The following is a 115,343-nucleotide window of genomic DNA, read 5'->3' on the forward strand; positions in this document are numbered from 1 at the left end:
CTGCCTGATCATCCTGACGGGGCTGCTCATTGCGGCGGCCTGGCAGGATTTTCGAACCCTCCATATTGGCAATTGGTTGTCGATCGCCATTGCAACCCTCTTCGGCGTATGGGCGGCCCTGGGCCTTGTCGAAGGCACATTTTCCTTCGTGGCTCTTGGCCTTTCGATCGCTTGCGCAGGATTGCTGTTCCTCGTGGGCGCAGCGGCCTTTGCGGCCGGAATGCTCGGCGGCGGTGATGTGAAGCTGCTGGCCGCGATCGGTTTGTTTGCCGGACCGGTGCAGGTCGCCGATCTGCTGCTGGTAACGGCGGCCGTAGGCGGTTTGCTGGGCGTGGCTGCTCTCGCGGGTGCGCCGATTGGGGCCGTTCCGGGTCGGGGAGGGGCGACGTTGCGTGGGCGTTTGCGGGGAAGGCTGCCTTATGGCCCGGCCATCGCCATTGGCGGTCTCTGGGTTGCAACGAATCTCGCCATCGGCTGAGATCGCCCATCACGAACGGGAGATCGACAGCGCGGCCACCTTGGCCCCGATGATCGACTGTCGCTTTACGAACGCCGGCAAGCTCGTCGAGGAGACGCGGGTGCTCCTGCCCGGCATCGGCGCTGGCGTGCGCGGCGGACTGACCATCTACGGGCCGAAACCCACCCTGTACGTCGATCGAGCGGCCTGCCGGGTCGTTTCGCCCTGATCTCTTCTAGCCCTGGACCGAGTAGCCGCCGTCGACCGTGATGGCCGCACCGGTGACGTAGTCCGACGCGGACGACGCCAGAAAGACTGCGATGCCCGCAAAGTCGTCCGGGGTGCCCCAGCGTCCGGCCGGTGTGCGCTTCAGCACCGAGTCATGCAGCGTCGGCACGTCGCTGCGCGCGCGTTGAGTGAGGGCGGTATCGATCCAGCCTGGCAGGATCGCATTCACCTGGATGTTGTCCTTCGCCCATGCGGTCGCCATCGCCTTCGTCATCTGCACGATTCCGCCCTTGCTGGCGGCATAGGCCGTGGTGAAGGAGGCGCCGAAGATCGACATCATCGAACCGATGTTGATCATCTTGCCGGCGCCAGTCTTCACCATCTCGGGGTAGGCCGCGTGGCTGCAGAGGAAGGCGCTCGTCAGGTTGCTGTCCAGGACCTGGTGCCATTCGGCAAGGGTGTATTCCTGAGGCTGCTTTCTGATGTTGATGCCGGCATTGTTCACGAGGATATCGAGCCGGCCATGGGCCTTCACAGTATCGGCGATGAGCGCGCGGCAGGAATCCTCCTTCAGAACGTCTACGACCGTGGCGCTGGCTTTCGTTCCGGTTGACCGAAGCTCGCGAACAGCGGCCTCGTTCTTCACTGGATCCCGACCGCCGACGACGACGGTGGCGCCGGCGCGCGCCATGCCGAGGGCCATGCCCAGACCGATGCCACCGTTGCCGCCCGTGACGATCACCACACGGCCAGAAAGATCGAACAGGTCCATCGCCATACCCTCCCGTTTCATGCCGTCCTCTATAGCGAAGCGGCGGAACCCCAAACAGGGGGGCCCGTTTATCAAGGATCAGGCGCGACGGACGTGGAGACAGGGAAAAGATAGCGAATTCGCAACGGGCCGGCCGGGCTGACCGACTTGTTGCGGACAGGGTGGCGGCGGTCGCAAGGCCGCCGCCATTTCTTTCTCACGGACAGGCTTTTTTATCTTTTTTCACTAGGGGACAGTCCTGCTTCTGGACGGTCCGCAAGCGCAGGCGATCCGATGGATGGCCGCTATTCTTTGGGCGGCTCGTCGGAGCCGCCCTTTTCTTGTTCGGCAGCGTCCTTCTCGATCAGATTCAACAGATCGTCCGGCAAAGGCTCGCTCGCGATTTCGTCATACATCGCGTGAAGCTGCTTGTGCAGCCACAGATCGAATGGCCGATCATTGCCGCGAGGCTTGGCGCGCGCCGCGGCTGCGGCGCGTCCATCCTCCGGCTTGTCATTGTTATTGGCCATCACACGCTCCCCGGAGGCGGAACTCCACTCCGCGGGATCCCGTCCGACCCATTCACTTCTCCCCGTGGGACTACTCATGACCTTGTCGCACCCTGACAGTGGACTTTAAAGGGGGCTTCAGCGGGCTTCGAGCGCGTGCCGGGCGTCATCGGTGTTGTTGGACACGCGGCTGTTCCCGGCGGGACGGCGGGCATCGCCTTCCATCAGGAGACGCTCGAGCGTGTCACGGGCCCGCGAGATGCGGCTCTTTACCGTTCCGACCGAGACGCCGGTATGTTCGGCGATCGTTTCGTAAGGCAGGCCCTCGAGAACGGCGAGCAGAAGGGCTTCACGCTGCGCGGCGGCCAGCTTGCCGAACGCCGACATGAACTCACGCATCACCAACCCGCTGTCCTGATGGGGCGGATGGGAAAGCGATTCCGCTATGGCGGTATCGACCGGCACGGTCGGGCGACGACGGCGGAGGCCGGAGATGAACTCGTTGCGCTGAATCCGGAAAAGCCAAGCGGCGAGGTTGGTGCCTGGCTGAAAGCTGTTGCGACCCGTCAAAGCCTTGATCACCGTGTCGTGGACCAGATCGTCCGCGGCGTCGCGATCCCGAGTGAGGGAGAGGGCGTAGATGCGCAGGCGAGGCAGGATGGTCTTGAGCTGTTCGTGAAAGTCGCGAGTACCGTTATCCTGCAGGGGCTGCGTGGTCATTAGCGATCTCCTAGGTTGCGTCCTCTGCCTTACCAATGCCGCAGCCGCGAGTTGGTTACACGAGCCGGGGGAGAATCTTGTAAGTCGTTGAGTTAATGCGTTATTTTTCGCAAAATTTCATTGCAACTTGTCGGAAAGATACTTGCGGGCTCTGGAAACGCGGGCTTTCAGGGTACCCACCGAGCATCCGCACAGACTTGCCGCTTCTTCATAGGAAAAGCCTCCGGCACCGACCAGGACCAACGCTTCACGCGATTGCGGATTGAGCTTCCACAATTCTGAGGAGAGCTCCTTCAGAGCGAGGGTTGCTTCAGGGTTGTCGACCGCGGGCAAGGGGGCCGCGGCCTCGTTGTCGATAGTCAACGGTCGCCGCCGCTGCGTCCTGAGGTCGGAGTAGAAGCGATTGCGCATGATCGTGAAAAGCCAGCCCTTGAGATTGGTGCCGGGCGCGAACTGAGTGTGCTTATCGAGCGCGGCCAGGACCGTGTTCTGAACCAGATCATCGGCCGCTTCCCGTTCGCGACACATGAAGCGCGCGAACGCACGCAGATCCGGAAGGAGCGCGACAATCTCTTCTTTCATGGATTGTCTATCTGGGGACGGCTTGGCCCTCACGAAAGGGCAAATCTGAGGTTAACCACATCTGGAACCACATCTGGTTGCAGCATCGCGCGGCGGGAACCAAAAGTACCGACATGCGTTTATGCAGTCACTCATTCCATGACGAGGATCTGATGGGACGCGCGGCAATTCTTTGGCTTGTAGGAGTACCGATTCCCGTGCTGTTGCTGATGTGGGTGCTGGGCTGGCTGCACTGACGCCAGACAAGGGCAAGGGTTCGGCTGGGCGATGCGCATGCGTTGCCCGGCCATCTCGCATGTCGGGGCTGACGCGGGGCAGCGTCCTAGGCCTGCGAAGTTTCGGGAGTTGTCTGCGGCCTCACACAGCGTACTGTAGATGACGGCTTCGGCGAGCGGCGAGAGACGGATTTCGAGAGATGAGGGAGAAGGACGTGGCTGAAGAGGTAGCTTCGAAAAAGGTGTCCGAGGCGATCAGCAGGACCCTGCCGTTTCTGCGCCGGTACGCTCGTGCCGTCACCGGTTCCCAGCAGCAGGGCGACGAGTGGGTGCGGCTGTGTGCAGAGGTCGCGGTGCAGCAGCCTGAGCTGATCGCGGATGCCGAAGATACCAAGCTCGGCGTATTCGCGCTCTTCCATCGGCTGCGTCAGCCTTTCGGCGACATGGAAGCAGCGGCCATCGGTGGAGAAAGTGTCCGTGGCCGACTGAAGGAGTCGCTCACGGATATGGCGCCCATGCAGCGTCAGGTCCTGCTTCTGACCGTGCTCGAAGGCTTCACCGTCGGCGACGCGGCTCACATTTTGGGCATTAGCATTGATGCGGCCGAGCGCAGTCTCGAGGAAGCACGGCGAGAGCTTCAGCGCGTCGCTTCCGTACGCATCCTCGTGATTGAAGACGAGGCGGTCATCGCGCTCGACGTGGCCGATATCGTGCGCAATGCCGGCCATGAGGTCGTGGGCATCGCGGCGACAGAGAAGGCCGCCATCGAGTTGGCTAAGAAGCACTCGCCGCATCTCGTGCTCGCCGACATCCAGCTTCGCGGTTCCGACAGCGGCATCTCTGCCGTCAATCAGATCATGAAGTCGATGTCGGTTCCGGTCATCTTCGTCACCGGATTTCCCGAGCGACTGCTGACGGGCAAGCAGGTCGAGCCGGCGTTCGTCATCTCCAAGCCTTTCGATCCCGATCTTCTCCGTGCGGCGATCGCGCAGGCGCTCGATACCGTATCGATCTGACGCCGGGACGGAACGTGGCGCGATGGTCGCTTCGCACCAAGCTCGTTACGCTCGTGGCGCTGGCCTTGCTGCCCGTGCTCGGGCTGGCGATCTGGCAGGCGGATCTCCAGGAAGAATCCGTCGCTGCGCAGCGAGATGCTGCGCTCGCGTCGGTTTCCGACCTGGCCGTGGCGCGATATGCGGGCCTCTTCGACGCCTCCCGGCGGATGTTGACTGCTGCCTGCGCCGACGAATCGGTTGAACAGAGCGCGAGTGCCGCCCCTTGGGCCGATACCGTTGGGCGGTGCGAAACCTATCTCTCGAAGCTGCTGGAGACATACCCGGGCCAGTATTCGACGGCTCTGGTGACCGACGAGCAGGGGATTGCTCGCTGCGCCTCTGCCCGCAGAGCGATCGGCATGAATTTCTCGGACCGCGACGTCTTCCAGAAGACGTCGCGGGGTTCTCATGGCCTCGTCGTGGGCGACGCCATCGCCAGTCGCGTATCCACCAGCGCAATCATTCCTATAGCCATTCCCATCGGACGTGACGGGGCTTTCCGCGGCATGTGCGCCGTCGGGATCACGCTGAAGGCGCTCGCGCAGGCGGCGGCCCAAGCGGAAGGCACCGACAGTTCCGCGGTTGCGGTGATCGACCGTTCCGGCGCGGCCCTCGGTGGCGATGCAACGGCCATGCGACGGCTGCCGGTACCGGCGCGACTTGCCGAAGCCCTGGCGAGCAACCAGCTCAGGATCGCCGATTTCGGGCAGGACGGCGCCTACTATCACTTCTGGATCCGGCCGGTCGGTGCAAACGCGTTGTTTGCCGTCGTTTCATCCCCCATTATTGAAAGTCCCTTGGCCTTTGCCGGTGCCTGGGCGGGCGTGTTCTTCGTGGCGTTGGCGTCGGCTGTCGTCCTGCTGGTGATCTGGTTCGGGGCTGATCGATGGTGTGTCCGGCCCCTGCGCTATATTCAGGATTTCGCCGACAAGGTCGCGCGCGGCGAAAGCATCACGCTGGCGCCGCCGCAGCCTTGGAGCCCGGAAATGGCCTCGGTCGGCGCAGGTGTCACGGCCATGGCCGAGGCCATCGCCAGCCGTGAGGCGGCGCTGCGTGCCAACTTGGAGCAACGCGATCATATGCTTCGCGAGATCCATCATAGGGTGAAGAACAACCTGCAGATGATCTCCAGCCTGCTCAATCTACAGGCCGGCGAGATCAGGTCGCCGCGCATTCGCCGTTTCTTCGGCGATGCCCAGAACAGAGTTCTGACGCTCTCGATTCTGCATCGCCATCTCTACGAACGGTCGAGCTGGTCTCTGGTGGATTTCCAGCAGTTCATCAGCGATCTCGTGCGGCAGATCTCGGTGGGCCGCTCGCCGTCCGGAAAACAGGCGCCGCGCTATCACATCCGCGCGCCGATCATGGCGGTCGGCCCGGACACAGCCATTCCGATCGGCCTCATCGTCACAGAGGCCGTCAGTATTGCACTTACACATGATTTCAGCCGGACGCCCTCGCCGGAGATCCGTATCGAGACGAGCGAGCGAGGCGAGGAGGTCGAACTCGTCATCGAGGACAACGGCGCGGCCCGCGCGGCCGTTCAGCCAGCGCCCGATGGCAGGGGCGGTTTCGGTCTCACTCTGATCCGCGGTCTGGCCATGCAGCTCGGCGGCGAAGTCACGATCGAGAGGAAGCCCGATGGCGGCAACCGGGTCGTCGTCGTCTTCCCGACACCCGCCGCAGACGAGCCGGCAAATGCCTAGAGTGCTGCGCTCGGCGCGGTCGACAGGCGTCATCGCTGGCATCACGCTCGCCGTGTTGATTGCAGCCGGCCTCATGCTGGCCTTCTCCCAATCGAAATCGGCGGCGCGCCAGCAGCGTCTGGTGGTGGCCAACTACGAGACGATGGCCCTGATGCGCGAGATGGTGATCGCTGTGCAGGATGCCGAGATCGGACTTCGCGGCTATCTGCTCACCGGCGACGTCACCAGTCTCGAGCCTTACGAGCGCGCGCGCCTCAGGATCGAATCGAGCATGCGCCAGCTCGAAGCCGCGGTCGCAAGCGACCCCGACACGACGCGCCAGTTCCAGGAGTTCCGCAGCATCACGGCGCAGAAGTTCGACCAGCTCAATTCCACTGTCGGCGCCTACCAGACGCAGGGCCGGGAGGCGGCCTTGTCGCTCGATCGAACGGGGGCGGGGCGGGCGATGCTCGGGCAGTTGCGGCTGCTGGGCGACGCCCTCGTGGAGGGGCAGAGGCTCCTGCTGGCGCGGCGTCTGACGGCATTGAGGTCGGAGCAGGAGCAGGCTGAAGTGGCCGGTCTCCTCGTCATGGGCGGGGCCTTCCTTTGTCTGATCGCGGGGATCTACATCGTTGTGCAGGGTGCCGGCCGTCTCGAGCGAAGCCAGCACGCGCTGGCTGGGCGCTCCCGGCTCCTCCAGGCGACTCTCGAAAGTCTGCGCGACCCGATATTCGTGATCGACGGGGAGCGCACTGTCGTGGCGTGGAACGAGGCATTCACCAAACTGGCGCACTGGGAGCCGGGGAAGCAGGCGCCGCCATCGCTGGACCAGCTCCTGTCGGACCGGTCTCCCGCGACCCGGGCGCTTCTCCTGCCGCTCGATCTCGCCAAGATGCCCTCCACGGGGCCGGCGGTCCTGCGCGTGTCGCATGAAGGGCGGGACTACGAGATTTATCGCGGCGACATGTCCGGCGGTGGCGCGGTCGTGCGCTGCGTCGATATAACCGAGAAGCTCCACAACGAAGCAGCCCTGCGACAGGGGCAGAAGATGGAGGCCACGGGGCAGCTCACGGGCGGCATGGCCCATGACTTCAACAATATCCTGCAGGTGATCCGGGCCAACCTCGACCTCCTGAAAGGCGAGGCCGGAGACAACACCGCGATGCTTACGCGTGTCCAGAGCGCGACGGCGGCGGCCGATCGCGGCGCTCGCCTGACGCAGCAGCTGCTGGCCTTCGCCCGCCGTCAGCCGCTGACACCGCAGCCCACCAACATCGCGCGGCTGGTAGGGGATCTTGCCGACCTGATGCGTCATTCGTTGGGCGAGCGAATCGCGATCGAAATCAAGATGGCGGACGATCCCTGGAACGCCAGGATCGACGCGGGCCAGCTCGAGAACGCGATTCTGAACCTTGCGATCAATGCGCGCGATGCGATGCCGGAGGGCGGCACGGTACGGGTCGGGGTGTCCAACGCGACGCTCGACCGTCGCTATGCGGCGCTTCATCCCGACGTGACGCCGGGTCCCTATGTTCTGGTCGACGTGAGCGACACCGGCACCGGTATGCCGCCGGAGATTGCCGCCCAGGCATTTGACCCATTCTTTACGACGAAGGGCGACGGCAAGGGCACGGGGCTCGGTCTCAGCATGGTTTACGGCTTCGTGCGCCAGTCGAACGGCCACATCCGGATCGACAGCGCCATAGGGCAGGGGACCAGCATCAAGCTCTATCTGCCACGCACCGAGGATCCGGTGGTTGAGGAGCCGTCCCATCCGGGCAGCGCGGTCAGCGGCAGCGAGCGCATACTCGTCGTGGAAGACAGCGAAGATGTGCGACGAGCGGTCGTCGAAATGCTGAAGGGGTGGGGTTATCGCGTGGAAGCCGCGGAGGATCCCGACGTGGCAGCGGCCATGCTGGAGAAGGATTCCGCCTTCGATCTTCTGTTTACGGACATCGTGATGCCCGGTTCGATCACGGCCGTCGAACTGGCGCAGCTGGCGCAACGACTTCAGCCTGGGATCGCCGTGCTGCTGACCTCGGGCTTCGCCCGTGGCCTGATTCCGGATCACACCCGGTCGGGCTATCCCATGATCGCCAAGCCCTACAGCAGCGAGGCACTTTCGGCCAAGTTGCGCAGTGTGCTGGCCACCCGGCGACCCGTCCTCGTGCCGGCACTGGCGGTCGCGTCTTCCGACCGATCTGAGGCACCGTCACAGACCAAGGCGAGGCGCATCCTGCTCGTCGAGGATGAGGTCCTGCTCCGGATGTCGACGACCGACATGCTGGAGCGGCTGGGATGCTCAGTTTCCGCGGTCGGCAGCGGCGAGGCTGCCTTGGAAGCGCTTACGCGAGGGGACGAGTACGACCTCCTCGTGACCGACGTCGGATTGCCAGGAATGAGCGGCGAGGAGTTGGCAGTGAAGGTGCGGAAACAGTTTCCGGCGCTGCCCGTCGTGATAGCCAGTGGCTATGGAAGACCGGGCCTGCAAGCAGAAGGCATGCAGTTCATTTCCAAGCCCTATTCATCGATCGACCTGCAGCAGGCCCTAGATCACAGCATCCGATAGCCCTGTAGAGATTCCTCACGATTCGCGCGCCTAGCCTGCAACCCTCGTAGATTTTACGGCGTTCATCTGTTCAGGATGGGGCAAATCGTGGAGGGGATCATGAAGTCGAAGCAAGCTCCCGAAACGTCGAACATTGTCGTGGCGCCGGATCATTCCGACCACAGTCCGTTAGCGGGCGAACTGTTGGACCTGTACGTCGCAATGATCATCGTGATCCCGATCGCCTTCTTCCTGAAGTCTATTTGGGTCTGAAGAAGCTCTGAGCGCCGTCACAAGCAACCTCGGGGTTGGTCGATCCGTTAAGAGGACCCAATCTAGGAGGTGTTCCAATGCGTTCAATCGCCAGCTTGGCGGCGTGCGTCGTCTTTTCCGCTGTATCGGTGCCGCTTGTCGTGAGCGCGCAGACGAGCGCACAGACCACGACTCAGAACGACGCCCAGACAATGTGGGAGAAGTTCAAGGGCAGCTGGAGCCAGACCAAGGGCGCCGTGAAAGAGGAGTGGGGCAAGCTCACCGATGACGATCTCCTCGCCATCGAGGGCCGCCGCGATCAGCTCGTGGGCAAGATCCAGACGCGTTACGGCATCTCCCGCGAAGCCGCAGAGGCGCAGGTCGGCGCCTGGGAGAAGACCCGCCTGAAGAGCATGTAGGAGATCGCCATGAAATACTCGATCTTCAGCGCAGTCGCCGCCACGCTCGCCGTCGCTGCTGCAAGTCCGGGCTTCGCCCAGGCGCCTGGGGCGCAACCTCCTGGCGCTGTTGGAGCGGGCGTGTCGGCCAACGGCATCACGCAGTTCAAGGATGAAAAGACCGGTAAGGTGTGGACGCCGGAGAATGTGAGCAAGGATAACCAGACGCCTCAACAGCAGGCGGCGGTTCCGAGCACCTCGGCCGACAAGGCATTCGATCCGAATAGTCAGACGGTTGGCACGCAAACGGTCGTCCAGCGTCCGCGGGGCAACCTGATGGGCACCGTGCCTATCACGGCCGGCCCGTCGGTCCCAAGCGTGGTGATCGATAGCCCATGGCTGCAGGCTGTTCCGCAGCAAAACTGGTTGTCCGTTCTCTATATCACCAACAACTCGGCCAACGTCGTTGATCCGGTGGTTGGTTGCGTGTTCACGAATGGCGGTCGTCCGGTTCAGGACACTCGAGTGGTCCTTTCGCCTGCGGGCCCTGGCGAACGTTGGGGCGTGCCCGTCTACGGCCCTCCAGTTTCGACCTTCGTAGACCGCGTGACCTGCCGGCTCCTGTCGCCGGCCTAAGCAGCTTTCCGAGAAGCGGCTTGCGGGCCAGCCGTTCCTGATAAGGGAGGGCCGGCCCGTTTCGTTTTGGCCGAAAGGTCGCTACGGTGAACCTCTGGGGAAGAAGGGAAATTTACATGCGTAGAAGTGTTCTGGGGCGTCGGACGGCGATGGCGGGTGGTGTGGCCCTGGCTGGCGCCTCCCTGATCAGGCCGCGCGAGGCCCGCGCTGCCAAGGGATTGACGGTCGTACTCGAATCCGAAGTCACCATTCTAGATCCGCATGCGACCACGGCAGCGATCACGCGGACGTTCGGCCTGCACGTTTTCGACACGCTGTTTGCCATGAACGACAAGGGCGAGATCAAGCCCCAGATGGTAGAAGGCTACGACAGTAGCCCGGACAAGCTCACTTGGTCGTTCGTCCTGCGCGACGGGCTCAAGTGGCATGACGGCACGCCGGTGACGGCCGAGGATTGCGTCGCGTCGCTCAAGCGCTGGTCGGTCCGCGACCCTCTGGGAAAGATGCTGATGGCGGACACCGAGACGCTCGAAGCCGCCAATCCGAAGACCATCAAACTGGTGCTGAAGCAGCCGTTCCCACTGCTGCTCGAGGTCCTGGGCAAGCCCAATGCGCCGCTGCCGGTGATGATGCCCGCGCGCCTTGCTGCAACGCCTGCGGACCAGCGCATTCCTGAGCCGATCGGCTCTGGCCCGTTCCGTTTCGTCAAGGATCAGTGGCGGCCGGGCAACGCCATGATCCTGGAGCGCAACGCCGCCTATGTGCCTCGAAAGGAGGCGCCGGACTTCCTGACGGGCGGGAAGAACGTGAAGATCGACCAGCTCACCCTGCGGGTCATGCCGGACCAGTCGACCGGGGCCAACGCCCTCATCGCCGGCGAAATCGACTACATGCAGTATCTACCGTTCGACATGCTGCCGGTGCTGGAGAAGGAAAAGTCGATCAAGCTGCTGGGTCTGGGCGGCATCCACCAGTTCCAGGGCAACTTCCGGCTGAACCATGCCTTCCCGCCGTTCGACAATCCGGCGGTCCGCAAGGTGATGTGGAAGCTGGTCGACCAGAATGCGACGCTCACGGCGATCGGGGTGCCCGACAAGTATCAGACCAAGGACTGTTCCTCCTTCTGGATGTGCGGGGCTCCGTTCTCGACCGACGCCGGCGGCGGCGTGGCCAAGTTCGACCTGGCGGCGGCGCGCGCCGAGCTCAAAGCCTCGGGCTACAAGGGCGAACCGGTGATCGTTCTGGAAGTTGCCGGCTCGATCAGCCAGACCGCGTCGCGCGTGCTCGTGCAGAACATGAAGGACGTCGGCTTCAATGTGGAGCAGCAGCCACGTGACTGGCCGACCGTCCTGGCGCGCCGCGCCAAGAAGGATGGCTGGTCGATGTTTCCGGTCTATTCGAACGGAACGGACATGTACTCGCCCCTTACGCACTTCTACGTGGCGGCGACCTGCAACGACTTCCCCGGCTGGTCCTGCGACAATCGCATCCCCGACCTGCTGAAGGCGTTCACCCGCGCCAACACACTGGAGGAGCGCAAGAGGATCGCGGCAGAAATCCAGGTGATCGCCTATGAGCTCGTGCCCGCCCTGATGTGGGGACAGTTCACAATTCCCGCAGGTTACCGGAGCGACCTAAAGGGCCTTATCCAGTCTTCCTACCCGATGTTCTGGGAGGTCGACCGCTAGGGCAACCGGCTCTGCGGCGTGGCGTTTCCGATAAGCGCGGTGCTTTGTGAGGCACCGCGCAGGCGAGAGGAGGGTGATTGATGAGCGTTACGCACAATGCCGCGCAACAAAGGTATGAGCTCCTCGTCGATCACGGCTTGGCGATTGCCGCCTATCGAGAGCAGGGCAAGAGTCGAGTCTTCACCCATACCGAGGTGCCGCCCGAGGACGTGGGCAAGGGCATCGGAGCCCGAATCGTCAAGGCAGCGCTAGAAGACACGCGGCAGCAGGGCTTCAAGATCGTGCCGGCCTGCAGTTTCGTCGTCGCCTATGTGCGCCGACACCCGGAGTTCGACGATAGCGCGACCTGATCAGGGCTTTACGATCACGTACGCTGCGACTGTGGCGGCCGCTGTCGCCACCGCACCCCACGTAAGGTCAACCACGCTGACGGCCAGGGGCCACCCCCGCAGGGTCGCCAGATTGGTCAGATCATAGGCTGCGTAAACGCAGAAGCCAAAAAGCCCCCCGTAGAGCACGGCGCTCCACCAAGTCCCTGCCGCCAGGGATGGAGGGACCGCGAATACCGCGATGCCGACCGCGTGCACGAGATAGAACAGGATGGCCGCGCTCCAGACAGGTCTGTCCTGAAGCATATCGCCCAAGCGCGATTTGTAGAATTCTCGGGCGACGACACCGAGCCAGAGAGCATCAACTATGGCGAGTACGGTTAAGGCGACGGCATAACTGACGACCAGAGTCTTCATGGAGAAGATTTACTAGCTGAGCAGGTACCACGCCAGTCCCATACCGCCGACTGCACCGATGAACGAGATGATCAACACAATAAGGACGCGACCGGTGACGACGCCGCTGCGAGCTTCCGTTGGGGTGACTTCGGGCTGCATTTCTTCTCCAGCATTGAGGGTGTGAAGACCCAACGCCGCCTCGACGCGAAGGGTTGCCCTACGGAACCGTCTCTCTCGCTCCGACGTTGCCTGCACAACCCCTGCCAATGCTCGGAAGGACGAGGAAATGTTGTACTGGGCTTTGATGTTTCTGGTGATCGCCCTGCTAGCCGGCATCTTCGGCTTTGGCGGCATCGCTTCTACGGCGACAGGGATGGCGCAGATCCTGTTCGTGATCGCACTCGTCCTGTTCGTTGTCAGCCTGTTCGCAGGCTTTGTCCGACGCAATCTCTAGGCAGCGAAATGTTCGCGGAGCAGGGCGCGTGCCCGCTTTGCCGCGGCGAGATCCCAGCAGTTGACGATGGCCACCCGGAAGCCTCCGGGTGGCATGGCGTGACGTTCGGGCGAGACCGTCTCATGGAATGTGACTTGAACACTCGAGATACCGTCCATTGCGCAGACCTGTTCCACCAGATCGCGCGGCGGATGCCTGTAGCGCTTCCCGTGCGGCATGAAGAGGACAACGCTGTAGCCGGTGCGGCGAGCATGACCGGCAAATGTCCACTCCCCACACTCATACAATCGAACCAGTGAGTCGACCCAGCCGTCGCCATAGAGATCGGGCCACTGGTCGGCGAACCTCAGATGTACCTCGATGATGCGTCCGCCGATCGTCTCGAGGTTTGCCATACCGGTGTAGCCAGCGAGATGGTGGCGGCACCACGCACCGGCCGAGGTTTCGATGGCGGGAGCGGCGCCGGAGCGAACCTCCCAGTAGTCGAAGGTGCCGTCATTGCCAGCAATGCCGTTTGCATGACCCCACCAGTTCGGCCTGCCGTCAACGAGAGCGACGTCGCTGCTGACATGTTCACCTTCAAGAAGCGGCATCCACATGTGGCCGGGCCGGTAAGCCGCCTCGTAGTCGGTCGCCGAATGCAATGTGCGGCTGCCGACGCCCATGCCTTTAAGGTTGTAGATGGGCTTGGAGAAAACGGGATAGCTTGTGGGGGCGATGCCGTGCGGCGCCGCATCGAGTCCCTGGCATGTCGCGACGGCCAATTTGTCGTAGACCCAGCGATGATTGGGGTTCCAGAGCCAGGCGTCCGAATCTTCAGTCGGTATGAACACGTGCGCGGGGCAGTTCGCCGTCTCGAAATATTGAACACGCCACGGGTCGATCTCGCAAATCGGCACTTGCTTCCCTCATCGGTACGAGCGGACGCTGCAGGGTGATCCTGGGACAGCGCCCTTGCAACCGACCCGCGCGGCACCACGTTGGGGAGCCGGAGGTCCCGTGCCGAAATCGATGACGCTTACCGTGCAGCCCCACGGACTTCAGTCCTTCAGGACTGTCCGCGCGCGTACCGAAGAACTCGCCGCGCCACTTTCCGCCGAGGACCAGACGGTTCAGTCGATGCCCGATGCGAGTCCGACCAAATGGCATCTCGCCCATACGACCTGGTTCTTCGAGACATTTGTGTTGAAGCCTCACGCTTCCGGCTACCGCGCCTTCGATCCGGCGTACGAATACCTGTTCAATTCCTATTACGAAGCGGTAGGTCCCCGCCATCCGCGGCCTCAGCGCGGGTTGATCACGCGGCCCGGCGTCGAGGAGGTGCTGGCGTATCGGCACCATGTCACGGCCGCCATGGTCGATTTTCTCCGGGGCGATCACGACGCGCAGAACCTCATCGAACTTGGACTGCACCACGAGCAGCAGCATCAGGAGCTGATCCTGATGGACATCAAGCATGCCCTTTCCCTAAATCCGCTTAAGCCTGCCTACCGTGCCGGACAGGGCGGCGGGCCACTGGCGAACTGTCCGCTGGAATGGCGTGAGTTCGAAGGTGGCCTGGTCGAAACCGGACATGACGGGCAGGGCTTTGCCTTCGATAATGAGGGACCGCGCCACCGGTCCTGGCTCGACGCGTTTGCGATAGCGATGCGCCCGGTCAATTGCGGCGAGTATCTCGAGTTCATCGAGGATGGCGGCTACCGCCGGCCCGAGTTCTGGCTGTCTGCCGGTTGGGATTGCGTCAACCAGCGCGGCTGGGATGCACCGCTCTACTGGGAAAGGAAGGACGGAACCTGGCACGTCTTCACGCTCTCGGGTCTCGAACGGCTCGATCCCGTACGGCCGGTCTGCCATGTCAGTGCCTACGAAGCGGCGGCCTTCGCGAAATGGTCGGGCAAGCGCCTGCCGCGCGAAGCGGAATGTGAAATTGCCGCCGCCGCCGTTCAGGGCACCGGTGAGGTCTGGGAATGGACGGCCAGCCCCTACGTGGCCTATCCGGGCTACCGCGAACCCGCCGGAGCCGTCGGCGAATACAACGGCAAGTTCATGGCGAACCAGATGGTGCTGCGCGGCGGCTGTTCAGCGACGCCCGCCGGTCATGTCCGTCCGACCTATCGCAACTTCTTTCCGCCCGATGCACGTTGGATGTTCGGTGGAATTCGTCTCTCGGAGGATCTTCGATGAACGTGCCGCTTCTGGCGACCGACGAGGGCGAGTTGGCCGATCGCGACGCCTTCCGTCATGACGTTCTTGCCGGTCTCGATGGCTCGCCGCGCGCGATCCCGGCCAAGTATCTCTACGATGCGCGGGGTTCGGCACTGTTCGATGCGATCTGCGAGCAGCCCGAATACTATCCGACGAGAACCGAGGCGGCGATCCTGCGCCGGCATGCGGGCGAGATAGCCGTGCTTGCGGGTGCGGGGTGTGCGCTCGTGGAATTCGGCAGCGGATCGAGCGTGAAGACGCGACTGCTGCTCGATGCGATGCAGGATCTCCACGCCTATGTGCCGATCGATATTTCGCGTCGGCATCTCGACGCGACGGCGCAGCGCTTGCGCGAGGATTATCCAGGCCTGCGCGTGGATCCGGTGACCGGGGATTACATGGCACTCGCCGCGCTGCCACCGGCCATTAACGGTGCACGCCGGATTGGCTTCTTTCCCGGTTCCACGATCGGCAACCTGACGCCGGAGGATGCGGTGCAGTTCCTGCGTCGCGTGCGCCGGCTCCTCCGAGCCGACGGCGCTCTGGTCCTGGGTGTCGATCTCAAGAAGGACACGCGGCGACTTCACGCCGCTTACAATGATGCGGCGGGCATTACGGCGCAGTTCACGCTGAACCTCTTGCGTCGCATGAACCGAGAGCTCGAAGCCAACTTCGATCTCTCCGCCTTTGCGCACGAGGCCTTCTACGATGAGCCGGCGGGCCGCATCGAGATATACTTCCGCAGCCTGCGCTACCAGACGGTCACGGTCGCGGGCCGGCGCTACACCTTCTCAGAAGGCGAGCGGGTCCACACCGAGTATTCATACAAGTATGCCGATGCCGACATTGCCGACTTGGCAAGGCTGGGTGGTTTCTCGATCGGCCACATCTGGACCGATCCGGCCCGGCTGTTTGCGGTGGCTTTCCTGACCCAGGCCCAGAACTAGAAAGCCCGCCCCCGAGCTTACTCAGGAGCGGGCTTGGAGGCCGGACGGGGAGAGAGGCGCTGCTGAGCGGGGGCAGAGGCAACGCCAGTTATCCAGCCATACAAAACCAACGGCGTTCCCCGTATAAAGTTGCGGGGTCGATCAAAAAAGCCATATTTGAGTTAAGTCTTTGATTCGTTGCGCTGAATCGCTGCCAGCCGAGCCTTAAGTTCGGTATGAAGCACGTCGTCGCGAATTTTCGGCAGCATCATGCGCAGCATGTCCATCTTCGCCGCTGCTGGCGCCGCATCGAGTTCCTTCAGAAACCGGACGATCTCCTCGCGCGTCGCGAAGCCCATGTAGCCGTCGTCGGCTTCACGGGCCTGGCAGGCGGGCGAGGCGGGATCGTCAACGGGCATTGCGCTGACTTACAGCGGATGCCACCAGCGGCCGGCGAGCACGACGCCTGCCGACAGGAGCCTCCTGTTGCCGATCAGCTTCTCGCCGATCGAATCGGCATAGTCGAACGTGCCGCTCGCCTGGTCGATCACGGTTGCTTCGCCGACGCTGCCGGCCTTGAGCGTGCCGAGGTCGGATCGCTTGATCGCGGCGGCGGCATTCACGGTCGCGAGCTTGATGACGGTGGACAGGTCGAGGCCGAGGCACAGGAACTTCGACATGGTCGTGAGGAGATCGAAGGCCGGACCCTCGATCGAGATCGCGTGCACGTCGGAGGAGATCACGTCGGGCAGGAAGCCTGCGGCCAGCATCTTGCGCGTCGTGCCGAAGCCGAACGAGCCGCCGCCATGGCCGATATCGAAGATCACGCCGCGCTCGCGGGCGGCCAGAATTTCGTCACGCACCTTGCCGTCGGGCTGGACCGGCGCATTGGGGAAGGGGCGGAAGCAGTGGGTGAGTATGTCGCCAGGGCGCAGGCGGCTGACCACCTCGTGGCGGGACGGCGGGGGTGAATCTAGATGCGCCATCATCGGCAGGCCGGTCTCTTCGGCGACGTCGAGCGCAATGTCGAGTGGCATGATGCCCGAATCGCCACTCGCCGACTTGCCGACGCGAACCTTCACGCCTAGCACCAGATCCTTGTGCTCGCGTGCTACGCGCACCGCCTCGCGCGGATCGAGCAGGCGCATGTCGGCGCTCTCGCCCACCATCACCGACTTCGAAAAGGCGAAGATACCGGGGAAGGAGACGTTGAGGAACGGCAGGATCCGCACCGGCGAGGTCTCGATCACGTGCTTGCGGAAGCCAGGGAAGTTGCCGGGTCCGGCGCTGCCGGCATCCACGAAGGTCGTGACGCCGCCCGATCGCGCGAGCAGCTCGGCCTCGACGCCAAGTGACGTGCCGCCCCAATAGACGTGAGTGTGCAGGTCGATGAGGCCGGGGGAGACGATCTTGCCCGAGACGTCGCGCGTGTCCTTGCCTGACAGGCCGTCGCCGATGGCCGCGACCTTTCCGCCGGTGAAGGCGATGTCGGTCACCCGGTCGATGCCTTGTGAAGGGTCGATGACGCGGCCGCCCTTGAGAACCAGATCGTTCATGCTCGTTTCTTCCTTCCAACTCATCTCACGTGCCCATCCTACGCCACTCTCGTCCCAAATCCCCATCGTGGGGCAGGGCGAGGCCGTCGAGGCCCAGCCAGTCGGCCATCAGGCGAAGCTCCTCGCGCATCGGCGCGGCCACGTCGCGCGCCTCGATGCCGGGTTCGAGATGGGCCGCTGGCACCAGCAGCTTAGAGTTCGCCCGGTCGGATTTCAGGTCGATCCGCCCGACCAGTCGGTCGCCCAGCAGGAACGGCAGGACGTAATAGCCGTGCTTACGCTTGGCGACCGGCGTGTAGATCTCGATGCGATAGAAGAAGTCAAAGATCCGCTCCGTACGGTCGCGCTCCCAGATCAGCGGATCGAAGGGCGCGAGCAGCGCGCGCGCCTCGATCTGGCGCGGCTGACGTGCGGCCGGATCGAGGAAAGCGGGCTTGTTCCAGCCCTCGACCTCGACGGGCAGCACGTCGCCCGCCTCGACGAGTTCGGCGAGCCGCGCTTTGGTGTCCGCAACCGGCAGGCGGAAATAATCGCGCAGATCGAATTCGGTCGCGACGCCCAGCGCCCGGGCCGAGAGGCGCAGCAGCTCGCGCTGCGCCTCGTCGGGCGAGGGCGTGGGCAATGCCTGGATCTCGGCCGGCAGGACGCGCTCGGAAAGGTCGTAGACGCGCTCGAACGTACCGCGTCGTGTGGCGGTGGTGACGATACCGGCGAAGAACAGCCATTCGAGCGCCAGCTTGCCGTCATTCCAGCCCCACCACGGTCCGCGCTTGGGACCGCCATCGGCCAGTTCCGAGGCGGCGAGGGCACCTCGATCCTCGACCTGGCGGCGGACCTCCTCGATATAGGTAGCCTTCTCGCGGCGGAATTGCTGCAACGTGCCTTTGCTGGTGCCGGCCGCGGCCCGCTGCATCCGCCAGCGCAACAAGGGCTGGGCCGCCAGCGGCAGCAACGACGCCTCGTGCGCCCAGAACTCGAAAAGACCGCGCTGGCTCTTGCGGCCCCAGGCCAGCCCGTCGAGATGTGCGCTGTCGTATTTACCGAGCCGCGAGAACAGCGGCAGATAATGGGCGCGCGCCAGGACGTTGACCGAATCGATCTGCAGCAGGCCCAGCCCCTCTATGGCGCGCTTCACGTGCCCGCGGTTGATGGCACCGGCGGGTCGCCCCGTGCCGAATCCCTGAGCGGCCAGCGCGATTCGCCGGGCCAAAGCGGCGCTTATCTTCATCTTCGGGGACATCGCCCCACACTAGTCCAGGCGGCGCGGCAACGGCCATTGGATAACGGCGTTCTGCTCGAACTCATGTCGTGGTTTCGAAGGGGATTTCCATGGAGACCCATCGCGGGCGCCTGATCGATCACCTGCACCTCAAGGTCAAGGACCTCAAGGCCTCCAAGCGCTTCTACAAGGCCGCGATGACCGCGCTTGGCATCCCGCTGTTCGAGGGGAAGGATCACTTCTTCGCCGACGAGCTCTGGGTCGATGTCGGCCCGGCCATTGCGCACGTGCATCTTGCCTTCCAGGCCAAGGACCGTGCGGCTGTCGACCGTTTCCATGCGGCGGTGCTCGCGGCGGGCGGGCGCGACAATGGGGAGCCGGGAGAGCGCGCCTACCATCCCGGCTACTACGCGGCCTTCGCCTTCGATCCCGACGGCAACAATGTCGAAGCCGTGTATCACGGTCCCCACGAGCGCTCGACGGACAGCGTGCATATCACCTGGTGAGCGCACGCGCGGGCGAGATCAACCGTCCTCGAGCCGTTTCAGAGCCTTCGCAACGGCCTCGGCCTGGCGGTTCGAGACGTGTCCGTTCGCCTTGAACTCCCTCACGACCTTCTTCAGGAATGGACTGCGCTCTGCCTGAAGCTCGGCGCGTTTCATCAGCGCCTCGTGGATGTGACGGGGGCCTCGATTGCGCGCGGCGTGTCGGGCGCGGGTCACGCGGACGGCGATCGCGAAGACGAACGCGACGCCAACCACGATCAGGATTTCGGTCAGTTGCATGACTTTGAGAGGACGATGCTCGCGGCGCCCTAGCCGGCGAGCGCCGTCTCCGCCCGCTGCGCCATCGCCAGCAGCGGACGGTCATGCAGGCGGGGGGCGACGATCTGCAGCCCGGTCGGAAGCCCGTCGCGGCCGCTGCCGCACGGAACGGAAATCGCAGGCACGAGGGCGAGATTGAACAGGGGTGTGAAGGCAGCGTGACCGCGCGGACCGACCTCCTTGCCCTCGATAACCTTGGGATAGACGTGCTCGACCGGCCAGGAGACGCAGGCCGTCGTCGGCGTGAGGAGATAGTCGTACTCGGTGAAGAACTGCGCCACCGACCGCGCGCACGCGTCGGCAAAGCGGAAGGCGGCCACGACGTCGGTGCCGGGGACCGAGCGGCCCCGCTCAATCAGGCCGGAGATATTGTCCCCGAACAGAGTCTTGTCGGCGGCCTGCCGAGCGCCATAGAGCAGGGCGGAGGCGGAGCTGTTCACGGCGGCGAACGCCGTCTCGTTCGTTTCTTCGGGCCAGGTGACATCGGCTTCCTCGATACGCCAGCCGGCCGCGCGGAGCTTCGCGACCGCCGCGTCGAAGGCGGCCATGACGTCGGGATCGACGGGAACGCCGAGGCCGAGCCGCGGGCTCACCGCGATGCGCGGGCTGCTGGGCGGCGGCACGTCGAGCAGCGCCACCGAGTGCGGGTCGCGCCGGTCGGGGCCGGCCATCACCTCGAACGCGACCTTGGCGTCGGCGACGGAGCGGCCCATGGGCGCGGTCACGCCATAAAGTGGACCGTAAGCGCCGCCGAAGCCGAACGGCGCAGGGATGGCGCCGGCCGATGTCTTGAGACCGACCACGCCGCAATGCGAGGCCGGCCGACGGCCCGAGCCGCCACCATCGGTGCCGAGTGCGATCGGAGAGAAGCCCGCCGCAAGGGCTGCGGCCGCACCGCCGGAGGAACCGCCCGGCGTCAATGAGGGATTCAGCGGATGCCGCGACGGACCGTAGACCTTGTTCTCGGTGTGGCCCTTGGCGGCCATCTCCGGCGTGTTGGTCATGCCGAGGAAGATGCCGCCGGCGGCCTTCAATCGCTCGACGGCGACGGCGTCGCGCGGCGGCTTGAAGTCCTTGTAGAGCAGGGAGCCGTTGGTGACGGTGCGGTCCTTCACCCAGGTCGTGTCTTTCACTGTGTAGGGGACGCCCAGGATCGCGCCATCGAATCCCTGCTTGCGTATCGTATCGATAGCGTCTGCCGAGGCCCGGGCCTCGGCGGGATCGAAATCGACGATGGCGGTGAGTTGTCCGTTCCGCGCCTCGACGCGGGCGATGGCCATCTCGGCTACGTCGCGCGCCTTTGTCTTCCCCGTACGCACGGCGGCAGCGATGGCGGCGGCGCCCTGATCCAGCAACTCGGTCATGTGTTTTTCCTCATTTGCCCACTTCTTAGCATGATAGCGTGCGCCGCCATGACGTTGGAGAGCGACCTCTATGCGCCGGTGAAGGCGCTGCTCGAAGGACAGGATTATGTCGTCAAGGGCGAGGTGCGCGGCTGCGACGTGGTGGCGGTGCGCGGCGAGGAGCCGCCCGTGGTCGTCGAACTGAAGCGGACCTTCGGGCTCGGCCTGGTCCTGCAGGGCGTCGACCGGCTGGCGCTCACCGATCTGGTCTATCTCGCCGTCGGCCAGTGGCCGAAGCAGATGAAGAACGTGAAGAAACTTTGCCGCCGCCTGGGGCTGGGCTTCATCGTGGTGGCCAAGGGCAAGGCCGACGTGGTGCTCGATCCCGTGCCCTATGTCCCGCGCCAGAACAAGCGCAAGGCCGGCCGCATGCTGGGCGAGCATGCGCGCCGGGTCGGTGACCCCAATCTCGGCGGTCAGGCGATGCGGGCGCCTTTGATGACGGCGTACCGGCAGGAAGCCCTGCGCTGCGCCGAACTCCTGGCTGCGAACGGGCCGATGAAGGTGGCGGCGCTGCGCAAGGCCGGTGACGCGCCGAAAGCGGCCCAGATCCTGCAACAGGATGTCTATGGCTGGTTCGAACGGGTGGAGCGTGGTGTATATGCGATTACGCCGAAAGGGCGCGAAGGTCTGGAGCGGTTCGACCGCAAGCCGGCCTGAATGCTGATCGTCCAATTGTCCGATCCGCATGTCCGGCCCGAGGGCGCGCTTTATCAGGGCGTGGTCGATTCCAACGCTCAGTTCGCGGCGGCCATTGCGCATGTCAACGCACTCGATCCGCGGCCAGACCTCGTGCTGCTGAGCGGCGATCTGGTCGACCATGGCCAGGACGCTGAATATGCCATGCTGGCGCGCATGCTGGAGGCGCTCGAAGTTCCGGTGCTGGCGATCCCTGGCAATCACGACGAACGCGAGGCCTTTCGACGGGTCTTCACCGGACAACCGTGGCTGCCGGCCGAAGGCCCGATCGACTACGCGGTTGGCAACCGCGGCGCCGTGCGCATCGTGGCCCTCGACGTCACGCTATCGGGTCAGCACCACGGCCTGGTGAGCGAGCAGGCGGCGGCCTGGTTGGACGAGGTTCTGGCAGCGGAGCCCACACGGCCCACGATGGTCATGATGCACCAGCCGCCCTTCGCCACGGGTATTCCCTACATGGATCCCTATTCCTGTCGCGAGGGACACAGGCTCGCCTCTGTGGTCGCCCGTCATCCGCAGGTCGAGCGGATCGTGTGCGGCCATGTCCATCGTTCCATGCAGCTCCGATTCGGCGGAACGATCCTCTGCACGGCGCCGTCCACGACGACGGCCATCGCGCTACGGCTTCGGCCCGATGCCAAGCCCGCCTCGCACATCGAGCCACCGGCGATGCTTCTGCATCACTGGCAGGAGGGGACGGGGCTGGTGACACACTTCGTCCCGCTCGGGACGTTTCCCGGGCCTTACCCCTTCGCATAGCAAAGAGGCGCGCCACGAGCGCGGCGCGCCTCTCCTCGGTTTGGAGGGTCCCCTCAGAAGATCTCGAGGAAGATCATGTAGAGGCTCGCCGATAGTGCAATGGCGCACGGCAGGGTGAGCACCCAGGCCATCAGCAGGTTGCGAACCGTGGCCCATTGCAGGCCAGAGCCATTGGCCGCCATGGTGCCCGCGACACCCGAGGACAGGACGTGAGTTGTGGACACCGGCAGACCGTAGATGTCGGCGGCGGCGATAGTGCCGGCAGCGACCAGCTCCGCTGACGCGCCTTGCGCGTAGGTGAGGTGGCTCTTGCCAATCTTCTCGCCGACGGTGACGACGATGCGCTTCCAGCCGATCATCGTGCCAAGACCGAGGGCGATGGCTACCGCGACCTTGACCCAGATGGGAATGAAGCGCGTCGCCATGTCGAGCTCCTTCTTGTAGGTATTGAGGACTTCGACCTCGGGCTTGGCGAGCGAGTTCTCCTTGTCCTTCATCAGAAAGCGCAGAGCTTCCGACGCGAGGTACATGTCGTTACGCGTGTTCCTGACGGCGTCGGCCGGGATCTTGTCGACCGAGCCGTACCTATCGACCTGAGCGGCGATCTCCTTGACCAGCGCAGCAAGCGAGACGTAGGTGCCCTCGTTCATCTTGCGCTGCGAGATGAAACTCGTAACGGCGGGGCGCGGATTGCCGAGCGCGTTGTGGCCCGTGGCCTGCTTCTCGATCACGACCACCGCGGCGGCCGAGGCCGCCTGGAAGGACTCCATCTGGCTCGGTGCTGGCGTACGGTTCAGCGCGTAGGCGGTGGGTACCGTGCCGATCAGGATCAGCATGATGAGACCCATGCCCTTCTGGCCGTCGTTCGAGCCGTGCGCGAAGCTGACGCCCGTGCAGGTTAGGATGAGGATGCCGCGGATCCACCACGGCGGCGGCTCCTTGCCCTTCGGCGCTGCGTAGAGCGCGGGATTTCGGATCAACACCTTCAGCGACAGCAGAACGAGGCCCGCCGCGCAGAAGCCGAATAGCGGCGAGAGCAGCAGCGCGTAGCCGATCTCGGTCGCCTTGCTCCAGTCGACGCCCGAGGTGCCGTCCATGCCGTGCGCCAGGGCGTTGGCGATGCCGACGCCGATGATCGAGCCGATCAGCGTGTGCGAGCTCGAGGCGGGGAGACCGAGCCACCAGGTGCCGAGGTTCCAGATGATGGCGGCGATCAGCAGCGCGAAGACCATGGCGAAGCCGGCGCTGCTGCCGACCTGCAGGATCAGCTCGACCGGCAGGAGCGAGACGATGCCGAAGGCGACGGCGCCGGTGGAGGTCAATACGCCCAGGAAATTGAAGATGCCCGACCACACGACGGCCAGCTCTGCCGGCAGCGAGTGGGTATAGATCACCGTGGCGACCGCATTGGCGGTATCGTGGAAGCCGTTCACGAACTCGAACCCCAGCGCGATCAGCAGTGCCACGGAAAGCAAAAGGAACGGCAGAAGGGTCGTGATCTTGGTGCCCGACGAGTTGACGTCGGCGTAGACGCTGTCAATGACGTATAGGAACCCGCCCGCCAGCAGGCCGACGAACAGGATCAGCGAAATCGGATTGAAGCCCTTGTCGAGATTCGGGCGTGAGCCGGGCGCAGCCGGTTCGATCGGCGGCGCCTGCATGGCGACGTTTGTCATGATTGTCCCCCTTGAGAAGGTACCGGGACAATCGCCCGACCTGTTGACGCGCCTATGACAGTCGGTTTTAGAGGCTCCGCACTGTTAGAGAGTTCACCGCAGGTGCAACCGCGGAAGCCTTGAGGCATTATCCTTCCTGATGCGCACTCTCGAGATCGTCCACCGCACTCGTTATGAGTATTCCGAGCCGGTGACGCTCGGTGACCACCGGCTGATGTTTCGCCCGCGTGACAGTCATGACCTGCGACTGCTTCACACTGGATTGGTGATCGAACCGGCAGCCCATGTCCGATGGATCCACGATCCTTTCGGCAACTCAATCGCGATCGCGTCTTTCGACGGTACGACGCAGGTCCTCGAGCTGGTCAGCACGATCGAGCTCGAGCATTTCGGTGTACCGCCGGAGCTGCCGCCGATCGAGGAATTCGCGCGCACCTTGCCGTTCAGCTATGCCTCCGAGGAGGCGCCCGATCTCGCACGCTACGTGGAGCGCTCCTATCCCGATCCGAATTCGACGGTGGGGACCTGGACCAAGCAGTTCATGGAAGGCGCGGGTGGCAATGATACGTTCGGGTTGCTGAAGCGGTTGTGCGTGGGCATCCAGGAAAAGCTGACATATGCCATGCGTTTCGAGATCGGGACCCAGGTCCCGGCAGTGACTCTCGAGACCGGCGGCGGCACCTGTCGCGACTATGCCCTGCTGATGATCGAATGCTGCCGCTCGCTCGGTCTCGCGGCGCGCTTCATCACCGGCTACTTGTACGATCCCGCGCTCGACACCGCGCTGGGAGAAGCGACGACGCACGCCTATCCTCATGCGTGGATGGAAGTCTACCTTCCGGGAGCCGGCTGGGTGGAATTCGACCCGACCAACGGCATCATTGGTAGCGAGCGCCTGATCCGGGTGGCGGTCGCGCGCGACCCCGAGCAGGCGATGCCAATCAAAGGCACCTTCACGGGCTCGCCCGATGTCACGGTGAGCGCTGCCGTCGACGTTCAGGTGCGTACCTTGAGCCCGGCTCCCGTTGCCGATGGCGTAGTGCCACTGGAGCCCTCGTCCCCAGAAGCGCGGCAGCCGACGCCTGAATCGGCTCCCGCTGCGCGGCCGTCTGTTCCGCCGACAAGTCCCCCGAAAGCCCTTTGACATGCTGGCGTGGCAGCGCTTGAGTGCGCTCGGGGCGTGATGCGACCCGATCATGCTGGGGGCATTTCTGGGCATTTCAATCGATGGGCTGATGCGGGTACTGCTCGGCATTGGCGGGGCTCTCCTCGTCTGGCTCGCCTGGCCAGTAACGAAGAGCGCTTGGCAGGCCCAGCAGGCCGACACCGCAACGACGGCGCTTCGTCTCAACTACAAGATCTCGCTTAACGCTGTGCTGAATGCGATCGATGCGCTCGACCGCGCGGTCGAATCCGATCCGACGGCTAGTCGTCATCTGCAGAGGTCCGAACTCCTGGCCGGTGTCGCCCTCTCGCCAAATTTTGCGCCGACTGACCAGCAGCGCACCGAATGGCTGTTGCGTGCCGAAAATGATCTCAGTCTCGGTCTGGGCGACGATCCCGTCCGCGGCATCCAGTGGCTCAGGCTCTCGTCCGTCCGGATGGCCCTCGAGGGGCCTTCGCAGAGGTCCGTCGCTCCACTGCTCATGTCCATCGATACGGCACCGATGCTTCTGCCCCTGTGGCCGGCGCGGTTGAGACTGATACTCGACCATTGGCAGGTCCTGACGAGCTCCCAGCGTGAGAAGGTCGCCCTCTATATCGTGCGGACCTGGCAGCTTTCGGCCAGTCACGAATGGTTCGTGGACGCTATCCGCACGCCGATCGACGAGCTTTTCGTCCGCTACTACGTGCGCAGTGAAGCCGGCGCCCAGGAGGAACTCTCGCGCCTGCTGGGGGAGCGCCGGAGCAAGACCCCATGAGCCGGCGGATCGAGAAGGGCCAGGAACCGGGCGTGATGATCGATCGCGACTTGTGGGGGCTCGCCCGTCGCGCGATCGACAAGATTGCCGTCTTCATGTTCTTCGGCCTGGTCGGTCTGGCCGCCTTGCCGATGGGCGGCAACCGGGATTGGGCATGGGCGCCGCTCTGCGTGCTGTTCGGCTTGATCGCGATCCCGGTTGCCCTGGGCATCGGTGTCCGCGATCGCCATGCGGTGGGGGCAGCGGAACGTCTGCCCTTGGCGATGCTACTCGGCTGCTGGCTTTCCTTCGCGGCCTTCGCACTGTGGCAGACCACGACATGGACGCCACTCACGGCCGATGCCTGGCTGTTCGCCCGCGCCGCTGAGATCCTAGGCAAGGCCCATGCCCCGATTCCGGCGATCGCGGCCGACGCCGCCCGCAATTCGCTACTGAAATGCCTAGCCTGTGCGTTGATCTTCCTGACCGCACGCGCACTGAGCCAGGACCGCGACAATGCGCGGTGGTCGCTCGTTGCACTCGTCGCGAGCGGCGTGCTGGTCGTGAGCTATGGCATTGCGATGCAGGTCTCGACGAACTCCTGCTACCTCGGCAGCTACTTGCGCAAGCAGTTCGAATTCACTCCCGGCGATCGCTGCCTGATGGGAGGCACCTTCGTGAACAGCAACTCCTTCGCCTGCTACATGGGCATGTGTGTAGTGGCGGCCCTAGCGCTCCTGTTCGGAGGGAACCCGAAGAAGGCGCACGTGCCCTACGGCCATTACGAAGAGGAGGATGTCCGTCTCATCGACTGGCTCACCACACCCCGTGTCGTCCTCTTGGCCGCGTCGCTCCTGATGCTGGGCGGACTGCTGATTTCGGCATCGCGCGCCGGGGTTGGCGCGTCGGTGGCGGGAATGCTCTTCCTCGGCCTGCTCATGATGAGAGGCCGCTGGAGATCGCATCCGCGGCTCGGGGCGGCATTCATTCTGGGGATCGTGGCGCTTTTGTTCGTCGGGATCATCGCCGGGGGTGCGCTGCTTACCAAGTTCGCCGTAGCGTCCGACGATGCGTCCCGCCTGCGCATCTGGTTGGCGGCGATCCAGGCGATTGGAATGTCACCGTGGCTGGGTTGGGGGCTGGGCGGCTTCGGCGACGTCTTCACCCTCCTGCAGCCTTCGGACAGCCTGCAGCCCAACGATATCGCGCACTCGACCCCTCTGGAGACGATTGTGGAACTGGGTGTGATCACGGCGATTCCCGCAATCCTGGTGGTGCTACTGCTCTGGGCCGTCTGTCTTCGCGGCGCCTTGAAGCGTCGACTTTCGCGGCGATATCTGCCGGCCGCGGCATTCTCGGTTGCCGCGATTTCCATCCTGCATTCGCTGGTCGATTTCAGTCTGCAGATCCCGGCCATCGGCTTCGCCACGGCTGCCCTGCTCGGAATGGGTTGGGCCCAGTCTTTCGGCCGGCGGGATGGGGCGGTGCCGATTTTTGTCTCTCGCGGCCATTGACGAAATGATCATTCAAAGTGCAATTATGAAACGGGGTGCGAAAATCCGCTTGGGGAAGTTTCGCGTATTCAAGTAGTGGGTCGGCCGATTCTGGGAAGTTGGCCAGCGGATCAAATGGAGTCGGCGTGCAAAGAGAAGTCACGGCCGGGGCAGGTGCGTCTTCCGAAGAAAAACGGATGGCCGCAACGCCGCGCATGCGCTCGGCACCGCAGCGCTTCATCGAGACCTGGGTCGACGCGGTCCTGGGGTTCCTGTTCTGTGTCGTACTGCCCATACCGCTATACGCCAACGACGAGCCTTTCATCGGCCCGTTCGATGCTTCGGAACTCACGATCCTAGTGACCGCCGCCGCCTACGCGACCGTATGGTACTGTGGGCGCAGGCTTGAGGCCTTTCCCGGCGCCGGCCTCAACGTTGCGCACGTGGCGCCTGTGGCTGTCATCACCTACGCACTTATCGCCGCCGTGCTTCTGCTGCTGCGTCTAGATTATTCGCGCGTCCAGCTGTTCGGCAGCGGCATTCTCACGGTGCTCTGGATGGGGGTGATCGCCGAACTCCGCGCACGGTACCTCGTGCGCAACTATGCCGTGACCCCGTATTCGGCGATTGCCGCGATGCCGCGACTCCCGACCTGCCGATGGCTCGACTTCGACACTGTCCGTCGGCGTGGCCTGAGGGTGGACGCGATCGTGGCCGACCTGAGCGGCGACCTCGAAGAAGGGACGCTTTCGGCACTTGCCGATGCCGCCATCGCCGGCGTGCCGGTCCTGGATCGTCGCTATGTTGTGGAGACCATGACAGGTCGCACGCCGCTCAGCGGCCTGTCGCCGAACGAATTCGGCTCGCTGCTGCCGTCGCGCCAGTATCTGGTCGTTCGCCGGGTCCTCGAATTGGGACTGACCGTTCTCCTGCTGCCGGTGTTTCTGCCAGTGCTGGCGGTCGTAGCGCTGATGGTGCGGCTGGACAGTGCGGGACCCGTCTTCTTTCTCCAGACCCGCATAGGCCGACGCGGGCGGGCGTTCCGCATGATCAAGTTCCGGACAATGTTCGTCGGCATGCCTGGCCCCAGTTTCACGACGTCGGCCGACCCGCGCATCACGCGCAGCGGGCACTTCTTGAGGCTCTGCCGGCTCGATGAGTTGCCGCAGCTCTTCAATATCCTCAAAGGGGACATGAGCTGGGTCGGTCCCCGGCCAGAGGCCGCCTCGCTCGAAGAGGGTTATGTCCGTGACATCGAGTACTTCGCGTTGCGCGGCATTGTGCGGCCCGGCATCACCGGATGGGCCCAGGTCAACCAGGGTTATGCCTACGAGGCGGACGCGATGCGCTCCAAGCTCGAATACGACCTGTACTATCTCAAGCATTGCTCGCTGTGGCTCGATCTCGTGATCGTGCTCAGGACCTTCGCCGTGGTGCTCCGCGGCACCGGCGCCCGTTAGATTCCGGCGACACTCATGTGCGGCATAGCAGGGATCCACGCCTATCTGGATGTCGCGCCTCGGGTTGACCGGGGCGAACTTGCTCGCATGAACGAGCGCATGGTCTCGCGGGGGCCGGATGGTAGCGGCCTGTGGCTGAGCGAAGGGGGCCGCACCGGTTTCGGTCATCGCCGGCTCGCCATCATCGACCTGTCGGAGGGCGGCGCGCAGCCGATGCACACGGCCGACGGCCGCCTCACGATTACGTTCAACGGCGAGATATACAATTACCGCGAGCTGCGTGCCGAGTTGCAGTCAAGGGGCCGCAGGTTCCGAAGCGAATCGGACACCGAAGTTCTCTTGCAGCTGTACGCAGAGTATGGCGCGGCCATGGTCAGCCGGCTACGCGGCATGTTCGCCTTCGGCCTGTGGGACGCCGACAAGCGGACGCTGCTGCTGGCGCGCGACCCCCTCGGCATCAAGCCGCTCTATTGGGCCGATGACGGCTGGACACTTCGCTTTGCTTCCCAGGCCAAGGCGTTGCTGGCGGGCGGTGCAGTGTCGCGCGATCCGGACCCTGCGGGCATCGTCGGTTTCCATCTCTTCGGCAGCGTGCCCGAGCCCTTCACCGTGTGGCGCAGCATCCAGTCGTTGCCGGCTGGAACGACGCTCACTGTGGATGGCACCGGGCCCGGCATTCCGCAGCGCTACTATGACGTGGCAGCCGCTCTCGCCGGAAGGGCGGAGACGGTGCCGGGCGATCCGCGTACAAGCATCGCCGCGGCTGTCCGCGATTCCGTTCGTCATCATCTCGTGGCCGACGTTCCGGTCGCGGTGTTCCTGTCGGCCGGTATCGATTCGGGGGCGCTGCTGGGAACGATGAGCGAGCTCGGCGCGCGCGACATCACCGCCGTGACACTGGGCTTCCAGGAGTTCGAAGGGCTGGCGCTCGACGAGGCACCGCTGGCGGCGGAGGTCGCGGCACGGTACGGCGCGCGTCACATCGTGCAGACCGTCGGCCGCGCGGAGTTCGAGCGCGATCTGCCGGCCCTGCTGGATGCGATGGACCTGCCCACTGTCGACGGCATCAACACTTGGTTCGTCGCAAAGGCAGCGCGCGACGCCGGGATCAAGGTCGCATTGAGCGGGCTGGGCGCCGACGAGTGCTTCGGCGGGTACCCGTCCTTCACCGACGTGCCGCGGAGCGTGCACTGGCTGCGCCCGGTCTCCTGGGTGCCCGGTCTCGGGGCACTGGTGCGGCACGGCCTGTCGGGTGCGATCGCCGCCGGACTTCGCCTGCATCCTAAGGCCGCGGGCGTGCTGCAGTATGGCGGGAGCTGGGCGGGTGCCTATCTGCTGCGGCGGAGTGTCTACATGCCGTGGGAACTCGACGAGGTGCTGAATCCGGCGCTGGTCGAGGAGGGCATCCGTCGCCTGGCGCCGCTCAGCCGGATCGCTGCAGCGATCGAGACCGGCCATGCGCTCGGCGACTTTGACCGGGTGGCGGCGCTGGAGACATCGCTCTATATGCGCAACCAGCTTCTGCGCGATGCGGATTGGGCTGGAATGGCCCATGGAGTTGAGATTCGCGTTCCATTCGTGGACGCCTTCTTCCTGGCCGCGCTGCCCTCGGGCCCGGTCCTTGCAGGCCTGAATGCCAAGGACGCGATCGCCGAAGTGCCCCAGCCGCCGTTGCCGGACAGTGTTCGTCACCGACGCAAGACCGGCTTCTCCACGCCGGTCGGCCGCTGGCTGCGCGAGGCGAGCGGTGCACCTCAGCGGTCCGGAATCGATCTTTCGGCGGCGTCGCGGGCGTGGGCGCTAGAGGTCTGGCGCACCGGCTGGGCCGGACCGGCCGCGGCCTGAGCGACACCATGGGGGCTCGCATCCTTTCTCTTGTCGGCGACTGCTACGGCGCACGTGGTGGTATCGCGCGTTACAATCAGGACCTGTTCGACGCGCTGGCCGACGGCAGCACGGAAATTCTGATCCTGCCGCGACACGGCGACGCGAGTGGCCAGGTGCTTCCGCCCGGCGTTCGCCAGAATCCACCGATCTTCGGCCGGCTGAGATTCTCGCTGGCGGCGCTCGTCGCCGCGTGGCGCTTCCGCCCCATCGATACAGTCTTCTGCGGTCACGTCTTCATGGCGCCGTTGGGCTTCCTGATCGCGCGCGCGTTCGGTGCGCATTACTGGGTGCAGGCGCATGGCACCGACATCTGGAAGGATCGTCGCGGGCTCGTGCGGCGCGTGATCGGCTACGCCGACATGGTGAGCACAGTCAGCCGCGAGACGCGTCGCATCCTGCTGGCCTGGGTCGACCTGCCGCCCGAGCGGGTGCGCGTCCTCCCCGACACGGTGCAGGATGTTTTCACGCCTGGGCCGCCGTCGCCGGCGCTGCGCGACAGGCTGAATCTTGGGAAAGGTCCCATCCTCCTGACGGTCGGACGGCTTGCCTCGAATGAACGTTACAAAGGCCATGAGCCGGTCTTCTCGGTCCTGGCAGGTCTGCGGGAGAAATTCCCCGACCTCGTCCATGTCGTGGCGGGAGACGGCGACGACAGGGTGCGGCTGGAAGCCATCGCCGGCGAGCTGGCGCCGGGCGCGGTGCATTTTCTGGGATTCGTCCCCGATGCGGACCTACCCGATCTTTACCGGCTGGCGGACCTGTACGTGATGCCGAGCACTGAGGAGGGGTTCGGAATCGTCTATCTCGAGGCGGCCGCTTGCGGTCTGCGCGTCGTCGGCGGGAAGGGTGGCGGCACCGCCGACGCCATTCCCGACGAGCGGGTCGGCGTCATCGTCGATCCTGCCGACCGGCCTGCGCTGGCGGCCGCGATCGAGCAGCAGCTGGAGCGGGGCAGGGCCGATCCGGCGGCCGTCGAACCCTATCGGCAGACGCATTTTGCCGCCGCGGCGCGCTCACTCTATGCTCGCCTAGCCGCCCAGCCGCGTCGTATGACTTCAGGCCTATGATATCCAGTGATCGCCCTTCGCAGCGGCTCGTCCTCGAAGCCGGACGTGCAGACCGCCAGTACTGGGGCGATCTGTGGCGATACCGCGAACTGTTCCTCATCCTGGCATGGCGCGACGTTTCGGTGCGCTACAAGCAGACGGTGATCGGTCTGGCTTGGGCCTTCGTCCGGCCGTTCGTAACCATGGTCGTTTTCACCATCGTGTTCGGCACGCTCGCCAAACTCCCGACCGAAGGCGACGCGCCCTATGCCGTCCTGGTCTTTGCCGGCCTTCTGCCGTGGACGCTCGCCTCGTCGATCCTGAGCGACGCGTCCAACAGTGTGGTTACTAACTCACAGCTCGTCAGCAAGGTCTACTTTCCGCGCATCATCATTCCGTTCGCCACGGTCATGGTAGCGCTGATCGATTTCTGCGTGAGCCTCGTCATTCTCGTCGGCGTCATGGCCTGGTATGGCGTGGTACCCGATTGGCACATCCTGCTGCTGCCGGTGTTCGTCGTCCTGGCCGTTCTCGTGGCCATCGGCCCGGCCCTGTGGGCCGCCGCGCTGATCGTGAAGTATCGCGACTTCCGCTTCGTCATCCCGTTCGTTGTCCAGATCGGTCTCTATGTCTCGCCGGTGGGCTTTTCCGCCAAGGTCGTGCCGCCGGAGTGGCAGCTCCTCTACAGCATGAACCCGATGGTCGGCGTGATTGACGGATTCCGATGGGCGATCCTGGGTGGCGATAGTCCGCTCTATCTGCCAGGCTTTGGTGTCAGCATGCTCGTGACCGCCGGCATGCTCTGGCTCGGCATCCATACCTTCCGCCGTACCGAGCGCGGCTTTGCCGACCTGATCTGACCATGTCCGACGTCGTCATCCGCGCTGAGAAGCTCGGCAAGAAATTCATCATCGGGCACCAGGTCGAGTATTCGGCGATCCTCGGCGAAGCCTTGGTGCGCACCGCCCGCGGCATCGTCCGCCGTGGCGCCGACATGCTGCGCGGCCGTGCCGTGATCGAAGGCGACGAGATCGAGGAATTCTGGGCGCTGCGCGACGTCGATTTCGAGATCAGGCGCGGGGAGGTGGTCAGCATCATCGGCCACAACGGCGCGGGCAAGACGACATTGCTCAAGATTCTGTCGCGCATCCTCGAGCCGACGCTGGGCCGGGTGGAACTGAACGGCCGGGTCGCGAGCCTTCTCGAGGTCGGCACCGGCTTCCACCAGGAGCTGACGGGCCGCGAGAACATCTTCCTGAACGGCGCCATCCTCGGAATGACGCGCCAAGAGGTGGTGGCGCGGTTCGACGAGATCGTCGACTTCTCCGGCGTGGAGAAGTTCATCGACACGCCGGTCAAGCGCTACTCCGTCGGCATGTATGCTCGCCTGGCCTTCGCGGTGGCAGCGCATCTGGAGACCGAGATCCTGTTCGTCGACGAGGTATTGGCGGTCGGCGATGCGGAGTTCCAAAAGCGCTGCCTCGACCGCATGTCGGCGGTCGCCAGCGCCGGCCGCACCGTGTTGTTCGTCAGCCATAACCTCGCGGCGGTCGCGGCGCTGACGCGAAGGGGCATCGTGCTGAAGGGCGGCCAGCTCATCTTCGACGGGCCGATCGAAAGCGCGATCGCCCGGTACTCGGCATCGCTCAGCAAGGGCAAGGTGGAGCGGGACTGGGGACGCGGTCATCATTCCGCGATCCTCTCTGCCGAGCTGCTCGACGCACAGGGACTGCCCACGGACACCTATGAGCCGGGAACGCCGTTCAATCTCAGGGTCGAAGTCGAGACGACGGAAATGCCGGGGCTCGGCCTCGAACTTCAGCTTCGTGACGCGAACAATCTGCCGGTGGGCTTCTATTCGTCGAGCATCTTCTCCCAGACCCCGTTGCCCAGCCAGGGACGCCATGTATGCACGCTGAGCCTGCAGCCGCTCTTCCTGGCGTCCGGCGACTACAGTTTCGACATCTCGACGAACTCCCTCACCATCGTCGTCGACCATGCCGTGTCGAACGCAGTGCCCTTCCATGTCGCCGCTTCGAGTCCCGGTGGCATCGCCTACGACTTCAAGCAGAACCTCGGCCACGGCGTCCTGGCCATGCAGCTCGCGTCGCCGCTGCGCATCGAGTCCAAGTCGCCTGAGCGGGCCTGACCGCCGAACCATGCGCCGCGCGGTTTGCATCGTCAGTCCAGGCAATCTCGCTTCCAATCCGCGGGTGTTGAAGGAGGCGGACGCGCTGCACGGCGCCGGCTACGACGTCACCGCGATCGTCTGCGATTACAACGAAGCACTGCGCCAGGCCGACGACGAGATCGAGGCCGTCGCTCCCTGGAAAGCGATCCGGGTGCCACGCGCGCGGGGCGAAGGTGTCAGGGCGCGGGCGGTCGAGCAGCTTGCCCGAATGCTCTCGAGCTTGGGGAGCTCGGTACCCGTCAGTGTGGCGGCACTGAGTGCCCGCACGCCCGTCGGCGCGCTGATGCGACGCGCGCCCGAGGTGCCAGCCGATCTTTATATCGCGCATTATGTGGCGGCCCTGCCGGCGGTGGCCGCCGCGGCGCGACGCCACGGCGCTCTCATCGGATTCGACGCCGAAGACTTCCACTCGGGCGAAGGCACCGATGCGCCGGGGGATGAGTTCCGAATGAGAATGATTCAGACCGTGGAGCAGGCCATCCTGCCGTCATGCTCGCACATGACCGCGGCCGCACCGCTGATCGGCAAGGCCTATGCGACGCGCTATGGCGTGGCCTGCCCTGCGACGCTGCTCAACGTCTTTCCGCTGGCGATGGCACCGTCTCATCAAAGGTCCGCCCGAGCCGCGGAGGGAACGCGGACATTCCGGGCTTACTGGTTCTCGCAGACGATTGGCCTCGATCGTGGTCTGCAGGCATTCATCAAGGCGATGTCGCTGGCCACAACGCGGGTAACGCTCGATATCAGGGGCAGCAATCGATGGGGGCATGGCGACGCGCTCATGGCTCTCGCTGCCTCTCTCGGCCTTGGTGATAGGGTGCAGCTCCTGCCGATGGCGGCTCCATCGGAGATGGTCCGGCTGGCTGCGGACTACGATGTCGGCCTCTCGCTGGAGACGGATGTCAGCGAGAATCGCCGGCTCTGCCTCACCAACAAGGTCTTCACCTATTTGCTGGCAGGCGTGCCGGTCGTCATGAGCGACACCCCGGCGCAGAAACTTTTGGCGCCGGACCTCGGTCCAGCGGCCCGGCTCTGTGCCTTGGACGATCCGGCGGGATTGGCCGTGACCCTCGATGCGCTTGCCTCCGCATCCCGACTGGCAGAGGCTTCGCAAGCCGCGTGGCGTCTGGGTCGTGAGCGCTACAACTGGGATCGGGAACAGAACGTGCTGCTGCAATCGGTGGCCGCCGCCTTCGCGCGACAGGATAGGGTGCGTTGATGCGTCTCTTGCTGACGGCCGATCCCGAGATCGAAGTCCCGCCGCGCCTCTACGGCGGGATCGAGCGGATTGTCGATGTACTGGTGCGCTGGCTGCGGGCCGCCGGCTATACGGTCGGGCTGGTGGCGCGGCCGGGATCGGCGTGTCCCTGCGATGAATTCTTCCCCTGGCCGGGAGCGAGCTCGCTGTCGAGGCGCGACACCGTATTGAACACGATCGCGCTTTCCCGGGCGGTCAGGGCCTTCAGGCCGGACGTCGTCCATAGCTTCTCGCGCATCGCCTATCTGCTGCCGCTTCTGCGCGGCCGCATCCCGCTGGTCATGTCTTTCCAGCGCGAGCCGACGCCCCGCACCGTCGGTCTCGCGGCCCGACTAGCCGCTCCCGGGCGTATCACCTTCACGGGCTGCAGCGAGTATATTGCGCGGCGCGGCCGGCCGGCGGGGGGCGAGTGGCACGGCATTCCGAACTTCGCCGATACCGAAGGGCTAACGCTCGGCGTCGCCGTGGCGGAAGACGCACCGCTGGTCTTCCTGAGCCGCGTCGAAGAGATCAAGGGTGCGCACTGGGCGATCGAGATTGCGCGGCGCACTGGCCGCCGGCTCATCATCGCCGGCAATCATTCCGATCGGGACGACCCGGAAGGCCGCTTCTGGCGCGAGAGGATCGCGCCGGAGATCGGCAGGGGTGGTATCGAGTATGTCGGACCGGTCGACGACGTGCAGAAGAACGCCTTGCTTGGCAGCGCGAGGGCCATGGTCGTGCCGATCCAGTGGGACGAGCCTTTCGGCATCGTGTTCGCCGAATCGCTCGCCTGCGGCGCACCGGTCGTTTCGTGTCCACGCGGCGCGCTGCCAGAAATCGTGCGACTGGGCGTCGACGGATTTCTGATCAAGTCCATCGAGGAAGGCTGCGATGCCGTCGAGCGTGTCGGCACACTGGACCGTGCGGAGTGCAGGCGCCGCGCCGTCGATCACTTTTCGGCCGATGCGGTGGTGGAACGCTACGTCGACCTCTATTCGAAGGTGCGCGCCCGCCTGGGGCAGACATGACCCGACGCCTCGCCCTGGTCAGCGGACACTTTCCGCCGAGCAACCTTGTGGGAGCGCAGCGGGCACGTCTGTGGTCCCGCTATCTGCCGGAGTTCGGCTGGGAGCCGATCGTCGTTACCGGCGACCGGGCGAAGTACGAGGAACGGCCGGATCCGGACCTCGAGCGACTGGTGGCGCCCGGCCTCAGGGTGGTGCATGCGACGACCCTGTCGACGCGTCACGTGCGGCTGGTCGGCGATATCGGCATCCGGTCGTTCTGGGGGTGCTATCGCGCGTTGGCTAAGCTGGCGAAGGCGGGCGAGATCGACTTCGTCATGGTGACGATCCCGTCCAACTTCCTCGCGCCGGTCGGTCGTCTCATGCACCTGCGCCATGGGCTGCCGTTCGGCATCGACTACCAAGATCCCTGGGTCAACCGGTGGACGGGAAACGAGAAACCGTTCAGCCGCGCCTGGGCCTCGAACCGGTTGGCTGAAATCCTCGAGCCCTGGTCGGTGCGCGACGCGGCACTGATCACCGCCATGGCGCCCGGCTATGTGGCCGGCATGCTGGAGCGCAATCCCAAGGTCGCCTCGCAGTCTGAGCTCGCCTACATGCCGATGGGCACGGCCCCGGAGGACTATGCGCTGGTGCGCCGTCTCGGGCGCGCGCCTTTCCTGTTCGATCCGGCGGACGGCCGGTTTCACATGATCTATGCCGGTGCGCTGCTGCCGGCTGGATTTGTCGTGCTCGACGCGTTCCTGGCGGGGTTGCGCATCTTGCGCGAGCGCACGCCGCAGGTCGCGGCCAGATTCCGCGTGCATTTCGTTGGCACGGGCAGCTCGCCCGACGATCCGAAGGGCCACCGCGTGCTGCCGCGGGCCCGTGCGGCCGGTGTCGAGGAGATGGTGGAGGAGCATCCCCATCGCATCGGCTATGTCGACACGCTGAACCACCTGATGCATTGCAACGCCGTCTTGGTGTTGGGCTCGACCGAGCCGCACTACACACCGTCGAAGGTCTTCCAGGCGATGCTGTCTGAGCGGCCGGTCTTCGCTTTGCTCCACCGTGACAGCACGGCGGTGAGCATGATTCGCTCCGCTCATGTCGGCGAGGTGCTGACCCTGACCGAAGCCGAATTGCCGCCTCCGGATACCGTGGCATCGACTCTTCAGGACTTCATCGATCGCCCGGTCTTCGAGGCGGCTTCGGCGGACCGTAGCGTGTTCGCGGCATATTCGGCGCGGGAATCGACGCGCCTGTTCGCCGAGGCGCTGGATCGCGCCTGCGCCCGGACGGTGCGTCCATGAAGCGGCGAATCGGCTTCCTGGTCAGTCATCCGATCCAGTACTACGCGCCGATCTTCCGGGAGCTGGCGCGACGTTGCGACCTCACCGTGTTCTTCGCCCATCGGCAGGACGCCAGCGCGCAAGCCCGCGCCGGTTACGGCGTCGCCTTCGACTGGGACGTCGATCTCGTGTCCGGCTACGAGAGCCATTTCCTCAAGAACATGGCGCGGACTCCATCGACCCAAACCTTTGCCGGCTGCAATACGCCCGAGATTGCCGACCGGATTCCAGCCGGCCGTTTCGACGCCTTCGTCGTGCCGGGTTGGTCGCTGCGCTCCTACTGGCAGGCGGTGCGGGCGTGCCGCCACGCGCGAATCCCGGTCATGGTACGAGGTGATTCGCAGCTTGCGGGGCAGCGCGCCGGCGTCGTCGGTCTCGTCAAGAGCGCGATTTTCCCGCACATGCTGAAGCAGTTCGACGCCTGCCTGTATGTCGGCCAGCGCAATCGCGAATACCTCGAAAATTATGGCGTGCCGTCGCGCCGTCTATTCTTCTCACCGCACTGCGTCGACAACGATGCCTTCGAGCAGGCAAGCGCCGCGGCGCGTGAGGCAAGCGGGCAGGGCCGAGCCGGGAGTCGGCGGCGGGTGCTTTTCGTCGGCCGGCTGGTACAGAGCAAGCGGCCGATGGACTTGGTGCAAGCCGCCGCGCGACTGGCTGCGAGAGGAGAGGCTGTCGAACTCGCCATTGCGGGAGCGGGCGAGCTGCAGGCGCCGATGGAGGAGGCCGCCCGAGCTGGCGGCATCGAGGCGCGGTTCCTGGGCTTCGTGAACCAGAGCAGGCTGCCAGCCGTCTATGCCTCGTCCGATGTCCTCGTCCTGCCATCTATCGCCGTCGAGACCTGGGGCCTCGTTGTAAACGAGGCGATGGCGTGCGGCGTTCCCGCCGTGGTGTCGGACGCGGTCGGGTGCGGGCCGGATCTGGTGCAGCCCGGCGTTACCGGCGCGGTCGCCCCCCTTGGCGACGTTCCAGGGCTGGCAGCGGCGATTGCCTCGGTTCTCGCCCTGGATCCCGGCACGACGCGCCGGGCATTGTCGGAGCGGATGGCGACCTACTCGCCGGCCCGGGCCGCCGAGGGGATCCTCGAAGCCGCGGATACTCTCGCCGCCGCGAGTCGGCTAAGGTGACGATGTGACCGATATCTCCGTCGTCATCCCAACCTACAACCGGCTTTGGGCCCTGCCGCAGGCTGTCGAATCTTGCCGTTGCGCGGGCGCGAAAGTCGAGATCGTGGTCGTGGATGACGGCAGTACCGATGGGACATGGGACTGGCTGCAGACGCAGCGGGACATCGTTGCGATCCGAACCGATAACTGGGGCAAGGACTGGGCGGTCGAGACGGCGCTTCGGACGGCACGCGGAGAGTTTGTGCGCTTCCTCGATTCCGACGACTGGCTTTGCCGAGATGCCAACGCGCGCCAACTGGCGCTCGCCCGGGAGAGTGCTGTCGATCTCATCGTCGCGGGTTACGAAGACTACGACGATAAAAGCGGGACGCGGAAGGTCAATGCTTGGGAGGATTGCGACGACTTCATCGCCCAGCAGCTGGGCGAAGGCTGGTCGTCGCACTATTCGGCTTTCCTGTTTCGCCGCAACCTGATCGAGGGCATTCCGCACCGACAGGACTTCGCATTGCGCGATGACCGGCTGTTCGTCCTGGAGGTTGCGATGCGTAAGCCGCGCCTGGCCGTCTATCGCGAGCCGGCCTTCGTGCACCGCCGTCACGCCGGCGAACGGCTGCAGCGCACCACCGGCTTCAAGCGCGATCTCGGTTACTGGACCCACATTTCGATCTACCGCAAGACGCTCGGCCTGCTCGAACAGCGCGGTGAACTCACCCCGCGCCGAAAGCGCGCCGCCATCGGTATGCTGTGGCCCAATGTGCGCTCGTTCGCGCGGGCCTATCCCAATGAAGCGGCGGAGGTCGTGGACTGGATCAGGGGGCTCGATCCGGACTTCGTTCCACCGGTACGGCCGGCGCTGGCCTTCGCCTACAAGATGCTGGGTTTCGCCATGACGGAGCGGTTGCTGGCGTTTAGGGCCTTGCCGCAATGATCCCTCCGGCTGCAGGCGTGCCCGCGACCACGGGCGAAGGACTGCGCGTCGTCCACTGTGCGGGCTTCTATTTTCCCGAATCGACAGGCGGCACCGAGGTCTATGTGCGCGATCTGGTGTCTGCCCTCTCGCGCAACTCGATCGATAGCACGATCGTCGCCGCAACGGACGACCAGTACGACCGCTACTCCTGGAACGGTGCGGAGGTCGTGCGCTATCCGATCGATGCGCCCAAAATCCAGCGTGCCGGCGACCCGGACGTGCGCATGCGGCGCACCCTGTTCCAGGAAATCGTCGAGTCCGCGAAACCGGACCTCTTTCACCTGCATTCGTGGACCAGTGGGGCAGGCTTGGAGCATCTGCGCCAGGTGGCACGCATGGGTATTCCGAGCGTCGTCACGGTGCATGTACCGTCGCCGATCTGCATGCGCGGCACCATGCTGCTCAACGATGAGCGCCCATGCGACGGCTACATCGACGATCGCCGCTGCGCGCGATGCTGGGCGCTGGAGAGGGGCCTGCCGGCGCCGGCAGCCTCGTTCGTTTCGTGGCTCCCGCGCTTGGACTTCACGGACAGCGCGGTCTCGCGTTTTTCGCCGCGTGCGGGGACCTTGCTGTCCGCGCGAGCGGCTGCTGCTACGAAGGCGCGTCATCTGCGCTCTATGACGACTTTGTGCGAACGCATCGTGGTGCCCAGCGAATGGGTTCGCGCAGCACTTGCCGCGAATGGCGTTCCGCCTGAAAAGATGGTGGTGTCGGGCCAGGCTGCAGGCGAGGCATTCTCCAATCGCAAGGAGCGGCCGCTGCAGGGGCACAAGGAAACGGTGATCGGTTTCCTGGGGCGCCTCGATCCCTACAAGGGTGCTTATCTTCTGGTTCGGGCGCTCGCGGCGCTGCCCGTGGATCTGCCCGTGCGGCTGCGGATTGCAGGTGTCGGTCTGGACAAGCGTTTCGCCCTCGAGATGGAAGCCGCGGCGCGCCGAGATGCTCGCATTGAGTTGGTGGGGCTCGTCGAGCACGAACGGGTACCGGAGTTCCTCGCGGACATAGACGTTCTCGCAGTGCCGTCGCGATACATGGAGACCGGCCCGATCGTCGTGCAGGAGGCGCGGGCGCTGGGCATTCCGGTGATGGGCGCCGATCTCGGCGGAATTGCCGAGCGCGTGCATCACGGTGTGGACGGCTGGTTGCTGCCGTTCGACGATCCTCGGCCATGGGCGGCGGCGATTCAGGTCGCTGCCACCAACCGTGACGAGGTGGCGCGACTGTCGAGTAACATGCGCCGCACCAGGTCTGTCGACGATATCGGGGGCGAGATGGCACGGCTCTATCGGGAGATCATGGACCATCGGCGGCGCCGGGGATCATGAATTCGCGTGCGCCTCTCAATATCTTCTATGAGGAGCCCGAAGCGGACCGTTGGGCACCCTTGGACCGCTATCCGCGGCGTCTGGTGCGCTGGCTGTTACGTGGTCCCAAGCAGCCCGGCGGGACGATGCGGGTCTGTCTCAATCTGTGTGCCGGACTCGACCGTCTCAACGTGCCCTATCGGGTGAACGACTATAGGCACATCCGCAAGCATCCACACGAGCTGGCCTGCCTGATCGGCCAGCCGCACATCCTGCCGAAGTTTGCGCTCGAAACACCCATGTTGTTCGGCACGTCGATCTACAATCACCCGATCGACGATCCCGATCTGCTGCGCCGCCGCAACATTTGCCGCGTGCTGGTGCCCAGCCCGTGGGTCGAACGCATGTTCTCGTCTGTCTGGCCCGGCAATGTCAGCCTCTGGCCTTGCGGCATCGATACCGATCGCTGGTCTCCGTCGAAGAGAGCCAACAGGGATGTCGACGTTCTGATCTACGACAAGATCTTTCGCCATCGCGACCGCTACACGCGCAGCATCGTCGACCCACTGCTGGCAGAACTTCGGCGCCGGCGTCTCACGGTGGAGGTCTTACGATACGGTTCTTATCGCGAGAAGACTCTGTACGATCTCAGCAAGCGTGCCCGAGCCATGGTGTATCTCAGCCATCACGAGACGCAGGGTTTTGCCGCGCAGCAGATGTTGTCCTCCAACGTGCCGCTGTTCGCTTGGGATCGGGAAGGACTGTGGACCGACCGGAAGTACGTGCCTCATCTCGTGCGCTTCGGTCCGGTTTCGTCGGTCCCCTATTGGGACGAGCGGTGCGGCACCAAGTTCACGGGCAGCGGCGACCTTTTGCCGGCGTTCGACAAGTTCTGGTTCGGCGTGGAGGCAGAGCTCTTTGCACCGCGCGAGATGATCGTCGAGAAATTCACCCTTGAGGGCCAGGCGAGAGCCTATCTGGCACTGGTCGACAAGTACGGCCCTCACTGACCGGAGGCGGGCGGGCGCTTGCGTTGGAGGAGGCGAGTCAGTGCGCGCGGCAGGCCGAGTTCCACAAGGAAGCGCCGTGTGACGTCGTACAGGCCGTAAGCGAAAGCCCGGCCGCTCGTATTGCCATGAATGACGATCCGGAGATTCACGTCGATCGTATCGGTATACCAGGTCTTGTAAGTGCCGAGCGTTCGCATGAAGTCGAAGGTCGTGCGTGACTTCGCGTAGTGGTCGACGAGCGCCAGCAATAGAACGGCGCCCACCCGGTCGACGTCGAACGCGCGATCGCGTGCTGGCATGTAGTAGTAGGCTTTCCGCGCATCGACGAAGCCAAAGCAAGCTGCCGTGACCTTCCCCTCCGACATCAAGAAGGAAAGATTTAGGTGATCTTGCATGCCTTCGCTCGAGACGAGTGCGTCGAAGAACTGACCTTCGTCGTCCCGCGCAAGGGGGCTGCCGGGCCAAGCGCGGATGTGGAGGTCTCGGAAAACCGGCCAAAGGGTGGCAATATCGCCGCACTCGAGTTTCACTTCGAAACCGCGTGCTTGCAGGGTCTTCAGCTTGTTGGAGATCTGGCGGAGTTGTTTGTTGTCCTGGGCGGCACGCCCGGGTCGCAGATCACGCACCGCCACCGGCGTCTCGATATGTGTCCGTACCGTCCAGTCATGACGGTTCTGGGCCGCGGTCATGATCTGGAACGTCGTGGAATCGCGGCTGCAGAATTGATGGAGGTCGAGTACGTCCCAGTGCCTGGCATGGGCGGCCATGAAGTCGAGGATCTCGCCAACGGCGCGGCCCCTGTGAACTCCCCCGCGGATCAGGAAGTTCTGATAATCGGCGAGGCCGGCGACGATCGTCTCGGCCACGGTGACGCCGACGCCCAGCCGGCGGGTGCGTCGGAGGCAAAGCGGCGCGAGGGCCGATATCCGCGCGCCGGGGGCGTCGCGCGCGACGACGATGAACAACTCGTCACCGGCCCGGCAGTGCCGGAAGAAGAGGAAGCTCCATTCCCAGCGATAGAAGATCTCCGGATGCTCCATGGAGTCGACGAGCTCGTTCCACTCAGGGCGCAGCCGTTCGAACGCCTCGACCGACGTGACGAGTTCGAGGGACGGCGCCATTTCAGCCGTGGACCGGCTTGCGCGACACGTAATAGATCCAAGGGTCCTTATGTTGTCGCAGGCCCGGATGGTCGCCCGGTACGAACTCGCGGCTTTCGTTGCCCGCACAGGCGATGTCGATCAGGCCCAGCTGGCGCAATTCGGCGACACCGAGATCGGGCCGCACATAGTAGATTCCGGATGACCGGAAGGAATGGGTACCGTCATGAACGCGGCCGGCAGCGAGCGGCATGCGGTACCCAAGAAGACCGTTCTTCAACCAGAATACGCTCGACCATTTGAACGAGCGCAGCGTCTCGCGTAGGCCGGGTTTGATGCGGAAGCGGAAGCGATCGATGATCGCCGGCAAATAGTTCGCGTTGTGGCTGGAGAACACCATCAAACCACCGGGTCGCAGCACCCGGTGCATTTCCCTGAGCGCCATCTGGCGTTCGACGGCGTCCAGATGATCGATGCCATTGTAGCTGAACAGGACCAGATCGTAGCTTTCGTCGGCTGCGAAATCCAGGCGGCGAGCGTCGGCGACGGCGAACCGGAAGGCTGGAAACTCCAGCCTGCAGCGCTCGATCATCGCCGAGGAATAGTCGACGCCAAGATAAGTCTTGGCGAGTGGCGCGAAGTGGCGGGTCGTCCGGCCGCCGCCGACGCCGATGTCGAGCATTTCAATTTCCCCAAGCGAGGAGCCGAGCTGGGCCAGAAGCGTCGCTTCCGGCTCTTGTAGTCCGTCCGGACCGGCGTAGAGGGCAACGATGTCTGGCGACTCGTACGCGACATGGGTGAGATCGGAGGCGAAGCCGGTCATACGTTGTTCCATTCGGCATTCCAGTCTGTGATCGTGCCCATCCGGCCGATGGTGCCGAGCTGCACCGGCAGGAGCCGGTTCACGAGGCCGGCCGGTAGGTGACCGTGCAGGCCCAGCACGAGGCGTAGGTAGGATCGGTCGAAGGCGAAGGGATGGCGCCTGTGGAGGGCGCCCGTGCGCGCAACGAGCCGGTCGGGATAGCCGCGCGTGGCCACCAGCGACGGAGCATTCTGGCTGACGAAAGCCGACAGCATGCGCCGCTTGTCGGCCAGTTCGCGCGCAGCCATGCGAAGCTTCAGGATCGGACCCCCGTCGATTCCATCGGGAGGTCCGACATAGGCGACCACGCCGAAGAGCCATCGTGCGGTAAGCGCGAGGATTCGGTGCGGTGTGTTCAGCAGCGAGACATAGGGACTGTATTCCGGCGCCTCGAATACGGTGAACTGGTCGGCAGGCGTGATCAGGCGGTTGATCAGGGCCGCCACCATGTCGTGATGGATATGACCACCTTCGAAGGCCGGCATTACGACGACGGTCGGCTCGAATTCGTTGATGATGCGGCGCAGGGCTGTCGCAGCCCTTCGCAGCTTCTCCGGATCGCGGCATTCAAGCGGCGGCATTAGATCGAAGAAGCGTAGGTCGGCCTCCCCAAGCCCTGCAACGCTCCAAGCAGTGCGGGCTTCCGCCTCGCGCCGCTCCGGCAAACCAGGTGTCTCGTCGCGCGCAAGATAGACAACGCGGGTGGCGCCGCCCAGGCTGCTGTTGCGCAGCCCGAGTCCACCTGCGGTGATGACGCAATCGTCCTCGTGAGGTGCCAGGATCAGCAGCCGGCCCGGCGAATCCCAATCCAGCCAACGCTCGATCATCCGGATTCGCACCAAGGCGAGGCATGCGAGGACCGTCAGCGCCGAATAGAAGAGCGCGAAGGGGAGGGCGAACCAAAACGCGCCAGGCAGACATGACGCCAACCAGAGCAGAAACGCGGTGGCGGCAAGCAGTGCTCCGACCAGCGATGGACGGGAGTCGACCCAGAGTTTCATTCGATAACGCAGCACATTTCTGCAATATCTATGCTATTAATTGGGTCGTTACATCAAGCGTTGCAATCAGTGGACCAGTCGTTGCGCCTTCTTCACGTGGTGCCCACCTATCTGCCGGCGGTGCGGTACGGGGGACCGATCCGATCAGTTCACGCGCTGTGCAGGGAGCTGGCTGCAGCCGGCCATGACGTCCAGGTGTTCACCACCAGCGTGGATGGTCCATCCAACAGCGATGTGCCGCATATGACGCCGGTCGACGTGGAAGGGGTGAAGGTGACCTATTTCCCGAGCCGCCGGTTACGACGCCTCTATTGGTCTCCACCCATGCGACGGGCCCTCGAGGCGTCCACTGGCTCCTTCGATGCCGTGCATCTCCATTCTGTTTTTCTGTGGCCGATCCTCGCCGGTGCCCGGGCGGCGCGCGCTCATCGCATTCCCTACGTGATCTCGCCGCGCGGTATGCTCGTGCCCCAGTTGATTCGACGGAAGAGCCGCTGGGTGAAGGAAGCTTGGATTCGTCTGGTGGATCGCCGAAATCTCGAGGCGGCCGCCGTCATTCACGCTACGTCGGCGATCGAGGCGCAACATATTGCGAGCTTCGGTTGGCGCCTGCCGCCCATCGTTACGATCCCGCACGGTGTCGATGATCCGCCACCGCCGTCGGATGCCGCGCTGTCGCCTGATATCATTGCGGCGATTTCCGGCGGTCCGATGGTCCTGTCGTTTGGGCGGTTGAGTTGGGAGAAGGGACTCGATCGTGTGATCGCGGCGCTGGCCGAGGCGCCTACGGTGCGGGCAGTCATGGCCGGCGACGATGCCGGCGGACATGCGGACTTCCTGGCCTCCGAGGCGGCCCGACTGGGCGTCGCCGACCGAGTGACGATCCTCGCGCGCCATGTCTCCGGCGCAGACAAGGAGGCGTTGTTTGCCGCTGCGCGTCTCTTCGCGATGACGTCGCTGTCGGAGAATTTCGGTATCGCCGCCTTCGAGGCGATGCGCCGCGGGCTACCGGTCGTGGCCACGCCCGACGTCGGCATGTCGGAGATCGTGCGTGACACGCAAGCGGGGCTGGTGGTGGATCCGACACCTTCTGCCATTGCCGCTGGTTTGCGAACGCTGTTTGCTGACCCGGAACTCTGCCGCCAGCGGGGCGAGGCGGGGCGCAGGCATGTCATCGAACACTATGGCTGGCCGGCGGTCGCTCGCAGGATGGCCGAGCTCTATCGCTCGATCGCCGGCGCGCCGGCAGCGCGACCCGCTGCGTGATGGCACTTCTGGAACAAAGCCCGTTCGATCCTGCGAAGGACCGCCGCATCGTCGTCATCGCCGACTGGCTGCCGCCGGATTTCGGCGCCGTCGGGCAATACATGCAGGTGCGCGCGCAGGCGCTGGCGGAACAGGGGCACGCTGTCACTTTGGTCGGCTTGACCAGCGGGGCCGAGACGAAAGCTCATCGGGAACGAGGCCGCGGGACCCTGACGGAGATCCGGCTATCCGCGCGACCGGTCCCGCGAAGTTCATTGCTGGGTCGCATGATGTGGACGATCGGCACGAACCTGCGTCTGGTGCTGGCAGCCTTCGGTGCGCTTCGGGTGGCCGATGGCATCCTGTTCACGGGATCGCCGCCGTTCCTGATCCACCTGCTGGTGCCGTTGAAGCCCTTATGGAAAGGGCGCCTGGTCTACCGGATCACCGATTTTCATCCTGAATGCCTGATCGCGGCTCATGAAAGGCCCTCTCTCGCTCTCGGCCTGTTGCTGCGGCTGACGAACTTCTGGCGTCGACGCGTCGACAGTTTCGAGGTTCTGGGCGAGGATCAGCGGCGGCGTCTCCGGTCGACCGGGGTGCCGGCCGACCGAATCGCACTGGTGAGGGACGGGTCGCCTGTAACCTTCGCCGCGGACGGTCCAACTGAACCGCTGCCGGCCGATCTCGCCGGCACGTGCGTGCTTCTCTATTCCGGAAATTATGGTGTGGCCCACGAAATCGAAACGGTGGTGCGGGGCTATGAGCTTCATCATCGCGAGGGAAGCGGCCGGGTCCGACTGTGGCTCAGTGCGACGGGCACGGGAGCTGAAGCGATTTCCGAGCGGTTGCGGAGCGCTGGTCTGCCATTCCATCGGTCGGCGCCCGTTCCATTGGAAAAGCTGGCAGGGCTACTTCGGGCGCCCGCAGCTCATCTCGTGACGCTGCGTGACTCTTTCGTAGGCTATGTCATGCCGTCCAAAATTTATGCGTGTATCGACTCGCGAAAGCCCGTCCTCTTCGTGGGAAGCGCCGATTCGGACGTGAATCTGCTCGCGCAGCCCGCCGCGGCCGGATACTGGCGCGTCTCTTGCGGAGATTTTCAGGGCTTCGCAGCGGCGCTAGAAGAATTGGCCGAGCACTCACGCCACCGAGGCGGTCTGGGAGAGATGCATTGATATTGCTCTAATTTCCGGTCGGACCTGACAAGATTGTTTATTGCTTTTTAACTGCAATATTATTTGCCGAACTGGGCTTCGGAGCCTATGTTTCAGGTGGCGTCGGCTTTGCGCTCAGTGAATTTGCGGGGAGGGCGCGTGGCTTCGCCCCGTATCGTGTGAAGTTGACTCAGTTCAGGCCAGCGAGGGCTTGGCATTTTGCACTTGGTTGGCTACTAAATTGTTTCGGATTGGGTGGGACCGGTCCGACCGCTTAAAAGCTTGTGGGTTAGCCTCAAAGTATTGGCCGCGCATGGTTGCTCCTCGCGGCTGGATAGGCGATATGGCGAAGATTGCACTAAGAACGCAGGGTCTTGTGACGTTAACCGCTCTTTTGTGGGCGGCGAGCGGGGCTGCCCAGATTGCTCCGACGACCGGACAGGCGCAGCCGGATCGCCCACCGGTGGCTGGTCTTGGCTACGGTGCAGGGCCATTTTCGGGGGCAGGGCCGATGCGGGGTGCTGGTCCCGCAGGAGGGCCTTGGGACGACGACGCCGACGGCGATTTTCACCAGGCCCAAGGAGGGCCGCTGCAGGGGGGGCCCCTTCAGAATGGCGGTCCCTTGCAGGGAGCCGGTCCGATCCAGACGCCAGGACCGCTCCAGAGCGCCGGCCCTCTCCAAAGCGCCGGACCGATGCAAACAAATGGCTCGCTGCAAAACTCCGGCCCGCTGCAGTCCGCAGCACCCCTTCAGAACACTGCGCCGGTCGGCGGCCTGCCCGGCGGGCTGGAAGCCTTGAGCACAAGCGATCCCCTCATTCCGCCTCCCAACGGTCAATATTATGCGGGTGCACTGGGACCCGTCGGTAGTCAGACCATGCAGGAGTTGATTGCCGAGAGGCTCGGCGTGCCGGGAGGTGTCTCCGGACCGGAGCTTGCCAGTCTAGTAAATTCCATAACGCCGCCTGATCCGTCGCAGCCGCCGGTCACGCCGGTTGTAAATCCGCCCCTCCCTCCAACCCCGGTGCCACCTGGCCCGCTCCCGCCTGTGATCTATGACCCGCCTCCGCCCCAGCAGCAGAGCCCGAGGTAGCGTCCAAGAGTGTGCGCGGGGAAGTTTCTTCCAACCGACACTCGGACCGATACCTGGATGGCCAAGAACACCCATGTCAATTAGTGCGAATAGGTCGCAGCTGATTTGGTCGCCCTTTGTTGGCTGGGCCTTGCTGGCCTGTGCCGGATCGATCGCGCACGCGCAAACCGAGACCTCTGCACCGGCCGCCCAGTTCTTGCTCGAGCAGACGCCAATTGTCGATTTCCCGGACCTGCCGATTTCCGCGCCGGGCCCGAGCATAGAGACGAACGAGATCGGTATCTCGGTCGGTGCTTTCACCCTCTACCCGTACTTGGAAGTTCAGACCGGCTACGACAGCAACGTCTACGCGACGACCGCGCCGACGGTAGGTTCTCCCTTCGCGCTCATCAAGCCGATGGCCGAGCTGAAATCGGAGTGGTTGAACCATTCCTTGCGCGTGGTGGCGGGGGGGGCCTTCGGTGTCTATTCAAACGCGACCAGCCAGAACTACTGGAACGGCTATGTCGTGGCAGATGGCCGACTGGACATTCAGCGGGATTTCTATGCGACGGCTCTCGTGGGTGTCCGCCGCCAGACGGAAGCCCTGGGCACGCCGAATACCTTGATCGCGAGTGCGCCGACCGTCGTTGATTCGATTCCAATCGAAGTGGGCCTCTATCAGCGCTTCAACCGGTTCTTCTACGAACTCAAGGCCGCCGCGACGCGCTACCAGTATCTGGACAATAGTGTCATCTCGCTGGGTGGCCTGCCGTCCGCCAGCCGGGATCGTATGGAATACCAAGAGCAAGTCCGGCTCGGCTACGAGATCATCGAGGATATCGATGTCTGGGCCTCGCCCGGACTCAATCAACGCATCTACGACCAGTTCATCAATGCCTATGGCCAGCAGCGCGATTCGAACGGCTGGTTCGTCAACTTCGGTACGACCATCAGATTCACGGAGAAGACCAGTCTGGAAGGTTATGTCGGCTACGCGACCCAGACATTCATCGCTGATGGCAGTACGACACCCGCTTTCACGTTCGGACTGACGGGCCTCTGGAATGGATACGCTCCCCTGACCATCCGCCCGGCGTTCATCCGGTCGATCAACGAATCAGCCTACAGTAACTACCAGAACTACGTTTCGACGACGCTCGGCGTCGACTTCACCTACGACATTCACGATGCCTGGCAGCTGGTGGGGGGGACAGGCTTCAATATGGCGCAATACTCGCCGACGCCGGGAGCGGGTGTGGGCCCTCGAACGGATTATTTCTGGCGGGCCTCACTGGGTTTGCTGTATTCCCTGCGTCCGCAGATCCAGATCGGGCCGCTGTACGAGCATTCCTCCGGTTCGTCGACCGACGTCGCCAGTGGCGGCCCGTCGTACACTCGGGATGTCATCTCTATTCGTTTGGTTGCAAAGCGGTGATCCGGTGAAAGTGTGCATTTTCCTCTCCCGCTGCCTCGGCCCGCTCTTCGTAGCGTTGGCGCTTACCGTTGGCGCCTGTGGACCGCAGCCGCCGATGTCGACCACGACTATTCAGCAGCCGTCGCTCGGGACGCAGAATCTCCGGCTCGGCGAATATCGCGTCGCGCCGGGCGACCGGTTGCGCGTCACGGTCCTTTCCGACACTGAGCTGTCGGGCGAATACGAGGTCGACTCGACCGGCGTGATCTCGCCCCGCATGGCGGGCCGGGTAATCGTTTTGGGCATGTCGACTCCCGAGATCGAGGCGATGCTGGCCGACCGCTATCGCTCGGGCGGCTATCTCCGCAATCCGCGGCTGAGCGTCGACCTTGTGTCGCGGCGCCCGTTCTACATCATCGGCGAGGTCACCCGTCCGGGCTCGTTCCCCTATGTGTCGGGGATCAACGTGGTTCAGGCGATCGCAATTGCCGGCGGCTACACCAGGCGCGCCTCCAAGACGCGCATCACGATTCAGCGCTTCAATGCGCAGCAGGGTCAGGAAGAGACGGTTACGGAGGATTCACCGGTGGGGCCGGGCGATATCATTCGGGTTCCGGAGCGTTGGTTCTAGGAACGAACGTGAGGCAGTAAGCGTAGGCGTAAAGGCTTGGGGACGGGTGGTTTGGGGCCGCCCGTCAATTAGGTGGTGTTTGGGGTTGATTCTCGGGTCGGGGCGGTTCGCGTCCCCGTTCGAGCGGGTGTCGTCGCGAGTTGTCTTTTTCGCGGAGTGAAGTGGGATGGGATCCTTGCCAAGGGCGGACCACATTGTGGATGAGCCCAATCAGAACCGAATGGTGCCGGCGTCGGATGCGCCGATGCCAGCTCTGCGTCCCGTCGAGTCTGCAGACGAATTATGGGACTGGCTGCGCCTGCTCAACCGCCGCAAGGCAATGATCATTGGCTGCGGTCTCATTGCGACGGCCCTGATGGCGCTGATGATCGCTCAGGCCACGCCCCTCTATAAGGCCTCTTCGCGCATCATGCTCGATACGCGTACCTCCAAGTTGGTGGGAACCGAAGCGGCGCTGTCGGGTGTCGACACGCTTAACATGGGCGCGATTCAGACCGAACTCGAGGTCATCCAGTCGGAGTATCTGATCGGTCGCGTCGTCGACAAGCTCGGTCTCGCAAACAATCCTGAATTCAACGGCACCAAGCCTCCGGGCTTCATCGAGAATGCGCTGCAGCCGCTTCGTGACCTGTGGAGCGTCGGCATCTCGACTCTGCTGGCGCCGCCGCCCAAGCCTCAGGAGGCGGCTGTCGCGACCGTACCGGCACGCACCGGCCGGCCCGCCGAGGACAGTGATCCGCGCCGCCGGGCCGCGATCGGCGCTGTCGCCAGTCGCCTGAGCGTCACGCTGCTCGGGCGCACCTTCGTAATCCTGATCACCGTCGAGAGCCCCGACGACTCCATGTCGGCCCGCATCGCCAATGCGATTGCCGAGGCCTATCTCGCCGATCAGGTCGACACAAAGAACGAGGCCAACCGGCGGGCGACCGAGTGGCTGGAGCAGCGCCTGGCGGAGTTGCGCCGGAATCTGCAGATCGCGGAAGAGGCCGTCGCTGCCTATCGCCGCGACAAGGGCTTGGCCGGAAGCCCCGAAGGCGCCGTCTCGACCCAGACCCTCTCCGATCTCAACAGCCGCTATACGGCCGCCAAGGGGCGGCGCATCGAGCGGGAAGGCCGGTTGATCGCGCTCAGCAAGGCAAGCCTCAACCCAGGTGAACTTGCCAATATCCCCGAAGTGTCGGGCAACACCACGCTGGCGGCCCTCCGTATCCAGGACGTGGAGCTGACACGCAAGAGCGCCGAACTCTCGTCCCAGCTAGGTGAGGCCCATCCGAAGATCCAGCAGGTCCGAAACGAGCTGGCCTCGATCCGTTCGCGCTTCATCACCGAGACGCAACGCATTACGCTTGCCGTCCGCGCCGAACTCGATGCCGCGACTTCGGAGGAAGAAGAGCTCAAGGAGCTGGTCGATAAGGCGGCGGTGATTTCGGGTACGGCCAGCCAGTATGAAGCGGAACTCAAGCAGCTGGAGCGCGAAGCCCAGTCCAATCGCACTCTGTACGAGACCTTTCTGACGCGCTTCAAGGAACTGCGCGAGCAGCAGGACATCCAGCGCGCCGACGCTCGAATCCTCGCCTATGCGCACCCGGCAGGCGCACCGTCTTCCCCGAACTACAAGAGCGGCCTATTGACGGCGTTCATGATCGGCTCGTTGCTGGGTATTGCCTTTGCGGTGGCCGCAGAGAAGCTTGATCGCGTCTTCCGCTCGGCCGCCCAGGTCGAAGAAGCCACCGGGGTGGGTGTTCTCGGCATGGTGCCGGAGGTCAAGGGTTCGGCATCTGCGCGCTCCAACATCGTGTCTCACGTGCTCCAGAACATGACGTCGCCGGCGGCGGAATCGGTCCGCGCCGTGTTCACCGCAATCAGTCTTGGCAGCCTCGACCGGCAACCGCGAATCATTGCGATCACCTCGTCAACGCCGAGCGAGGGGAAGACGACCTTCGTGGCCGCACTCGGTGGCTTGCTGACCAAGATGAATGCGTCGCGCCGTGTACTGATCGTCGACCTCGATCTCCGTCAGGCCCGTCTTTCTGCGGCGCTTGGCCTGACCGACCGTGGCGGCACGATCGACGAATACCTGATGGGCATCAAGACGCTGGAAGAGTGCACCCGGCGCCACGACCTCTCGGGAGTGGACTACATCTGCGCCCGGCCGAACACGCCGAACGCTCCTGAAATCCTCGAGTCGATGGCCATGAAGTCCGCCCTCGGCGTATTTGCGGAGCGCTACGACCTCGTGATCCTCGACGGTCCGCCTCTATTGGCGGTTTCCGATGCACGCATCATCGCGCGCCTTGCCGATTACACGGTCTTCATCTTGCAGTGGGCGAAGACCCGGCGGGAAGTCGTGAAGACGGCGATCGGGGCGCTGCTGAATGTCACCAACCATGTTGGCATCGTCATCAATCGCGTAAACTTGGCAAAACATGCGCGCTACGGTTACGGTGATCACGGCGACTACTATTCGCGATATCGCGGCTATTATGGCGCGGGTGCAGATGTTGCGGCGAACGCCGCCGCCCGCTCACCTTTGAAGCTGGCTTCAAAAGCATAGAACAAACGGCGCCTTCGGGCACGCGACGGCCGTCCTCTGTCTAGAGGCGCCAGAGCGTCACGCCCGCGGGGGTGGCCGCCCGGTCGAGAAGGCCCGTTACATCGGCGACGAAGCCGCCGCCGGCGGGATTGAGCAGGGGCTTCACGAGAGACCAGCCGCGCTCGCGGTAGAGTTTGTGGGCGACGGCCAGAACCACCGCGTCGGCAGGCTTCAACTGGTCGAGCGGCGTGAGCGCGAGATCGTATTCCTCGCGGAGCAGCCCGCCGTCGGCCATAGGGTCATGAAGCTGGACGGTGATACCGAAATCCTCGAGTTCCCGGACGATGTCGACGACGCGCGTATTGCGGATGTCGGGGACGTTCTCCTTAAACGTTACGCCCAGAACGGTGACCACCGGCCGTCCATTGCCGGCATGCCGCATGACGTTCCGGACCACTCGATTGGCCACGTGCACGCCCATGCTGTCATTGACCCGCCGGCCGGAGTGGATGACGTGGGGATGGTAGCCCACTTCCTCGGCCTTGTGAGCGATGTAGAAGGGGTCGACCCCGATGCAGTGGCCTCCCACCAGACCCGGCTTGAAAGGGAGGAAATTCCACTTTGTGCCGGCGGCGTCGAGCACGTCGCGGGTGTCAATTCCCAACCGATCGGATATCAGCGCCACTTCGTTGATAAGCGCGATATTGATGTCCCGCTGGGTGTTCTCCAGGACCTTTGCGAACTCGGCCACCTTGATCGATCCTGCCCGGTGGGTGCCGGCCGTCACGACATCGCGGTAGGTCGCATCCACGATGTCGAGCGTCTCGGGCGTGTCGGCGGACACGATCTTCAGAATGTTGTCGAAGCGCCGGTCCTTGTCGCCCGGATTGATGCGTTCCGGCGAGTAGCCGACGTTGAAGTCCGTCTTCCACTTGAGCCCCGAGGCCTTCTCCAGCACGGGGATGCAGATATCCTCGGTCACGCCAGGATACACGGTGGATTCATAGACCACGATGTCGCCGCGCTTAAGCGTACGGCCGATGGTCTCAGAGGCCCCTTTCAAGGGAGCGAGGTCGGGTTGCTTGCTGGCGTCGATAGGGGTCGGCACCGTCACGATATGGAAGTCGGCGGCCTCGAGATCCCGGGGGGCACTGGAGTAGCGGAGACCGGGCGCCTTGAGCATTGCAGCCTCGACCTCTCCCGTGCGGTCGTGGCCGCTGGAAAGCTCGGCGATTCGTCGGGCATCGATGTCGAAGCCCAGCACCTGGTAGCCGGCTCGGCCGAAGCCGACAGCGACGGGCAGGCCGACATAGCCAAGCCCGATGACGGAGATAAACCGCTTCATTTCGTCAATTTCTGACAGGTCACGTCGCCGCTGGCATCCCTTTTCTAGCGACTCTTCCCGGCCGGCGGCTCTTCGCGCGCGAGGTGGCCGAGTTCTCCGATCATGCCCACGACGTAAAGGCCGAGATTGGCGACGATCCAGACGATCCCCAAGACGTCCCCATAGCCGAGACTCATCCCGACGACATCGAACCGTTCGGGCGGCTTCAGATAGAATGCTACATTCAGCGCCAGGAAGAGGCAGCGTACCTCGGTCAGCCCGAACCCGGCACTGGCCAGGTGAAATGTTCGGGAAACCTCCGCGCGCAGCAGGGACTGCGCCGTCATCATGAGATAGCCCGCGAGTCCGATGGCCGCGATCTCCATGTGGACGAAGCCGGACAGGCCGAGGCCGATCGCGAACAGGAACTGGCTCAGCACGTCGATCGACTGGTCGAGGAAGAAGCCGTAGCGGGGGCGTTCGATGCCGCGCCTCCGTGCAACTGCACCATCGAGCGAATCGCCGAACCAGTTGAAGATCAGGGCGGCATTGACCGCCCAGAGCCACGCCGAATTTCCAGCGGACAGCACATAGGCTGAGAAGGCGACAATCGAGGCCCCGAACCCAAGAGCGGTCAGGAAGTCTGGCGACATCCAGCGTGGCAGGAGGGGCGCGATCCATGCAATAAGTCGCTGCTCCGGCACCGACAGCCAGCCTCGGTTGGAACGTGTAAGGGGAATCTCGCGGTCCGTCGGCATGGTCTTTAGAGATTAGCCTACCTCATGTCGCTTCGCTTCGTATTGTAGCTGAGACCATTCTTGCCTTCGCTGATACCGAATAGTCCCTGGGCACGCCGCCTCGTTTACGAACTTGTCTATGCCTGGCCGGGAAGCCGGCACGCGAAGACGTTCAATGTCGGCATGGCCCCCGTAGATGCCGCCATTCTCGCCGATCCGGACCTGGCCGGCGACGCCAACCAGATTCAGCTCTACGCCGAGCTGCTTGCTCTCGCGGGTCGTGATGCCGACGCATGGCGCCAGAGTGCAATCATCGAGGTCGCGGCCGGCTGCGGAGGCGGGCTTCTCTACGTCTCTAAAAAGTATAGGCCGCGCAAGCTCATCGGCATAGACGTATCCGCCGTAGCTGCCCGACGCGGCCGGCGGCTCGGCATCGATCTCCGGCAAGGCGAGGCGACCCGCTTGCCGTTCGAGGATGGGTACTTCGACTGTCTCGTCTGTGTCGATGCGCTGAACTATTTCGTCGAGGAAGATTTTGTCCGTGAGGCGATACGCGTCCTGAAACCATCGGGGCTCCTACTCTTGGCAGACACTTCGTCGACCTTCGCCGAAGCCGAAAGGCGCTTCCGCCGTTTGGCACAGCTGGGCGGATTGGCCGTCGACGCACTGCGTGATGCTTCGCCGGGGGCCAGGACATCCATCCGCGAGCGTGGCCCACATGTGGCCAAGGCGGTTGCCTGGGTCCCGAATTTCCTCCGCGCTCGCGTCGCTGAGATGCTGATGATCGAGGGCAGCGAGCGTTATCGGCAATGGCAGGATGGTGAGTACTGCTTGGCAATGGCGGCCTTGTCCCGGCCGGCACTTCAGGCTTGACCAATCGACCGCCGGCTATCGCCCGACATGGAAGCGGGTGTTCCTCATGCCACGGCGGCGGATACCCTCGGGAACGAGAAGGCTGAGCCGCGACAACCAGAACGGGACGAATGGAAAACCGATCATTGCCCTGTTGCGCTTCAGTCCGGTTATGATCCGCTCTGCCGCGTCCTCGGCGGATATCTCGCCGGGACGGGGGCCCAGATGCTTGTCGGCCATCGCGGTAGCGACGAAACCGGGGCAGGCGACGACCACACGGATTCCTTCTGCTGCGACGGCGTCTCGCAGCGCCAGTCCGTATGATAGAAGACCCGCTTTCGACGCTGAATAGGCGGGAGCGTCAGGCAGGGGGACTAGCGACGCGAGCGACGCCACGAGCGCGATGCTGCCGCACCCGTTTCGCCGCATGGCCGGCAGAACGAGATGAACCAGATCGACGGTCGCCAGCAGGTTAGTTTCCAGCACCCGCCGCGCGGCGCTCCCACTCTCGACAGTCTCGTCGACAGAGCGCCCGTCGAGAATTCCTGCATTCGCGATCAGTAGGTCGATGGCCGTTTCTCGCCCAACCTCCTCGAGGATGGCGGAGAGCCGAGCCGTGTCCGTCTGGTCGACGCTCGCGACTCGGCAGGTCGCGCCCTTCGCCCGACAGGCAGCCGCCACGGCCTCAAGGCGTTCGATATTCCTTCCCAACAGTGCCAGTGTGCGCCCTGGCGCGGCGAGCGCGCGCGCCAATGCCTCGCCAATCCCGCTGGAGGCGCCTGTGATGACGATCGTCTTGAAATCCATGCCGCGTCAGCGACCGGCAATCGCGCTGACGAAGGAGGAGCCGCTGAGCAGTCTCGGCAGTTCTTCTGCTACGGCGTCGATCACCGAGTCGATCTGCTCAGGCGTATGTTGCGATGTGACGAAGAAGCGAAGTCTCGCCTGGTTCTCGGCAACGCCGGGGAAGACTGCCGGGACGACGTTGAAGCCGCGCTCCAGTAGCCGCTCCGATAGCATTACCGTCTGCGGCGAACTGCCGACGATGACAGGGACAACCGAGGCGCCAATGCTGAGGCCCGTATTCAGGCCCCGCGCCATGGCTTTTTCCAGCAGGGCCTGGCCATTTCGCCGGAGCGCGGTTGCGCGCCACGGTTCCCGCATCATGACGTCGACTGCCGCCGCCGCCGCCGCGGCCAATGGCGGCGCGAGGCCGACGCTGTAGACGAAGCCCGGCGACGTGTACCTGATCAGTTCGATCAGGGCGCGGCTTCCCGCTATGTAGCCGCCGGCAGCCGCCAGCGTCTTGCTGAGCGTGCCCATCCAGATCTCGACCTCCGCAGGATCGATGCCCTGCTCCTCGGCGACGCCCCTTCCGGTACGGCCGAGGGCGCCGGTCGCGTGCGCCTCGTCGACCATGAGCCAGGCATTGTAACGACGCTTGAGCTTGATCAGGCCTGCGAGGTCCGGCACGTCGCCGTCCATGCCGTAGAGGCCCTCCACCACGATCAGGGTACGACGATAACGCGCGCGGTTGAGTCTCAAGGCGCGCTCGAATGCGTCGAGGTCGTTGTGCGGGCAGAGAATTCTCTTGGCGCCCGAGAGTTTGGCGCCCTCGACGATGCTGTTGTGGATGACCGCGTCGGCGACGATGAGGTCTTCCGGACCGAGCAATTGGCCGATGACCGACACGTTGGTGGCGTGGCCGCTCACGAAAGCAATGGCGTCTTCGGTGCCGCTCAGGCGCGCCAGGGCAGACTCGAGGTCGCGATGGACCTGGCGTTCACCGGCCGACAGGCGACTTGCCGAAACGGACGTTCCGAAGCGGTCGATCGCCATCTTGGCCGCAGCAACCACATCGGGATGTCCATTCAGGCCAAGATAGTCATAGGAAGAGAAATTGACGATCGTGCGCCCGTCGATCGAGGTCGTAGCGCCGGCGCGGCCATCATGCAGGCGGTAGAACGGATTACCGATCTTGGTGATGTCGCCCACAGCCTTCCAGATCTTCAGGATCTCGTATTCGGGCAGCGTGGTGAAATCGAATTCGTGTCGTTCGCCTGGGGCAGGCCCTGTCGACGGCTTGGCCTGAGGGGCGGGCGATTGGCCAAGCGCCTGTCGCACCTTGTCGAGCGTTTCCTGGGGCGTGCTGGATCGCGGCCGAGTCATAGCGGTCCGTCGATTTGTTTGACCCGCTGCATCACAGCGGTGATTGCCGCGCGTTGCTCCGACGCGTCCGCGGTTGCGGCCTGCTCGGCAAGGTGGCTGGATGACAGGGTCGCCAGCGCGCTCGGTACGGCTTCACGTGGCGCCTCCCCGGTGACGAGCGGCGTGACGCGCCGCGCGACATCGGCGGGCGTGATGCCGCTGGCGAGCGACATCATCGGCAGCTCGATCTGCAACGATGCCTCCACGGTGGTGCGCAATTCGAGCATCATCAGCGAATCCATGCCGATCTCCGCCAGCGGCCGATGGCGGTCGACCTCCTTGGGCGGCAGGCGAAGTACCCTTGCGATTTCCTCCACCACGATATCGAGAAGGGCCGCGGTCGCCTCTTCCGGCGGCATGGCGCGCAGCCGCTCCAAGGTAACGGCCGCCTGACCGGGTTGGCGGGACACGCTGCCCGTGTCGATCGGGTTGAAGGTGGGAGCACGAACCGCGACAAGTTCGCGCCTGGCCATCGTCCAGTCGATGCGCGCGATGGCACAAGCGTCGACGAGCTGGCGCCCATCGGCGTCGAATGCCCAGTCCAATGCGTTGAGCGCCGTGCGCGCGGGCATCAAGGTGGAGGCAAAGCGCCGCTTAAGGCTCGAATTCGCTTCGATATGCCGAGCGAGATACCCGGCATCCTCAATCGCCCCCCACGCTACGGCCAACGCCGGCAGGCCCTTGGCACGCAGCCGGCGGGCGATACCTTCGACATAGGCATTGCCGGCCACATAGTTGAACTGGCCGGGATTGCCGAACAGCGTGGTAGCCGACGAGAAAAGCAGCAGGTAGTCGAGGTCCAACCTCCCGGCGATGCTTTCGAGATGGAGGGCGCCGCTCGCCTTTGGACGCAGCACGATGTCGATCGACTCGTGATCGATTCCCTGCATCAGTCTGTCGTCCAGGACCATTGCGGCATGGGCGATGCCCTTGATCGGGCGCCGGTGGCCGAGCTGGTCAACGAAACGTTCGAGGGCAGCGTTGTCGGTCACGTCGGTGGCAGCGACCTCCACCACCACGCCTTTTTCGCGCAATGCCTCGACCTGCCCAGCGACTGTATCGGACAGGTGACCGGACCGGCTGATGAGCGCGATGTGCCGGGCGCCGCGGTCGACCAGCCATTCCGCCGTCGCGAAGCCGAACCCGCTGGTGCCTCCGATCACGATGTGCCAGCCGTCAGGATCCACCGGGAAGGTGTTGGCCGGGACCTCTGAAACACTTGCTTGGCGGGCCGGGGTCACGACGATCTTTCCGATGTGGCCGGCGCGTTGCATCAGGCGGAAAGCTTCGCCGATGTGTGCGCCATCGAAGACGCGGTGTGGAAGCGCCGAGAATTCTCCTTCGGCGAAGAAACCGACCACCTCTGCAAACAGCTGCTGGGACAAGCCCTTGTGGGCACCGATCAGTTGATCGACATCGACGCCGAAGTAGCTGAGGTTGCGGCGCAGCGGCCGCAACCCGAGGTGGGTGTTGGCATAGAAGTCGCGCTTGCCCAGTTCGATGAATCGACCGAACGGCTTGAGGCAGTCCATCGAACGGATCATCGCTTCGCCGGCCAGCGAATTGAGTACCACGTCGACGCCCTTGCCGCCGGTGAAACCCATAACCTCCTCGGCGAAAGCGAGCGTGCGGGAATTGCAGACGAAGTCGGCGCCCAGACTGCGCAGGAGGGCTCGCTTCTCGCCGCTGCCCGCTGTCGCAATGACGGTAGCGCCACGATGTTTGGCGATTTGCATAGCCGCCAGACCGACTGCGCCGGCACCACCATGGATCAGGACGGACTCACCGGGCTCCATCCGGGCAAGGTGGACCAGCGAATAGTAGGCCGTAAGGAACGCGACGGGCAAAGTCGTCCCGTCCTCGAACGAAAGCTGAGTCGGTAACTTGCTGACGGCGAAAGTCTTGGCGATGAGGTGGGTCGCAAAAGCACTAGGTGCAAAAGCGAGAACGCGATCTCCAATCGATAGACCATGGACGTCCGGCCCCGTTCGGACCACCGTTCCGGCACATTCCATTCCGAGACCGGGACCGGCGAACCCGTCTTCCAGCGCCTCTTCCGGCAGCAGGCGCAGGTTCCACATCACGTCGCGGAAGTTGAGGCCGGTGGTCGCAACTTCGATCTCGACCTCGCCGGCCTCGGGTGCGCGGCGTGGCTCCGGCACCCAGCCGAGCGCGCCCCGGCCGGAGCCCTGCCGCGTTACGAGGCGTAGCGCCATATCGTTCGCCAGGGGCTTGGGCGGACGGGGCGTAGCGGCCCCGCGCTCGACCCGGAAAACGATACGATCGTCACCCAGAACGAAGACTTCTCGCTCTTCGTCGGGTGCGAGCATTTCGACTGCGACCCTCTTGATGACTCGACTCCGCGGTCCACCCGCCAGGCCGACACAGCGTATCTGAAGGCCGGGATACTCGTTGCGAGCAACCCGGAGGGCTGCCATTAGCGCGCACCAGAGCGGCTGCTCGAGCGGCACCAAATCGTCCGCGTTACCGAAATCGACAACAACCCAGAGGCGGGTCGGCGTGTCCGCCAGCCGCCGGCATTGATCGGCGATGGTGTTGAGGTGTTCAGTGAGGGCCAGGACCGGATCGACCGATCCTTCGTCGGGTGAGATCGACAGGACGTAGTCGGTCGTGGCGATCTTATCCTGACGCGCGGTCTCGGTGCTGGCGTGGCCGACCAAGGCACGCAGGTCCTGTGCGGCGGTGCCTTGCCAGGAGAACACCGCCGGTTCTATCGCAGCCGTGGCGTTCCGATCGTTACTGCTGCCGAAAATTGCATGCACGAGCACGCCAATTCGGGCTTCGCCGCAGGCGGGGGAGACTGAAATGTCGCTGAAGTCCGCCGTTTCGAGTTCGTCGATCCATTCCTGATCGGTCAACAATGCACCGACGGGGAATTCGGCATTCGCCGAACGCGCCCACCAGCGCCGCCGGCTGCCCCGGACGATATCCCAGAAGGCGCTGGGTGCCAGCTCGCCCGCGATCAGAGGGGCGCCAGGACGCAGTAGCCTGGTAATCACCGTTATGCCGTCGTCGCTGCCGGCCGCGACCTCGCTGAGAGCGTCGACCGCCAGCGCGAGATCGAGCGACGCAGGACGCAACGTCTCGAGCTGTGACCAGGTCAGGCACCGCACGAGCGGGGCACTGTCGCCAATGGCGGCTCGCGCCTGTTCGACCCGATCGTCGTCCAGGTCGGTCAGGGTGATCTCGACATTGGCGAAGCGCGCGCTGAGATCCACGGCGGTAGCGAAATGATCGGCACCCACCATCAAGAGGCGCAACAGGCGCCTGCCAGCCTGCGGCGTGAGCGAGGCCGCCACGTCGTGGACGACGGCGTCGCGCAACCATCCGATCTGATTGGAGGCCAGGCCGAGGTTGCGCCAGTGCGGCGAGCCGAGTTCGCTTACGGCCGTGGGATCTCCGTCACTCAGGCGTCCGATAATGCTCTCGAGTCGCGAGACGCTGGCTGCTTCCGCGCCCATCGTGGGATGACGCACCAGCAGCGTACTGACGATCGAGTCGATCTCGGGAAGGTCGCACGAAGGAGACAGCCTGCGCGCGCCAGCCTGGTCGACGGCGAGGTTCTTCGCCTCGAGATGCCAGAGCAGGGCGGATCGGAGGAAAGTGGACCAGGATGCGTCATCGTCGGCATCAGCCGCATCGATGCGCTCGTCCTGCGGTTCAATAGCGGGCTGGCTCTGGAGGGCAGACCAGGTGGACCGAAGGGTTCCCGCCTCGAGCAGAAGCAAAGCCTCGGAGAGGGCGGCTGCGCTGCCTGCAGGTTGTTCCACGTCGGCGTGCCTGTGTGCAAGCGTCGACGACACGCCCGCGCGTTCGAGAGGCCAGGCGGCAGTTCGGTAGCTCAGGGATCTTGGATCCGAGGCCAGTTCGGCCGGGGCTTCGACCAGTCGGACGTTCTGCGCCGTCACGACGATCTTTCCGTGCTCGTCCCAGAGGTCGATATCGACGACCATCGAACTCAAGGACTGCCTGAGGGTTCGGGCGGTGACGCGTGTGGCGACGATGCCAGACTGGAACACTCGAACGCACCCGAAGCGCACCGGCAGCATGCGCTTCATCGGCATGTCTGCGACGCCTGCCTCTTCAGAGGCGAAAAGCGCATGGAACGCGGCGTCCAATGCCGTGATATCGATGATGCGCGTCCCATGCACCAGCGCGTCCGGCCGGTCGAGGGTTCCGATCGCAAACTTCGGCTCGGGAAAGACGACCTGGCGAATACGCTGGAATGTCGGACCGTAAGCGAAGCCCAGGTCGCTGGCCCACGCGTAAACACTGCTCTTGGGAACGATGACGGCATGAGCCGGCGTGGCCGGGGGGACGGTCGCCTTGCCTGCGATCGGCGAACGACCAATGATACCGCGGGCGTTGAGCGTCCAGTCGGCGCCGGCGCCCCCGCCGCGCTGCCGCGACACCAATTCGACCACTCCAGTCTCATGTGCGAGCCGCACCGAGATTTCGAAGGAAGTCTTGCCTTCGAAAACAAGTGGTCGAAGGATGTCCAGGTCGCGGAGTTCCAGGGCGCCATCCGGATAGGTTTCGCGTGCGGCGGACAGCATGGTCTCCACGTAGCCTGTCGCCGGAAGGACCGGCACATCGCCGACTTTGTGATCGGCGATCCACGGGTAGAGCTCCGGATCGACCGTGGAAAACCATTCGACACTGTCCTTGCGCGGACGCGCGCCTAGCAGCGGATGGGCATGCGGGAGCAACGCGGTGCTGGCCTCATCCGTCGTCGGCACCTTGTAGTGGGTGTGCTGCCAGGGATAGAGCGGCAGGACGACGGCGGCTGCGGGAGCAGGACCGAAGAAACGCTGCATCTCAATCCTGCCGCCGGCCAGGGCAACCTTCGACGCTGCCCGCTCGACCGGATCGAACGTCGACTGCCAGTCGCTCTCGGTCAGCGTGTCGATGACGATGCCGCGCGTTCCAGCCTCGCGGAGCACGTCACGCACGTAACTGGCGAGAATGGGCCGCGGCCCGACTTCGAGGAATACGCGCAGGCCGTCGTTCAACAGCTCGTTCAGCGCCGGTTCGAACTGGACAGGTTCACGGACGTTACGCCACCAATGCTCGGCGCCGAGCGTTTCCGGAGCCACTGCGCCGCCGGTCACCGACGACACGAACTTCTTATGAGGGGGCAGCGGTCTCAGCCCCTGCAGTTCACGCAACAACGGCGCGCGAACAGGATTGATCAACGCACTGTGGAACGGATAGTCCAAGTCGAGCCGCCGCGCGCTTATCCGCATGTCGGCCGCTACCTGAAGCACCCGGTCGATGTCGGCAATCGCTCCGGAGACCGTGACGCTGCGCCAGCTGTTGATCGCCGCGATCTCTACACTGTGTGCACCTGCGGTTTTCAGAAAGCGTCGAGCCTCGCGGTCGCTCAGCATCAACGCCGCCATGCCTCCGGTGCCGCGCACGCCTTCCTGATTGCGGCTTCGGGCGACCACGACGTCGATGGCCTGATCGAGGCTGAGCGCACCGGCGCACCAGGCGGCTGCGATCTCGCCGACACTGTGACCCAGCGTGGCGCTGGCGACGATGCCTCGCTCTTCGAGCGCCCGTACGGTGGCAACCTGCAGGGCGAGCAGAAGAGGCTGGGAGTAGGTCGCCCGTCTCAGGCGCGGCGCCAGATCATCGGCAAACAAGGTGTCTACGATCGACCAATCCTGGACCTTGGCGAAACGGCCGTCGACTTCCGTGAGCGCGTCGCGGAAGGCCGGATTGCTCTCCCAGGCCTCGCGGCCCATTCCTGCCCATTGAGAGCCGTTGCCGGAGAAAAGAAAGGCCAGCGGCTGATCGGTGCCCAGCGCTTGGCCGCTGATGACGGCCGCGGACTGCTCGCCCTTCGCGAAGGAGTCCAGATGGTGACGAATCTCGTCCGTCGTCTCGCCATGCGCGACCAGGCGGTAGGGCAGGGCGTCACGCAGATAGGCACTCGCTGATATGACGGTGGCAGCGTCGCGAGTGGTGGCCGGCCACGTCTCGACATAGCGCCCAGCCAAGGCCTTCAGGGCTTCGCCATTGTGGGCCGAAAGCAGCAGCGGTGGCGGCGAGGCGGCGGTGTTGACCTGAACGAGATGCGCGACAGCCCTCTCGCTGCGCAGGATGACGTGCGAGTTGGTTCCGCCAAATCCGAAGGAATTGACGCCGACCAGTTGGGGGCCGCGATGGTCCGCCAGGCGACGGTTCTGGGAAACAATTTCGAGATTGAGTTCGTCGAAAGGGATGTCGGGATTTGGCGCGCGCTGGTGCAGGGTCGCAGGAACAAGGCCGTGGTCGAGGATCATGATCGATTTCAGCAGCCCGGCAAGGCCCGACACCGGCTCCAGGTGTCCGACATTCGACTTCACAGAGCCGATCGGCAGCGGCCGTGTACGCTTCTGCGCGAGCCCCTTGCCGAGGGCGTCAGCCTCGATGGGGTCTCCGACCCGCGTGCCGGTCCCGTGAGCTTCGACGAAGCTGAGATCGGCAGGATCGACCCGGAAGTCTCCGTAGACCTGCTCCAGAAGCTGCCGCTGCGACTCCGGAGAAGGCAGCGACATGCCGGTTGTTCGTCCATCCTGATTTATGCCTGAACCGACGATCACCGCGTGGATGCGGCTTCGGGACTTCAGCGCAGAGGACATGGAGCTGAGCACGACGACGATCGCGCCTTCGGAACGCACGTAACCGTCTGCTGACGCGTCGAACGGGCGGCAGAGGCCGGTCGGCGACAACATGGAAGCGCGAGAAAAGCCGATATAGGAGAACGGCGACAGGAGCAGGTTCACCCCGCCTACGATCGCCGTCTCGATGGCGCCGCTGCGAATCGCCTCCGCTGCCAGGTTCAAGGCCACCAACGATGACGAACAGGCCGTATCGACCGCGAGGCTCGGACCTCTCAGGTCGAACGTGTAGGAGATGCGGTTGGCCATGATGCTGAGCGAGTTGCCCGTCATCATGTGCATGCCGGCGGCGGAGGGGTCGGCGAAGAAACGCGCGGCGTGGTCTACGGAAGATGCGCCGATATAGACCCCCACAGGACTGCCGGCGAGCAGTGACGGCCGGATTCCTGCGTGCGCGAGCGCGTCGTTGGTGACTTCAAGTAGGTGACGGTGCTGAGGGTCTACTTGCTCGGCCTCACGGGGACTCATACCGAACGCTGTGGCGTCGAAGCCCCACACATCATCGATCACCCCCGCAGCGAACGAATAGCTTCGGCCAATCTGGTCGGGAGCGGGATGATAAAACGATTGCGTGGAGAAGCGGTCGGGTGTGATTTCGCTGACGCTGCAAATATTACGGCGGAGAAGAGCCCAGAGACCATCACTGTCTTTGGCACCCGGAAGGCGGCAGGCATAGCCTACGATCGCAACTTCATCCCGGCGCGTCATCGGAAGGCTCTTTCAGAAACGCGCACCCCCGTATTCGACCTTACCCGCAACATGCCAATTGCCCATTCTCCCATTGAATCCCGGAACGACACTCACGGTTCGGCCGTACAAGTAAGTCCAAATTGTGTTGTTCTTGCGTCGGCGGCCGATGCCCGTGCCAGAGGTAACTGCAATTAGTTCATGATAAAACAAATTTGCCGAGGAGGGAGTGCGATGGCGTGCACAAACGAGTGATTAAATGGTGAGCGCGCCGTCAGCTTTGCAAGCCGTGGCGGCCGCCGCGGCCAACGTGTCCTCGCTGCGGGTCGACGGTTTGGCTCATGGAGCTGCAGCCAGCGCGCAGTATGAGCTGACCCTTCGGAAAGGGGCGCCGGCAGAAGGCTGGCTGTGGGTGAGATATCGGACGACGCTCTATGGCTCGGCTGGTCGCCCGGTAATCCGCTTCGAGGGCGACGCCGGGGAGACGGAGCAGCCAATGTCGGCCGCCTTGTTTGGAATCGGAGAGTGGATTGGGAGGGTTCCGGGAAGGACACGACGCATTCACATTGGTCTGCCAGCCGGTTGTTCCACGGCTCACTTCAGCCTTCTGCAAGGACTGATGCTCTCAGGGAGCGAATTGTTCGCATTAGCCCGGAACCGCAGCCCGGCGAAGGCGCTGCTCGCGGCGGCGCTGCGGCTGGTCGGGTGCAGAGTAGCCTCTGACGGACTGTTGATGAACCTGTTCGGCGCCACCCCACTCCAGCGGTACCACGAGTGGCGCGTCGCCAATGAGCGGGGCCTTGACGTGACGGGGTTGGAGGCTCGCCGGGACAGCTGGGACCGAGGGCCGCATATTCGCGTGATACTGTTCGAAAATGGTGAGGGAGATGACGAGGCGGTCAAGGCGACCGTTGCTTCGCTGGAGCGGCAGGTCTACCCGCACTGGTCTCTTGTCTTCGTCGGCGCTGACATCGCCTGCGGGGGGGAGCGCCGGGTCGTTTGTGTCGAGAGGAATGCGAAGGCCGAGGTGTTGTGGCGAGGACTCGACTCCTCGGACATCATTCTGCCGATCTCTGCCGGAGACACGATTTCCGACTATGCGATGGCCGCGCTGGTCGAGTTCGCGGGGACGCGCCCTGATCACACACTATTCTATGCCGACGAGGACTCGATCGATGCCGGCCGCTATGTCGCGCCGGAACTCAAACCCGACTGGAGCCCGATTTTCCACAGAGCCAGCCCATTCGTCGGGCGCGCCATCTATGCGCGGTGTCGGGCACTCGATGCGCACGGCCAGCTTCCGCTGGGCGAGATGTTACGCCCGGCGACCTGGGATGCGCTCTTTGCCGCATCAGAGCGGCCTGTCGGCCACATTCGTCGGGTGTTGCTCACGAAGGTGTGGAAAGAACCAAGCAAAGAGAAGCGGATCGCGATTGCCAAGCCGGCTCTCCCGGCCGCGACAGCCACGCTCATAGTTCCAACGCGGGATCGTGCAGATCTGATGGCGGCGTGTCTTGCTAGCCTCGAAAAAACGGCACCCCGGGATTTCGATCTGCTGATCGTCGACAATGGCAGCACGGAACCAGCGGCGCGGCGGCTTCTGGATCGAGCCCGAGCGCATCCCCGAGTCCGGGTTCTCAGCGCTGAGGGGCCTTTCAATTTTTCCGCCCTCTGCAACTACGCGGCTGAATGCGCCGAGAGTCGGGTTCTTGTGTTTCTCAACAACGATACCGAGGTCATGCGACCTGATTGGCTCGGCGAGCTAACCGGCTTGGCGATGCAACCGGAAATTGGCGCGGTGGGCGCCAAGCTTGTCTATCCTTCGGGACGTCTTCAACATGGCGGGCTGGTGCTCGGCTTGGGGGGCTATGCAGCCCATATCGATATTGGAGCCTTGCCGGCGTATCCGGGCTACCTCAATCGCCTTGCGGTGCCGCACGAGGTCTCGGCCGTGACCGGCGCATGCCTGGCTGTCGAAAAGAGAAAGTTCGACGCGATTGGTGGCTTCGATGCGGAGAGATATCCGGTCGAACTCGGCGATGTCGATCTTTGCCTGAGACTGGCTAAGCGCGGATGGAAGACGGTCTTCACGCCCGACGTGGTCCTGAAGCACAAAGAGTCCGCCTCCCGTGGCAGATCGCACGTCGCCAAGCGCTACGCGGCCGAGAGGCGACATTTCCTGGCGGGCTGGAAGGACGTCCTTTTCGACGATCCGTTCTTCCATCCGGCGCTGTCGCTGACGGCGCGGCGCACAAGCCTCGACCACTAGCGGGATGCGGGTCCGCATTCCCTCGCGCTACGAGCCGTCACGCTGGCGTGCCCGGTGGCATCGCCGCACGATCGATGCCGTGGCCGAGCCGGCTCTCACGAAATTCCTCACGCTCATCGTCGAGGGCTTGGTTCTCGGGCGCCTGGCCGGCAACATTGTCTGGCCTTTCCTGATACATGTCATGGCACCGCGGCTGGCCGTGCTCGAACGCGGCTTCGACCGTGATTTCTATCTCTGTCAGTTCGAAGATGAGGCGCAGCGTCGCCGCGTCGCGCGCGGGCCCTTGCTCCACTATGCACTCGTGGGATGGCGGACGCGGCGCGCTCCCGCGCCTGCCTTCGATCCCGCCTTCTACCGGGGGTACTATCTGCAGCGGCCGCCCGGAGTGGATCCGCTGTTCCATCATCTGGAGAAGCCGCGCCAGCAGCATTCTCCCCGCAATGAGGTCGAGGCGCGTAACGACCGCTCGCCGTGGCGGGAGGGCGCGGAGGCCGTCCTGGTGTTTCATCATGGGCGGGGCGGCGGCAGCAGCCGCTTTCTTGATTTATACGAGCGGCACATCGAGAACGGAGGGCGCAACGTCCTCCGCGCTCGGACCGTCCTCAAGGCTCCAACGCTTGCGGTCATTGAAGATCGAACATTCGACCTTTCATCCGATCTAGAGGCCCTGGCCGAATTCTCCCGGCGGCTTAACGTGACGCGGCTCCTCGTTAATCATCTCGTCGATCGTCCACTGGAGACGATGGGTTGGTTGCGTGATCTCGGCAGGCGGCTTGGCGTACCTTATGACGTCGTTCTGCACGACTATTTCATGTTGTGTCCGCGGATCGATCTGGTCACTGGAGCCGGTATTTGCTGCGACGTGGCCCCACCCGAAACGTGCATGCGGTGCATCGCGGAGCATGGTGCGGAGGTACGTGATTTCGATCCGCTGACCTGGCGCCGCGACCACTTGGCCTTTCTTGCCACCGCCGAAAGCGTCGTTGCACCCAGCGACGATCTTGCGATGCGGATGCGGAGGTACCTGGAAAGGCCGATCGCCGTCTGGGAACCCGAGAGCGATTCCAGTCTTTCACCGGAGCGCACACCGCGGGTGTCGCCCAACGAGCCCTTGCGGATCGTCACGCTGGGCGCCCTGAATGTCTCCAAAGGCCTGCGCGTCGTACAGTCTCTTGCTGACGCCTCTGAGCAGGCAGGCGCCCCCCTGCGACTATCGATTCTGGGCCCAACGTCCGAACCTTTGCCGCCAAGCATCGGCGTCAGCGGGACCTATCACCCAGGAGATCTCGACAGGCTTTTGAGCGAAGCGGCCCCGCATGCGGTTCTTCTGCCGGCCATCTGGCCGGAATCATGGTCGTTCGTGCTGACCGCGGCTCTTGCGCAAGGGCTTCCGGTCATCGTGTTCGACATCGGTGCCCCGGCGGCACGCCTGCGCCGGCTTGGACGCGGCCATATACTTCCCCGCGCGTTGTCTGCCGACCCGGCGGGGCTTCTGGCGGCGCTGCTGCAGTTGCGCGACCAGTGGGTGAGCCGGTGAGCGGCGTGCGATCGCCGAGGACGGCGAGCGAGGTCATGCTCGGTATTGTCCGGCACGGCGGCGGCTTTGCGATGGCGCTCGCACACGCCCTGCCGGGCTGGAAGCGCGCACTCTGTCGGCACTATGGCCTCGTGCCCGGAACCATCGATATCGCGCACTATGCCCGTTCGGCGGGGCGATCATTCTCGTCGCCGGAAGATGCATCTCTCCACTATTTGACGGTAGGATCCGCGCGGGGCTGGTCTCCGCAGCCGGGCTTTTCGCCGGACGAGTATCGCCGGGACAATCCGGATACGGGCTTTGCGGGGTACGAGCCGTTCTCCCACTGGTTGAGATTTGGCCGGAGAGAAGGAAGGGGCGCGGAGCTGCCAGTCGATCCGCCGGTCCCCGACATTCGGAACCTGCTGGAACGACAGCGCCCCGACGGCGCCCGCGCCAGGGTGGATGTCGTTATGCCTGTCTATGGCGGCCGGGCTCTGACGCTGCAGGCACTTGGAAGCGTGCTGAGAGCGGGGACGAGAGAAGCCCATGAGTTGGTGGTGGTGGACGATGCCTCGCCGGATACTCTTCTGCGAAGTGAATTGGCGACGTTGGCCGAAGCCGGGTTGATCACCCTGCTGGTGAACGAGCGCAATGTCGGCTTTGTAGGATCCGTCAATCGCGGCATTGGCCTTCATCCCGATCGCGACGTGGTCCTTTTGAACTCGGACACCCGGGTCTTCGGTGACTGGCTCGATCGGTTGCTTGCGGCGCTGCGGACCCCGCGGACGGCTACGGCAACGCCTCTTTCGAATGCGGCGACGATCCTGAGCTATCCGGCGACGCTTCGCGAAAACCGCCTGGCTCCGGAGGTCGATGCCGCGCATTGGGATCGCCTGTGCGCCGCCATCGATGCGCCGATGGTGGAAATTCCAACCGGTATTGGCTTCTGCATGGCCGTAAGCCGTGCATGCCTCGACCAGATCGGCGCATTCGACCAGGAGCGGTTCGGTCGGGGCTATGGCGAAGAGAACGACTTTTGCCTCCGCGCGACGGCGGCGGGCTGGCGTCACGTCGCGGCGCCGGGCCTCTTCGTCTGGCATCGCGGAGGCACCTCATTTGGCGAAGCCCGGGGCGAACTCGTCGCGGCGGCACAGGCCACGATAGAGGCGCTTCATCCCGGCTACGCCGATTCGATAGGGCGTTTCATCCGGCGCGATCCGCTGGAGCCGGCCAGGAGAGCACTCGACATCGCAAGAATCAGCGCCGACCCACGGCGCAAGCGGCTCTGCCTTGGGGCTGCCGCCGCGCCGCCAACGGGGGAGGTCCTCGACATCGAGCTGGTAGCAGACTTGCCGCCCTATGGGGGGCAGTACCGGCTGGTACCCAAGGACTTTGGCGCCGTTCCCAACTTGCCGCGCTGGGGACCGACGACCGAGACGAGCGTCATCGCGTCTCTGCTTGAGAATCTCGGAGTCCGGCAAGTCCAGGACGGCAAGGCAGGAGAGGTATCCGACCCATTGAATGGGCGGATTCGCCGGGCACTCGACATGAATGGCCTAGACTGAACAGCGAGGGGGCTATGTGTTGCGCGATGGCCACAGTCTGAGACAGAGGGTGTGCGATAACGACACTGTGCCCTCAGTTCAGCGCAGTGTTCGTGGTATCGTCTTTCCAGCGGCCCTCTATATTCAACGTCAAATGTGGGGAGAATTATGAATAAGGCTGGTTTGGCTCTGCTGAGCTTGGGATTGTTGGTGCCGGGTGCTGCCGGCGCCCAGACCATCAACGCCCAGGAAGGCTTCTACATCGGCGCCGGCGGCGGCGCGTCCTGGTTCATCGGTTCCAATTCGAACGTGAACACGTGGACGGGTTGGGCCGTGGGCGGCAAGGCCGGCTACGACTTCGTCGGACCGCGCGTCGAACTGGAGGTCAGCTACGGCCAGATTCCGACGTCGGCCAACATCCCGGGCACGGCAATCAACGGCAAGGTCGGCCAGCTCAACGTGATGGCCAACGTGCTGTACGACTTCATGCCGACCTCGGTCATCACGCCGTATATCGGCGCCGGTGCGGGTGTCGCCTTCATCGACAGCAATTCCTCGCTGGGCAGCACCCAGTTCGCCTATCAGGGCATGGTCGGCGTTGCCTACAATGTGACCGAGCAGCTTCGCTTCCTGATCGAAGGCCGCTACGTCGGCACGACGAACCCGAGCGTCAACACGCCGTTCGGCAATGTGACCTTCCAGAACAACAACATCCTGGCCCTCGCCGGCGTGACCTACAAGTTCGCAGCTGCGCCGGCCGCTCCGCCGCCGCCGCCGCCGGTCGTTGCGCCGCCGTCGTTCATGGTGTTCTTCGACTGGGATCGCGCGAACCTGTCGGCCCAGGCCCTGAACACGATCAAGCAGGCTGCCGGCGCCTACAAGGCGAAGGGTAACGCCCGCATCACGGCGACGGGTCACACCGACACGTCCGGTACCGAGGCCTACAACATGGCGCTGTCGCTGCGTCGTGCGAACGCCGTCAAGGACGCCCTGGTTCGCGAAGGTGTGCCCGCGACCGCGATCGCGGTGGTTGGCCGTGGCGAGCAGGGCCTGCTGGTCCAGACCGGCCCGAACGTCCGCGAGCCGCAGAACCGCCGCGTCGAAATCGTCATCCAGTAAGCTGGACGACCCGAAACAAGGAAAAGGCGGCCCGATGGGCCGCCTTTTTCTTTGCTCAAAGGTCGCGAAGCGCGGCGTCGACGACGGCGAAATGGTTTTCCCAGGTCGGCCGCGACCAGGAGCGGAGTCTGTCAAGTTGCGCCTGGCGCCTGGCAGAATGGGGCTGGGCATAGTCGAGCACGGCGTCGCCCCAGGCCGACAGGTCAGTCGGGCCGAGATAGTCCGGGACGTCGCGTCCGACTTCGCGGAACACTGGAATATCGCTGCACAGCACCGGCGTGCCGTAGGTGAGGGCTTCGGCAAGCGGCAAGCCGTAACCCTCCGCCAAAGAAGGGAGCAACAAGGCACATGCGCCCTTCAGCAGGCCGACGACCTCGGCATCAGGCAGCCGACCGCATTCCCGAACATGGCCCTGCAAGCGGGCGATCCTTTCCAGTCTTTCGATAATTTCCCTGTTTTTCCAGCCACGTTCGCCGATAACGAGGAGGCGGGGCGTCGACGGCCCCAGCTTGTTGTGCAGCTCGAGCCATAGATCCAGGATCAGCTTGTGATTCTTGCGCGGCTCGATCGTTCCCAGCATGACGAAGTAGGGCTGCGCGACGAACTCGCGTGCGGGTTTGGCAGCTGCCTGCCGCGATACGCCCAGAGGCGCAACGATCAGGGCCCTCGTGCCGGGATTCTCGCCGAAGCGGATTTTGAAAGACTCGGCCGTTGCCCGGGAATTCACGACGAGGGCATCAGCCAGGCGCGACGCATTTTCCATGCGCCGCTGATAGAGCCCGGCGTCCTCGTCGGTGAAGAGGTCCGGGAAGAGGCTGGGAAGAATGTCGTGCACGAAGAACACGAGCTTCAGGTCACCGGCGCTTTTCAGTTCCTCGATGAGCGCGGGGCGGTCGAGCTGGAGTTGCGACGAAATCAAATAGACGAAGCGTTCCCGCCGTGTCGCGACCAGCTGTCTGAGGGCACCCCAGGGCCTCAGGATCAGGACGACGTGAATCCACAGGGCGTACAGCGCGACCCGCCAATGGGCGGCGGTCGAAGAAACGTCGCTCTTCCAGTAGCGGGCGATCGCCTGAACGAAGGCCACGGCGGATCGCTTTTCTACGATCCGGAGCCGACCGAAAGCATCGAGCACCGCGATGTGCGAGCGGTCCGGAGCGACTGCCATGAAATGCTGTGCGTAGGCGAGCTCGACCCGCGGGATGCCCTTGGGAGTCCGAGACCACGCGGCATAGACCAGCCTCGAAAGGTCGAGGATGAGTTGGGCGGGCGGCGGGGATGGTGTCGAATCGGGGCGCACGGTGTGGTTCAAGTCTCAGAATTAATTGGATATTTCCAGGTTATCCAGCACCCCTTGCCGGATCGACCGAAAGACGAGCGCGTGGAGGGTTTGTCCGCCCAACGAAATCGGCCGGTTGCGGGCCTTCCGGAGGGGAGTTGGATCACGGCATGATTGGCGCCGACATCGACACATCACAAGTCATCGGGGACCAAACCATGCAGCGGCTCAAATTCGGCGCCTTCCTCGCCCCGCACCATCCGATCGGCGAGAATCCCATGCTGCAGTTCCGGCGCGATCTCGACCTCGTCGAGCAGCTCGACGGGCTGGGCTACGACGAATTCTGGTGCGGCGAGCATCACTCCAGCGGCTGGGAGATGATTGCCTCGCCCGAGATGTTCCTGGCGGCGGCCGGCGAGCGCAGCAAGCGCATCAAACTCGGGACCGGTGTCATCTCGTTGCCCTACCACCATCCCTACAACGTCGCCCAGCGCATGGTGCAGCTCGACCACATGACCGGCGGTCGGGCGATCTTCGGCTCGGGACCGGGCGCGCTCGCGTCCGACGCGCACACGCTCGGCATCGACCCGATGCTCCAGCGTGACCGCCAGGACCACGCCATCGGCATCATCCGCCGCCTGTTCAAGGGCGAGAGGGTGACCGACAAGACCGACTGGTACACGATGCAGGATGCGGCCCTGCAGCTCCTGCCGCTGCAGGAGGACATGCCGTTCGTGGTGGCCTCGCAGGTCAGCCCTTCGGGCATGACCCTGGCGGGCAAGCACGGTATCGGCATCATCTCGATCGGCTCGATGTCGAACGAGGGACTGCTGGCGCTGCCGACGCAGTGGAAATTTGCGGAGGACGCCGCGAAGAAGCACGGCCAGACGGTCGACCGGAAGAACTGGCGCGTGCTGCTGAGCTGGCACGTCGCAGAGACCCGGGAGAAGGCTCGCGAGGAGGCCCGCACCGGCCTGATGCGCTGGCACAACGAATACATTGTCGGCACCCTGCAGCGCCCGGGTGCGGCGCCGTTCACCGATCCCGACGATGCGGTCGACAAGACGGCGTTCACCCCGGGTTCTGCCGCCACGATCGGCACGCCCGACGATCTCGTGAAGGTCATCAAGGACGTCTACGCCAAGAGCGGCGGGTTCGGCACGGTCGTGGGTTTCGTTCACGATTGGGCCAACCCGGAAAACACGCGCCGCAGCTGGGACATGGTCGCACGCTACGTCATTCCGGAGATCAACGGCTACGTGACCAAGCTGCGCGAATCGCAGAAGTTCCTGATCGAGAATCGCGGGGTCTTCGAACGCGCGCAACAGGCGATCATGGCGAAGATCATGCAGACCGACGGCGGCGCCGAAGCCCTTAAGGCCACCAAGGCGCCGCGCTTCGCAGCCGCCTCGGCAGCGGTGCCGGACTTCGACAAGGAAAATGCCCGCTGAGGGCATGATGAGGTGGCGCCGGTGGGCGCCGCCTCAGTTCTGCTGCTGCCGCCAGACGATGATCGAACTCATCGTGTAGTTGAACGTGGCGCCGACGACCACGCCGGCGATGCCCGCGATCCACCAGCTCTCGTTCGAGTCGAACAGCCATGACGCCACGCCGATATTGGCCAGCGCCCCCACGCCGCAGACGATGTAGAACTTCAGGAGGCCGGCCAACGCCGCCGTGCCCCGCAGCTTCATGTCGCTGTAGGTAAGCAGGTTGTTCACATGGAAGTTCGACGTCATGGCGGCGACGGTTGCCATTGACTGTGCCGTGTCGAAGCTGAATCCGGCGAGCAATCCCACCCGCAGGGCGATGAGGTGAATGGCAATGCCGGTCGTGCCAACGATCGTGAAGAACAGGAAGCGGACAGGGACGGTGCCGCCCGTCACCCGGTGCAGCAGGAGCCCGAGAAAGTCGAGAATGGCGCGTGCGTCGAACTTTGACCGACCTTCCTGGCGGGAGCGGAAGCGGTAGCCAACCTCGGCGATCCGGACCTTTCCCCGGGTGCTTGCCAGGATGTCGACCAGGATCTTGAAACCCGACGGGACGAGGCGGGGCGCCACGGCCTCGAAGACCTCGCGCTTCACCGCAAAGAAGCCGCTCATTGGATCGGAGACGCGCCGGCCGATGAGGAGGGCGGCGAGGCGGGTCGCAATTCGACTCGCGAAGGCCCGACCGGCGGAGAATCCGTCCCCGCTGCTGCCATCGCCGACGAAGCGACTGCCGATTACGATCTCGGCCTCGTCGCTCCGCAGCTTCGCCACCATGGCGGGAAGGACCGTCTCGTCGTGCTGGAGATCGGCATCCATTACGGCGACATAGGGGGCGGCGCAGCTCAGTGCCCCCTCGATACAGGCGCCCGCCAGACCGCGCCGGCCGACGCGGCGAATGCAGCGCACCCGCGCGTCTTCCCGGGCGAGTTGCTTAGCCACTTGCCAAGTACCGTCCGGGCTGTCGTCGTCGACGAAGACGACTTCCCAGGGAATTTCGCCCATCGCCCTGTCGAGCAGGCCCACAAGCCGAGGCAGGTTCTGTGATTCGTTGAAAGTCGGGACGACGATCGAAACCGTCGGTAAGAAGGGCTGCATCCGTCGTCAGTATATTGTGGCGGCAACGCCGATCCTAATGCGAGTTGCGCGGGAGAGCGGCCTTGTCTGCCCCGATCGAGGACTGGATACAGTTGGAAAGTTATCCGTCATCGCGCGGACGACGAGCGATCCAACTCCAGAACGTACCCTTCGAAGCCGTCGCGAAACACCCTGATTCGAGACTTTTCGATCAGCACAGGCCGCTCGACGACAAGAGCAAGCTCCTTGCGTGCGGCCTCCATGTCTTCGAGCGAGACCAAATGAACGCCCCAGACAAGGGCCGGGCAACCTTCGCCATCAACCCGCCGTTGCAAGTCGGCCTTGAGGGCAGGTGGAAATTGCAGAGCCTTCAGGTCCTCGCTGAAGATCATCCGCGGTCTCGCATACCCCTTCAGGTAGTGGGCATAGGCATTGTCGTAGATTTCCTCCGCATAGCCCGGCTTGTATCAGCTGGCAGAATCAGTGTTGAGCACGGGGACATTTTGGTCGCGACAGTCCGGCTGGCCACGGATCCAGTCGGCGCTGATGCGAAACGGCTCGCTCCACAGCATCGACTCGCTGCTCGGGCGAAGGCGATCCGCAACGATGGCTGCCATGGCGATAACCGCGACTGGCAGGACGATGTTGGCACCGAGCCGAACAGCGCGTGCGTCATCGGACTGAAGAGCATCGTAGAGCCGGGCGCACAGACCCCACAGGAATGGCGAGCAGACAAGCAGGTAGCGCGGCAGGAAATTCGGAGCAATCAAAAGTGAACTGCTGATCCCGCCGATCAGCACAAGGAGTGGCACGATCGCCGTCAGAGTGGTCACCGGCTCATAGGGAAATTTGCCAAGCGCGGCTCCTCGCCAACCTGCGCCTCTCATCAGCAGAACGACTACGCAGAACGCAATCGTAATACGGCCGATATTCCCGAACGCCATAATGCTCGCATATTTGATGCCATCCGAATACCAGCTCAGGTTGTTTTGCAACCAGTTGTTGCCGACCACATTCCTGGAAAAACTGGCGACAAACAGCACTACATAGGCCGCGGTGATCAGGAGCACGGCGAAGGCGTGCCGACCAGCAGAGCCAGGGTGTAGTTGCGGGCATTCTGGGACTGGATGAACCAGTAGAACGAGCCCGTTGTGCCATCGCCGCGCCAAACAGGCGGGCCGGCAGGCTGAAGCTGCGCCGCGTGCCGAACAGGAACAGCAGGACGGCAGCACAAGCCGCCAAGGCGGAAAAGCTGCGCAAGGCGATGTCTGACGTCCCGGCGATTTTCGAGAAGAGAGTGAGGGAGACGGCGTAGAGCGGGGCGTTGAGATCGGAAGCGATACGGACGAACAAGCTTCCGGGACGACCGCCCGGCTCGACGACGCCGGCCGTTATGAGTTCGTCGATCCACATGCTCCTGTAATCCAGACCGACAAATGCGCCGACCAGGCCGACGGTGCAGGCAAGGGAGAAGCATGTGATGGCAAACTTGGAGTCGATCGTTCGAGGCATTATCCCTCACGCCGTGACCGTCGCCTGGACTTGGTCAAACCGGGTCATAGCATCGTGGATGATTTTCCGACAACGCGTGGTGTCGAAGAGCGAACTGCCATGCCCGCGTCGGTCCTTGGCCTGCTTCCGGGTTGTCACGAGGGCGGGCAATTCCATCAGCTGCGAGAACGCCACTTAAGGATCCGTCACTTCTGCTCTCCGGCCTTGTCAGAAATTGATCCTGTTGAAGAGGAAGTCGGGCAGGGCGCGGGCGACGAACATGACGAACTTCCAGCGCCACGGCAGGTAGACGACCGCCGTGCCGCGCCTCATCGCCTCGACCGTGCCCCGGGCCACCTTATCGACCGGGGCGAGGCGCCGACCCTGTGCCTTGTACGGGGCCGCCATCGGTGTGTCGGTCGGGCCGGGCTTGATCAGGACGATCCTCACGCCGGAGCCCGCGAACCGATGTCGCAGTCCCTGGGCATAGCGGTCCATCAGGGCTTTAGAGGCGCCATAGACGTAGTTCGCCCGACGGCCGCGGTCACCGGCGATGGACCCGATCATGCCGATCGTACCGCGGCCCGTCCGCCCCATGGCGCCGGCAAGGGCTTCCGCGAATAGCACCGGTGAGAGGGCGTTGACCTCGATCGACTGCCGCGTCCTCTCGATATCGTCCTGGCAGGGTTGCTGGGGCGAGAGAACGCCATGGGCGATCAGCGCCGTGTCGAGCGGGCGATCGGCCGTCCAGCGCGTCACCGCCGCGGAGATCGCGGGCGCCGAGAGGAAATCCATCGTTTCGACCGAGACCTCGGCCTGGGTGCTGAGGCCGCGCAGATCGTCCGCGATGCGCTCGGCATGGGGTCCGTTGCGCGCCACCAGGATCAGTTCGACGGGGCCGTCCTGCTGCACCCACAGCCGGCAACAATGCTCTGCAATGGCCGAGGTCGCGCCGATTACGACGATGCGCGTTCTGGAGGCCGGATCAGATGTGTTGGACGTGTTCAACGTCGCCCACGATCGGCGAATTATGCAACTTGGCCCGAATCAGAGACATGCAGGGCAGGGTGGCTGGGGGACCTGGATTCGAACCAAGACTAACCGGGTCAGAGCCAGTTGTTCTACCGTTAAACTATCCCCCAAGGACCCTGCGGACCTCGTTGGCGCACGATTTAGCGATGACGGAACCGATTGGCAAGCGGGGCCTCGCCGTGGACTGTTTCCTCAGTTACGATCCTCCCAAGGAAGAGTTGTGAATGACCGGGGAATCCACGCCCAAGGGAGGCTGGCACAGCGGTCGATTTGCGCACACCTTCGCTGCCATAGATCTCGGCACCAACAATTGCCGGCTCCTGGTGGCGAAGGCATCGGTCGAGGGTTTTGAGGTGATCGATGCCTATTCTCGCCCGGTACGGCTGGGCGAGGGGGTGGCGCTGAGCGGTTCGCTATGCGGTGAAGCCATCGAACGCACGCTGCATGCGCTTGGCGTCTGCGCGGCCAAAATCGAACGCAACCGCGTGACCCGCGCGCGTCACATCGCGACTGAGGCCTGTCGCCGCGCCGGCAATGCCGGGGCCTTCCTCGGCATGGTGAAGGCGCGCACCGGCCTCAGCTTCGATCTGATCCAGCCGCCGGAAGAGGCGAGGCTCGCCCTGGCGAGCTGCGAAAACCTGCTGAATCCCGACATCCCCTTCGCCCTGCTGGTCGACATCGGCGGCGGCTCGACCGAGGTGAGCTGGATCAGGGTCAGGCCGCGCCCGGGCCGCCCCGGCTGCGCGACCACCGAGTTGATCGGCATGACCTCGGTGCCGTGGGGGGTCGTTACGCTCACAGAATCCTGCACGCGCGGCCAACCGCGCGAGCGGGCGCTGACCCGGGCGTGCTATGCCGACATGGTCGAGCGGATCCGCAGCGACCTCCGGCCTTTCTGCGCTCTGCACCAGATCGGACCCACGATCGCACGCGGCGAGGTCCAGATGATTGGCGCCTCCGGCACCGTGACGACGATCAGTGCACACCATCAGGGTCTGAAGCGCTATAACCGGACCCTGGTCGACGGTTCGCGAATCGGCCGAGAGGAGATCTTGCGTATCTGTGAAGAGCTTTCCACGCTGTCGGTCGACCAGCTCACCCATCTGCCCTGCATCGGCGACGATCGTGCCGATCTCGCGCTGGCGGGCGGGGCGATCCTCGAGGCGGTCTGCCGGCAATGGGCGGCGCCGGTCGTGCGCGTGGCCGACCGCGGCCTGCGCGAGGGCGTGCTGATGGATCTGATGCGCGAGGCCGATCGCGAGGCCGACCAGCTCTGCCGCCGGGGCGGTTGACCATGGCAAAAGACACAAAGGGCAGCGTCCCGACGGGGCGACGCGCCACGGTTCGCGTAAAGACGGCGCGCGGCCGCACCGTCTCCTCCCAGCGCTGGCTGCAGCGCCAGCTCAACGATCCCTATGTCGAGGAAGCCAAGAAGCGCGGCTATCGCTCGCGGGCGGCCTTCAAGCTGCTGCAGATTGATGACCAGTTCCAATTCCTGAAGCCGGGCGGCCGGGTCATCGACCTGGGGGCGGCGCCGGGTGGCTGGACGCAGGTTTCTGTCGAACGGGTGAGCTCGGGCAAGAACAAAGGGGTGGTGATCGGCATCGATCTCACGCCGGTCGAGCCGATCGCGGGGGCCACCGTGCTCGCCAAAGACTTCTATGACGATGACGCGCCCGCGCTGCTGACTAAGCTGCTGGGCGGGCCGGCCGACGTCGTGTTGAGCGACATGGCGGCCGCGGCGACGGGCGAGACCCAGGTCGACCATATGCGGATCATGGGGCTGGCCGAGGCCGCCCACGACTTCGCCCGCGAGATCCTGAAGCCCGGCGGCGCCTTCGTCGCCAAGGTGCTGCGCGGCGGCACCGAGCGAACCCTGCTCGATCGGCTGAAGAAGGATTTCGAGAAGGTGCGCCACTTCAAGCCCGAGGCCAGCCGGGCCGATTCGGCGGAAATGTACGTCGTCGGGACGGGCTTCCGCGGCTAGATTTCGCAGCCCCCGTTCCAGGCGGTCCCTTCGCGACAGGAGAAAGTCCTATGTCCATCGGCATGTATGCTGCCTCGATCCCCGTCTACCAGCGCCAGCTCGGCGCCCTCGCCAAGGTCCTCGAGAAGGGGGTGGGTTGGGCGGTCGCCAAGAAAGTCGACGAGGCCGTGCTGGGCGCGACCCGGCTGACGCCGGACATGCTGCCGTTCACCCGCCAGGTGCAGATCGCCTGCCGCTTCGCCGAGGAGAGCGCCGCCCGCCTCGCCGGCGTCGAGGTGCCCGCGCCGCATGACAATGCCGAAAAGACGTTGTCGGAACTGCAGAAGCGCATCGCTGCGGTGCTGGATTACATCAAGGGCTTCAAGGCGGAGCAGCTCGACGGCAGCGAGGGCCGCGAGATCGTGCTGACCATCGCCGGCACGCCGCTGAAGCTGAACGGCGAGCAGTATCTCCTGCACTTCGCGCTGCCGAACTTCTATTTCCACTGCACCACCGCCTACGCAATCTTGCGCCAGGCCGGTGTCGAAATCGGGAAACGCGATTTCCTGGGTGCCGTGTAGGGTTACCTGTGCATAACGGACACGCGCCATCGCACTTGGCTTGTGCGCAGCACTGTGTATAACGGCTCGCCAACCCGGCGGCCCTCTCCGAGGGCCGCCGTTTTTATTTCTCCTCAATGGAGGTTGGTATGCAGATTCAGGAAGCGCTCACCTTCGATGACGTCCTCCTGAAGCCTGCTGCCTCGTCGGTTCTGCCCGGACAGACCGACACCCGCACACGCCTCACGCGCACCATCGAGCTCAACATTCCGCTGATGTCGGCGGCGATGGATACCGTCACCGAGTCGGGCATGGCGATCGCGATGGCGCAGGCCGGCGGTATCGGGGTCATCCACAAGAACCTCGAGCCCGAGGCGCAGGCCAACGAAGTCCGCCGGGTGAAGAAGTTCGAAAGCGGCATGGTGGTGAACCCCGTCACCATCCATCCCGACCAGACACTGGCCGAGGCGCTGGCGCTGATGGAGGTCAACCAGATCTCGGGCATTCCGGTGGTCGAGCGCGGCAGCGGCAAGCTGGCCGGCATCCTCACCAATCGCGACGTCCGCTTCGCCACCGAGAGCGGCACGCCGGTCAGCACCCTGATGACCAAGGAGCGCCTCGTCACCGTGACCGAGGGCGCGACCAAGGAAGAGGCCAAGCGGCTGCTCCACCAGTTCCGGATCGAGAAGCTGCTGGTGGTCGATGCCAACTATCGCTGTATCGGCCTGATCACCGTCAAGGACATCGAGAAGGCCAACAAGTTCCCCGGCGCCAGCAAGGACGAGAAGGGCCGGCTGCGCACTGCCGCCGCCACCGGCGTCGGCGAGGACGGGCTGCGCCGCGCGCAGCTGCTGATCGACGCCGATGTCGACGTCATCGTGGTCGACACCGCGCACGGCCATTCACGCGGCGTGCTCGAGGCCGTGACGCGGGTGAAGAAGCTCAGCAACTACACCCAGGTCATGGCGGGCAACGTCGCCACCCGCGAGGGCGCCCAGGCGCTGATCGACGCCGGCGCCGACGCCGTGAAGATCGGCATCGGCCCGGGCTCGATCTGCACCACCCGCATGGTGGCCGGGGTCGGCGTGCCGCAGCTCACCGCGATCATGGAGGCGGCCGAGGCCTGCCGCGCCGCCGGCGTTCCCGCGATCGGCGACGGCGGCATCAAGTATTCCGGCGACCTCGCCAAGGCGATCGCCGCCGGCGCCGACTGCGCCATGATCGGCTCGCTGCTGGCCGGCACCGACGAGGCGCCGGGCGAGGTGATTCTCTACCAGGGCCGGTCCTACAAGTCGTACCGCGGCATGGGCTCGATCGGCGCCATGGCGCGCGGCTCGGCCGACCGCTACTTCCAGCAGGAGGTGCAGAGCACGCTCAAGCTGGTGCCCGAAGGCATCGAAGGCCGCGTGCCCTACAAGGGCGCGGTGGGCAGCATCCTGCACCAGCTGGTCGGCGGCCTGCGGGCGGCCATGGGCTATACCGGCAACGGCACGATTCGCGAGATGCAGAGCAATTGCCAGTTCCTGCGCATCACCGGCTCGGGCCTGCGCGAGAGCCACGTGCACGACGTCGAGATCATGCGCGAGGCGCCGAACTACCGCGGCGGCATGTAACCCTGCTTCAGCGCCTCGGCGATCCGCTCCGCCGCGATCCGGTGGCCGAGCGGGCCGGGGTGCGAGGACCGGAACATCGCGGCATAGCCGTCGCGCCTGACGCCTTCGTCGATCGCGTCGAACAGGTCGAGCGCGCCGAGGCCCGCGGCCCGGGCGCAGTCGAGCACGCTGCGCGAGAGGCGGCGCTGCTCGCCGGCATACTCGGCGTTCTTCCAGACATACGGATCGTACTCCGCCACCACGAGCGTCGGCACGCCGAGGCCGGCCAGCCGCTTCAGCAGCGGGCAGGCCATCGCCTCGCCGGCACCGCGCGGCAGCACGCGGAGATGGTCGATCGACCATTCGTACTGCCAGCCCTTGTGGCGCAGGATCGTGTCGACCAGCACCGACCAGCCGAACAGGCGCTGCCAGACATCGAGGCTGGCGGAGGGCGAAGGCGAGGGCGGGACGGGGACGTTGCGTAACGTCAGGTCGTCCCCCGACGGCTCGAAATAGGGCTTCTCCGCGCCCCACACGCGGCTCATCTCGCTGCGCCGCAGATCGTCGGCGATGAAGACCAGCACCAGCGCGGCCGGCTTGACCTCGGGCACCTGCTGCACGGCCCGCAGCACGGCCTGGTCGAGCCCGTAGCCGCTCACGCCCGCATTGACGGTGCGGCGGCCGATCAGCGGCTGCAGTAGGGCCGCCCAGGTCTCCTCGTCGCTCACCTCGTCGCCATGGGCGTAGGAATCGCCCACCACCAGCACCGGCGGCTCGGCCAGTACCGTGCCGGCGGGCGCCGGGGTGAGGCGGTGGCCGGACAGGTCGTAGGTGATGCCGTCCGCGGAGAAGCCTGGTCGCAGGACGAAGCCCAGCTCGCTGTCGCGCTTGAGCCGCCCGGCGCCGGCGTTCAGCGTGGCCTGGCGCTCGGCTCGGATGATGTTGGACCAGTCCAGCAGTGCGGCGGGACCGCGCCACAGGCGGCAGCCCAGTTCGAGCATCAGGAGCGTCACCAGCGCCGAGCCGAGGACCAGCGCGGCCCGTCCGAACACGTTCAGTTGGCCTTGTCGCCGAGCGCGCCTGCGACCAGCCGCGCGACCAGCGCATTGCCGGCGGCGTTCATGTGCCACAGCACGTAGAGATCGCGCGGCCGCGGCGTCGCGGCCAGGGCATCGTAGGTGTCGAGCGTGGCCAGGCCATTGCGGCGGGCGCAGTCCAGAAGACCGGCCGTCAGACGGCGCTGCTCGGCGGCGAATGTCGCATCGTCCCACACGACGGGATCGTATTCGGCAACCAGCAGCACCGGCGCGCCGCTGCTCTTCTGCAGCCCGGCCAGCCGCGCGGTGAGCCGGCAGGCGATCCGCTCGCCGGTGCCTTCCTTGTGCACCCGGATATGATCGCCGAACCAGTCGTGCAGCAGGCCGAGCCGCCGCATCACGAAGTCGAAGGCGTAGGAGTAGCCCAGGGTGCGCTGCCAGAAGGTCAGCGTCGTTTCGGCCGGGGCGCGAGGCGGCACCGGCACGTTGCGCAGCGCCAGCCCGTCGCCCTCGGCATCGAAGTAGGGCTTGTCGGCGCTCCACAGGCGCCGCATCTCGGTCCGGCGGATATCGTCGGCGATGAAGGCCACGACGATGGCGCCCGGCCGGTAGACCGGCGCCAGCGCCTCGGCGCGCAGCACGACCTGGTCGAAGCCGTAGCCGCTGACGCCGCCGTTCAGCACCCGCCGGCCGGTGATCCGCTGCAGGTACGCGGGCCAGCTCTCGCCGTCGCCGACCTCTTCGCCGAAGGTGAAGGAATCGCCCACCGCGAGGATCGCCGGCTTGTCGCCAGCGGGCACTGGCCCGGTGTCGCGCAAGCCGTTGCCGCCGATCGTGACGCCGGGCGCGGCATAGCCGGGGCGCGGCCGGTACCCGAGCCGGTCGTCATGCACCGAGCGGCCGTTATCCGTCTCCGCCAGCACTTTGCGCGCATCGAGCACGTAGTTCGGCCAGGCGAACAGCCAGGTCCAGGTCGAGGCGCGGACGCCGATCTCGATCAGGCCGAGGCCGATCACCACCGAGACGAGGACGAGGATGGTGCGGCGGAGAAGCTCGGAGCGCGGACGTTGCGCGTCGGGCGTATTCATCGTAGCGGCATGCTTTGACAAGGAGACAGACGTGACACCGGGCGCGCGGGTGGCGGCCACCATAGAACTCCTCGACGAAATCGTCAGCCATAGCCTCTTGGGTGAAAGAGGGCGGCCGGCCGATCTCGTCGCCAATGCCTATTTCCGGGCCCGCCGCTTCATCGGCGGCGGCGACCGGCGGGCCGTGTCCGATCGCGTGTGGAGCATCCTGCGCCGCTACGGGCAGCTCGCCTGGTGGCTGGAGCGCACGCGCCATCCCGATCGCGGGGGGCGCGCCATCGTGGCCGCCGACCTGATGCTGGTCGAAGGGCTCGACATGGCCGGGCTCGAAAGCATGTTCGACGGCGGCACCTATCGCCCGTCGCGGCTCGACGAGGCCGAGTATCGTGCGCTGCGCCAGATGGAAGGCCATTCGCTGCCCCATCCCGAGCAGCCCGACTGGGTCCGCCTCAACGTCCAGGAATGGGTCGCGCCGCACTTCAAGGAAGCCTATGGCGAGGCCTGGGGTCGCGAGATCGCCGCCCTCGAGACGCCGCCGCCGGTCGATCTGCGGGTCAACCGCCTGAAGGCCACCGTGGAGCAGGCGCGCGAGGCGCTGGCCCGCGACGGCATCGACACCGAGCCGATGCGCTACGCCACCGACGGCTTGCGCCTGCGCCGGCGGCTCTCGGTCGTGAAGGGCGACGCCTTCCAGAACGGGCTGGTCGAGATCCAGGACGAGGGCTCGCAGCTGGTGGCAGCCCTGGTCGATGCCCAGCCCGGCATGCAGATCGCCGACTATTGCGCCGGCGCCGGTGGCAAGACCCTGGCGATGGCCGCCCGCATGAACAACAAGGGCCGCGTCGTGGCGATGGACGTGTATGAGTCTCGCCTCGACCGCTCGGCCCAGCGGCTGCGCCGCGCCGGCGCCCATAACGTCGAGCGCCGAGCCATCGATGCGGACAACCGCAAATGGCTGAAGCGCCAGGCCGGCGCCTTCGACCGCGTGCTGGTCGACGCGCCCTGCACCGGCACGGGCACCTGGCGGCGCAATCCCGACGGCCGCTGGACCCTGCGGCCCGAGGATCTCGCCGAGCTGGTGCCCAAGCAGGCCGCCATCCTCGACGCCGCCGCCAAGTTGGTGAAGCCGGGCGGGGGCCTGATCTACGCCACCTGCTCGGTGCTGCCGGCCGAGAACGAGCACCAGATCGCCGGCTTCCTGGAGCGTCACCCCGAGTTCGATGTGGTGCCGGTGGGCGCGCTGTGGCGCGACGTGCTGGAGAGCGAGCCGCCGCCCGAGGTCGAGAATGGCCCGTACTTGCGGCTCTCGCCCCTGAAGCATGGCACCGACGGCTTCTTCGGCGCCGCCCTGGTGCGCAAGGCGGCCCAGAAAGCTGCCCCCGAGGCGGCTCCCGAGACCGCCCCCGAGGCCACGCTCGCGGAAGCCGCCCCTGCGGAGGACGCGCCTGAGGCGGCTCCGGAAGCGCCGGAGGAACCGGGCGAGGCCGCGGCATGATCCGCATCCGCCGGGCCGCCCGCCAGGATGCGTCGGCGATCGGGCGGGTCCATGTCGAGACCTGGCAGGCGACCTATGCCGGCCTGCTGCCCGACGCGATGCTGGTCGCCATGTCGGACGTCCGCCAGTCGGCCTGGTGGTCGCAGCTCCTGAAGGACCCGGCCGAGGCGCGCGGCGTGTTCGTGGCCGACGACCGCGACATGGGCGTCGTGGGCTTCGGCAGCTGCGGCCCGGTGCGCGATCCGCCGGAAGGGCTCGACGGCCGCGAGATCAAGGTCGGCGAGGTCTACACGCTCTACGTCGAGCCCGATTTCCAGAATCTCGGCCTCGGCCGCAAGCTGCTGGGCGCGCTGTTCCGCCAGCTCAAGGCCGACCGCTGCGACACCGCCGTCCTGTGGATGCTGGCCCAGAATTCGACCCGGTTCTTCTATGAGGGGCTGGGCGGCGAGCGGGTGGGCGAGCGGGTCGACACGATGGGCGGCACCGACGTCGACGAGATCGCCTTCGCCTGGCGCGACCTCGGTGCGCCGCTGATCCGGCGCAAGCTGGCGGCGGAGGGCTAAGCCTCTTCCACCCGCACCACCTCATCCTGAGGAGGCCCGCAGGGCCGTCTCGAAGGATGGGCTATACGCACACCGCGCCTGTTGCCCATCCTTCGAGACGCACGCCTTCGGCGCGCTCCTCAGGATGAGGTTGTTGGTGTGAATTCGGAGTGGTCTTTACGGTTGCTGCCCCGGCCCGGCACGCTTATATCGCCCCATGACCGACCGTTTGCTGATCGTCGATTTCGGTTCCCAGGTTACCCAGCTGATCGCCCGCCGCGTGCGCGAAGCCGGGGTTTACTGTGAAATCCTGCCCTTCCAGTCCGTCGATGACGCCCGGATCAAGGCGTTCGATCCGAGAGGCATCATCCTCTCCGGCGGCCCGGCCTCGGTGACCGAGGGCCAGTCGCCCACCGCCCATCCCGCCATCTTCAAAGCCGACGTGCCCGTCCTGGGCATCTGCTACGGCGAGCAGACCATGGCCAAGGAGCTGGGCGGCTCGGTCGAGAGCGGCCATCACCGCGAGTTCGGCCGCGCCGAGGTCGAGATCAAGGCCTCGACCCGCCTGTTCGACGGCGTGTGGGAGCCGGGCGACCGCAAGCAGGTCTGGATGAGCCACGGCGACCGTGTGACGAAGCTGCCGGCCGGCTTCTCGGTCGTCGCCACCAGCGAGAACGCGCCGTTCGCCGCCATCGCCGACGAGAGCCGCGGCTATTACGGCGTGCAGTTCCACCCCGAGGTGATGCACACGCCCGACGGCGCCAAGCTGCTGCGCAACTTCGCGCTGAACATCGCCGGCGCCAAAGGCGACTGGACCATGGCCGCGTTCCGCGAGCGCGCCATCGAGCAGGTCCGCGCCCAGGTGGGCTCGGGCAAGGTCATCTGCGGCCTGTCGGGCGGCGTCGACTCGTCGGTCGTGGCCGTGCTGCTGCACGAGGCGATCGGCGACCAGCTGCAATGCGTGTTCGTCGACCACGGCCTGCTGCGCAAGGACGAGGGCGAGCAGGTCGTCCGCCTGTTCCGCGACCACTACAACATCCCGCTGGTCCACGCCGACGCCTCGGAGACCTTCCTGAAGGCGCTGGCCGGCGTCACCGATCCGGAGAAGAAGCGCAAGACGATCGGCGCGCTGTTCATCGACGTGTTCGAGGCCGAGGCCAAGAAGATCGGCGGCGCCCAGTTCCTGGCCCAGGGCACGCTCTATCCCGACGTGATCGAATCGGTCTCCTTCACCGGCGGGCCGTCGGTGACGATCAAGAGCCACCACAATGTCGGCGGGCTTCCGGCGCGCATGAACATGAAGCTGGTCGAGCCGTTGCGCGAGCTGTTCAAGGACGAGGTGAGGGCGCTCGGCCGCGAGCTGGGCCTGCCGGCCGACCTGGTGAACCGCCACCCGTTCCCCGGTCCGGGCCTCGCCATCCGCATCCCCGGCGACATCACCAAGGAGAAGCTCGACCTGCTGCGCGAGGTCGACGCCGTCTATCTCGACGAGATCCGAAAGGCCGGCCTCTACGACGAGATCTGGCAGGCCTTCGCAGTCCTCTTGCCGGTGCGCACCGTCGGCGTGATGGGCGACGGCCGCACCTACGACCAGGCCTGCGCGCTACGCGCCGTCACCTCGACCGACGGCATGACCGCCGACTACTACCCGTTCGACCACGCCTTCCTCGGCCGCGTCGCCAACCGCATCATCAACGAATGCCGCGGCGTGAACCGGGTGACCTACGACATCACCAGCAAGCCGCCGGGGACGATCGAGTGGGAGTGAGCGCCCCGTGGGCGTCATCCCGAGCCGAACACCGACCTCACCCTTGTAAGTCGGCGTCTGCCGGATCGGCTAGACTAGCCGGCGCGGTGGCGGCGGGTAGACCGACTCACCCCGGGGCGTCGAAGCTCGTTCCTCAGCAAGGTCGCCCGTCCGTCGTTCCAGCGAACCCGAACAGTCGCGTGGGCCGCATCGCGAGCTCGCTTTCGCAAGGAAGGGTTGCCATGGAACACCGTCGCATTGTCGGCATCGACGTGTCGAAGGACCGACTGGATGTGCATGTCCTGCCGTCGCAGGAGGCCTTTGCGGTTTCCCGCGACGCAACAGGCCTCGTCGAGCTGTGCCGCCGCCTGGGCGACACGGTGGACCTCGTGGCGGTCGAAGCCACTGGCGGCTACGAGACCCTCGTCGCCGCGACCCTCTCGGACCACGGCATGCCTGTGGTGATCGTCAATCCGGCACAGGTCCGGGCCTTTGCCCAGGCGCTGGGACAGCGTGCCAAGACCGATCCGATCGACGCGTCGGTCATCGCCCGCTTCGCCGAGGCCACCCGGCCCCAGATCCGGCTGCTGCCCGATGGGGCCGCTCGCCTGCTTTCCGATCTGATGGCGCGCCGGCGCCAGATCGTCGAGATGATTGCGTCCGAACGTCAGCGCCTGTATCGCACCGAGCCGCCGCGCGTGCGCAAGAGCATCGAGCGATTGTTGAAGGCTCTTGAGCGCGAACTCGGCACTATCGACCATGACATCGATGGCGCCGTGCGCGGTTCACCGCTGTGGCGGGAGAAGGAAGACCTGCTGGCATCGGTGCCAGGCATTGGCTCGATCATCGCCAGGACCTTGCTGGCCGAACTGCCCGAGTTGGGGCGGCTCGATCATAAAAAAATTGCAGCGCTTGCCGGCCTGGCTCCCTACACACGCCAGTCCGGTCTCTGGAAGGGCAAGGCCCGCATCGGGGGCGGACGGGCGGTGGTCCGAACGGCCCTCTTCATTGGCGCCCAAGTCGCCAAGCGCTGGAACCCACCCTTGAAAACCTTCTACGAGCGCCTCATCGCCGCCGGTAAGACCAAGATGGTCGCCACCATCGCCGTCGCCCGCAAACTTCTTGTCATCCTCAACGCCATCCTCAGAGACAGGACACCATGGCAAAACGCTTGACCTCAGACACAGTCGCTGAGGAGCGAACGCAGTGAGCGTCTCGAAGGGTGGGCACGCGCACGGCGTCTGTTGTCCATCCTTCGAGACGCGCCGCTTCGCGACGCTCCTCAGGATGAGGTAAGTGCTTGAATCGATTCAATTCATTTCCGGCCAGCCTCTCAGGCTGAGGTGGTTGCGGTCCACGGATCGATCACGGCAAGACCGGCTGTCTTGAACGCAGCTGCGTCGCGCGTCGCCACGGCGAAATCATGTGCGGCAGCGATCGCCGCGATATAGCCGTCGGGCGTCGGGAAGCCCCGTCCGGCGGCCCGCGCCCGGACGGCGAGATCGCCATAGCGTTGCGCCGCCTTCGTATCGAACGGCAGGATCCTCGCGCCGAACAGCGCCATCGCGCCCTCCAGCGCGGCCGCCAGCCCGTCCTTGCGGCGACCCTCGGGCAGGGCGCCGATGCCGAACGTGAGCTCGGCGATCGTCACGCTGGAGAGATACAGCGTCTCTGGCGCCTGTTCGTCGAGCCAGTCACGGACCGCCGGATCCGGCTCAGGCTTCATCGCCTCCGAGATGACGTTCGTGTCGAGCAGGATCATCGCAGGCGCAGCGGTTCGGCCGGCGTGCCGTCGCGCGCCTCGCCGAGAGCCTCGCCGAGCGCGTCGACGTCGGCGTTGGTGACTCCCAGATGCCGGCTCATCTCCGCCAGCGCCGTCCCCAGACGCAGCCGCCCCTCCGGCCGCACGGCCGCCTCCAGGATCGCGCGAATCTCCGCTTCCGTGCTGCGATTGTGCTGCGCCGCCCTGATCTTCAGGGCGCGATGGGTCTCGTCGGAGAGATTGCGGATGGTGACGGCGGCCATGGATCGCCCTCCCGTTGGCTCGATGCGGTGATATCACAATGGGGTCGTTGATATCGTGTTTCAAGCGAAGAGAGAGGGTGCGACATCCGTTTCGACTGTTTCGGTTATTTCGGTTATTTCGTTTATCGCCTCAAAACATGCCGCCAGGACGCAGGGTCGAAACGGGATCCGGAGCGGCAGCGAGGGGAGCGTCGATCTGCGCAATCCGGGCTATCATGGCGGGCCAGGGGGAGAGGCAGCCCCTGAAAAACCGGTCGAGCGCTCTGTTCGCCCTCATCTGTTCGCTTGGCTCAAGCCCGTGCTTCGCGGCGGACACGACGAGCGGGCAGGGCTGCTACATCGGACTGTTCGGCGGCGCCGGCGCGGCCTCGTCGATGAGCGCGCGGCAGGAAGGGGGCTTCTACCTTCCCGGCCCCTTGAACACGCGCGTCGGCGTCGATGCGCAGCGGAAGACCGGCGGCGAACCCGTTGGCGTGCTGGGTCCCCAGGCGGGCTACAAAGGGAAGCGCCAGACCTTCGGACCATCGGAATGGGCCCTGAAGCCCGCCGCCGAGCTGGAGGGGCTCTATATCGGGCAGCAATCGCCGGTCGGCGACATGCCCATCACCCCCGGCGTCCTGGAAACGCAGTACGTCACCCTCCCCATGACCGTCGGAGTGGTGCTCGCGAACGCGGTCTTCACCGTCCGGATGCCCTGGTCCAGCAGGATCTTTCGCTATCTCGGCGTGGGCGCGGGCGTGGCGCGCATCTCCATCCAGGGGGCCAATTCCACGAACCCGGGCGAGCCCGGCATCAATCACTTCGACTCAGGCCCGGATGCGTCGGCGACGGCCTTCGCGATGCAATTCAAGGCGCGCCTGAAAGGGGAGGTGGCGCGGAACCTGCTCCTGTTCGGCGAATACAGGCACCTCACCATCAATTCCACGCAGTACACGCTCGGCCAGACGCTGCCCCCCTCACTTGCCGACGGATTCCTGGATGGTGAGTTTGGGGCGCCAGTCCTACAACCTGTTCGTTGCGGGTTTGCAGATTAAGTTCTGAACGACATGACCGTACGACATCAATAGCAAGTCGCTTGATTGTACCCATGCACTCGCGCAATTTCTAAGCGGGATTGTGTGGGGAAGCGATGGACTGGGCGTTCTGGGGGACACAAATCAAGGATTTCATCCTTGCAGTTGCGCAACTTGTTACTCGTGATTTTGTTCCCGGTCTCATAAGTCTCGTCCTGTTCGTTCTTTTGGCGGCGTTGCTCAGCGTCATGAGTTTGATTGCTTTCCGTCGGCGCATGCTGCTCAGTCACGCTGCGCGGCGAATTCGGGCTTCAGGCGATGCGTCCGGATTTCAGAACCAGCTTCACGATATCCAACGAGACATCCGACGCGGCCGCGGATCAGACGGTCGCCGTCTCGCCGAGAGCTTCGAAGAGTTCCGCGAGACCTTGATAGAGCCTGCACGCCACGGCGAAGGCCATGTGCGCAATTCGGTCCGCCCTTCCACCTTCTTCAATCTCGACGATTTGCATATGGGACTGAACGGCTGGCGGATCTGGCCTAGCCTGTTCGTCTCAATCGGCCTGCTCTGCACATTTCTCGGACTGATTGCTGCGCTCGCCCAGACGCAGGCCAGTCTGGAAGCTGGAGGCGGCGAGCAGGCGCAGATGATCGCTGCGCTTGAAGGGCTGCTCCGCACGGCCTCCGCCAAATTCATCATGTCGGTTACTGGGCTGTTTTGCTCGATAGTTTTCACGTTCGGATACCGGTTCTGGAGTGGGCAGCTAGAGAGTTCAGTCGCCCGTTTGGCGCAAGACCTCGAGAAGCGGATGGACTTTGTCAGCCTCGAAGCTCTGGCAGACCAACAACTCGTGGCCATCAAGGAGCAGACGGTGCAACAGCAGTTGTTGAACACCCAACTCATCGCTGAACTGAGCAAGCCGCTCGAACGCATGACCGCGACCGGTACGGAAGCCATAGGCGGCATGGTCAACGAACTTGGTCAAACCCTCTCCGCCCGTATCGGTGCTTCCCTCGACAAGGTGGCGGAGCGGATCGACGGCGCAGCGGGCAAGCTGACCGAGCTGTCTTCCTCCCTCGGAGAGACATCCGAACGGTTTCGGGTAACGCTCGAGCGTTCGGCGTCGAGCCTCGACACTCTAGTCGAGCGGATTGAGGCGGCGGCTCTACAGTTGGCAAATTCGGCCGAGAGCATGAATGCTGCTTCCGCCCCTATTCTAGAAAGCGCTCGAGCGACTGCTGACCAGGCTCGCGCGATGGCTGACAGCGCTCGCACCCTCATCGATGCAGCAAAGGGCGCCATTGATGCGGAACGCACGGTGGTGGTCGCCTCCGCCCAGTCAATCGAGGAACTGATCCGCAATTTCGAGGCACGCGCCAAAGCCTATGATGGTCAGCTGGAGAAGGCGTTCGCGACCTATGTCGAACAGGTTCAGCGCACGCTTGGAGAGTTGCGCCAACACAGCGATGGCGTGCACGACCGGTATGCCGATGCTCTCCAGGTGCTGCAGGCAGTCATCGAGAACGCGCGAACCTTTGTGCCCGAGAGCGAGCCGCCCCAGCCGCGGTTGCCGGCATGAGAGCGGCACGACGGCCCCGGCGAGCGGAGGAAGACGAGGAATCCGCCTTCGTCTCGATGACCGACCTGATGGTGAGCTTCCTTTTCATTATCATGATCCTGCTCGCCTTCTTCGCCACCCAGATCGCGCCCAAGGACGGCGTGTCGCGTGAGCGCTTTGAGATGATGGCGGACAAGCTTGCCGACCGGGAGCGAGAATTGCGGTCACTTGAGGAGGAAAACCGGCGGCTCCGGCGCCAGCTGAACGTGCAGGATGGCAATCCGATCGAGCGGTACAACTTCCGCTCCGCCGAATTGCGCGGCAAGATGCTCGACCGCATTCAGAAGCGCATCAAAGCGGCTGATACATCCATCGACGTCTCGATCAGCCGGAACGGCGATGCGCTGGAATTCAAGGGCGATGGCCTCTTTCCATTTGGCAGCGACGTGCCGAGCGCGTCCGGACGCCGCAAGATGGAGATCATCGCCGGCATCCTGAAGGACGAGCTTGGATGCTTTACGCTGGGTGATCGCTCGACACTCGCGTCCGCCTGTAATCCGGCGATCGCTTTGATCGATGCGCTTCAGGTAGAGGGTCATACCGACAGCACCGGCACGGATGTCCTGAACATGGACCTCAGTACGCGCCGAGGAACCTCCATTTATTCGATCATGGCGACGGCAAGCCCAGACCTGCTCGGCTTCCGCAATCTCAAGAACCAGCCGATTGTCTCGGTTGCTGGATATGGCAAAGGCCGGCCGATAAGAGACAATGAGAGCGAACTTTCCCGCGATGCCAATCGCCGTATTGACCTACGCTTCCTCATGTTTGCGCCTCCTGAGGAGCAGTTCGTGCCGCAGCGGATTGACGACCTTCCGCGCCTGCGGCAGCTCCTCGCCGCCGGTCCCGTGCCATAGATCCGCGTCATGAGTCTTATTGATCGCCTCGCTGCGCTACCGTCCGCATCGCCTTCGCCGGCAGACGTCACCCGGCTGGTGCGGGTTGCCGAGCGCATCACGAAACGGTTCGGCAATCCGCGGCCAGTGAAAGCGGAAGCCGTCGATGCCCTCGTATCCCGGTTGACGCAGGCGATTCGGCGCTGGGACTGGACGCGGCTGACCGAAAGCGAGATCGCGCAGGTGGTGCTGGCCTGGGCAAGTGGCCGTGTTCGCGTCGCGGTGGATGTGGACGATTTTCTATTGCGCGAACTTCGCCGCAGCACGCGAATGTGCCTGTTGGGCGCGCTGTGCGATGGCTACTTCTACGGCTGGGCAGCGCGGGAGCCTCGAACATTTGAGCTTGCCCGTATCATTCAGGATCGCTCGACTTGGTTGCCCAGATCCTGGCAGATCGTGTTTCGCGCCATCCCCGAAAGCCTCGATCCCGCTGAAGGTGCCGTTAGCCTCGGACACTGGCTGGCCTTACAGGCCGATCCCTATGGCGCGGTCATTGAACGTGGCATTGTCGCTCCTCATGGTCCGGGTTTCATGACGCAGGTTCACGATGCTTGGCTGGCGGCCTTGCCGGAACCTGTCACCGAGCCGATCACCCGCAGGATGCTAGCCTGGGTACATCCAGTCGGTGCTCCTATGTTGGAAGGGGATCGCGCGACAAGCGTCGTCGCGCAGATCCTACGCCCGTGGAGCGTGCGGATGCCCCCGAAGCCTCTGCGCACGTTTCTGCTCCACGAACTCCTCGAGCATCGCGGTGATCCCCGTCGCGAGAACGCCCATTTCTGGGCGGGCGTTGGCGAGAATGGAACGCGAACCTTGTTACGCTGGTTGGCCGGCCAGCGCATGGAAGCCTTCCTAGACGTCGTGTCGCGTTCCGAAGAAAATATGGAAGCCGGTGGCCAATGGGCCGCACGGCGCCGGTTTTGGATGGGGCTCTATGAAGAGGGACGGATCGACGAGGCATGGCCCTCCTACGGGACGGGTGCACAGACCATCGCCGATAGCCTCGCTCGAAAGACAGGTGACCTCGCCTATGCCTCTTATGGTCGACAGCTCTCGCGCAAGAATACGTCGCTGCTGATTATGCGGATCGGCAAGTACCTACTCGTTGAGGGCTCGCACAATTTCCGCATCCATGCGTTTCGGCAGGATTCTCCAAGTAGTCCCAGACTCTACGAAAGCCAGTACGACGTCGACAGATTCCTTCTTCCGGTAGGCCATCGAGACGCCCGCATGCATGATCCCGTGGGAAACTGGATGAACTGGGTCCGCGAGAAAATCCGATGAGCTTGACATTCACTCTCCGCGCCGATGCGGAAGGGTGCACCCTATCCGTCGTGCAGCCGAGACGTGGCCTGCTGTCCTTCTTGGGCACGCGGCGGGTGTATGACCTCGATGCCCTTCCGCGCGAGGAGCGGACGGTGGCCATGGCAATGGCGAGGCTGCGAGTGCTCGACCGTGATCAGCGCGAACATATGGTCAACGGCGAGAGTATCCGCCTGACGCATCGCCTCGTTGCCGCGCTGGACAGCGGCTCCGCGCGGGCGCTCGGCTTGCCGGGGCTCAACACCCGCTATGTCTTCAAGGCCGCGATGCGGGGATCTCTCGGCAGCCCGGATTTTCGTCTCGACTGGTGGTGGGAAAAGGGCGGCCGCCGTGTGCCCTTGTCTCGGACAGGAGCCCTTATCAACGATGAGACAGGTTGGCACAGGATTGCGGCCCCGATCTTCGAAGCGATCGGCGTGGCAGAGGGATTTGATCCCGGTCGTCCGCTGCACCATCACTGGCTCGCTCTTGGCGCGTTCCGCCGCGCACTTGGCGTTGAAGAGGCGGAGAACGCGGCGATTGGCCTTGATGGCGCGCTTCACCATATTGAGATCATCACCTGTGATCGGGTCGGTCTCGACTTCGACGACACGGACGACAGCCGCTTCGCTCCGCTTCCCTTCGTCGGCGCGGACCTGCCTACGGAAGTTCCTATCGGGGCGGCGAATGCTGCCGTGCAAGCTGCAGAGCTGGTCGAGTTTCAGCAGCAAGCCATGGCACGCGGAGCGCAGCCAGCCTATCGGATCGGATCGGCAAAATTCCTGATTTTGGATCGCGCAGCCATGCCAGTGGTGGAGGCGATCGCCGTTGCTGGCCGGCAGGATGCGGATGGCCGCCGCGCCTTCATTCGCGACGCCGAGCGCGTGATCACCGAAGCTGTCGAGCGCCAGGCGCGGGATGATGGCCGGTTGAACGAACTCATGAGCCCCGCCGGTTATCAGGAGGCACTGGAGCGAGCCGTTTCCGGCGCCTGGACTGAGACCTACGTATGGACCTCGCGCGTCATTGCGATTGCGGAATGGGCACGCCCAGCGTCCGCGATGATCGAGGGTTCCGGCACCAACTGGCTACCCGCCACGCTGACCGAGGAGCTCGGTCAGCGGCTCGGCATGCTGCTCGACGATGAAGTTGAGCCTCTGCTGCTCGCCCTCGCCGAGGCGAGGGCCGCAGGCATGGAAGGCGTGCCGCACCGCGTCGGCCCGATCCCTGTCATCGCCGAGGTGATGGAGGCGTTGGCGCGACGACTGGAGATGCTGCGGAACCGCAAGGATTCTCCTGCGCCGGGCGACCCTCAGACGGTGTTCCTGCCGCTCACCCACAGCAATTTCTGGGACAACGACTTCGGCCCCAAGGTGACGGCGCGCAGTTCGGCCGGGCTGGTCAGTCTCCCGCCGCAGGTGTCGACGGCGCTTCGTCCCTATCAACTCGAGGCGTTTAAGTGGCAGGCAGATGCTTGGACGGCGGGGGTGCCCGGCATTCTGAATGCGGATGAGCAGGGCCTGGGCAAAACCTTGCAGACGTTGAGCTTCCTCACCTGGCTCCGCTTGCGCATGATCGAGGGCCATACGCTTCCTCGGCCCTTCTTGATCGTTGCGCCGACCTCCCTCCTCAGAAACTGGGAAGCGGAATGCTCGACTCATGTCGATCCCAATTTCTGGGATGAGCCGGTTCGACTCTACGGCCAACATCTCCAGCGCTGGAAAAGCCCAGCGCAACGTGGACGGGACATAGACGATGGCGTGGCCCGGCTCGATTTCACTTCGATCGAGAATGCGCCTTGCCTCGTGATCGCCACCTACCAGACAGTGGCCAACTATGCTGTCTCATTCTCGCAGACACAATTTGCCGTCGTAGTGTTCGATGAAATCCAGAACCTCAAGAACCCATTCGCCATGCGCTCGGAAGCGGCCAGGGCCATCCTTGCCGATTTCCGCATCGGCCTAACAGGCACGCCGGTGGAGAACGCTACCCGCGACATCTGGGCGATCATGGACCAGCTCTTCCCGCTCGCGCTTGGTCCTCTCGCCGAGTTTCGCAGGGTCTTCGACAAGCCGCGGGAGGAGCGCATGAAACAGCTCCATGCTGCGCTTTTTTCGGGCCAATGGAGTCGTCCGCCGCTCGCGTTGCGCCGCTTGAAAAAGGACGTAGCCTCCGACCTGCCGCCAAAAGTGCGCATATTTCACCCACGCATTATGCCAGAGGCGCAAGCCGTCCGTTATGATGAGATCCGTTGCAAAGGCGGCGGCATGTTTGCACTCCTACACCATATTAGGCGCACCTCACTGCATCCCGGCCTCGTCGAGGGCGAGGTACCGGAGACTTTTACGGCGGCATCGGCACGTCTAGCTGCGGCCATTGACATCCTCGCCTATATCAAGTCGCGCGGTGAGCGTGCGCTAATCTTCATCGAGAACCGCGACGTTCAATCTTGGTTCGCTGAACTGATCAAGATCGAGTTTGAATTGCAGCGTGTTCCTGTCATCAATGGAGACACGCCGATTGACCTGCGAAAGGACATCACCGATCGGTTCCAACGGCATCTGGTCGAGGACCGAGGCTTTGATGTGCTCGTGATGGGGCCGCGTGCGGCTGGTACCGGACTGACCCTTACGGCAGCCAATCACGTCATTCACTTGACGCGGTGGTGGAACCCGGCTGTGGAAGAGCAATGCAACGATCGAACCCACCGCATCGGTCAGGGCAAGCCGGTCACGATCCACATTCCGCTTGCTGTGCATCCGCGCCTTGGGCCGAACTCCTTCGATTGCCTTCTGCAACGCCTAATGACCCGCAAGCGCGGAATCGCTAATGCCGTGCTCTGGCCGCAGGAGAGTGAGGGACCAGAGCTTGTCGAACTCTATCAGGCTCTTTTATCCGACAGCGGCGACACCGACCCGCAGCCTGTCAACCGTCCCGATCTCATCACGACGGAACTTGAGCCCGGTATCTCGCGCATTTCTACGGATCGCGGTGGGGCGAGCATTATTGTGACACGCGGCATTTCCGCGGATCGCGCCGAAGAAAGCCTGACCGCCGATGATGCCGCGATTATCGCATTGGCGGCTCACCAGCCTATGCTACCCACATCACGCGTGCCGGTTTCCATACTGCCAGACATGTCGCTGTGGCCGGATTATATCCTGCCACAGTGACGAACCCATCTGGGGACACAGCCAAGCAGCTATTTGTACGGGAAATGCGCATCTTCCTGAGCACTTAGGAAGGATCTTGCTTTCGGCGGGAATCGCTTGCCGCCGTCAGGCCCGGCCTCTCGACAGGATCCGGCGGCCCAGCGGTTTGACCCGGCGCCAGAGCGGCGACAGGACGCGGCTGGTCAAGGGGATCGCCAGCAGCCCGATGACGAGTCCGGCCACGCCGAAGCCCGCGGCTTCTACCGCCCAGGCGACGACCGGCTTGGCCACGGGAACGGCGCGCGCGACGGCGGCGCCGGCGTCGTGCAGCATATGCGTCGGTCCGCCAAGGCCATAGGCGTCGAGCCCGTGCAGGATGATGCCGCCGCCGACCCAGATCATCGCCGCCGTGCCGATCGCCGCGAGCGCCTTCAGGAGATGCGGCATGGCCCGCACGATCGCGCGGCCCGCGACGCGTAACGGCGCGGCAAGCGCCGATGCCGGCGACAACCGGGCCAGCGCCAGGCCGAAATCGTCCGCTTTGACGATCAGGGCCACGGCGCCGTAGACGGCCGCGGTGATGCCGACGGCCACGACGGCGAGGATGATCGCCTGTTTCAGCCAGCCGTCCGCGGGCAGGGCGGCCAGCGTGATCGCCATGATCTCGGCCGAGAGGATGAAGTCGGTCTTGATGGCGCTCGCGATCTTCTGATCCTCGACGGTCCGCGCATCGAGGGCGACCGGCTCGATCGTCGCCTCGTGCGCCTGCGCCTCGTGCGGGAAAACGACTTCGTAGAGCTTCTCCGCGCCTTCGTAGCAGAGGTACGCCCCGCCGATCATCAGAAGCGGCGTGATCGCCCCGGGCAGCAGGACGCCCAGTGCCAGGGCCGCGGGCAGGAGGATCAGGAGCTTGTTGCGGAGCGAGCCGAGCGCGATCCGGCCGATGATCGGCAGTTCGCGTGCCGGGCTGAACTCGGTGACGTAGCGTGGGGTGACGGCCGTGTCGTCGATGACCACGCCGGCCGCCTTGACGCCGGCCTTTGCCGCCTGTCCGGCGATGTCGTCGATCGAGGCGGCGGCGAGCTTCGCCAGGGCCGCGATGTCGTCGAGCAGCGCCACGAGACCGACGCTCATGGCCGCCCCTCATGCTGAAGCGACCGAGGACGCCGAAGCGACCGGGGAGAGCCGCCCAGGGAGCCCGTCACTGCCATTTCGGGATTTCCTCTTTTGCCAAGGGGCTCGGCGGGCCGCCGGGATGACCTGTTAGGTGGGAGATGCCGAAGCCGTGGTCAAGGCAGGGCTGACGACGCTTTGAGTCCTCACGGCGACCGATCAGTGAACCGGGCAGGGCCTTCGGCCGTATCTGTCAGCAGCGCCCGCATGCCCCCCATCCGCAACCTCATCCTCGTCCTGGGCGACCAGCTCTCGCCCGAGATCACCAGCCTCGCCGCCGGCGATCCGGGGCGGGATCTCGTGCTCATGGCGGAGCTGGGGGACGAGGCGCGCTATGTGCGCCATCACAAGAAGAAGATCGCCTTCCTGTTCTCGGCCATGCGCCACTTCGCCGAGGAACTGCGCGGGCTGGGCTGGACGGTCGAATACGTGAAGCTGGACGCGCCCGACAATCGCGGCTCCTTCACCGCGCAGCTGGGCGAGGCGATCGCCCGCCATGGACCTGAGCGGGTGGTCGTCACCGAGGCGGGGGAGTGGCGGGTCCGGCAGATGCAGGCCTCCTGGTCCGAGCGGTTCGCGCTGCCCGTGGATGTCCTGCCGGACGAGCGCTTCCTGTGCCCGACCGCCTGGTTCGCGGGCTGGGCGACGGGGCGCAAGGCGCTGCGGATGGAGTATTTCTATCGCGAGATGCGCCGGCGCACCGGGCTGCTGATGGACGGCGACGCGCCCGCCGGCGGCCGCTGGAACTTCGACGCGGAGAACCGCAAGCCCGCGAAGGCGGATCTGTTCCTGCCGCGGCCGCTTTCGTTCGCGCCCGATGGCGTGACGCAGGAGGTGCTGGCGCTGGTCGAGGCGCGGTTCGGCGATCATTTCGGCGATCTCGCGCCGTTCGGGTTTGCCGTCACCCGCGGCGATGCCGAGGCGGCGTTCGATGCCTTCGTGGAGCGCGCGCTGCCGAAGTTCGGCGACCATCAGGATGCGATGCTGGCGGGCGAGCCGTTCCTCTATCACGCCGTCATCGCGCAGTATCTCAACTGCGGCCTGCTCGACCCGCTGCGCGTCTGCCGCCGGGTCGAGATCGAGTGGCGCGCGGGGCGGGTGCCGCTGAACGCGGCGGAAGGGTTCATCCGGCAGATCATCGGCTGGCGCGAATATGTGCGCGGGATCTACTGGCTGAAGATGCCGGGCTACGCGCGCAGCAACTTCTTCGGCCACACGCGCACGCTGCCCGGCTTCTACTGGACGGGCGAGACCTCGATGGCATGCGTCCGCGCGGCGGTGACCCAGACGCGCGAGCACGCCTATGCCCATCACATCCAGCGGCTGATGGTCACCGGCAACTTCGCGCTGCTGGCCGGGATCGATCCGCACGAACTGCACGAATGGTATCTGGCGGTCTATGCCGACGCCTACGAGTGGGTCGAGCTGCCGAACACGGTGGGCATGAGCCAGTTCGCCGATGGCGGCCTGCTGGCCTCCAAGCCCTATGCGGCGAGCGGCGCCTACATCAACCGCATGTCCGACTATTGCGGCGGCTGCCGCTACGACGTGAAGCAGCGGGCCGGGCCGCAGGCCTGTCCCTTCAACGCGCTCTACTGGGATTTCATCTCGCGCCATCGCGTGAAGATCGGCAGCAATCCGCGCATGGCGCAGATGGTTCGGACCTACGACAAGTTCCCGGCCGACGAGCGGCAACGCATCGCCGACAGCACCGCCAGCTTCCTGGCCAGCCTGTGACCGCCAAGCGCTACACGAAGTCGACCTTGCCGCAGAAGATCTGCGCCGCCTGCGGCCGGCCCTTCGCCTGGCGCAAGAAGTGGGCGCGCGACTGGGACCAGGTGAAAACCTGCTCCGACCGCTGCAAGGGCGACCTGCGGCGCAAGGGGAGGGCGCCGGCCGGGCCCCTTTCCGACGCCGGCCGCTAGTCGCGCGGTGATCCGGGCTTGCGGCGCCGGAACCGGTTCGGCCACAGTCGAAGCGAACGAACAGGGGCGTCATGGACAATCGCGCGGGCGAGATGATGGTGTTTGTCCGGGTCGTGGAGGCGGGCAGCTTCTCGGAGGCGGCGCGGCTGCTGATGATGACGCCGTCGACGGTCTCGAAGCTGATCGCGCGGCTCGAAGCCCGCATCGGTGTGCGCCTGATCGAGCGCTCGACGCGGCGGCTCGTGCTGACCAGCGAGGGGCAGTTCTACTACGAGCGCAGCCGGTCGCTGGTCGCCCAGATCGACGAGACCGAGCAGCAGCTGGCGCAGGGGAACGCCAAGCCGGAAGGACTGGTCCGCGTCAGCTCCTCCGTGACCTTCGGGTCGGCGGCGCTGGAGCCGATCCTCGCAGCCTTTCTGGAGGCCTATCCCGATGTGGTCGTCGACCTGTCCCTGTCCGACGAGATGGTCGACCTCTATCTCGATCGCACCGATGTCGCGATCCGCGTCGGCTCGCTGCCGGATTCGAGCCTGCAGGCGCGCAGGATCGGCGAGACGCGGCGCTGCATCGTGGCGTCGCCGGCCTATCTGCAGCGGCGGGGAACGCCGCGCACACCGGAGGACCTCGCGGCGCACAATTGCCTGGGGTTCAACTTCCGCCGCTCCCAGCCGGTCTGGCCGATGCGCGAGGGCGGCCGCATCGTCGAGCGCATGCTGAGCGGCTCGCTGCTGGCCAACAATGCCGAGACCTTGCGCCGGATGGCGATCGCCGGCGTCGGCATCGCGCGCGTCGCCGAATACCATCTGCGCGAGGCGATCGACCGGGGCGAGCTGGTCGAGGTGCTGGCCGACCATGGTCTCGAATCTTGGGATGAGATCCATGCGGTGTACCGCGGCGGCCGGCTCCTGCCAGCCCGGGTGACGGTGTTTCTGGATTTTACCGTCCCCCGGATGGCGCAGTTCCTGGCGGCGACCCGCGCGCGCGCCGACCGTCAGCCGGTGATCGTCAGCCGGTGATCGTCAGCCGGTGACCGTCAGCCGGTGACCGTCAGCCGCCGATCGGCAGCGGCGCCGCCGGATCGACCAGCCGCGCCTCCCGCAGTTCGCGCCAGAAGGAAGCGGGGATCTTCTCCTGGAGCGCCGCGCTGTCCTCGGCGATGCGGCCGGGCCGGCTGGCGCCGGGGATGGCGGCCGCGACCGTCGGATGGGCCAGCGAGAATTGCAGGCCGGCGGCCTTCATGGAGATGCCGTGGCGATCGGCGATGGCCTTGATGGCCGCGACCTTCGCGAGGGTCGCAAGCGTCGCCGGCGCATATTCGAAGTTCGGCCCGCCGACGAGCGCGCCGGAACTGTAGGGCCCGCCGACCACGATGCCGAGGCCGCGATCGGCCACCATGGGCAGGGCGCGCTGCAGCGCGTGGCTGTGATCGAGCAGCGTGTAGCGGCCGGCGAGCAGGAAGGCGTCGGGTTTCGGCTCGTCGAGCGCAAGGAGGATCTCGATCGGCTCGACCCGGTTCACGCCCAGGCCCCAGGCCTTGATGACACCTTCGTTGCGCATGCGGTCCAGGGCCCGGAAGGCCCCCTTGCGCGCACTCTCGAAGACGCCCAGCCATTGGTCGCCGTAGAAATCCTGCGCGACGTCATGCACGAAGACGATGTCGACGTGATCGGTGCCCAGCCGCTTCAGGCTGTCCTCGATCGAGCGATAGGTGGCGTCCTCGGAATAGTCGTTCACGATTTTGTTGGGACGCCCGTGCTTGAAGACTTCACCCTTTTCGCCGAGGTCTCGCGCCGAGACGTCCTCGACCTCGTCGAGGATGAGGCGGCCGACCTTCGTGCTGATCACATACTGGTCGCGCGGCTTGCCGCGCAGCGCCGCCCCCATGCGGATTTCGGCCAGGCCCGCGCCGTAGAAGGGTGCCGTGTCGAAATAGCGGATCCCGTCGGCCCAGGCGGCCTCGACGGTGGCCTGCGCCTCGTCTTCGGGGATGGCGCGGAACATGTTGCCGAGCGGCGCGGCGCCGAAGCCCAGGCGGCTCGGAAGGATGTCTTTCAGTTTCATGTCGGGTTCCATTTCGTCGGGGGAGGGCGCACATCGCGCCGGTGGCCAGATACATAGTCACGGCATGGGCGCTCGGTAGCCGGCGGGACGTCCCAGGATTTGTGAAGGCGGTTCACAGGCCGACCGGCCGGGAAGCGGGGGACAATCGGCCGCAAGACCGTAACCCGGCTGTGGCTTGCGTTGGCGCCGCTTTCCCGCCAGCAACGCCCCCATGATTCGCCTCGACAACATCAGCAAGCAGAACGGCCACCAGATCCTGTTCATCGACGCGTCGATGGGCCTCCAGAAGGGGGAGAAGGCGGGGCTGGTGGGGCCCAACGGCGCCGGCAAGACGACGCTGTTCCGCATGATCTCGGGGCAGGAACAGCCCGATGACGGTCAGGTGACGATCGATGCCGGCATGACCATCGGCTATTTCAGCCAGGACGTCGGTGAAATGTCGGGCATGAGCGCCGTCGCCGCGGTGATGGACGGGGTCGGGCCGGTGAGCGCGCTGGCGGTCGAGATCGCCCAGCTCGAGGCGGCGATGGCCGATCCCGAGCAGGCCGACAACATGGACGCGCTGGTCGAGCGCTACGGCGAGGTGCAGGGGCGCTTCGAGGAGCTGGACGGCTATGCGCTCGATGCGCGCGCGCGCGAGGTGCTGGCGGGGCTGTCGTTCAGCCAGGAGCGGATGGACGGCGATGTCGGGCTGTTGTCCGGCGGCTGGAAGATGCGCGTGGCGCTGGCCCGCATCCTGCTGATGCGGCCCGACGGCATGCTGCTCGACGAGCCTTCCAACCATCTCGATCTCGAAAGCCTGATCTGGCTGGAGGCCTTCCTCAAGGACTATGACGGCGCGCTGCTGATGACGTCGCACGATCGCGAGTTCATGAACCGCATCGTCGGCAAGATTATCGAGATCGATGGCGGCTCGCTGATCACCTATTCCGGCAACTTCGATTTCTACGAGGTGCAGCGGGCGCTCTCCGAGAAGCAGCGCCAGGCGCAGTTCGAGCGCCAGCAGGCGATGCTGGCCAAGGAGATGAAGTTCATCGAGCGCTTCAAGGCGCGCGCCTCCCATGCCGCCCAGGTGCAGAGCCGGGTGAAGAAGCTCGACAAGATCGAGAAGGTCGAGCCGCCGCGGCGCCGCCAGTCGGTGCGGTTCGAGTTCCGCGCGCCGCCGCGCTCGGGCGAGGACGTGGTGAGCTTCCGCGGCGTCCACAAGGGCTACGGCACGCAGCCGATCTACCAGGGGCTCGACCTCAGGCTGCGCCGCCAGGAGCGCTGGTGCGTGCTGGGCGCCAATGGAGCCGGCAAGTCGACCCTGCTGAAGCTGGTGGCGGGGGCCGCCGAGCCGGACGAGGGCAGCGTGACCGTCGGCGCCAGCGTCAAGATGGGCTACTTCGCCCAGCACTCGATGGACCTGCTGGACGGCGACGAGACGGTGTTCGAATCGCTCGACGGCTCGTTCCCGCAGGCCGGCACCGGCGCGCTGAAGTCGCTGGCCGGCTGCTTCGGCTTCTCCGGCGACGATGTCGAGAAGCCGTGCCGCGTCCTGTCGGGCGGCGAGAAGGCCCGGCTGGTCATGGCCAAGATGCTGTTCGACCCGCCCAACTTCCTGGTGCTCGACGAGCCGACCAACCATCTCGACATGGCGACCAAGGAGATGCTGGTGGCGGCGCTGGCGGACTTCGAGGGCACGATGCTGTTTGTGTCGCATGATCGTCACTTCCTGGCCGCGCTCTCCAACCGCGTGCTGGAAGTGACGCCCGAGGGCGTCCACCAGTATGGCGGCGGCTACACGGAATACGTGTCCTCGACCGGCAAGGAAGCCCCGGGCCTGCATCCGGGGTCGTAGCGTCCGCCCCCTCCGGCCAAAGGCGGAGTAAACAGCGCCGGGGCCACCTCCCCCGAGACGGGGGAGAAGGCGATTTCTTCTCTGCCCCCGCGCAGCGGGGGAAGCGCCACGCACGGGCGAAGGGGGCCTCAGCGCAGCGAATTGAACCAGTCGAGGACGGTGGATTTGCCGGCCAGGTTGGGGGCGTCGCCGTAGAGGCTGGCCAGGAAGGTGGCGCGGTGGCTGGCGCGGTCGACCGCGACGCCCGCCATGTCGCGTCCTCCCGCCGCCAGCGCCATCTCCACGAGGCGCGGGTTGAGGGCTTCGTCGGCGAGGCCATAGTAGAAGCGGATCGGCGTATCGTAGTCCCAGAAGGTCGTGCTGTTAGCCGCCAGGCGGCGCAGGAGCTTGCTGTTGGTCGCGTGGGTGAAGCGGTCGAACAGACCGTCGGTGAGGAAGTCGGCGGCCGGCGGGATGGTCTTCGCGACCTCCGCGTCGAGCTTGTAGTCGGACCAGTATTTTTCGGCGAAGGCGCGGTATTGCGGCTTGATCGCGGTCTCGAAGAGGTCGCCCAGCCCGTAATAGCGCCGGTAGCTGCCGAGAAGAATGATCAGGCAGGGGACGATCCAGGCCGGCGGCAGCGGATAGGTCGTGTCGGTCGAGGGCAGGTAGAATTTCGGATCGGCCCAGTAGTGGAACGAGTCCGGCAGATCGTTGAACGGGCTCTGGACCGCCGTTGCCGCCACCTTGACGCCACGCCGCTGCAGATCCTGTTTGAACCATTGGGTGTTCAGGGCGCCCTGCGACCAGCCATTGAGGAACAGGGAGGAGGGGCGCAGGCCCGATTTCTCCATCTCGCTCACGCCGGCCTGCAGCATGTCGAGGCAGCATTGAACCGTGACGTCCTTGACCGCATAGGCTTCGCCGCGGCCCTCGCGAAGCGGGCCCTTGCCGAGATAGTCGGCGGCGATGACGGCGTAGCCGTTGCCGGCGAAGCGCTGGACGTTGAACAGGGTCTCGAGCGAATCGGCATTGTCGCTCAGTTCGTAGCTCTCGGACCCGAGCCGGATCAGGTTCGACGGAACCTGGTCGAAGGACAGGATCGTACCGTGCTGCCAGGAAACGACGGGCAACGCCCCCTGGCTGCCGACGGGAAAGGCAAGAAGCCCGCTCACCTCGACCCGCTCGCCGGTTTCCGGCACGCGCGTGGAGGCCGTAATGCGTCTCAACTCCACGTCATTGCGCGCGCCATGCCTGCCGGCGGCGAAGGGCCCGAGGACGGTGCCCTGATTGAACAGGGGATAAAACTTCGCGGCGAGGGCGTCGAGCCGCTCCTTCGAAACGCGGACGGGCAACTCGTTGACGGTTTGCGCGTATGCCGGCAACTGCAGGGTGGTGCAACCCGCGGCCATGATGCCCGATGTGAGAAGACGCCGCCGGTCGATGCGATGCGCGGTCAAGGAACCGCTGCGCGAGATCGGACGCTCAGCATGAGGATTACTTGCATTCGATGAAGACATTATACCCGGCCGCTGCAGAGTCGCCGCAATTGGCAGTATGATAAAAGCGGCTCTTCTGTGGAGTCTGCAAGGGGATGGGATGGCCGGCAAGGATATCGAAGGTAAGAAACTAGCCAGTGCCGCCGTCGAGGAAATTCTCTGTCATTCCACAGCCCTTGGCAGAATCGACGATCTGGTGCGGCGATCGCCCGATGCCTGGACCGTCACCTATCCGGGGCTGGATTCGCTTCTCACCTTCGAAGGCGAAACGCGGCGTCTTCGCATTTGCATTGCCACCGAAGATATTGTGGGTCCGGTCCGGAATGGCGGCATCGGCACGACCTATGCCGCGCTTGCCGAGCTTCTGGCCAACCTCGGCCACGAGGTCACGATCCTCTACCTCAAGGGACACGAGGTGGAGAACGAGACGATCGAACACTGGGCCGACTACTACGCGGTCAAAAAGATCCGCTTCATGCCGGTGCCGAACTACGCGCGCCTCGACCGCTATCCGGTCGGCGGCGATCGCTGGGCCCATGCTTCCTACAACATGTTCCGATACCTCACGGAGCATCCCGTGGATGTCGTGCACGTCTCGGAGTGGCGGGCGGCCGGCTATTTCAGTCTTCTGGCCAAGCGCCAGGGACTGGCGTTCCGCGACACGCTCTTCATCGTCAAGACCTCGTCGCCCTGGCTGTGGAACAGGCTCTACGGGCTTCAGCCGTTCCAGCGGCTCGACGACCTGGCGAAGGTGCACGCCGAACGCCGCAGCGTCGAACTCGCGGACATGGTGATCGGCGGCAGCCTCCACCTGCTGCGCTGGATGCACAGCCAGGGCTACGACATGCCGCGCGACAGGATTTTCGTGCAGCCGAACGTGGCGACCTTCGAGCATCTCGCCAGCCTCGCCCGGAGCCGGACCTGGGAGCAGGGCAGCCGCCACCCGATCGACGAGATCGTGTTCTTCGGCCGTCTCGAGGCGCGCAAGGGACTTCTGATCTTCATCCAGGCGATCAAGCGCCTGATCCGCCAGGGCACGAAGCTGCCCGCGAAGATCTCGTTCATGGGCAAGCCCGGCGAGCCGGTGCTCGAGCGTACGGGCGAAGACGTGGTGGGCTACATCAGGGCCGAAACCGCCACCTGGCCGACCACGGTCGAGATCCTCTCCGACTTCCAGCAGTACGAAGGGGTCGAGTATCTGCTGGGTGGCAACCGGCTGGCCATCATGCCGTCCCTGATCGAGAACTCCTCGCTCGCGGTCTACGAGGCCGTGATCTGCAAGGTGCCGTTCATCGCCTCGGATTCCGGTGGGACGCCCGAGCTGGTGGATGCGGCCGACCATCGGCACGTCCTCTGTCCCGCCCATCCCGTCCCGCTGGCGGACAGGATCGCGCTGGCGCTGGAGCGCGGCGGCTATGTGGCGGCGCCCAGTTTCGACAACGAGGAGAACCTCGACCAGTGGCGACGCTTCCACCAGGATCTCGGGCGTGGCCTGCTGGCGGAGCTGCTGCCCGTCGATTCCCATGCCGCCGCACCGCCGACGAAGATCTCGGTTTGCATCTACCACCCCGAAAGCGACGAGCAGCTCACGGCGACCCTGGCCTCGCTGAAGGCGCAAAATCATCCGCAGTTGGAAATCCGGATCGCCATCGACACGCAGGACACCGAAGCCGTCGAACGGGCGCGCGCGAAGGTCGGGGAACTCGGCCTCTCCGCCACCATCGTCCCGACCTTCGACTTCGATGCAGGCCTCGCATTCAATGCGCTGGCCGACGACGCCACCGGCGAGTTCGTGTTCTTCCTGTGGTCCGGCGCGACCTTGAACGCCGCCGCCCTGTCCACTCTGGCCGATGTCGCGGCACGCTGCAGGGTCGATCTGCTGACCTATTTCTTCAGGGTCGTCTATGGAGAGAGCGAGGCCAGCCGTCCCTATCTCAACGTCGCTCTTCTCGGCGATTTCGCGCAGGCCTTCTTTCATACGGACGTGACGCCGCTTCCGCTGTTCGTGCGGCGGGAGGCCTTCCTCCGGCTGGGTGGTTTCACCAGGGACTATCGCGTCCTCGGACACGATCACGAATTCGTCTCCAAGGCGCAACTGGCGGGGCTGCGCTGCCAGTCCGTCCTCCGGGAACTGGGCACGGTCGATGGCTGGAGCGCGGAGCGGTTGCGCGAGAGAGGCTACGATCGCTCCGTGTCGGAGTTCCGGGCGGCGCGGCCGCAGCTCGCCGCGGCACCTCTCGCGCTCCGCGAAATGCTGATCATGGCCAAGGGGTTGCAGAAGAACCTCGGGCGTCGCGGCCGGCTCGGCGGCTCGACGGCCCTGGCCGTGCAAGCCAGCAAGGGCGGCGCCGCGCGCAACCTCATGCAGCAGCTTCTGTCGGGGCTCACGCCGAAGTTTGCCGGGCGCGATCGGCGGAACCAGGCGAAAGCGGAGAAGCGGGCACAGCGTATCACCGTGCGCGCCGCTGCCCATGGCGGGGGACTCGTTCACCTGGTGAACGACCAGCCGGTCAAGGATCAGCAGGGAGCGAATTCGCAGCGTGCCGTCCGCAACCTGGCCATACATTGGCACTCCGACGCGGACGGGAGGCGGTACGTCGGTCGTCTGTTCGGCGTTCACCGCGGTGTGGTGTACGGCTGGGTGAGAGACGAGGACAGACCCGACAGGATGGTCGAAGTCGAAGGCGATTTCGGCGACGGCCGCAGCCGGGTGGTGCCCGCGAACATCGGATCGACGGCGATCTTGCCGGCGCGGATAGGCATGCGCGGACACGGCTTCGCCCTGCCCATCTGGCGAGGGCCGTATGGCTTCCGAGGGGACTGGCGGTCCACCGACGTCGTGCTTCGGGTCAAGGGAACGGATTTGACGATCGGAGAGCTATCGGTCGCCGCGGATCCGCGAGCGCTCGATGCCAGCGGCTATGACGGCCACTGCGACCTGGTCGATTCGACGATCCGCGGCTGGGCCTGGCAGCCCGCTCATCCCGAAAATTCCGTCGACATCGCGGCGTTCGTGGATGGGAAGTTCCTCGGTCGTACGACCGCGAATTACGTTCGAGACGATCTGCGCTCACTGCAGATCGGAACCGGCGCCTATGGGTTTGCGATCTCGATCCCGCGTCAGCTACGGGATGGGACGCCGCATCGCATCGAAGTCGTGGTTGCCGATTCGGGAGTCCTGCTGAATCGCGGTCGCCTGCACCTGGTGGGCGACAAGCTCGTCTCGGCGAAATAACCGACAGGCGCGCTCAGAGGTCGAGCAGCAGAAGTTTTTGTGCGTATCGGGCAACGAGCCGGGCATCGATGGAGTCGCCACAGGCCTTGAAAACGAGCGCGCGGGCTCCCGCTTCGTCGAGTTTGATGGCCTGACCATCGGCGCGAACCGTGTTGCGGCGGTACCGGACAGCCGGCCATTGCAAGGCGCCGATGCGGAGGCCCGCGCCTTGCGCCTTGGCAAGGGTCACCCAATCCAGGCTCGGATAGTCGTAGCCGAGGTCGTGGAACCCTCCGAGAGCGGTGAAAGGCTCGCGCCGGACCGCCATTGCGGTGTCGCCGAACGCATTGAAGAACAGCCCAGCCGAATGGGCCGTACCCAGGAAGAGCAGTCGTCCCGCGCTGGGAACCGATCGCGGATCTCCGTCCGTGTCGTCGAACACGTCCAGAGACGAGACGACGATGTCGTGTGACCCGGCGGAGGCGGCGCGCACAAGCCGTTCGAGGCCGCCCCCGAGGAACAGGTTATCGTCGTCGAGGAATACGACGATCTCGGAACGCGCCTCTGCGAGGCCCCGATTGTAGGCGGACGTCTGAGGGAGCGGCTCGGACAGGGTGAGGATGCGCAGGGCGGGGCGATCGCCGGCGGCTTCGCGGATCGCACCCGCGACGTCGGGGATCGGGCTCGCATTGTCGATGACGATGACTTCGACTTCGTGGGCGCCCACCGTCGGGGGAATGGAGGCCAGAGCCTGGCGCAGAAAGCCCAGCCGATTATGGTGAAGGACGCAGACCGTGACGGTCTCCGTTCCTGAAGTCGGCGAGCGAACATCCAGGCGCATAAGGTCCGCGAGCAACTTCGCCCAGTCGACTTCACGGCGCTCATCGGCGGTCGCGCCACCATTTCCAACCGCCAGGGCGATCGACTCGACAAGCCGGGATGCCAGATCGGGATCATCCATCGGCCGTGCGAGAAATGCGAGGTGATTTGAGGCGCAGGCACGGAGAGAGTGGAGATCGTCACTGTCTGAAGAGACCGAAACGACGAGTCTCCCCGGCTCCTCAGCGTAGCGGAGCGCGCTCAATCGGTCCGACTCATCGATCACCTTGAAGCGAAATGGCCATGTTGCGGCTTTCTGTCCCAGCCATTCTTTGCTGAGGCCATGCAGTGAATCGGCCGCCGGCCCGAGAAAGGTTACGGATCGGTCGCCCAGGATTCCCTCGCGAGCCAGTCGTTCGATCGCCTCGACGAATTCGCCGGCTCCGGCAGCACGCTGCAGCGCGCCCATGAACACGATCTCACGAATTTGTGTGTCTATGCGGGTTGCTGCCGCAATACCCGCTATGCGCGAAAAGGTGACGAGAGGAGGGAGGCGATCGCTGCCTGGCAGTACAGGTGCCTCGGCCGCCTGATCGGGCAGGATGAGTGCGTCCGCGTGAGCGAGGCATTGCCGCTCCATCGCGTCCGCAATCAGAGATCCGAGGTCGAAGATCGCAGAGTCGCTCGCCAGGAAACGGTCACGGGTCGGCTCATTGCCCCACAGGGCGACATGGGTCCCGGCGAATGCCTCGCCGCACGCCCTGGCCATCAGGGTTGCCTGGGCGATACCCCCGCGCAGTGGTGCGATGATCAGGTCGGGGGGCTTTTGCGCCAGCTCGTGGGCGAGGCGATGGCTGTCGGTCATGGGGCTGACCGCCACCGCACGATTGAGACCTGTCAGAAGGGGCGGGTCATTCGCGAGGTTGGCGAGGGCGCGGGGGTCGATCATTCGAACCTCATGCCCCTGGCTCGTCAGAGCCCGTACTGCCTCTTGAAAGACGCCGGTGGGCCCATGCCATCCCTCTGACGGCGACGTGTCGACCAGGACGATATCCAGAGGCACGGTCAGGAAATCCCGAATTCGAGGCCGCTGGCCAGATCAACGACGAACAGGACACCCGTGTTCGCCGGAAGGGGCAGAGAGAATCCATGGAAGCCGTCGCTGCTTCCTTCGACGCTGTCGCGCCGATAGAGGGTCGCCCGTTGCTCGGCGAGCGTCTGCTGGCCGGCGCGCAGACGGATGATCCGCCGCTCTTGCGGATGATGCCGGTCTATCGCCCAACCCGTGAGCGCAGGCCCCGTCGGGCGCTGGTCCAGGCACAGAACATAGCCTCCACGAACGAAGGTCCTGCTTGCGATATGTCCGGTATTCGACCCAGGCTTCGGAAGCTCTGCGCCCAGCCTTCCGCACAAGAACCGCGCCGTCTCGACGACGGCAAGATCGGAGATCGGAACGGCGAAGCCATAGTGCCCGTCGCCGTAGCCCGCTTTTTGCACGTCGGCACGATAGCGGTCAGCCAGAACGTGGGCGATCACCCCACCGGAGGCGTCGACCATTCGTATGGAGAGTCGAGACGTCGGCTCGGCAAGGTCGAACGCCCAGCCGCGCGTGTGGCCGCGGTGAACGCCATCGATGCTCCCGACGATGCGGGGCCGCGTCCCGGAAGCAGGGAGCCGCAGGAGGCTCTTCATGCCGAGCAGCTTGCTGAGTGTGGATATCAAGTGCGCATTATCGGATGTGGAATCGTCTGCTGCAATCCGGCGATGGCAGATCCCCGCCGTTTGCCCACCGCTGACGGATTGACCATGACCTGCTTCGCGGATACCCCTTGAGCCCGGAGAAATCTCGCTCGGTTCGTCGCAGAAATCTGTCGTCGATTTGTCGCTTTCAATCCGTCGCTGTCGAGAAAGTGCCTACCCCCATGACTCTCTTGGATTTTTTGCCGGACCAGTTTGTCGACACGGGTGTCGGTCAGAGAAGCCAATTGGGCAATGCTGGTTGGATGGCAAGCGGTGCTGTCGCCAGATTCAAAGAAAAGGTGTCACTGGCTCGGAGGATTTTTTTCGCCAGCGTTCTAGCCGTTGCGACGGCGAGTTGCACGGGCGTGCCGGCATCGGCACCCACGTCGGCGCAGCTCGTTCGTACACAGGATGAAAATTGGGAGGTCTTCGTCGTCAAGGTGACCTCTCTGGTCACCAGGGCTCTCGCGCAGTATCAGCCTGCAAGTTTCCCACAGGCCTTTCGATTGGCCAAGTACACGCCGAGCGTGGCGCTGAAGCCGGGCGACACGATCGGTATCACTATTTATGAGACCGCCGGCTCCACGCTGTTCCAGGGCACGGTGCCGCCGTTGATGACGGGGACTCCGGGCCTGCCGGCGCCGCAGTCCTCGACCTTGCCATTGCAGATCGTCGAGTCGGACGGGCGGGTTACTGTGCCGTATGTCGGCCGGTTGCACGTCGCGGGCCGCACGCCTTCGCAGGCTGCCGCACTGATCCAGGAAGGCCTCGCATCCCAGACCGTCCGGCCGCAAGTGGTCGTCTCGCTGGTTAGTAACATGGCCAACACGGTGTCGGTCGGGGGTGAGGTGAACAAGGCAGGCCTGATGCAGCTCACGCTGCGTGGCGAGAGGCTGTTGGATGTCGTCGCCTGGGGAGGCGGACCAAAGTACCCGGCGGTTCAGATGGACGTCCGGCTCATGCGCGGTCAGCAGGTAGTATCGCTTCCCCTGCAACAAGTTATGTCCAATCCGGCGGACAACGTCGTCGCCCAGCCCAACGACAACATCGTGTTGGTGCGAAATCCCAAGACCTTCCTCGTCATGGGGGCGACGCAAAAGGTTGCGCAATACCCGTTTGAAACGGAGCAGGTGACACTGGCCGAAGCCATCGCCCGGGCTGGCGGCGGCATTGACGTGCAAGCCAATCTTGGTGGCGTCTATTTATTTCGCTACGAGCCTGCGAGATTCGCGCGCAGCTTGTTGGCGGCCGACAGGCAGGCTGTCGATCTGACCTACGTAAACGCGCGTATGGCCGCCCTGGAAGGCGGCATGGACGCCCCTGTCATCTATCGTATCGACCTCACGCAGGCCGACGGATATTTCTTTGCCCAGCAGATTCAGCTTCGCGACAAGGATGTCGTCCTCGTTACGAACGCCGATTCCGTTCAATTCCTGAAGATCATGCAGGTCGTCCGTTCGATCACCGGCGCCTACTACGACCTGACCCGGAGTACGAACAACTAGGAGCACGATTGGCGGGACCAGATACCTTCAACGCAGGGTTGTTTATCTAGGCGCAACTCGCAAACACTGGGCGCGGATCGGCACTGGCCTTCCCATTGCCTCACATCCTAGGCCGCTGTAAGCAAACGATGGCCGGACATCATCCGGTCTCGAAGGTATGGGAGGCTATGACAAAAGGCGTCGTGATCGTTTTCGGCGGCGATGGTTTCTGCGGCTGGCCGACGAGCCTGCATCTCAGTCGTGCAGGCTATGAAGTCGTCATCGTCGACAACTTCTCCCGCCGTCGCATCGAGGCAGAACTCGGAGCGGAGTCCCTGACGCCCATCCGGAGCATGGCGGAGCGCTTGGAGGCTTGGCATGAGCTGACCGGACGCGGAATCTCCTTGCGTCAGCTGGATGCGGCCACCGACTTCGACGGGGTCAGGGAGATTCTGGCGACTCACAAGCCGGTTGCCTGCGTTCATTTCGCCGAGCAGAGGGCGGCGCCGTATTCGATGAAGTCGGCGCGGCACCGCATATACACCGTCAACAACAATCTCAACGCCACCAACAGTATCATGGCGGCCATTGTTGAGGTCGATCCGGCGATTCACTGCGTTCATCTCGGGACCATGGGCGTCTATGGCTACGGCGCGATGGGAGCGGTCATTCCCGAGGGTTACTTCAACGTGAGGCTTCCCCAGGAGGGTGGCGGCTTCATCGATCGGGAGGTTCTGTATCCCGCCGATCCCGGCAGCATCTATCACATGACCAAGACTCAGGATGCGTTGCTGTTCCAGTTTTACGCCAAGAACGACCGGCTCCGGATCACCGATCTGCATCAGGGAATCGTCTGGGGTACCCAGACGCCCGAAACCGAACTCGACGAACGCCTGATCAATCGCTTCGACTATGATGGCGACTACGGTACGGTCCTGAACAGGTTTCTGATGCAGGCGGCCGTTGGCTTTCCCTTGACCGTGAACGGCACGGGCGGGCAGACGCGGGCCTTCATTCATATTCGCGATACGGTGAACTGCATTCGTCGGGCCATCGAGTCGCCGCCGAACCCTGGCGACAAG

Annotated in this window: 97 protein-coding genes and 1 tRNA gene (1 of these 98 running past the window's edge); 62 read left to right on the plus strand and 36 right to left on the minus strand. The window is 64.7% G+C overall.

The window, feature by feature from the left end; genetic code table 11:
* Window positions 1–13 precede the first annotated feature (13 nt).
* Both ACQY78_RS00005 and ACQY78_RS00010 read left to right on the plus strand, forming a co-directional pair.
* The gene (locus ACQY78_RS00005; RefSeq protein ID WP_428686529.1) at window positions 14–478 is read left to right on the plus strand and encodes an A24 family peptidase; all 465 of its coding nucleotides are present in this window, start codon (window positions 14–16) and stop codon (window positions 476–478) included.
* Between the two features lie 49 nt (window positions 479–527).
* Window positions 528–686, plus strand: a complete 159-nt coding sequence (locus ACQY78_RS00010; protein WP_428681541.1) for a hypothetical protein — start codon at window positions 528–530, stop codon at window positions 684–686.
* A 6-nt stretch (window positions 687–692) separates the two neighbouring features.
* Here the strand turns inward: ACQY78_RS00010 and ACQY78_RS00015 are convergent, their stop codons facing one another.
* The 4 genes from ACQY78_RS00015 to ACQY78_RS00030 form a co-directional block, all read right to left on the minus strand.
* Entirely contained in the window at window positions 693–1,463 is a 771-nt protein-coding gene (locus ACQY78_RS00015) for a glucose 1-dehydrogenase (protein WP_428686531.1), read from the minus strand.
* A gap of 278 nt (window positions 1,464–1,741) precedes the next feature.
* A complete protein-coding gene (locus tag ACQY78_RS00020) occupies window positions 1,742–1,966 on the minus strand; it encodes a NepR family anti-sigma factor (protein ID WP_428681543.1) in 225 nt (74 codons plus the stop codon).
* A gap of 117 nt (window positions 1,967–2,083) precedes the next feature.
* On the minus strand, window positions 2,084–2,665 hold the full coding sequence (locus tag ACQY78_RS00025) for a sigma-70 family RNA polymerase sigma factor (protein WP_428681545.1): 582 nt from the start codon (window positions 2,663–2,665) through the stop codon (window positions 2,084–2,086).
* Window positions 2,666–2,782: 117 nt separating this feature from the next.
* Window positions 2,783–3,247: a sigma-70 family RNA polymerase sigma factor gene (locus ACQY78_RS00030; protein WP_428681547.1), complete on the minus strand. Its 465-nt coding sequence runs from the start codon at window positions 3,245–3,247 to the stop codon at window positions 2,783–2,785.
* Between the two features lie 430 nt (window positions 3,248–3,677).
* Between ACQY78_RS00030 and ACQY78_RS00035 the strand changes: the two genes are divergently transcribed.
* The 8 genes from ACQY78_RS00035 (at window position 3,678) to ACQY78_RS00070 (ending at window position 12,074) form a co-directional block, all read left to right on the plus strand.
* Window positions 3,678–4,478, plus strand: coding sequence for a response regulator (locus tag ACQY78_RS00035; protein ID WP_428681549.1), 801 nt, complete (start codon window positions 3,678–3,680; stop codon window positions 4,476–4,478).
* Between the two features lie 14 nt (window positions 4,479–4,492).
* Window positions 4,493–6,223, plus strand: coding sequence for a sensor histidine kinase (locus ACQY78_RS00040; RefSeq protein ID WP_428681551.1), 1,731 nt, complete (start codon window positions 4,493–4,495; stop codon window positions 6,221–6,223).
* On the plus strand, window positions 6,159–8,771 hold the full coding sequence (locus ACQY78_RS00045) for a response regulator (protein WP_428681553.1): 2,613 nt from the start codon (window positions 6,159–6,161) through the stop codon (window positions 8,769–8,771). The genes ACQY78_RS00040 and ACQY78_RS00045 overlap by 65 nt, the downstream gene beginning before the upstream one ends.
* Before the next feature lie 99 nt (window positions 8,772–8,870).
* The gene (locus tag ACQY78_RS00050) at window positions 8,871–9,023 is read left to right on the plus strand and encodes a hypothetical protein (protein ID WP_428681555.1); all 153 of its coding nucleotides are present in this window, start codon (window positions 8,871–8,873) and stop codon (window positions 9,021–9,023) included.
* 77 nt (window positions 9,024–9,100) lie between these two features.
* Window positions 9,101–9,421: a CsbD family protein gene (locus ACQY78_RS00055; protein ID WP_428681557.1), complete on the plus strand. Its 321-nt coding sequence runs from the start codon at window positions 9,101–9,103 to the stop codon at window positions 9,419–9,421.
* A 9-nt stretch (window positions 9,422–9,430) separates the two neighbouring features.
* On the plus strand, window positions 9,431–10,036 hold the full coding sequence (locus ACQY78_RS00060; RefSeq protein WP_428681559.1) for a hypothetical protein: 606 nt from the start codon (window positions 9,431–9,433) through the stop codon (window positions 10,034–10,036).
* 116 nt (window positions 10,037–10,152) lie between these two features.
* The gene (locus ACQY78_RS00065; RefSeq protein WP_428681561.1) at window positions 10,153–11,724 is read left to right on the plus strand and encodes an ABC transporter substrate-binding protein; all 1,572 of its coding nucleotides are present in this window, start codon (window positions 10,153–10,155) and stop codon (window positions 11,722–11,724) included.
* A gap of 80 nt (window positions 11,725–11,804) precedes the next feature.
* A complete protein-coding gene (locus ACQY78_RS00070) occupies window positions 11,805–12,074 on the plus strand; it encodes a GNAT family N-acetyltransferase (RefSeq protein ID WP_428681563.1) in 270 nt (89 codons plus the stop codon).
* Here ACQY78_RS00070 and ACQY78_RS00075 read toward each other — a convergent pair whose 3' ends face one another.
* Both ACQY78_RS00075 and ACQY78_RS00080 read right to left on the minus strand, forming a co-directional pair.
* On the minus strand, window positions 12,075–12,470 hold the full coding sequence (locus ACQY78_RS00075) for a DUF2177 family protein (RefSeq protein ID WP_428681565.1): 396 nt from the start codon (window positions 12,468–12,470) through the stop codon (window positions 12,075–12,077).
* Between the two features lie 12 nt (window positions 12,471–12,482).
* Window positions 12,483–12,611: a hypothetical protein gene (locus ACQY78_RS00080; RefSeq protein ID WP_428681567.1), complete on the minus strand. Its 129-nt coding sequence runs from the start codon at window positions 12,609–12,611 to the stop codon at window positions 12,483–12,485.
* Between the two features lie 127 nt (window positions 12,612–12,738).
* Between ACQY78_RS00080 and ACQY78_RS00085 the strand changes: the two genes are divergently transcribed.
* Entirely contained in the window at window positions 12,739–12,906 is a 168-nt protein-coding gene (locus ACQY78_RS00085; RefSeq protein WP_425066214.1) for a DUF1328 domain-containing protein, read from the plus strand.
* Here ACQY78_RS00085 and ACQY78_RS00090 read toward each other — a convergent pair.
* Window positions 12,903–13,805: a hypothetical protein gene (locus ACQY78_RS00090; protein WP_428681569.1), complete on the minus strand. Its 903-nt coding sequence runs from the start codon at window positions 13,803–13,805 to the stop codon at window positions 12,903–12,905. The two genes, ACQY78_RS00085 and ACQY78_RS00090, sit on opposite strands and share 4 nt — an antisense overlap.
* Before the next feature lie 112 nt (window positions 13,806–13,917).
* On the opposite strand from ACQY78_RS00090, the gene egtB reads away from it, so the two are divergent.
* Together egtB and egtD are read left to right on the plus strand one after the other, a co-directional pair.
* Entirely contained in the window at window positions 13,918–15,090 is a 1,173-nt protein-coding gene (gene egtB / locus ACQY78_RS00095; RefSeq protein ID WP_428686533.1) for an ergothioneine biosynthesis protein EgtB, read from the plus strand.
* Window positions 15,087–16,058, plus strand: coding sequence for an L-histidine N(alpha)-methyltransferase (gene egtD / locus ACQY78_RS00100; protein ID WP_428681571.1), 972 nt, complete (start codon window positions 15,087–15,089; stop codon window positions 16,056–16,058). Before egtB ends, egtD begins: the two co-directional genes overlap by 4 nt.
* A 161-nt stretch (window positions 16,059–16,219) precedes the next feature.
* Here the strand turns inward: egtD and ACQY78_RS00105 are convergent, their stop codons facing one another.
* From ACQY78_RS00105 to ACQY78_RS00115, 3 genes are read right to left on the minus strand one after another with little or no spacing between them, the layout of a single operon-like run.
* A complete protein-coding gene (locus ACQY78_RS00105; RefSeq protein WP_428681573.1) occupies window positions 16,220–16,456 on the minus strand; it encodes a hypothetical protein in 237 nt (78 codons plus the stop codon).
* Between the two features lie 9 nt (window positions 16,457–16,465).
* On the minus strand, window positions 16,466–17,593 hold the full coding sequence (locus ACQY78_RS00110; RefSeq protein WP_428681575.1) for an amidohydrolase/deacetylase family metallohydrolase: 1,128 nt from the start codon (window positions 17,591–17,593) through the stop codon (window positions 16,466–16,468).
* Between the two features lie 25 nt (window positions 17,594–17,618).
* A complete protein-coding gene (locus ACQY78_RS00115; protein WP_428681577.1) occupies window positions 17,619–18,833 on the minus strand; it encodes a winged helix-turn-helix domain-containing protein in 1,215 nt (404 codons plus the stop codon).
* A gap of 89 nt (window positions 18,834–18,922) precedes the next feature.
* On the opposite strand from ACQY78_RS00115, the gene ACQY78_RS00120 reads away from it, so the two are divergent.
* Entirely contained in the window at window positions 18,923–19,318 is a 396-nt protein-coding gene (locus tag ACQY78_RS00120) for a VOC family protein (protein WP_428681579.1), read from the plus strand.
* An 18-nt stretch (window positions 19,319–19,336) separates the two neighbouring features.
* Here the strand turns inward: ACQY78_RS00120 and ACQY78_RS00125 are convergent, their stop codons facing one another.
* Both ACQY78_RS00125 and ACQY78_RS00130 read right to left on the minus strand, forming a co-directional pair.
* Window positions 19,337–19,597, minus strand: a complete 261-nt coding sequence (locus ACQY78_RS00125; protein ID WP_428681581.1) for a hypothetical protein — start codon at window positions 19,595–19,597, stop codon at window positions 19,337–19,339.
* Window positions 19,598–19,626: 29 nt separating this feature from the next.
* Window positions 19,627–21,000 (minus strand): amidase, encoded by a 1,374-nt coding sequence (locus ACQY78_RS00130; protein WP_428681583.1) that lies wholly within the window; start codon window positions 20,998–21,000, stop codon window positions 19,627–19,629.
* A 48-nt stretch (window positions 21,001–21,048) separates the two neighbouring features.
* On the opposite strand from ACQY78_RS00130, the gene ACQY78_RS00135 reads away from it, so the two are divergent.
* Window positions 21,049–21,699 carry a DUF2161 domain-containing phosphodiesterase gene (locus tag ACQY78_RS00135; protein ID WP_428681585.1) on the plus strand — a complete coding sequence of 217 codons (651 nt, stop codon included), beginning with the start codon at window positions 21,049–21,051 and terminating at the stop codon, window positions 21,697–21,699.
* Window positions 21,700–22,497, plus strand: a complete 798-nt coding sequence (locus ACQY78_RS00140; protein WP_428681587.1) for a phosphodiesterase — start codon at window positions 21,700–21,702, stop codon at window positions 22,495–22,497. It abuts the gene before it with no gap.
* 53 nt (window positions 22,498–22,550) lie between these two features.
* Here ACQY78_RS00140 and ACQY78_RS00145 read toward each other — a convergent pair whose 3' ends face one another.
* Window positions 22,551–24,173, minus strand: a complete 1,623-nt coding sequence (locus tag ACQY78_RS00145) for an inorganic phosphate transporter (protein WP_428681589.1) — start codon at window positions 24,171–24,173, stop codon at window positions 22,551–22,553.
* Window positions 24,174–24,312: 139 nt separating this feature from the next.
* Between ACQY78_RS00145 and ACQY78_RS00150 the strand changes: the two genes are divergently transcribed.
* The 15 genes from ACQY78_RS00150 (at window position 24,313) to ACQY78_RS00220 (ending at window position 42,161) form a co-directional block, all read left to right on the plus strand.
* A complete protein-coding gene (locus ACQY78_RS00150) occupies window positions 24,313–25,317 on the plus strand; it encodes a transglutaminase family protein (RefSeq protein ID WP_428681591.1) in 1,005 nt (334 codons plus the stop codon).
* A gap of 91 nt (window positions 25,318–25,408) precedes the next feature.
* Window positions 25,409–26,095, plus strand: coding sequence for a hypothetical protein (locus ACQY78_RS00155; RefSeq protein WP_428686551.1), 687 nt, complete (start codon window positions 25,409–25,411; stop codon window positions 26,093–26,095).
* Window positions 26,092–27,588 (plus strand): O-antigen ligase family protein, encoded by a 1,497-nt coding sequence (locus tag ACQY78_RS00160; protein WP_428681593.1) that lies wholly within the window; start codon window positions 26,092–26,094, stop codon window positions 27,586–27,588. The genes ACQY78_RS00155 and ACQY78_RS00160 overlap by 4 nt, the downstream gene beginning before the upstream one ends.
* A 176-nt stretch (window positions 27,589–27,764) precedes the next feature.
* Window positions 27,765–29,027 carry a sugar transferase gene (locus ACQY78_RS00165; protein WP_428681595.1) on the plus strand — a complete coding sequence of 421 codons (1,263 nt, stop codon included), beginning with the start codon at window positions 27,765–27,767 and terminating at the stop codon, window positions 29,025–29,027.
* 15 nt (window positions 29,028–29,042) lie between these two features.
* Window positions 29,043–30,872, plus strand: coding sequence for an asparagine synthase (glutamine-hydrolyzing) (asnB, locus tag ACQY78_RS00170; protein WP_428681597.1), 1,830 nt, complete (start codon window positions 29,043–29,045; stop codon window positions 30,870–30,872).
* Window positions 30,873–30,880: 8 nt separating this feature from the next.
* Window positions 30,881–31,981, plus strand: a complete 1,101-nt coding sequence (locus ACQY78_RS00175) for a glycosyltransferase family 4 protein (protein WP_428681599.1) — start codon at window positions 30,881–30,883, stop codon at window positions 31,979–31,981.
* Window positions 31,978–32,820 carry an ABC transporter permease gene (locus ACQY78_RS00180; protein ID WP_428681601.1) on the plus strand — a complete coding sequence of 281 codons (843 nt, stop codon included), beginning with the start codon at window positions 31,978–31,980 and terminating at the stop codon, window positions 32,818–32,820. Before ACQY78_RS00175 ends, ACQY78_RS00180 begins: the two co-directional genes overlap by 4 nt.
* Before the next feature lie 2 nt (window positions 32,821–32,822).
* Complete coding sequence (locus ACQY78_RS00185; protein ID WP_428681603.1) at window positions 32,823–34,109, plus strand: ABC transporter ATP-binding protein; 1,287 nt, start codon at window positions 32,823–32,825, stop codon at window positions 34,107–34,109.
* A 10-nt stretch (window positions 34,110–34,119) separates the two neighbouring features.
* Entirely contained in the window at window positions 34,120–35,370 is a 1,251-nt protein-coding gene (locus ACQY78_RS00190; protein ID WP_428681605.1) for a hypothetical protein, read from the plus strand.
* Entirely contained in the window at window positions 35,370–36,419 is a 1,050-nt protein-coding gene (locus tag ACQY78_RS00195; RefSeq protein ID WP_428681607.1) for a glycosyltransferase, read from the plus strand. Before ACQY78_RS00190 ends, ACQY78_RS00195 begins: the two co-directional genes overlap by 1 nt.
* Entirely contained in the window at window positions 36,416–37,708 is a 1,293-nt protein-coding gene (locus ACQY78_RS00200) for a hypothetical protein (protein WP_428681609.1), read from the plus strand. The genes ACQY78_RS00195 and ACQY78_RS00200 overlap by 4 nt, the downstream gene beginning before the upstream one ends.
* The gene (locus ACQY78_RS00205) at window positions 37,705–38,874 is read left to right on the plus strand and encodes a glycosyltransferase family 4 protein (RefSeq protein WP_428681611.1); all 1,170 of its coding nucleotides are present in this window, start codon (window positions 37,705–37,707) and stop codon (window positions 38,872–38,874) included. The genes ACQY78_RS00200 and ACQY78_RS00205 overlap by 4 nt, the downstream gene beginning before the upstream one ends.
* A 4-nt stretch (window positions 38,875–38,878) precedes the next feature.
* Window positions 38,879–39,802, plus strand: coding sequence for a glycosyltransferase family 2 protein (locus tag ACQY78_RS00210; RefSeq protein ID WP_428681613.1), 924 nt, complete (start codon window positions 38,879–38,881; stop codon window positions 39,800–39,802).
* A gap of 17 nt (window positions 39,803–39,819) precedes the next feature.
* Window positions 39,820–41,172, plus strand: a complete 1,353-nt coding sequence (locus ACQY78_RS00215; protein WP_428681615.1) for a glycosyltransferase — start codon at window positions 39,820–39,822, stop codon at window positions 41,170–41,172.
* Window positions 41,169–42,161, plus strand: a complete 993-nt coding sequence (locus tag ACQY78_RS00220; protein WP_428681617.1) for a glycosyltransferase — start codon at window positions 41,169–41,171, stop codon at window positions 42,159–42,161. Before ACQY78_RS00215 ends, ACQY78_RS00220 begins: the two co-directional genes overlap by 4 nt.
* On the opposite strand, the gene ACQY78_RS00225 is transcribed toward ACQY78_RS00220, so the two are convergent.
* The 3 genes from ACQY78_RS00225 to ACQY78_RS00235 are packed head-to-tail and all read right to left on the minus strand — an operon-like array spanning window position 42,155 to window position 44,950.
* The gene (locus ACQY78_RS00225) at window positions 42,155–43,282 is read right to left on the minus strand and encodes a GNAT family N-acetyltransferase (RefSeq protein WP_428681619.1); all 1,128 of its coding nucleotides are present in this window, start codon (window positions 43,280–43,282) and stop codon (window positions 42,155–42,157) included. The genes ACQY78_RS00220 and ACQY78_RS00225 overlap by 7 nt on opposite strands.
* A 1-nt stretch (window position 43,283) precedes the next feature.
* The gene (locus ACQY78_RS00230; protein ID WP_428681621.1) at window positions 43,284–44,084 is read right to left on the minus strand and encodes a class I SAM-dependent methyltransferase; all 801 of its coding nucleotides are present in this window, start codon (window positions 44,082–44,084) and stop codon (window positions 43,284–43,286) included.
* Window positions 44,081–44,950: a PIG-L deacetylase family protein gene (locus ACQY78_RS00235; RefSeq protein WP_428681623.1), complete on the minus strand. Its 870-nt coding sequence runs from the start codon at window positions 44,948–44,950 to the stop codon at window positions 44,081–44,083. The genes ACQY78_RS00230 and ACQY78_RS00235 overlap by 4 nt, the downstream gene beginning before the upstream one ends.
* 243 nt (window positions 44,951–45,193) lie before the next feature.
* Between ACQY78_RS00235 and ACQY78_RS00240 the strand changes: the two genes are divergently transcribed.
* The 5 genes from ACQY78_RS00240 to ACQY78_RS00260 all read left to right on the plus strand — a co-directional run bounded on the left by ACQY78_RS00240 (window position 45,194) and on the right by ACQY78_RS00260 (window position 53,200).
* The gene (locus tag ACQY78_RS00240; RefSeq protein WP_428681625.1) at window positions 45,194–46,390 is read left to right on the plus strand and encodes a glycosyltransferase; all 1,197 of its coding nucleotides are present in this window, start codon (window positions 45,194–45,196) and stop codon (window positions 46,388–46,390) included.
* Entirely contained in the window at window positions 46,390–47,547 is a 1,158-nt protein-coding gene (locus ACQY78_RS00245; protein WP_428681627.1) for a hypothetical protein, read from the plus strand. The genes ACQY78_RS00240 and ACQY78_RS00245 overlap by 1 nt, the downstream gene beginning before the upstream one ends.
* Window positions 47,548–48,749: 1,202 nt before the next feature.
* The gene (locus ACQY78_RS00250) at window positions 48,750–50,036 is read left to right on the plus strand and encodes an outer membrane beta-barrel protein (RefSeq protein ID WP_428681629.1); all 1,287 of its coding nucleotides are present in this window, start codon (window positions 48,750–48,752) and stop codon (window positions 50,034–50,036) included.
* Window positions 50,037–50,130: 94 nt separating this feature from the next.
* Complete coding sequence (locus tag ACQY78_RS00255; RefSeq protein WP_428681631.1) at window positions 50,131–50,646, plus strand: polysaccharide biosynthesis/export family protein; 516 nt, start codon at window positions 50,131–50,133, stop codon at window positions 50,644–50,646.
* A gap of 244 nt (window positions 50,647–50,890) precedes the next feature.
* Entirely contained in the window at window positions 50,891–53,200 is a 2,310-nt protein-coding gene (locus ACQY78_RS00260; protein ID WP_428681633.1) for a GumC family protein, read from the plus strand.
* Between the two features lie 40 nt (window positions 53,201–53,240).
* Here ACQY78_RS00260 and ACQY78_RS00265 read toward each other — a convergent pair whose 3' ends face one another.
* Together ACQY78_RS00265 and ACQY78_RS00270 are read right to left on the minus strand one after the other, a co-directional pair.
* On the minus strand, window positions 53,241–54,524 hold the full coding sequence (locus ACQY78_RS00265; protein ID WP_428681635.1) for a nucleotide sugar dehydrogenase: 1,284 nt from the start codon (window positions 54,522–54,524) through the stop codon (window positions 53,241–53,243).
* A 44-nt stretch (window positions 54,525–54,568) separates the two neighbouring features.
* The gene (locus tag ACQY78_RS00270; protein WP_428681637.1) at window positions 54,569–55,261 is read right to left on the minus strand and encodes a CDP-alcohol phosphatidyltransferase family protein; all 693 of its coding nucleotides are present in this window, start codon (window positions 55,259–55,261) and stop codon (window positions 54,569–54,571) included.
* A 60-nt stretch (window positions 55,262–55,321) separates the two neighbouring features.
* On the opposite strand from ACQY78_RS00270, the gene ACQY78_RS00275 reads away from it, so the two are divergent.
* The gene (locus tag ACQY78_RS00275; protein WP_428681639.1) at window positions 55,322–56,113 is read left to right on the plus strand and encodes a class I SAM-dependent methyltransferase; all 792 of its coding nucleotides are present in this window, start codon (window positions 55,322–55,324) and stop codon (window positions 56,111–56,113) included.
* Window positions 56,114–56,128: 15 nt separating this feature from the next.
* Here ACQY78_RS00275 and ACQY78_RS00280 read toward each other — a convergent pair whose 3' ends face one another.
* The 3 genes from ACQY78_RS00280 to ACQY78_RS00290 are packed head-to-tail and all read right to left on the minus strand — an operon-like array spanning window position 56,129 to window position 65,697.
* Complete coding sequence (locus ACQY78_RS00280; protein WP_428681641.1) at window positions 56,129–56,899, minus strand: SDR family NAD(P)-dependent oxidoreductase; 771 nt, start codon at window positions 56,897–56,899, stop codon at window positions 56,129–56,131.
* Between the two features lie 6 nt (window positions 56,900–56,905).
* Entirely contained in the window at window positions 56,906–58,261 is a 1,356-nt protein-coding gene (locus tag ACQY78_RS00285) for an aminotransferase class I/II-fold pyridoxal phosphate-dependent enzyme (protein ID WP_428681643.1), read from the minus strand.
* Window positions 58,258–65,697, minus strand: a complete 7,440-nt coding sequence (locus tag ACQY78_RS00290) for an SDR family NAD(P)-dependent oxidoreductase (protein ID WP_428681645.1) — start codon at window positions 65,695–65,697, stop codon at window positions 58,258–58,260. Before ACQY78_RS00290 ends, ACQY78_RS00285 begins: the two co-directional genes overlap by 4 nt.
* Before the next feature lie 238 nt (window positions 65,698–65,935).
* On the opposite strand from ACQY78_RS00290, the gene ACQY78_RS00295 reads away from it, so the two are divergent.
* The 4 genes from ACQY78_RS00295 (at window position 65,936) to ACQY78_RS00310 (ending at window position 72,127) form a co-directional block, all read left to right on the plus strand.
* A complete protein-coding gene (locus ACQY78_RS00295) occupies window positions 65,936–67,945 on the plus strand; it encodes a glycosyltransferase family 2 protein (RefSeq protein WP_428681647.1) in 2,010 nt (669 codons plus the stop codon).
* 79 nt (window positions 67,946–68,024) lie between these two features.
* Entirely contained in the window at window positions 68,025–69,482 is a 1,458-nt protein-coding gene (locus tag ACQY78_RS00300; protein ID WP_428681649.1) for a hypothetical protein, read from the plus strand.
* A gap of 35 nt (window positions 69,483–69,517) precedes the next feature.
* Window positions 69,518–71,029 (plus strand): glycosyltransferase family 2 protein, encoded by a 1,512-nt coding sequence (locus ACQY78_RS00305; RefSeq protein WP_428681651.1) that lies wholly within the window; start codon window positions 69,518–69,520, stop codon window positions 71,027–71,029.
* Between the two features lie 147 nt (window positions 71,030–71,176).
* A complete protein-coding gene (locus ACQY78_RS00310) occupies window positions 71,177–72,127 on the plus strand; it encodes an OmpA family protein (RefSeq protein ID WP_428681653.1) in 951 nt (316 codons plus the stop codon).
* A gap of 55 nt (window positions 72,128–72,182) precedes the next feature.
* On the opposite strand, the gene ACQY78_RS00315 is transcribed toward ACQY78_RS00310, so the two are convergent.
* The gene (locus ACQY78_RS00315) at window positions 72,183–73,439 is read right to left on the minus strand and encodes a glycosyltransferase family 4 protein (RefSeq protein WP_428681655.1); all 1,257 of its coding nucleotides are present in this window, start codon (window positions 73,437–73,439) and stop codon (window positions 72,183–72,185) included.
* Window positions 73,440–73,624: 185 nt separating this feature from the next.
* Here ACQY78_RS00315 and ACQY78_RS00320 point away from each other — a divergent pair, with 185 nt between their 5' ends.
* The gene (locus tag ACQY78_RS00320; RefSeq protein ID WP_428681657.1) at window positions 73,625–74,857 is read left to right on the plus strand and encodes an LLM class flavin-dependent oxidoreductase; all 1,233 of its coding nucleotides are present in this window, start codon (window positions 73,625–73,627) and stop codon (window positions 74,855–74,857) included.
* A 33-nt stretch (window positions 74,858–74,890) separates the two neighbouring features.
* Here the strand turns inward: ACQY78_RS00320 and ACQY78_RS00325 are convergent, their stop codons facing one another.
* From ACQY78_RS00325 to ACQY78_RS00345, 5 genes are all read right to left on the minus strand, one after another.
* Window positions 74,891–75,991 carry a glycosyltransferase gene (locus tag ACQY78_RS00325; RefSeq protein WP_428681659.1) on the minus strand — a complete coding sequence of 367 codons (1,101 nt, stop codon included), beginning with the start codon at window positions 75,989–75,991 and terminating at the stop codon, window positions 74,891–74,893.
* 107 nt (window positions 75,992–76,098) lie between these two features.
* Entirely contained in the window at window positions 76,099–76,362 is a 264-nt protein-coding gene (locus ACQY78_RS00330) for a hypothetical protein (protein WP_428681661.1), read from the minus strand.
* A gap of 75 nt (window positions 76,363–76,437) precedes the next feature.
* Window positions 76,438–77,040 carry a hypothetical protein gene (locus ACQY78_RS00335; RefSeq protein ID WP_428681663.1) on the minus strand — a complete coding sequence of 201 codons (603 nt, stop codon included), beginning with the start codon at window positions 77,038–77,040 and terminating at the stop codon, window positions 76,438–76,440.
* Between the two features lie 649 nt (window positions 77,041–77,689).
* Complete coding sequence (locus ACQY78_RS00340) at window positions 77,690–78,469, minus strand: SDR family NAD(P)-dependent oxidoreductase (protein WP_428681665.1); 780 nt, start codon at window positions 78,467–78,469, stop codon at window positions 77,690–77,692.
* Window positions 78,470–78,529: 60 nt separating this feature from the next.
* Window positions 78,530–78,603: transfer RNA gene (locus tag ACQY78_RS00345), tRNA-Gln, on the minus strand.
* Window positions 78,604–78,717: 114 nt separating this feature from the next.
* Between ACQY78_RS00345 and ACQY78_RS00350 the strand changes: the two genes are divergently transcribed.
* From ACQY78_RS00350 to guaB, 4 genes are all read left to right on the plus strand, one after another.
* Entirely contained in the window at window positions 78,718–79,785 is a 1,068-nt protein-coding gene (locus ACQY78_RS00350; protein ID WP_428681667.1) for a Ppx/GppA phosphatase family protein, read from the plus strand.
* A 2-nt stretch (window positions 79,786–79,787) separates the two neighbouring features.
* Window positions 79,788–80,480, plus strand: coding sequence for an RlmE family RNA methyltransferase (locus tag ACQY78_RS00355; protein ID WP_428681669.1), 693 nt, complete (start codon window positions 79,788–79,790; stop codon window positions 80,478–80,480).
* A 50-nt stretch (window positions 80,481–80,530) separates the two neighbouring features.
* Entirely contained in the window at window positions 80,531–81,040 is a 510-nt protein-coding gene (locus tag ACQY78_RS00360) for a DUF1993 domain-containing protein (protein ID WP_428681671.1), read from the plus strand.
* Between the two features lie 128 nt (window positions 81,041–81,168).
* On the plus strand, window positions 81,169–82,632 hold the full coding sequence (gene guaB / locus ACQY78_RS00365; RefSeq protein ID WP_422014664.1) for an IMP dehydrogenase: 1,464 nt from the start codon (window positions 81,169–81,171) through the stop codon (window positions 82,630–82,632).
* Here guaB and ACQY78_RS00370 read toward each other — a convergent pair.
* Complete coding sequence (locus ACQY78_RS00370; RefSeq protein ID WP_428681673.1) at window positions 82,614–83,663, minus strand: SGNH/GDSL hydrolase family protein; 1,050 nt, start codon at window positions 83,661–83,663, stop codon at window positions 82,614–82,616. The two genes, guaB and ACQY78_RS00370, sit on opposite strands and share 19 nt — an antisense overlap.
* Window positions 83,664–83,665: 2 nt before the next feature.
* Window positions 83,666–84,736: an SGNH/GDSL hydrolase family protein gene (locus tag ACQY78_RS00375; RefSeq protein WP_428681675.1), complete on the minus strand. Its 1,071-nt coding sequence runs from the start codon at window positions 84,734–84,736 to the stop codon at window positions 83,666–83,668.
* 31 nt (window positions 84,737–84,767) lie between these two features.
* Between ACQY78_RS00375 and ACQY78_RS00380 the strand changes: the two genes are divergently transcribed.
* From ACQY78_RS00380 to ACQY78_RS00395, 4 genes are all read left to right on the plus strand, one after another.
* Window positions 84,768–86,231 (plus strand): RsmB/NOP family class I SAM-dependent RNA methyltransferase, encoded by a 1,464-nt coding sequence (locus tag ACQY78_RS00380; RefSeq protein WP_428681677.1) that lies wholly within the window; start codon window positions 84,768–84,770, stop codon window positions 86,229–86,231.
* Window positions 86,228–86,794, plus strand: a complete 567-nt coding sequence (locus tag ACQY78_RS00385) for an N-acetyltransferase family protein (protein WP_428681679.1) — start codon at window positions 86,228–86,230, stop codon at window positions 86,792–86,794. The genes ACQY78_RS00380 and ACQY78_RS00385 overlap by 4 nt, the downstream gene beginning before the upstream one ends.
* Window positions 86,795–86,990: 196 nt before the next feature.
* Window positions 86,991–88,541, plus strand: coding sequence for a glutamine-hydrolyzing GMP synthase (guaA, locus tag ACQY78_RS00390; protein WP_428681681.1), 1,551 nt, complete (start codon window positions 86,991–86,993; stop codon window positions 88,539–88,541).
* A 221-nt stretch (window positions 88,542–88,762) separates the two neighbouring features.
* Complete coding sequence (locus ACQY78_RS00395; RefSeq protein ID WP_428676352.1) at window positions 88,763–89,695, plus strand: IS110 family transposase; 933 nt, start codon at window positions 88,763–88,765, stop codon at window positions 89,693–89,695.
* Between the two features lie 158 nt (window positions 89,696–89,853).
* On the opposite strand, the gene ACQY78_RS00400 is transcribed toward ACQY78_RS00395, so the two are convergent.
* Window positions 89,854–90,282, minus strand: a complete 429-nt coding sequence (locus ACQY78_RS00400) for a type II toxin-antitoxin system VapC family toxin (RefSeq protein ID WP_428681683.1) — start codon at window positions 90,280–90,282, stop codon at window positions 89,854–89,856.
* Window positions 90,279–90,545 (minus strand): FitA-like ribbon-helix-helix domain-containing protein, encoded by a 267-nt coding sequence (locus ACQY78_RS00405; RefSeq protein WP_428681685.1) that lies wholly within the window; start codon window positions 90,543–90,545, stop codon window positions 90,279–90,281. The genes ACQY78_RS00400 and ACQY78_RS00405 overlap by 4 nt, the downstream gene beginning before the upstream one ends.
* Window positions 90,546–90,760: 215 nt before the next feature.
* Between ACQY78_RS00405 and ACQY78_RS00410 the strand changes: the two genes are divergently transcribed.
* From ACQY78_RS00410 to ACQY78_RS00430, 5 genes are all read left to right on the plus strand, one after another.
* The gene (locus tag ACQY78_RS00410) at window positions 90,761–91,579 is read left to right on the plus strand and encodes a hypothetical protein (RefSeq protein WP_428681687.1); all 819 of its coding nucleotides are present in this window, start codon (window positions 90,761–90,763) and stop codon (window positions 91,577–91,579) included.
* Between the two features lie 95 nt (window positions 91,580–91,674).
* Window positions 91,675–93,138 carry a methyl-accepting chemotaxis protein gene (locus ACQY78_RS00415; RefSeq protein ID WP_428681689.1) on the plus strand — a complete coding sequence of 488 codons (1,464 nt, stop codon included), beginning with the start codon at window positions 91,675–91,677 and terminating at the stop codon, window positions 93,136–93,138.
* A 56-nt stretch (window positions 93,139–93,194) separates the two neighbouring features.
* Window positions 93,195–94,034 carry an OmpA family protein gene (locus ACQY78_RS00420; protein WP_428681691.1) on the plus strand — a complete coding sequence of 280 codons (840 nt, stop codon included), beginning with the start codon at window positions 93,195–93,197 and terminating at the stop codon, window positions 94,032–94,034.
* 9 nt (window positions 94,035–94,043) lie between these two features.
* Window positions 94,044–95,357, plus strand: coding sequence for an EH signature domain-containing protein (locus tag ACQY78_RS00425; protein WP_428681693.1), 1,314 nt, complete (start codon window positions 94,044–94,046; stop codon window positions 95,355–95,357).
* Window positions 95,354–98,548, plus strand: a complete 3,195-nt coding sequence (locus tag ACQY78_RS00430; protein ID WP_428681695.1) for a DEAD/DEAH box helicase — start codon at window positions 95,354–95,356, stop codon at window positions 98,546–98,548. Before ACQY78_RS00425 ends, ACQY78_RS00430 begins: the two co-directional genes overlap by 4 nt.
* A gap of 105 nt (window positions 98,549–98,653) precedes the next feature.
* Here ACQY78_RS00430 and ACQY78_RS00435 read toward each other — a convergent pair whose 3' ends face one another.
* Window positions 98,654–99,661, minus strand: a complete 1,008-nt coding sequence (locus ACQY78_RS00435) for a DUF808 domain-containing protein (RefSeq protein ID WP_428681697.1) — start codon at window positions 99,659–99,661, stop codon at window positions 98,654–98,656.
* A gap of 246 nt (window positions 99,662–99,907) precedes the next feature.
* Here ACQY78_RS00435 and ACQY78_RS00440 point away from each other — a divergent pair, with 246 nt between their 5' ends.
* The 3 genes from ACQY78_RS00440 to ACQY78_RS00450 all read left to right on the plus strand — a co-directional run bounded on the left by ACQY78_RS00440 (window position 99,908) and on the right by ACQY78_RS00450 (window position 102,641).
* Window positions 99,908–101,437, plus strand: coding sequence for a cryptochrome/photolyase family protein (locus ACQY78_RS00440; protein ID WP_428681699.1), 1,530 nt, complete (start codon window positions 99,908–99,910; stop codon window positions 101,435–101,437).
* Entirely contained in the window at window positions 101,434–101,625 is a 192-nt protein-coding gene (locus ACQY78_RS00445) for a DUF2256 domain-containing protein (protein ID WP_428681701.1), read from the plus strand. The genes ACQY78_RS00440 and ACQY78_RS00445 overlap by 4 nt, the downstream gene beginning before the upstream one ends.
* Before the next feature lie 71 nt (window positions 101,626–101,696).
* Window positions 101,697–102,641, plus strand: coding sequence for a LysR family transcriptional regulator (locus ACQY78_RS00450; protein WP_428681703.1), 945 nt, complete (start codon window positions 101,697–101,699; stop codon window positions 102,639–102,641).
* 31 nt (window positions 102,642–102,672) lie between these two features.
* On the opposite strand, the gene ACQY78_RS00455 is transcribed toward ACQY78_RS00450, so the two are convergent.
* Window positions 102,673–103,686 (minus strand): aldo/keto reductase, encoded by a 1,014-nt coding sequence (locus ACQY78_RS00455; protein ID WP_428681705.1) that lies wholly within the window; start codon window positions 103,684–103,686, stop codon window positions 102,673–102,675.
* A gap of 211 nt (window positions 103,687–103,897) precedes the next feature.
* Between ACQY78_RS00455 and ACQY78_RS00460 the strand changes: the two genes are divergently transcribed.
* Window positions 103,898–105,526: an ABC-F family ATP-binding cassette domain-containing protein gene (locus tag ACQY78_RS00460; RefSeq protein ID WP_428681707.1), complete on the plus strand. Its 1,629-nt coding sequence runs from the start codon at window positions 103,898–103,900 to the stop codon at window positions 105,524–105,526.
* 128 nt (window positions 105,527–105,654) lie between these two features.
* Here ACQY78_RS00460 and ACQY78_RS00465 read toward each other — a convergent pair whose 3' ends face one another.
* Window positions 105,655–106,965: a lysophospholipase gene (locus ACQY78_RS00465; protein WP_428681709.1), complete on the minus strand. Its 1,311-nt coding sequence runs from the start codon at window positions 106,963–106,965 to the stop codon at window positions 105,655–105,657.
* Window positions 106,966–107,104: 139 nt separating this feature from the next.
* Between ACQY78_RS00465 and ACQY78_RS00470 the strand changes: the two genes are divergently transcribed.
* A complete protein-coding gene (locus ACQY78_RS00470) occupies window positions 107,105–110,239 on the plus strand; it encodes a glycosyltransferase (protein ID WP_428681711.1) in 3,135 nt (1,044 codons plus the stop codon).
* Between the two features lie 13 nt (window positions 110,240–110,252).
* Here ACQY78_RS00470 and ACQY78_RS00475 read toward each other — a convergent pair whose 3' ends face one another.
* Window positions 110,253–111,986, minus strand: coding sequence for a glycosyltransferase family 2 protein (locus ACQY78_RS00475; RefSeq protein WP_428681713.1), 1,734 nt, complete (start codon window positions 111,984–111,986; stop codon window positions 110,253–110,255).
* Window positions 111,987–112,102: 116 nt separating this feature from the next.
* Complete coding sequence (locus tag ACQY78_RS00480; RefSeq protein ID WP_428681715.1) at window positions 112,103–112,729, minus strand: hypothetical protein; 627 nt, start codon at window positions 112,727–112,729, stop codon at window positions 112,103–112,105.
* Window positions 112,730–112,959: 230 nt separating this feature from the next.
* Between ACQY78_RS00480 and ACQY78_RS00485 the strand changes: the two genes are divergently transcribed.
* Entirely contained in the window at window positions 112,960–114,282 is a 1,323-nt protein-coding gene (locus ACQY78_RS00485) for a polysaccharide biosynthesis/export family protein (protein WP_428681717.1), read from the plus strand.
* A gap of 167 nt (window positions 114,283–114,449) precedes the next feature.
* On the plus strand, window positions 114,450–115,343 hold the 5' portion of the coding sequence (locus ACQY78_RS00490; RefSeq protein WP_428686535.1) for an NAD-dependent epimerase/dehydratase family protein. Its footprint extends 327 nt past the window's final position; the window shows 894 of its 1,221 coding nt (coding positions 1–894); the start codon lies at window positions 114,450–114,452; its stop codon lies off the right edge, out of view.

The sequence above is a fragment of the Reyranella sp. genome, from assembly GCF_965279625.1.
In the GTDB taxonomy this organism is placed as follows: Bacteria; Pseudomonadota; Alphaproteobacteria; order Reyranellales; family Reyranellaceae; genus Reyranella.

Excerpts from the sequence above, each read along its gene's own strand:
- ACQY78_RS00305 (WP_428681651.1), top strand. The coding sequence starts at position 69,518 with ATGCTCGGTATTGTCCGGCACGGCGGCGGCTTTGCGATGGCGCTCGCA.
- ACQY78_RS00285 (WP_428681643.1), bottom strand. The coding sequence starts at position 58,261 with ATGACTCGGCCGCGATCCAGCACGCCCCAGGAAACGCTCGACAAGGTG.
- ACQY78_RS00245 (WP_428681627.1), top strand. The coding sequence starts at position 46,390 with ATGGCACTTCTGGAACAAAGCCCGTTCGATCCTGCGAAGGACCGCCGC.
- ACQY78_RS00070 (WP_428681563.1), top strand. The coding sequence starts at position 11,805 with ATGAGCGTTACGCACAATGCCGCGCAACAAAGGTATGAGCTCCTCGTC.
- ACQY78_RS00435 (WP_428681697.1), bottom strand. The coding sequence starts at position 99,661 with ATGAGCGTCGGTCTCGTGGCGCTGCTCGACGACATCGCGGCCCTGGCG.
- ACQY78_RS00175 (WP_428681599.1), top strand. The coding sequence starts at position 30,881 with ATGGGGGCTCGCATCCTTTCTCTTGTCGGCGACTGCTACGGCGCACGT.
- ACQY78_RS00220 (WP_428681617.1), top strand. The coding sequence starts at position 41,169 with ATGAATTCGCGTGCGCCTCTCAATATCTTCTATGAGGAGCCCGAAGCG.
- ACQY78_RS00050 (WP_428681555.1), top strand. The coding sequence starts at position 8,871 with ATGAAGTCGAAGCAAGCTCCCGAAACGTCGAACATTGTCGTGGCGCCG.
- ACQY78_RS00180 (WP_428681601.1), top strand. The coding sequence starts at position 31,978 with ATGATATCCAGTGATCGCCCTTCGCAGCGGCTCGTCCTCGAAGCCGGA.
- ACQY78_RS00405 (WP_428681685.1), bottom strand. The coding sequence starts at position 90,545 with ATGGCCGCCGTCACCATCCGCAATCTCTCCGACGAGACCCATCGCGCC.
- ACQY78_RS00385 (WP_428681679.1), top strand. The coding sequence starts at position 86,228 with ATGATCCGCATCCGCCGGGCCGCCCGCCAGGATGCGTCGGCGATCGGG.
- ACQY78_RS00195 (WP_428681607.1), top strand. The coding sequence starts at position 35,370 with ATGCGTCTCTTGCTGACGGCCGATCCCGAGATCGAAGTCCCGCCGCGC.
- ACQY78_RS00260 (WP_428681633.1), top strand. The coding sequence starts at position 50,891 with ATGCCAGCTCTGCGTCCCGTCGAGTCTGCAGACGAATTATGGGACTGG.
- ACQY78_RS00420 (WP_428681691.1), top strand. The coding sequence starts at position 93,195 with ATGACCGACCTGATGGTGAGCTTCCTTTTCATTATCATGATCCTGCTC.
- ACQY78_RS00450 (WP_428681703.1), top strand. The coding sequence starts at position 101,697 with ATGGACAATCGCGCGGGCGAGATGATGGTGTTTGTCCGGGTCGTGGAG.
- ACQY78_RS00235 (WP_428681623.1), bottom strand. The coding sequence starts at position 44,950 with ATGATCGAGCGTTGGCTGGATTGGGATTCGCCGGGCCGGCTGCTGATC.
- ACQY78_RS00295 (WP_428681647.1), top strand. The coding sequence starts at position 65,936 with ATGGTGAGCGCGCCGTCAGCTTTGCAAGCCGTGGCGGCCGCCGCGGCC.
- ACQY78_RS00480 (WP_428681715.1), bottom strand. The coding sequence starts at position 112,729 with ATGAAGAGCCTCCTGCGGCTCCCTGCTTCCGGGACGCGGCCCCGCATC.
- ACQY78_RS00140 (WP_428681587.1), top strand. The coding sequence starts at position 21,700 with ATGCTGATCGTCCAATTGTCCGATCCGCATGTCCGGCCCGAGGGCGCG.
- guaB (WP_422014664.1), top strand. The coding sequence starts at position 81,169 with ATGCAGATTCAGGAAGCGCTCACCTTCGATGACGTCCTCCTGAAGCCT.
- ACQY78_RS00110 (WP_428681575.1), bottom strand. The coding sequence starts at position 17,593 with ATGAACGATCTGGTTCTCAAGGGCGGCCGCGTCATCGACCCTTCACAA.
- ACQY78_RS00080 (WP_428681567.1), bottom strand. The coding sequence starts at position 12,611 with ATGCAGCCCGAAGTCACCCCAACGGAAGCTCGCAGCGGCGTCGTCACC.
- ACQY78_RS00375 (WP_428681675.1), bottom strand. The coding sequence starts at position 84,736 with ATGAATACGCCCGACGCGCAACGTCCGCGCTCCGAGCTTCTCCGCCGC.
- egtD (WP_428681571.1), top strand. The coding sequence starts at position 15,087 with ATGAACGTGCCGCTTCTGGCGACCGACGAGGGCGAGTTGGCCGATCGC.
- ACQY78_RS00125 (WP_428681581.1), bottom strand. The coding sequence starts at position 19,597 with ATGCAACTGACCGAAATCCTGATCGTGGTTGGCGTCGCGTTCGTCTTC.
- ACQY78_RS00290 (WP_428681645.1), bottom strand. The coding sequence starts at position 65,697 with ATGACGCGCCGGGATGAAGTTGCGATCGTAGGCTATGCCTGCCGCCTT.
- ACQY78_RS00020 (WP_428681543.1), bottom strand. The coding sequence starts at position 1,966 with ATGGCCAATAACAATGACAAGCCGGAGGATGGACGCGCCGCAGCCGCG.
- ACQY78_RS00280 (WP_428681641.1), bottom strand. The coding sequence starts at position 56,899 with ATGGATTTCAAGACGATCGTCATCACAGGCGCCTCCAGCGGGATTGGC.
- ACQY78_RS00160 (WP_428681593.1), top strand. The coding sequence starts at position 26,092 with ATGAGCCGGCGGATCGAGAAGGGCCAGGAACCGGGCGTGATGATCGAT.
- ACQY78_RS00355 (WP_428681669.1), top strand. The coding sequence starts at position 79,788 with ATGGCAAAAGACACAAAGGGCAGCGTCCCGACGGGGCGACGCGCCACG.
- ACQY78_RS00135 (WP_428681585.1), top strand. The coding sequence starts at position 21,049 with ATGACGTTGGAGAGCGACCTCTATGCGCCGGTGAAGGCGCTGCTCGAA.
- ACQY78_RS00225 (WP_428681619.1), bottom strand. The coding sequence starts at position 43,282 with ATGGCGCCGTCCCTCGAACTCGTCACGTCGGTCGAGGCGTTCGAACGG.
- ACQY78_RS00055 (WP_428681557.1), top strand. The coding sequence starts at position 9,101 with ATGCGTTCAATCGCCAGCTTGGCGGCGTGCGTCGTCTTTTCCGCTGTA.
- ACQY78_RS00085 (WP_425066214.1), top strand. The coding sequence starts at position 12,739 with ATGTTGTACTGGGCTTTGATGTTTCTGGTGATCGCCCTGCTAGCCGGC.
- ACQY78_RS00425 (WP_428681693.1), top strand. The coding sequence starts at position 94,044 with ATGAGTCTTATTGATCGCCTCGCTGCGCTACCGTCCGCATCGCCTTCG.
- ACQY78_RS00360 (WP_428681671.1), top strand. The coding sequence starts at position 80,531 with ATGTCCATCGGCATGTATGCTGCCTCGATCCCCGTCTACCAGCGCCAG.
- ACQY78_RS00470 (WP_428681711.1), top strand. The coding sequence starts at position 107,105 with ATGGCCGGCAAGGATATCGAAGGTAAGAAACTAGCCAGTGCCGCCGTC.
- ACQY78_RS00310 (WP_428681653.1), top strand. The coding sequence starts at position 71,177 with ATGAATAAGGCTGGTTTGGCTCTGCTGAGCTTGGGATTGTTGGTGCCG.
- ACQY78_RS00120 (WP_428681579.1), top strand. The coding sequence starts at position 18,923 with ATGGAGACCCATCGCGGGCGCCTGATCGATCACCTGCACCTCAAGGTC.
- ACQY78_RS00230 (WP_428681621.1), bottom strand. The coding sequence starts at position 44,084 with ATGACCGGCTTCGCCTCCGATCTCACCCATGTCGCGTACGAGTCGCCA.
- ACQY78_RS00485 (WP_428681717.1), top strand. The coding sequence starts at position 112,960 with ATGACTCTCTTGGATTTTTTGCCGGACCAGTTTGTCGACACGGGTGTC.
- ACQY78_RS00350 (WP_428681667.1), top strand. The coding sequence starts at position 78,718 with ATGACCGGGGAATCCACGCCCAAGGGAGGCTGGCACAGCGGTCGATTT.
- ACQY78_RS00400 (WP_428681683.1), bottom strand. The coding sequence starts at position 90,282 with ATGATCCTGCTCGACACGAACGTCATCTCGGAGGCGATGAAGCCTGAG.
- egtB (WP_428686533.1), top strand. The coding sequence starts at position 13,918 with ATGACGCTTACCGTGCAGCCCCACGGACTTCAGTCCTTCAGGACTGTC.
- ACQY78_RS00265 (WP_428681635.1), bottom strand. The coding sequence starts at position 54,524 with ATGAAGCGGTTTATCTCCGTCATCGGGCTTGGCTATGTCGGCCTGCCC.
- ACQY78_RS00045 (WP_428681553.1), top strand. The coding sequence starts at position 6,159 with ATGGCGGCAACCGGGTCGTCGTCGTCTTCCCGACACCCGCCGCAGACG.
- ACQY78_RS00205 (WP_428681611.1), top strand. The coding sequence starts at position 37,705 with ATGAAGCGGCGAATCGGCTTCCTGGTCAGTCATCCGATCCAGTACTAC.
- guaA (WP_428681681.1), top strand. The coding sequence starts at position 86,991 with ATGACCGACCGTTTGCTGATCGTCGATTTCGGTTCCCAGGTTACCCAG.
- ACQY78_RS00475 (WP_428681713.1), bottom strand. The coding sequence starts at position 111,986 with ATGATCGACCCCCGCGCCCTCGCCAACCTCGCGAATGACCCGCCCCTT.
- ACQY78_RS00185 (WP_428681603.1), top strand. The coding sequence starts at position 32,823 with ATGTCCGACGTCGTCATCCGCGCTGAGAAGCTCGGCAAGAAATTCATC.
- ACQY78_RS00010 (WP_428681541.1), top strand. The coding sequence starts at position 528 with ATGATCGACTGTCGCTTTACGAACGCCGGCAAGCTCGTCGAGGAGACG.
- ACQY78_RS00030 (WP_428681547.1), bottom strand. The coding sequence starts at position 3,247 with ATGAAAGAAGAGATTGTCGCGCTCCTTCCGGATCTGCGTGCGTTCGCG.
- ACQY78_RS00415 (WP_428681689.1), top strand. The coding sequence starts at position 91,675 with ATGGACTGGGCGTTCTGGGGGACACAAATCAAGGATTTCATCCTTGCA.
- ACQY78_RS00325 (WP_428681659.1), bottom strand. The coding sequence starts at position 75,991 with ATGCAGCCCTTCTTACCGACGGTTTCGATCGTCGTCCCGACTTTCAAC.
- ACQY78_RS00455 (WP_428681705.1), bottom strand. The coding sequence starts at position 103,686 with ATGAAACTGAAAGACATCCTTCCGAGCCGCCTGGGCTTCGGCGCCGCG.
- ACQY78_RS00025 (WP_428681545.1), bottom strand. The coding sequence starts at position 2,665 with ATGACCACGCAGCCCCTGCAGGATAACGGTACTCGCGACTTTCACGAA.
- ACQY78_RS00190 (WP_428681605.1), top strand. The coding sequence starts at position 34,120 with ATGCGCCGCGCGGTTTGCATCGTCAGTCCAGGCAATCTCGCTTCCAAT.
- ACQY78_RS00395 (WP_428676352.1), top strand. The coding sequence starts at position 88,763 with ATGGAACACCGTCGCATTGTCGGCATCGACGTGTCGAAGGACCGACTG.
- ACQY78_RS00145 (WP_428681589.1), bottom strand. The coding sequence starts at position 24,173 with ATGACAAACGTCGCCATGCAGGCGCCGCCGATCGAACCGGCTGCGCCC.
- ACQY78_RS00270 (WP_428681637.1), bottom strand. The coding sequence starts at position 55,261 with ATGCCGACGGACCGCGAGATTCCCCTTACACGTTCCAACCGAGGCTGG.
- ACQY78_RS00105 (WP_428681573.1), bottom strand. The coding sequence starts at position 16,456 with ATGCCCGTTGACGATCCCGCCTCGCCCGCCTGCCAGGCCCGTGAAGCC.
- ACQY78_RS00015 (WP_428686531.1), bottom strand. The coding sequence starts at position 1,463 with ATGGCGATGGACCTGTTCGATCTTTCTGGCCGTGTGGTGATCGTCACG.
- ACQY78_RS00060 (WP_428681559.1), top strand. The coding sequence starts at position 9,431 with ATGAAATACTCGATCTTCAGCGCAGTCGCCGCCACGCTCGCCGTCGCT.
- ACQY78_RS00200 (WP_428681609.1), top strand. The coding sequence starts at position 36,416 with ATGACCCGACGCCTCGCCCTGGTCAGCGGACACTTTCCGCCGAGCAAC.
- ACQY78_RS00075 (WP_428681565.1), bottom strand. The coding sequence starts at position 12,470 with ATGAAGACTCTGGTCGTCAGTTATGCCGTCGCCTTAACCGTACTCGCC.
- ACQY78_RS00150 (WP_428681591.1), top strand. The coding sequence starts at position 24,313 with ATGCGCACTCTCGAGATCGTCCACCGCACTCGTTATGAGTATTCCGAG.
- ACQY78_RS00330 (WP_428681661.1), bottom strand. The coding sequence starts at position 76,362 with ATGATCTTCAGCGAGGACCTGAAGGCTCTGCAATTTCCACCTGCCCTC.
- ACQY78_RS00115 (WP_428681577.1), bottom strand. The coding sequence starts at position 18,833 with ATGTCCCCGAAGATGAAGATAAGCGCCGCTTTGGCCCGGCGAATCGCG.
- ACQY78_RS00165 (WP_428681595.1), top strand. The coding sequence starts at position 27,765 with ATGGCCGCAACGCCGCGCATGCGCTCGGCACCGCAGCGCTTCATCGAG.
- ACQY78_RS00410 (WP_428681687.1), top strand. The coding sequence starts at position 90,761 with ATGGCGGGCCAGGGGGAGAGGCAGCCCCTGAAAAACCGGTCGAGCGCT.
- ACQY78_RS00460 (WP_428681707.1), top strand. The coding sequence starts at position 103,898 with ATGATTCGCCTCGACAACATCAGCAAGCAGAACGGCCACCAGATCCTG.
- ACQY78_RS00155 (WP_428686551.1), top strand. The coding sequence starts at position 25,409 with ATGCGGGTACTGCTCGGCATTGGCGGGGCTCTCCTCGTCTGGCTCGCC.
- ACQY78_RS00065 (WP_428681561.1), top strand. The coding sequence starts at position 10,153 with ATGCGTAGAAGTGTTCTGGGGCGTCGGACGGCGATGGCGGGTGGTGTG.
- ACQY78_RS00430 (WP_428681695.1), top strand. The coding sequence starts at position 95,354 with ATGAGCTTGACATTCACTCTCCGCGCCGATGCGGAAGGGTGCACCCTA.
- ACQY78_RS00320 (WP_428681657.1), top strand. The coding sequence starts at position 73,625 with ATGCAGCGGCTCAAATTCGGCGCCTTCCTCGCCCCGCACCATCCGATC.
- ACQY78_RS00440 (WP_428681699.1), top strand. The coding sequence starts at position 99,908 with ATGCCCCCCATCCGCAACCTCATCCTCGTCCTGGGCGACCAGCTCTCG.
- ACQY78_RS00255 (WP_428681631.1), top strand. The coding sequence starts at position 50,131 with ATGTCGACCACGACTATTCAGCAGCCGTCGCTCGGGACGCAGAATCTC.
- asnB (WP_428681597.1), top strand. The coding sequence starts at position 29,043 with ATGTGCGGCATAGCAGGGATCCACGCCTATCTGGATGTCGCGCCTCGG.
- ACQY78_RS00130 (WP_428681583.1), bottom strand. The coding sequence starts at position 21,000 with ATGACCGAGTTGCTGGATCAGGGCGCCGCCGCCATCGCTGCCGCCGTG.